108 protein-coding genes (1 of these 108 running past the window's edge) are annotated in these 115,343 nt (G+C 31.0%); 36 read left to right on the top strand and 72 right to left on the bottom strand.

The features are described from left to right. Positions 1-2,546, bottom strand: the 5' portion of a protein-coding gene (locus tag E0E45_RS00535) for a DEAD/DEAH box helicase (protein ID WP_130889339.1). The gene continues 202 nt to the left of window position 1, outside the view; only the first 2,546 of its 2,748 coding nucleotides appear in the window; it begins with the start codon at positions 2,544-2,546; its stop codon lies beyond the left edge, outside the window. 109 nt (positions 2,547-2,655) lie between these two features. Beyond that, positions 2,656-3,369: an MBL fold metallo-hydrolase gene (locus tag E0E45_RS00530; protein WP_130889338.1), complete on the bottom strand. Its 714-nt coding sequence runs from the start codon at positions 3,367-3,369 to the stop codon at positions 2,656-2,658. Between the two features lie 196 nt (positions 3,370-3,565). Here E0E45_RS00530 and E0E45_RS00525 point away from each other — a divergent pair, with 196 nt between their 5' ends. The 10 genes from E0E45_RS00525 (at position 3,566) to E0E45_RS00480 (ending at position 14,594) form a co-directional block, all read left to right on the top strand. Continuing rightward, on the top strand, positions 3,566-3,997 hold the full coding sequence (locus E0E45_RS00525) for a helix-turn-helix domain-containing protein (RefSeq protein WP_130889337.1): 432 nt from the start codon (positions 3,566-3,568) through the stop codon (positions 3,995-3,997). Between the two features lie 559 nt (positions 3,998-4,556). Continuing rightward, positions 4,557-5,426 (top strand): helix-turn-helix domain-containing protein, encoded by an 870-nt coding sequence (locus E0E45_RS00520; RefSeq protein ID WP_130889336.1) that lies wholly within the window; start codon positions 4,557-4,559, stop codon positions 5,424-5,426. Further along, a complete protein-coding gene (locus E0E45_RS00515) occupies positions 5,413-6,219 on the top strand; it encodes an ATP-binding protein (RefSeq protein ID WP_130889335.1) in 807 nt (268 codons plus the stop codon). Before E0E45_RS00520 ends, E0E45_RS00515 begins: the two co-directional genes overlap by 14 nt. Positions 6,220-6,243: 24 nt before the next feature. Continuing rightward, on the top strand, positions 6,244-6,483 hold the full coding sequence (locus E0E45_RS00510; protein WP_130889334.1) for a DNA-binding protein: 240 nt from the start codon (positions 6,244-6,246) through the stop codon (positions 6,481-6,483). A gap of 500 nt (positions 6,484-6,983) precedes the next feature. Further along, the gene (locus E0E45_RS00505; protein ID WP_130889333.1) at positions 6,984-7,304 is read left to right on the top strand and encodes an HU family DNA-binding protein; all 321 of its coding nucleotides are present in this window, start codon (positions 6,984-6,986) and stop codon (positions 7,302-7,304) included. Positions 7,305-7,356: 52 nt separating this feature from the next. Next, the gene (locus E0E45_RS00500; RefSeq protein WP_130889332.1) at positions 7,357-11,553 is read left to right on the top strand and encodes an autotransporter domain-containing protein; all 4,197 of its coding nucleotides are present in this window, start codon (positions 7,357-7,359) and stop codon (positions 11,551-11,553) included. Between the two features lie 91 nt (positions 11,554-11,644). Further along, a complete protein-coding gene (locus E0E45_RS00495) occupies positions 11,645-12,004 on the top strand; it encodes a toxin-antitoxin system YwqK family antitoxin (protein WP_130889331.1) in 360 nt (119 codons plus the stop codon). 8 nt (positions 12,005-12,012) lie between these two features. Next, complete coding sequence (locus tag E0E45_RS00490; protein ID WP_130889330.1) at positions 12,013-12,831, top strand: hypothetical protein; 819 nt, start codon at positions 12,013-12,015, stop codon at positions 12,829-12,831. Next, entirely contained in the window at positions 12,824-13,102 is a 279-nt protein-coding gene (locus E0E45_RS00485) for an HU family DNA-binding protein (RefSeq protein WP_130889329.1), read from the top strand. The genes E0E45_RS00490 and E0E45_RS00485 overlap by 8 nt, the downstream gene beginning before the upstream one ends. A gap of 175 nt (positions 13,103-13,277) precedes the next feature. Then, positions 13,278-14,594 carry an RNA-binding domain-containing protein gene (locus tag E0E45_RS00480; protein ID WP_130889328.1) on the top strand — a complete coding sequence of 439 codons (1,317 nt, stop codon included), beginning with the start codon at positions 13,278-13,280 and terminating at the stop codon, positions 14,592-14,594. A gap of 113 nt (positions 14,595-14,707) precedes the next feature. Here the strand turns inward: E0E45_RS00480 and E0E45_RS17985 are convergent, their stop codons facing one another. Beyond that, positions 14,708-14,839, bottom strand: a complete 132-nt coding sequence (locus E0E45_RS17985; RefSeq protein ID WP_269472026.1) for a hypothetical protein — start codon at positions 14,837-14,839, stop codon at positions 14,708-14,710. Between the two features lie 506 nt (positions 14,840-15,345). On the opposite strand from E0E45_RS17985, the gene E0E45_RS00475 reads away from it, so the two are divergent. The 10 genes from E0E45_RS00475 (at position 15,346) to E0E45_RS00430 (ending at position 26,430) form a co-directional block, all read left to right on the top strand. Then, positions 15,346-16,026, top strand: a complete 681-nt coding sequence (locus E0E45_RS00475; RefSeq protein WP_130889327.1) for a GntR family transcriptional regulator — start codon at positions 15,346-15,348, stop codon at positions 16,024-16,026. Between the two features lie 249 nt (positions 16,027-16,275). Continuing rightward, complete coding sequence (locus E0E45_RS00470) at positions 16,276-17,433, top strand: iron-containing alcohol dehydrogenase (protein WP_130889326.1); 1,158 nt, start codon at positions 16,276-16,278, stop codon at positions 17,431-17,433. A 13-nt stretch (positions 17,434-17,446) separates the two neighbouring features. Beyond that, positions 17,447-18,484: a 4-hydroxythreonine-4-phosphate dehydrogenase PdxA gene (gene pdxA, locus E0E45_RS00465; RefSeq protein ID WP_232044027.1), complete on the top strand. Its 1,038-nt coding sequence runs from the start codon at positions 17,447-17,449 to the stop codon at positions 18,482-18,484. Between the two features lie 21 nt (positions 18,485-18,505). Beyond that, the gene (locus E0E45_RS00460; protein WP_130889325.1) at positions 18,506-19,531 is read left to right on the top strand and encodes a TAXI family TRAP transporter solute-binding subunit; all 1,026 of its coding nucleotides are present in this window, start codon (positions 18,506-18,508) and stop codon (positions 19,529-19,531) included. Between the two features lie 155 nt (positions 19,532-19,686). Continuing rightward, positions 19,687-21,576: a TRAP transporter permease gene (locus E0E45_RS00455; protein WP_130889324.1), complete on the top strand. Its 1,890-nt coding sequence runs from the start codon at positions 19,687-19,689 to the stop codon at positions 21,574-21,576. Between the two features lie 11 nt (positions 21,577-21,587). Then, complete coding sequence (locus tag E0E45_RS00450) at positions 21,588-22,031, top strand: YhcH/YjgK/YiaL family protein (RefSeq protein ID WP_130889323.1); 444 nt, start codon at positions 21,588-21,590, stop codon at positions 22,029-22,031. A gap of 19 nt (positions 22,032-22,050) precedes the next feature. Then, positions 22,051-23,577: an FAD-binding protein gene (locus E0E45_RS00445; protein ID WP_130889322.1), complete on the top strand. Its 1,527-nt coding sequence runs from the start codon at positions 22,051-22,053 to the stop codon at positions 23,575-23,577. Positions 23,578-23,595: 18 nt separating this feature from the next. Then, complete coding sequence (dapA, locus tag E0E45_RS00440; protein ID WP_130889321.1) at positions 23,596-24,498, top strand: 4-hydroxy-tetrahydrodipicolinate synthase; 903 nt, start codon at positions 23,596-23,598, stop codon at positions 24,496-24,498. A 16-nt stretch (positions 24,499-24,514) separates the two neighbouring features. Then, entirely contained in the window at positions 24,515-25,783 is a 1,269-nt protein-coding gene (locus tag E0E45_RS00435) for a four-carbon acid sugar kinase family protein (protein ID WP_130889320.1), read from the top strand. A 278-nt stretch (positions 25,784-26,061) separates the two neighbouring features. Further along, the gene (locus E0E45_RS00430) at positions 26,062-26,430 is read left to right on the top strand and encodes a VOC family protein (RefSeq protein WP_130889319.1); all 369 of its coding nucleotides are present in this window, start codon (positions 26,062-26,064) and stop codon (positions 26,428-26,430) included. Positions 26,431-26,472: 42 nt separating this feature from the next. On the opposite strand, the gene der is transcribed toward E0E45_RS00430, so the two are convergent. The 11 genes from der to E0E45_RS00375 all read right to left on the bottom strand — a co-directional run bounded on the left by der (position 26,473) and on the right by E0E45_RS00375 (position 40,211). After that, the gene (gene der / locus E0E45_RS00425) at positions 26,473-27,798 is read right to left on the bottom strand and encodes a ribosome biogenesis GTPase Der (RefSeq protein WP_096403955.1); all 1,326 of its coding nucleotides are present in this window, start codon (positions 27,796-27,798) and stop codon (positions 26,473-26,475) included. 29 nt (positions 27,799-27,827) lie between these two features. Next, entirely contained in the window at positions 27,828-29,537 is a 1,710-nt protein-coding gene (locus tag E0E45_RS00420; protein ID WP_130889318.1) for a YgiQ family radical SAM protein, read from the bottom strand. A gap of 187 nt (positions 29,538-29,724) precedes the next feature. Continuing rightward, positions 29,725-31,332, bottom strand: coding sequence for a CTP synthase (locus E0E45_RS00415; protein ID WP_130889317.1), 1,608 nt, complete (start codon positions 31,330-31,332; stop codon positions 29,725-29,727). A gap of 171 nt (positions 31,333-31,503) precedes the next feature. Continuing rightward, positions 31,504-32,337 carry an AraC family transcriptional regulator gene (locus E0E45_RS00410; protein WP_130889316.1) on the bottom strand — a complete coding sequence of 278 codons (834 nt, stop codon included), beginning with the start codon at positions 32,335-32,337 and terminating at the stop codon, positions 31,504-31,506. 46 nt (positions 32,338-32,383) lie between these two features. Continuing rightward, on the bottom strand, positions 32,384-33,139 hold the full coding sequence (locus tag E0E45_RS00405; protein ID WP_005979266.1) for an ABC transporter permease: 756 nt from the start codon (positions 33,137-33,139) through the stop codon (positions 32,384-32,386). Continuing rightward, the gene (locus E0E45_RS00400; protein ID WP_130889315.1) at positions 33,130-34,077 is read right to left on the bottom strand and encodes an ABC transporter ATP-binding protein; all 948 of its coding nucleotides are present in this window, start codon (positions 34,075-34,077) and stop codon (positions 33,130-33,132) included. Before E0E45_RS00400 ends, E0E45_RS00405 begins: the two co-directional genes overlap by 10 nt. Before the next feature lie 156 nt (positions 34,078-34,233). Further along, complete coding sequence (locus E0E45_RS00395) at positions 34,234-35,154, bottom strand: AraC family transcriptional regulator (protein ID WP_005979262.1); 921 nt, start codon at positions 35,152-35,154, stop codon at positions 34,234-34,236. 190 nt (positions 35,155-35,344) lie between these two features. After that, positions 35,345-36,364 (bottom strand): galactose/methyl galactoside ABC transporter permease MglC, encoded by a 1,020-nt coding sequence (gene mglC / locus E0E45_RS00390; protein ID WP_005979260.1) that lies wholly within the window; start codon positions 36,362-36,364, stop codon positions 35,345-35,347. An 18-nt stretch (positions 36,365-36,382) separates the two neighbouring features. Beyond that, the gene (gene mglA / locus E0E45_RS00385) at positions 36,383-37,885 is read right to left on the bottom strand and encodes a galactose/methyl galactoside ABC transporter ATP-binding protein MglA (RefSeq protein ID WP_005979258.1); all 1,503 of its coding nucleotides are present in this window, start codon (positions 37,883-37,885) and stop codon (positions 36,383-36,385) included. A gap of 117 nt (positions 37,886-38,002) precedes the next feature. Continuing rightward, a complete protein-coding gene (gene mglB, locus E0E45_RS00380) occupies positions 38,003-39,040 on the bottom strand; it encodes a galactose/glucose ABC transporter substrate-binding protein MglB (RefSeq protein ID WP_130889314.1) in 1,038 nt (345 codons plus the stop codon). A 223-nt stretch (positions 39,041-39,263) separates the two neighbouring features. Then, positions 39,264-40,211, bottom strand: coding sequence for an ROK family protein (locus tag E0E45_RS00375; protein ID WP_130889313.1), 948 nt, complete (start codon positions 40,209-40,211; stop codon positions 39,264-39,266). 147 nt (positions 40,212-40,358) lie between these two features. Between E0E45_RS00375 and trpS the strand changes: the two genes are divergently transcribed. Both trpS and E0E45_RS00365 read left to right on the top strand, forming a co-directional pair. Further along, complete coding sequence (trpS, locus tag E0E45_RS00370) at positions 40,359-41,345, top strand: tryptophan--tRNA ligase (RefSeq protein WP_130889312.1); 987 nt, start codon at positions 40,359-40,361, stop codon at positions 41,343-41,345. Positions 41,346-41,363: 18 nt separating this feature from the next. Beyond that, complete coding sequence (locus E0E45_RS00365) at positions 41,364-42,281, top strand: aminoglycoside phosphotransferase family protein (RefSeq protein ID WP_130889311.1); 918 nt, start codon at positions 41,364-41,366, stop codon at positions 42,279-42,281. A gap of 22 nt (positions 42,282-42,303) precedes the next feature. On the opposite strand, the gene murI is transcribed toward E0E45_RS00365, so the two are convergent. From murI to E0E45_RS00275, 18 genes are all read right to left on the bottom strand, one after another. Next, entirely contained in the window at positions 42,304-43,095 is a 792-nt protein-coding gene (murI, locus tag E0E45_RS00360) for a glutamate racemase (protein ID WP_130889310.1), read from the bottom strand. A gap of 24 nt (positions 43,096-43,119) precedes the next feature. Further along, positions 43,120-43,557 (bottom strand): hypothetical protein, encoded by a 438-nt coding sequence (locus E0E45_RS00355; RefSeq protein WP_130889309.1) that lies wholly within the window; start codon positions 43,555-43,557, stop codon positions 43,120-43,122. Further along, positions 43,557-44,207, bottom strand: coding sequence for an L-threonylcarbamoyladenylate synthase (locus E0E45_RS00350; protein ID WP_130889308.1), 651 nt, complete (start codon positions 44,205-44,207; stop codon positions 43,557-43,559). Before E0E45_RS00350 ends, E0E45_RS00355 begins: the two co-directional genes overlap by 1 nt. Positions 44,208-44,332: 125 nt before the next feature. After that, positions 44,333-45,310 (bottom strand): ribose-phosphate diphosphokinase, encoded by a 978-nt coding sequence (locus tag E0E45_RS00345; protein ID WP_130889307.1) that lies wholly within the window; start codon positions 45,308-45,310, stop codon positions 44,333-44,335. Positions 45,311-45,313: 3 nt separating this feature from the next. Continuing rightward, complete coding sequence (gene glmU, locus E0E45_RS00340) at positions 45,314-46,663, bottom strand: bifunctional UDP-N-acetylglucosamine diphosphorylase/glucosamine-1-phosphate N-acetyltransferase GlmU (RefSeq protein WP_130889306.1); 1,350 nt, start codon at positions 46,661-46,663, stop codon at positions 45,314-45,316. A 90-nt stretch (positions 46,664-46,753) separates the two neighbouring features. Next, complete coding sequence (locus E0E45_RS00335) at positions 46,754-47,299, bottom strand: DnaJ domain-containing protein (protein WP_130889305.1); 546 nt, start codon at positions 47,297-47,299, stop codon at positions 46,754-46,756. Between the two features lie 77 nt (positions 47,300-47,376). After that, a complete protein-coding gene (locus E0E45_RS00330) occupies positions 47,377-47,955 on the bottom strand; it encodes a tetratricopeptide repeat protein (protein ID WP_130889304.1) in 579 nt (192 codons plus the stop codon). 141 nt (positions 47,956-48,096) lie between these two features. Then, positions 48,097-49,611, bottom strand: a complete 1,515-nt coding sequence (gene gltX, locus E0E45_RS00325; protein WP_130889303.1) for a glutamate--tRNA ligase — start codon at positions 49,609-49,611, stop codon at positions 48,097-48,099. 69 nt (positions 49,612-49,680) lie between these two features. Next, positions 49,681-50,782, bottom strand: a protein-coding gene (gene prfB, locus E0E45_RS00320; RefSeq protein WP_130889302.1) for a peptide chain release factor 2 whose coding sequence is annotated in 2 segments (ribosomal slippage) — positions 49,681-50,709 and positions 50,711-50,782 — 1,101 coding nt in all. Because the reading frame shifts where the segments join, the coding sequence is not laid out codon by codon here. Positions 50,783-50,802: 20 nt separating this feature from the next. Then, positions 50,803-51,267, bottom strand: a complete 465-nt coding sequence (locus E0E45_RS00315; protein ID WP_130889301.1) for an NAD(P)H-dependent oxidoreductase subunit E — start codon at positions 51,265-51,267, stop codon at positions 50,803-50,805. A gap of 2 nt (positions 51,268-51,269) precedes the next feature. Beyond that, entirely contained in the window at positions 51,270-51,638 is a 369-nt protein-coding gene (gene acpS / locus E0E45_RS00310; RefSeq protein ID WP_130889300.1) for a holo-ACP synthase, read from the bottom strand. A gap of 19 nt (positions 51,639-51,657) precedes the next feature. Beyond that, entirely contained in the window at positions 51,658-52,479 is an 822-nt protein-coding gene (locus tag E0E45_RS00305; protein WP_130889299.1) for a putative RNA methyltransferase, read from the bottom strand. Between the two features lie 15 nt (positions 52,480-52,494). Next, complete coding sequence (locus E0E45_RS00300; RefSeq protein ID WP_130889298.1) at positions 52,495-53,253, bottom strand: TatD family hydrolase; 759 nt, start codon at positions 53,251-53,253, stop codon at positions 52,495-52,497. Then, on the bottom strand, positions 53,254-54,147 hold the full coding sequence (hslO, locus tag E0E45_RS00295) for an Hsp33 family molecular chaperone HslO (RefSeq protein ID WP_130889297.1): 894 nt from the start codon (positions 54,145-54,147) through the stop codon (positions 53,254-53,256). 11 nt (positions 54,148-54,158) lie between these two features. Next, complete coding sequence (locus tag E0E45_RS00290; RefSeq protein ID WP_130889296.1) at positions 54,159-54,686, bottom strand: ComEA family DNA-binding protein; 528 nt, start codon at positions 54,684-54,686, stop codon at positions 54,159-54,161. Then, a complete protein-coding gene (locus E0E45_RS00285; protein WP_130889295.1) occupies positions 54,687-56,090 on the bottom strand; it encodes a coproporphyrinogen III oxidase in 1,404 nt (467 codons plus the stop codon). Beyond that, positions 56,084-56,686 (bottom strand): sugar O-acetyltransferase, encoded by a 603-nt coding sequence (locus tag E0E45_RS00280; RefSeq protein ID WP_130889294.1) that lies wholly within the window; start codon positions 56,684-56,686, stop codon positions 56,084-56,086. Before E0E45_RS00280 ends, E0E45_RS00285 begins: the two co-directional genes overlap by 7 nt. After that, a complete protein-coding gene (locus E0E45_RS00275) occupies positions 56,686-57,711 on the bottom strand; it encodes a type IV pilus twitching motility protein PilT (RefSeq protein WP_130889293.1) in 1,026 nt (341 codons plus the stop codon). Before E0E45_RS00275 ends, E0E45_RS00280 begins: the two co-directional genes overlap by 1 nt. A 322-nt stretch (positions 57,712-58,033) precedes the next feature. Here E0E45_RS00275 and E0E45_RS00270 point away from each other — a divergent pair, with 322 nt between their 5' ends. After that, positions 58,034-59,386: an MATE family efflux transporter gene (locus E0E45_RS00270; RefSeq protein ID WP_130889292.1), complete on the top strand. Its 1,353-nt coding sequence runs from the start codon at positions 58,034-58,036 to the stop codon at positions 59,384-59,386. An 89-nt stretch (positions 59,387-59,475) separates the two neighbouring features. Here E0E45_RS00270 and E0E45_RS00265 read toward each other — a convergent pair whose 3' ends face one another. Both E0E45_RS00265 and E0E45_RS00260 read right to left on the bottom strand, forming a co-directional pair. Next, positions 59,476-59,682, bottom strand: a complete 207-nt coding sequence (locus tag E0E45_RS00265; protein WP_130889291.1) for a hypothetical protein — start codon at positions 59,680-59,682, stop codon at positions 59,476-59,478. An 18-nt stretch (positions 59,683-59,700) separates the two neighbouring features. Then, positions 59,701-60,066 carry an adhesion protein FadA gene (locus E0E45_RS00260; RefSeq protein WP_130889290.1) on the bottom strand — a complete coding sequence of 122 codons (366 nt, stop codon included), beginning with the start codon at positions 60,064-60,066 and terminating at the stop codon, positions 59,701-59,703. 491 nt (positions 60,067-60,557) lie between these two features. On the opposite strand from E0E45_RS00260, the gene E0E45_RS00255 reads away from it, so the two are divergent. From E0E45_RS00255 to E0E45_RS00235, 5 genes are read left to right on the top strand one after another with little or no spacing between them, the layout of a single operon-like run. After that, positions 60,558-61,979 carry a TolC family protein gene (locus tag E0E45_RS00255; protein ID WP_130889289.1) on the top strand — a complete coding sequence of 474 codons (1,422 nt, stop codon included), beginning with the start codon at positions 60,558-60,560 and terminating at the stop codon, positions 61,977-61,979. A 14-nt stretch (positions 61,980-61,993) separates the two neighbouring features. Beyond that, positions 61,994-63,211 (top strand): efflux RND transporter periplasmic adaptor subunit, encoded by a 1,218-nt coding sequence (locus E0E45_RS00250; RefSeq protein WP_130889288.1) that lies wholly within the window; start codon positions 61,994-61,996, stop codon positions 63,209-63,211. Positions 63,212-63,222: 11 nt separating this feature from the next. Beyond that, a complete protein-coding gene (locus E0E45_RS00245; RefSeq protein WP_130889287.1) occupies positions 63,223-64,716 on the top strand; it encodes a DHA2 family efflux MFS transporter permease subunit in 1,494 nt (497 codons plus the stop codon). Between the two features lie 47 nt (positions 64,717-64,763). Then, complete coding sequence (locus E0E45_RS00240) at positions 64,764-65,576, top strand: Cof-type HAD-IIB family hydrolase (RefSeq protein ID WP_130889286.1); 813 nt, start codon at positions 64,764-64,766, stop codon at positions 65,574-65,576. 49 nt (positions 65,577-65,625) lie between these two features. Further along, the gene (locus E0E45_RS00235) at positions 65,626-67,098 is read left to right on the top strand and encodes an ArnT family glycosyltransferase (RefSeq protein ID WP_130889285.1); all 1,473 of its coding nucleotides are present in this window, start codon (positions 65,626-65,628) and stop codon (positions 67,096-67,098) included. Positions 67,099-67,255: 157 nt separating this feature from the next. On the opposite strand, the gene E0E45_RS00230 is transcribed toward E0E45_RS00235, so the two are convergent. Continuing rightward, positions 67,256-70,555, bottom strand: a complete 3,300-nt coding sequence (locus E0E45_RS00230; RefSeq protein ID WP_130889284.1) for an autotransporter outer membrane beta-barrel domain-containing protein — start codon at positions 70,553-70,555, stop codon at positions 67,256-67,258. Positions 70,556-71,458: 903 nt separating this feature from the next. After that, positions 71,459-73,072, bottom strand: coding sequence for a PTS transporter subunit EIIC (locus tag E0E45_RS00225; protein ID WP_130889283.1), 1,614 nt, complete (start codon positions 73,070-73,072; stop codon positions 71,459-71,461). A gap of 250 nt (positions 73,073-73,322) precedes the next feature. On the opposite strand from E0E45_RS00225, the gene E0E45_RS00220 reads away from it, so the two are divergent. Further along, positions 73,323-73,880: a MarR family transcriptional regulator gene (locus E0E45_RS00220; RefSeq protein ID WP_130889282.1), complete on the top strand. Its 558-nt coding sequence runs from the start codon at positions 73,323-73,325 to the stop codon at positions 73,878-73,880. Positions 73,881-73,928: 48 nt separating this feature from the next. On the opposite strand, the gene minE is transcribed toward E0E45_RS00220, so the two are convergent. The 3 genes from minE to E0E45_RS00205 are packed head-to-tail and all read right to left on the bottom strand — an operon-like array spanning position 73,929 to position 75,689. Further along, positions 73,929-74,198, bottom strand: coding sequence for a cell division topological specificity factor MinE (gene minE / locus E0E45_RS00215; RefSeq protein WP_130889281.1), 270 nt, complete (start codon positions 74,196-74,198; stop codon positions 73,929-73,931). Between the two features lie 7 nt (positions 74,199-74,205). Next, on the bottom strand, positions 74,206-74,997 hold the full coding sequence (minD, locus tag E0E45_RS00210; protein WP_130889280.1) for a septum site-determining protein MinD: 792 nt from the start codon (positions 74,995-74,997) through the stop codon (positions 74,206-74,208). A 29-nt stretch (positions 74,998-75,026) separates the two neighbouring features. After that, positions 75,027-75,689: a septum site-determining protein MinC gene (locus tag E0E45_RS00205; RefSeq protein ID WP_005979193.1), complete on the bottom strand. Its 663-nt coding sequence runs from the start codon at positions 75,687-75,689 to the stop codon at positions 75,027-75,029. A gap of 149 nt (positions 75,690-75,838) precedes the next feature. Here E0E45_RS00205 and E0E45_RS00200 point away from each other — a divergent pair, with 149 nt between their 5' ends. From E0E45_RS00200 to E0E45_RS00190, 3 genes are all read left to right on the top strand, one after another. Further along, complete coding sequence (locus tag E0E45_RS00200) at positions 75,839-76,498, top strand: flavin reductase family protein (RefSeq protein ID WP_130889279.1); 660 nt, start codon at positions 75,839-75,841, stop codon at positions 76,496-76,498. Next, a complete protein-coding gene (locus E0E45_RS00195; protein WP_130889278.1) occupies positions 76,499-76,810 on the top strand; it encodes a hypothetical protein in 312 nt (103 codons plus the stop codon). It abuts the gene before it with no gap. 76 nt (positions 76,811-76,886) lie between these two features. Further along, a complete protein-coding gene (locus E0E45_RS00190; RefSeq protein ID WP_130889277.1) occupies positions 76,887-77,081 on the top strand; it encodes a YMGG-like glycine zipper-containing protein in 195 nt (64 codons plus the stop codon). 53 nt (positions 77,082-77,134) lie between these two features. Here E0E45_RS00190 and E0E45_RS00185 read toward each other — a convergent pair whose 3' ends face one another. The 6 genes from E0E45_RS00185 to E0E45_RS00160 form a co-directional block, all read right to left on the bottom strand. Continuing rightward, a complete protein-coding gene (locus E0E45_RS00185) occupies positions 77,135-77,806 on the bottom strand; it encodes a P-II family nitrogen regulator (protein ID WP_130889276.1) in 672 nt (223 codons plus the stop codon). Further along, positions 77,796-79,289, bottom strand: a complete 1,494-nt coding sequence (locus tag E0E45_RS00180; RefSeq protein ID WP_130889275.1) for a DUF1538 domain-containing protein — start codon at positions 79,287-79,289, stop codon at positions 77,796-77,798. The genes E0E45_RS00185 and E0E45_RS00180 overlap by 11 nt, the downstream gene beginning before the upstream one ends. Before the next feature lie 215 nt (positions 79,290-79,504). Then, positions 79,505-80,875 carry a short-chain fatty acid transporter gene (locus E0E45_RS00175; protein WP_130889274.1) on the bottom strand — a complete coding sequence of 457 codons (1,371 nt, stop codon included), beginning with the start codon at positions 80,873-80,875 and terminating at the stop codon, positions 79,505-79,507. Between the two features lie 17 nt (positions 80,876-80,892). After that, entirely contained in the window at positions 80,893-81,840 is a 948-nt protein-coding gene (locus E0E45_RS00170; protein ID WP_130889273.1) for a 3-hydroxyacyl-CoA dehydrogenase family protein, read from the bottom strand. 2 nt (positions 81,841-81,842) lie between these two features. Beyond that, positions 81,843-82,673, bottom strand: coding sequence for a 3-keto-5-aminohexanoate cleavage protein (locus E0E45_RS00165; RefSeq protein WP_130889272.1), 831 nt, complete (start codon positions 82,671-82,673; stop codon positions 81,843-81,845). Between the two features lie 239 nt (positions 82,674-82,912). Next, the gene (locus E0E45_RS00160; protein WP_130889271.1) at positions 82,913-84,427 is read right to left on the bottom strand and encodes a sigma-54 interaction domain-containing protein; all 1,515 of its coding nucleotides are present in this window, start codon (positions 84,425-84,427) and stop codon (positions 82,913-82,915) included. A gap of 202 nt (positions 84,428-84,629) precedes the next feature. Between E0E45_RS00160 and E0E45_RS00155 the strand changes: the two genes are divergently transcribed. Continuing rightward, a complete protein-coding gene (locus E0E45_RS00155) occupies positions 84,630-85,160 on the top strand; it encodes a hypothetical protein (RefSeq protein WP_130889270.1) in 531 nt (176 codons plus the stop codon). A 46-nt stretch (positions 85,161-85,206) separates the two neighbouring features. Here the strand turns inward: E0E45_RS00155 and dgoD are convergent, their stop codons facing one another. From dgoD to E0E45_RS00110, 9 genes are all read right to left on the bottom strand, one after another. After that, positions 85,207-86,358 (bottom strand): galactonate dehydratase, encoded by a 1,152-nt coding sequence (dgoD, locus tag E0E45_RS00150; RefSeq protein WP_130889269.1) that lies wholly within the window; start codon positions 86,356-86,358, stop codon positions 85,207-85,209. Positions 86,359-86,374: 16 nt separating this feature from the next. Beyond that, positions 86,375-87,658, bottom strand: coding sequence for a TRAP transporter large permease (locus E0E45_RS00145; protein WP_130889268.1), 1,284 nt, complete (start codon positions 87,656-87,658; stop codon positions 86,375-86,377). Between the two features lie 2 nt (positions 87,659-87,660). Beyond that, positions 87,661-88,125 carry a TRAP transporter small permease gene (locus E0E45_RS00140; RefSeq protein ID WP_005949170.1) on the bottom strand — a complete coding sequence of 155 codons (465 nt, stop codon included), beginning with the start codon at positions 88,123-88,125 and terminating at the stop codon, positions 87,661-87,663. Positions 88,126-88,149: 24 nt separating this feature from the next. Next, positions 88,150-89,121, bottom strand: coding sequence for a TRAP transporter substrate-binding protein (locus E0E45_RS00135; protein WP_130889267.1), 972 nt, complete (start codon positions 89,119-89,121; stop codon positions 88,150-88,152). Positions 89,122-89,141: 20 nt separating this feature from the next. Beyond that, positions 89,142-89,888: an IclR family transcriptional regulator gene (locus tag E0E45_RS00130; RefSeq protein ID WP_130889266.1), complete on the bottom strand. Its 747-nt coding sequence runs from the start codon at positions 89,886-89,888 to the stop codon at positions 89,142-89,144. 11 nt (positions 89,889-89,899) lie between these two features. After that, positions 89,900-90,850 (bottom strand): 2-dehydro-3-deoxygalactonokinase, encoded by a 951-nt coding sequence (locus E0E45_RS00125; RefSeq protein ID WP_130889265.1) that lies wholly within the window; start codon positions 90,848-90,850, stop codon positions 89,900-89,902. Between the two features lie 16 nt (positions 90,851-90,866). Further along, a complete protein-coding gene (locus tag E0E45_RS00120; RefSeq protein WP_130889264.1) occupies positions 90,867-91,505 on the bottom strand; it encodes a bifunctional 4-hydroxy-2-oxoglutarate aldolase/2-dehydro-3-deoxy-phosphogluconate aldolase in 639 nt (212 codons plus the stop codon). 246 nt (positions 91,506-91,751) lie between these two features. Continuing rightward, positions 91,752-92,120: a pyridoxamine 5'-phosphate oxidase family protein gene (locus tag E0E45_RS00115; RefSeq protein WP_130889263.1), complete on the bottom strand. Its 369-nt coding sequence runs from the start codon at positions 92,118-92,120 to the stop codon at positions 91,752-91,754. Positions 92,121-92,369: 249 nt separating this feature from the next. Next, complete coding sequence (locus E0E45_RS00110) at positions 92,370-93,725, bottom strand: MATE family efflux transporter (protein WP_130889262.1); 1,356 nt, start codon at positions 93,723-93,725, stop codon at positions 92,370-92,372. 316 nt (positions 93,726-94,041) lie between these two features. Between E0E45_RS00110 and E0E45_RS00105 the strand changes: the two genes are divergently transcribed. The 3 genes from E0E45_RS00105 to E0E45_RS00095 all read left to right on the top strand — a co-directional run bounded on the left by E0E45_RS00105 (position 94,042) and on the right by E0E45_RS00095 (position 97,843). Beyond that, a complete protein-coding gene (locus E0E45_RS00105; RefSeq protein ID WP_005949158.1) occupies positions 94,042-94,239 on the top strand; it encodes a cold-shock protein in 198 nt (65 codons plus the stop codon). A gap of 147 nt (positions 94,240-94,386) precedes the next feature. Continuing rightward, positions 94,387-96,117: an ABC transporter ATP-binding protein gene (locus E0E45_RS00100; protein WP_130889261.1), complete on the top strand. Its 1,731-nt coding sequence runs from the start codon at positions 94,387-94,389 to the stop codon at positions 96,115-96,117. After that, complete coding sequence (locus E0E45_RS00095) at positions 96,107-97,843, top strand: ABC transporter ATP-binding protein (protein WP_130889260.1); 1,737 nt, start codon at positions 96,107-96,109, stop codon at positions 97,841-97,843. Before E0E45_RS00100 ends, E0E45_RS00095 begins: the two co-directional genes overlap by 11 nt. Positions 97,844-97,980: 137 nt before the next feature. Here E0E45_RS00095 and E0E45_RS00090 read toward each other — a convergent pair whose 3' ends face one another. From E0E45_RS00090 to E0E45_RS00005, 18 genes are all read right to left on the bottom strand, one after another. Continuing rightward, positions 97,981-99,054 carry an iron-containing alcohol dehydrogenase family protein gene (locus E0E45_RS00090; RefSeq protein ID WP_130889259.1) on the bottom strand — a complete coding sequence of 358 codons (1,074 nt, stop codon included), beginning with the start codon at positions 99,052-99,054 and terminating at the stop codon, positions 97,981-97,983. Between the two features lie 18 nt (positions 99,055-99,072). Continuing rightward, positions 99,073-100,077 (bottom strand): bile acid:sodium symporter family protein, encoded by a 1,005-nt coding sequence (locus E0E45_RS00085; RefSeq protein ID WP_130889258.1) that lies wholly within the window; start codon positions 100,075-100,077, stop codon positions 99,073-99,075. A gap of 506 nt (positions 100,078-100,583) precedes the next feature. Then, positions 100,584-101,633 (bottom strand): DNA integrity scanning diadenylate cyclase DisA, encoded by a 1,050-nt coding sequence (disA, locus tag E0E45_RS00080; protein ID WP_130889257.1) that lies wholly within the window; start codon positions 101,631-101,633, stop codon positions 100,584-100,586. Continuing rightward, positions 101,623-103,014 (bottom strand): DNA repair protein RadA, encoded by a 1,392-nt coding sequence (gene radA, locus E0E45_RS00075; protein WP_130889256.1) that lies wholly within the window; start codon positions 103,012-103,014, stop codon positions 101,623-101,625. Before radA ends, disA begins: the two co-directional genes overlap by 11 nt. An 8-nt stretch (positions 103,015-103,022) precedes the next feature. Next, on the bottom strand, positions 103,023-103,517 hold the full coding sequence (gene coaD, locus E0E45_RS00070) for a pantetheine-phosphate adenylyltransferase (protein ID WP_130889255.1): 495 nt from the start codon (positions 103,515-103,517) through the stop codon (positions 103,023-103,025). 11 nt (positions 103,518-103,528) lie between these two features. Beyond that, positions 103,529-104,998, bottom strand: coding sequence for an Rne/Rng family ribonuclease (locus tag E0E45_RS00065; RefSeq protein ID WP_130889254.1), 1,470 nt, complete (start codon positions 104,996-104,998; stop codon positions 103,529-103,531). Beyond that, positions 104,979-106,019 (bottom strand): elongator complex protein 3, encoded by a 1,041-nt coding sequence (locus E0E45_RS00060; protein WP_130889253.1) that lies wholly within the window; start codon positions 106,017-106,019, stop codon positions 104,979-104,981. Before E0E45_RS00060 ends, E0E45_RS00065 begins: the two co-directional genes overlap by 20 nt. Then, on the bottom strand, positions 106,006-106,713 hold the full coding sequence (gene rnc / locus E0E45_RS00055) for a ribonuclease III (protein WP_130889252.1): 708 nt from the start codon (positions 106,711-106,713) through the stop codon (positions 106,006-106,008). Before rnc ends, E0E45_RS00060 begins: the two co-directional genes overlap by 14 nt. A 10-nt stretch (positions 106,714-106,723) precedes the next feature. Further along, complete coding sequence (gene fabF / locus E0E45_RS00050) at positions 106,724-107,962, bottom strand: beta-ketoacyl-ACP synthase II (RefSeq protein ID WP_130889251.1); 1,239 nt, start codon at positions 107,960-107,962, stop codon at positions 106,724-106,726. Between the two features lie 83 nt (positions 107,963-108,045). Beyond that, positions 108,046-108,270, bottom strand: coding sequence for an acyl carrier protein (gene acpP, locus E0E45_RS00045; RefSeq protein WP_005979121.1), 225 nt, complete (start codon positions 108,268-108,270; stop codon positions 108,046-108,048). A gap of 45 nt (positions 108,271-108,315) precedes the next feature. Then, positions 108,316-109,230 (bottom strand): ACP S-malonyltransferase, encoded by a 915-nt coding sequence (gene fabD / locus E0E45_RS00040; protein WP_130889250.1) that lies wholly within the window; start codon positions 109,228-109,230, stop codon positions 108,316-108,318. 66 nt (positions 109,231-109,296) lie between these two features. Then, positions 109,297-110,289: a beta-ketoacyl-ACP synthase III gene (locus E0E45_RS00035; RefSeq protein WP_130889249.1), complete on the bottom strand. Its 993-nt coding sequence runs from the start codon at positions 110,287-110,289 to the stop codon at positions 109,297-109,299. A gap of 8 nt (positions 110,290-110,297) precedes the next feature. Further along, on the bottom strand, positions 110,298-111,308 hold the full coding sequence (gene plsX, locus E0E45_RS00030; protein ID WP_130889248.1) for a phosphate acyltransferase PlsX: 1,011 nt from the start codon (positions 111,306-111,308) through the stop codon (positions 110,298-110,300). Between the two features lie 162 nt (positions 111,309-111,470). Continuing rightward, positions 111,471-111,653, bottom strand: a complete 183-nt coding sequence (rpmF, locus tag E0E45_RS00025; protein ID WP_005949123.1) for a 50S ribosomal protein L32 — start codon at positions 111,651-111,653, stop codon at positions 111,471-111,473. 36 nt (positions 111,654-111,689) lie between these two features. Beyond that, positions 111,690-112,184, bottom strand: a complete 495-nt coding sequence (locus E0E45_RS00020) for a YceD family protein (RefSeq protein ID WP_130889247.1) — start codon at positions 112,182-112,184, stop codon at positions 111,690-111,692. Positions 112,185-112,268: 84 nt separating this feature from the next. Next, positions 112,269-113,366 (bottom strand): redox-regulated ATPase YchF, encoded by a 1,098-nt coding sequence (ychF, locus tag E0E45_RS00015; RefSeq protein WP_130889246.1) that lies wholly within the window; start codon positions 113,364-113,366, stop codon positions 112,269-112,271. Positions 113,367-113,497: 131 nt separating this feature from the next. After that, positions 113,498-114,430, bottom strand: coding sequence for a LysR family transcriptional regulator (locus E0E45_RS00010; protein WP_130889245.1), 933 nt, complete (start codon positions 114,428-114,430; stop codon positions 113,498-113,500). Positions 114,431-114,821: 391 nt separating this feature from the next. Continuing rightward, positions 114,822-115,343, bottom strand: a 522-nt coding sequence (locus E0E45_RS00005) for a sodium/glutamate symporter (protein ID WP_331863941.1), incomplete at its 5' end; no start/stop codon positions are given.

The following is a 115,343-nucleotide window of genomic DNA, read 5'->3' as shown; positions in this document are numbered from 1 at the left end:
TTTTCTACAGTTTTATTCCACCATGGATCATATATAAATATTGTGTCAGCAGCAGTAAGATTCAACCCTACTCCTCCTGTTTTCAATGTCATAATAAAAACCTTATATTTATTATCTTTCTGGAATCTATCTACTAAAGATTGTCTGTCCTTTGTACTTCCAGTCATTGAAAGATAGTTTATTCCATATCTTTTTAAATCATCGCATATATTTTCTATTGAATTTATGTAGTTTGTAAATACAAGCACCTTATGTCCATTCTCTACAGCTTCCACTATATTATTTACCAGAACTTCTCTCTTGCTTGAAGTAACTCCATTGCTTTTTGCTTCTGGACAGCTTGTTATCTGTCTAAGTTCATTAAGAGCCTGAAGAATAAAGAACTGTGTCTTTCCAATACCATTTTCTCTTATCTGGCTGTTTACCATTTTATAATAGTAGCTTCTTCTTTCTTCATAAAGTTTTTTCTGTTCTGCATTCATTTCTATAAACATAGTTTTTTCTATTTTATCTGGAAGATCTTTCAGTACTTCTTTCTTTACTCTTCTCAATATAAAAGGGTAAATTTTCTTTTTCAATTCCTCAATAGCTTCCTGATCATTCTCCTTCTGTATAGGTACAGCATAATAATTATTAAATTCTTCTGCTGTTCCAAACATAGCTGGATTCAGAAATCTAAACAGGGAATAGAGCTCTCCAAGATTATTTTCAATTGGAGTACCGCTCAAAGCTATTCTATTTTTTGATTCAAGAAGCATTATTGCTTTTGTTGTCTGTGCATTGATGTTTTTTATATTTTGAGATTCATCAAGAATTATTGTATCAAACTTCATCTCTTTTAAAGTTTCAATATCATTTCTTATAGTTCCATAAGTAGTTAGTATTACACTGCTCTTTTTAATGATGTCTATATTTCTGAAATTTCCATAATAAATACCTACTTTCAGCTTAGGACTGAATCTTTTTATTTCCCCTTCCCAGTTGTATATCAAACTTTTAGGCATTATCACAAGGCTTTTCTTTCCTTTTTCCTCATGAAGCCTTGTCAAAACCGCTATTGCCTGAAGAGTTTTCCCAAGCCCCATATCATCAGCCAGACATCCTCCTAAATTATTATCCATGAGATATGCCAGCCATTTAAATCCATACTCTTGATATTCTCTGAGCTGAGCTTTTACATTAGGGGGATCTATTTCATAACTTTTTACATTATTTATCCCCTTAAAGAAATCTCTGCTTCTGTTCATCTCCTGTGAGAATATCTTGTCCTCTATCAGTTCTTCAACTAATGGAAGGTCGAAGAATGATAATTTTACTTTTTTCTTATCGCTGTCTTTAAAAAGTCTTTCTAATTTTTCTATATATTTTCTATTTATAAGAGCACTTGTCCCATCACTCAGCATTATATATGAATCTTTTCTATATGATGAAAGTACATCTAATATAGAGAATTTTTCCCCTTCTATTTCCAGTTCTATCTCTCCCTCAAGGAAATCTATAGAATGGCTGAAGTTCCCAACTACTTTTGGTTTTACAGCTTTTATATTATACTTTCTTAATTTATCTGTTCCAACTACTTTATATTTTGAGGCAAACTGTAAAAGCTCTTTCATTATAAATTCTTTAGCAAGTTTTTCCTGCATAATAACAAGATTATCTTCATCTATATAGAAACCTGCTTTTATCTTTATATTTTTTTGTAATTTTGCCAATACTTTAGCTATCTCTTCCATAGCTTCTGGAAGTCTGCTCAAATCAACTTCACTTATAAATATCTTCTTTTCAAGATTATTTACCACTGCTGTATGTTCTATTTCATTTTTTTTCAAAAATTCATAATCCATCGTAGATATCATAAGTGTTATCTGGAGATACAAGCTGTTGTCCTGTGAGATTTTTTCTATTATTATCTGAGGTACTGGAATATTTTTTTCTCCCTGTACAATTTTATAATCCTTATATTCTATCTCTATATTTTTAAAATACTTCATAGTTATAGTTATAAAATTTTCAAGTTCCTTTTTATGAACATTTCCTATTAATTCCTTTATACTATGAAGTCCATTATCTTCATTCTCCAGAATATAAAATACTCCTTTTCTTGCAGCTAATTCTTCATTTATTATTTCAAAATCATTGAAACTTCCATTTAAAAGAAGCTCAGTATATAAAATATTTTCATCTTCTTCTTTTTCTTTTATGATTAATGATAGAGTATTATTTTCCTTTACCCATTGTATCTTATTCATATTTTCATCAACAAATTTATCATTATCAATAAGCTGTGGAATAAGATTTGAATGTTCGCTTAAATAAGCTTCCTGATACTCTTTTTCCCAATCAATAAAAAAACTGTCTTCCTTTATTCCTTTTATATAAGAAAGAATTGATTGTGTTTTATCTGTATAATCATCTATCTCAACAAAATCCAGACTATCTAGTACTGTTCCATCAGAAAAAACTGGTACTATATATTTTCCTTTTTCATCTGTTTTTAACATAAAGTAGATGCTATCTAATCTGTAATCCATTTTTTCCCAATTCATACTCATTTTCCTTGTTATAATTTTATTTAACATATATTATATCAAATAATATATGGTTTATCAACGTTTTAATTTTTTCCAATTCCTATTTGGCGCTTTTTCAGAAAGATTATATTAGTAATTTTTCCAGACATTCATTTATTACTACACCTTTTGTTTCAGTTCCTTTCAATGCTTCACAAAATTCTTTTGTTACATTGTAGCTTTTTCCAAAATGCATTGGAATAATAATTTCAGGGTGAAGCTCTTGAACAAAATATTTCCCCCCAAGAAAAGTATTTTCTTCCAAACGTGGATCAACAGGGAAGAAAGCTACATTTATCTTCTCTGTATTTTCTTTTATATCTTTTATTATCTTTTGGAAAGAGTTTCTCATAAAATCTTCCTCTTCTTTTGTATCATCTGACCAGTACCACCAATTGAGATCTCCAGCATGGAATACAATTTTATCTCCCATTTTTATCCAGAAAGATACTCCTGCATCAGTAGAACCATATATTTTTATATTAAGCCCTTCTACTGTAGTTTCATTTCCTTCTGATACTATATAGCATCTTTCAGGGATTGTTTTTAACCCAATGTCGCTACTAAGTACATAAGATATCTGCGGATTTTTCTCCTGCCATTTCAAAATTTCAGGATTGAAATGGTCTGCATGTGCATGAGAAGAAAAAACTACTACTTTTTTATCCATCTCGGCAATAAAATCTTCTATGTTAAATAAAGGGTTTTTCTTTCTTGGAGTTTTATAATAATCAAAGATTAAAACATACTCTGAATTTTCAACTACAAAACAGCTGTGATAGATATAATAAATATTCATATTTCTCCTCCTTTTAAATTTAGACTATATATTATACCATCTTTCTTAAAAATCTAAAATCAAAATTTTTTAGTTTTATTTTTACTAAATAAAACAGTCCCACTCTAAAGATACAGCTGGAATAATTATCTTTTTACTTTTACTATAAAATATTATATAATCTAAAAAAAAGCCTATAAACAAAGAGAGGTACAAAATGAGATTTGGTGAAGTACTAAAAAAGATAAGAACACAGCAGAGGGACAGTTTGAGAGCTTTATCTGGAAAAACTGGAATATATTTTACCTATATAGATAAAATAGAGAAGTCTGAAAAGCCTATAAATATTGAGATTCTTGAAAAACTTGTAAAAGAATATCCTCTGCAGAAAAAAGAATTAATAAAAGCATATGTTAATGAAACAATCCCTGATTTTGTAATAGAAGAAATTAAAAGTCCATATATAAATAATGAAAATATTATGATAGAACTATATAATATCTTCCTTGAAAAATTGGATATAAAGGAACAGAAAGATATACTGAGAATGGTAATTGAAAGACTGGAAATACTTAGCTTCAGAAAAGGAACACTAGAAGAAGATAAAAATATATTAGATGAAATAAAAGAAAAAATAGATAAAATATAACAAAAATTTTTTTCAAGCTCATATAACTTTAGGAAGGAATTCTAAGTATATGAGCTTTTCTATTGAAATATTAGAGGAGATACTCCATTAATAAAAAGTTTTTTATTTCTTGACACAGTTCCTCTTTAGAGATACAATATGTTATGTTGTTTTTTGATAAACCTGCAAAAATAAAAAATTAAAAAAAATAAAGTTTACCTTTAGGAGAACAAATAATGGTAATTTAACAAGACCTCTTTCTCATCTCAAGCCAGACTTCCATAATTACTTCTAAGAGTTCAATAATTTTTTCTCTGTCTGCTATTTCTTTTTCTTCAATTATTTCCAAATTTTCTTTCACTAATTTCCCACCTTTAAATTTTTTTACACTACTGGAAGTGTCTGAGTACAACTATAACAACTTATTTTAAAGAAGGCAAGAAAAAAATATTTTAAATTTTGAAATAGTGATATAAAACTATCAATTACTTGGAAAAAAATTTTAAGAAAACTCAATTAAAAAACTAATATAAAAAAGAAAAAAGATAAAAAAACATTTTATTTCAAAAAAGGAGAGAAGATGACGGAGAAAATTAAAGGACAGGGAATATTTAAAGAAGGATATGGATTTATAGCAAAAAAAGTGATGAGGGACAGAGATTTAAATGTTTTATCTAAAGCTGTATATGCCTATATATGCAGCTACACTGGAAAAGGAAAAAATGCTTTTCCATCACAAAATTTAATATGCGGAGATTTGGGAATAGGCAAAGACACATTGATAAAATATGTCAGAGAATTAAAAGACAGAGGGTATGTAACAGTGATACAGCACAAAGAAAAGGGGAAGTTTGCACAAAATCTATATACTGTAAACATCAACCAATGTATAGTTTCACCGGACACGGCAAAAACCGATACGGATTTTATCGGACACGGTCAGGGAGAAACTAATAATAACAGTATTAATAATAACATAAAAGATAAAAATATAAATAATACACACACAAGGGCAGAAGAAAAAGCAGTTGATAATCTAAAACATGAAGAAGAAATTGAGAAAGAAAAATCAAGTAATGCTCCTGTGGAGATACAGGATATATTAAAAAAATATAAAGAGCTGAAATTACCTGCATATAACTATTGTCCAGATAACTATGTGATTTTGAAAGTATGGAGGGAGTTAGGAACTTTAAAGCTGTTTGAAGCACTGACAGAGATGTCCAAATCCCAGTTTGTTAAAAACAGTATGAGCATCAACAGTATTTTCAAAATAGATAATCTAAAAAAGGCTCTTAATGGAAATTTCAAAGACAAAAGAAAGATGAATGCAGAGAAAAATAATCCTATGAAAAAATTTAAAAAACCAGAGTACGAAGATTTTACAGGAGATTTTATTAACAGTATTCTAAATGGAGCATTAGAGGAGAATGAAAATGAAGAAATGTAAGTATTGCGGGAAAGAGTATGTAAAGAATGAGGATAGTTATCTTAAAAATCTTCCTGAATTTTTCAGAAAAAAATTAGAATACATACCTGCCTGTCCCTGTCTGGAAGAGGAGGAAAAAAGAGAAATGGAGGAAATGGAAAGAAAAAGAGTTCAGGAATGTATGATAAACAAAGTGAAGAAATTTAAGGATATTTCTGTTATGGACAGCAGATTTATAAAAAGCACTTTTAAAAATGCTGATATGGACAACCAGCAGATGCAGCTGGCACAGAAATATGTGAAAAGTTTTCTGAAAAAAGATGAACAGGAGGGATTGTTGTTTTATGGAGGAATAGGAACAGGAAAGACTTTTACCACTGCCTGTATAGTCAACTATCTCATGGAAAGGGGAAAAACAGTACTGGTAATGAATTTAGGGCTGTATCTCAATAAGCTCACACTCCAGTGGGCAGAAGCAGAGATGAATATTCTGGAGCAGGTGGAAAAATGCGATTTGCTAGTGATAGACGACTTTGGAGGGGAAAAGGGGCTGGATAGAAATAATACTGGATGGAGAGCAGAGAAAATATATAATCTCATTGATACAAGATACAGAAGCGAGAAGCCTTTGATAATTTCTACAAATTTAAATTTCAACGAAGATGAGGAAAAATGCGAGATAAGTGAAAAGTTTTCAACACAGGGGCAGAATAGGATAAGAGATAGGATAATTGATATGTGCTTTCCTGTACAGGTAACAGGGAAAAGCAGAAGGGGAATGACAAAACAGAAGTTCTTTGAATTTATATCTTAAAAAAATAAAAAAGGAGAATTACATATGGAGAGGGAAGAATATATTTTTAAGAAGCTAGGAAGTCTTTCAGCAATAGATAAGGCACTGGCAGATGAAATGGTAGAGAATCTGGGAGAATGGACTACAGTGAAGAAGACAGCAGAATATTTCAACAAACACAGAAATACTATTTATGACAAAGTTGAAGGGGGAGATATTATTCACAAAAAAATGGGAGCAAGTATTGTAATCTACACAAAAAGCCTGATTTTTCTTCTGGAATAAAATTTAATAGAGAGCATATAAAGAATCTCAGATGAATGCGTCTGAGTTTTTTTATTTAAAAATTAAAATGACGGCAAAAAATCAAGAGGTAATTCTCAAAAATCATTCTGCACCCCTCATTTTATTTTATATTTTTTGTGTAAAAAATATATTGAGTTAAAGGCTGGAAAAAAATGATTGAAAAATTCAGAAAGGAAGAAAAAAAATTAAAAAAACCAAAAAATAAAAATCAGGAGTTCTTGTTTATGTATAAATACGAACACTTTCAGAATTTGTAACTATCTAAAACAATCTTTACTCCTATCAATTATATATACCATAAAAAACCAAAATAATCAATTTTTATTTTTTTAAAAACATTGAACTTTTAAAAAAATGTAAGTTAAATTTTGTATTTAAGATGATTTTAAAAAAAATAAAAAAAATTTAAAAAGTTCGTATTTATACATAAACAAGAACAATTTTTTTAGGTGTGATTTTTTAGTGGAAAAGAGAGTGTTATGACAGAGATCGAATTTCTAAAATTATACAAGAAGAAGAGAAAATTAAAAAGCATAAAAGAATCAAAGAAAAAATTAGAATTTTTTTGGGAAGCAGTTTTTGCAGGACTTGCACAAGACAAAAAAGTAATAGTAAAAGATTTTGGAGTATTTGAATTAAAAAAGCTCAAGCCAAGAAAGATATATGATATTCATAAAAATATTTTGTTTATGACAAAGGAAAGGACGGCATTGAAGTTCAAGGTAAAAAACGGGTTTATGAAAAAGCTAAGTAAAAAAGTAAATAGCTGCAGCTTAACAGATGAAACTGGGATAAAGTAAAGTAGTCTGGAAAAAGAGCAGTTAAAATAAAACAATGGGAGGAAAAATAGTTATGATTAGCAATTTTAGTGAAGTAGAGAAATCTCTAAAGAGATGTCTAAAGGAAAAAGTATCAATAACAGCAGCAACAGTGGTAGGGTTCTTAATAGCAGGAACAGTAGCATTTGGGGCTACAAAACCTGTAGAGTTTACAACAGCTAATGGTCCAAAAGTAACAATTAATGTTGATAGTGGTGGAGCATCCGATGTATCAGGAGCTACAGATTCCATCTCTGTAGCACAGTATGAGAAATTGGCAGGAAAAGGTGGAGCTCTTGAGAATTTATTAACAGTAACAACTAATGAAAAGGGAGAAACAATTTTTGCTGGAGCAGAAGGTCAATCAAATACATTAGGAAAAGTTACTGCAACAGCAACAAATGATGGAGCAATTACACTTTTAAAAACAGATAGTGACCATAAATCTATAGCAAGCAGCTTAGAAATTGAGGCTGTTGGATTTAATGCAAGCAATAAAGCAACAGCAATGAAAGCTGCAGGAGCAGAAGATACAGTAACAAATAATGGAGCAATTACAGTTAATAAGTTTGCTGTTGGATTATCAGCAGGAGCAGGAGCGGCAGCTGTAAATAATGCCGGCAAGATAATTACAGTAAATTCTAATGGTGAAAACGCTGATACAAGCATAGGTATGTTAGCTGATACAGCAGTTGATAAAACTACTACTCTAACAAATGATGGAACAATTACAGTAACAAAAGGTATAGGTATGGCAACTGGAGAATTATTAGAGGGAGCAGAAGCCGTCTTAATAAATAAAGGAACAATTGATGTAACAGATGGAGTAGGAATAAAAGTTGAGGGAGCAGGAAAAGTTAAGGTAGAAGCTGGAAAAATAACAGTAGCAGATGGGAAAACTGGAATAAAAGTTGAGGGAACAGGAACTACAACAATAACTGATGGAAGTATTGAAATAAATGGAACAGGAAAAGGAATTAATGCTGTAGGAAATGTAACACTTGAAGATATAGCTATCACTTTAAATGGTGCAGGAACAGGTATTGAGTATACTGGAGGAACTGTTGGAGCAGTAACAGCTAATATATCAACAAAGGATATATCTGTTGAAAATGCTGGTGCTACTGGAATAACTGCAGCTATATCAACTGTAGATAAGAGTACTCTTGATATCACAACTGGAAGTATTTCAACAGGGAATGCTAATGCTACTGGTATTGCAATAACTGGACAAAATTTAGGTGCAGGTACTACTACTGCAGCTGTAAAAACTACATTAGGAGCAACAGCAGGAACAGGGGTAACAGTAGCAGGAGAAAAAAATAATAATATTACAGTAAATCTTGAAAATGCACAACCTGCCCCTGCTAATATTAAAGTTGCTAAAGCAGAAGTATCTGGAACAGGAGTAAATATAACAGCTGGAAAAGCAGATGGAATTATTACAGTAAATGTAAACCAAAGCAATCTTCAAGTAACTGATACAAAAAAATTAGTAAATGTAGCTAATAGTACAGCTGGAGAAGTAAATATAAATGTCAATAAAAGTGTTGACTTACTATCTGGAGCCAACTTGGTAAATATAGGTACAATAGCTGGAAATGTAAATGTAGTTTTAAATGCTGATGACCAAAAAGTTGTAGATGGAAGCTTAGTTGATGTAGGAGCTCTTGCTGCAGGAACAGCAACTGTAAATATTAATAAAAATGTTGACATTACAGGAAATGGAAATATAGTTAAAGCAGGAGCTATGACAGCTGGACACTTAAATGTAAATCTTAATGTAGAAGGAGTGGATGGACTAACTGTAAAAACAGGAAAAACAGCTCTAGACTTATCAAGTGTTAATGCTGATAATGTAGCTTCAGTTAAAAATACAGGAACTGTAACAATAGCAGGAACTGGAAAATTAGTTGTGGGTAATAATTCTAATACTATATCTCTTACTAACCAGGGATTAATTACATTAAAAGCAGTTGATACAGCGACACCTGATAACAGTTCACATATTTCATCAGGGGCAGCAGTAAATGTAGCAAACTATGGAACTATTGATTTAGCTATAAGTTCAGATGCCTTTTTAGGGGAAGCTGGTGCATCTAGTTTAGAGGATTTAACTCTAGTCCAAGTAGAAACAGCGTTAAAAACTATGCATGTAATAGCTAGTGATTCAAATGGAAGTTTCTCAAGTGTTGGATACATCAAGTTTAGTGATGGAAAATACTTTACTACAGCTGCAGCACTTGATGGGTCACATTCAATAGAAGATTTATCTGTAGCTTTAGCTCAACAATCAGAAGCAGATAGAGCTTTTAGTGTAAAAGAGAGTAATTCCCTTGTATTAAAAGCAGAAAATCCAACTGATAACTTATCAAATGTACAGCTTAATTTAGAAGGAACATTAGCTACAGCTCCAGATGGAACAAATCCAGTAACAATTGATAACTCTACTTCAGATAGAATTATAAACATCACAGAAACTGGAAAGGTAAATGTAACAGATTCTAAAACATTAAACTATTCAGGAAATATAACAGCAGCAACTGGACCATCAGTAACAGAAGCTGCAATTGTAGTAGACGTTACTGGTACTCTTGGGCTTTCTAATGGAGAAATGAATATGCAAGCACCAGAAACAACAACATACACAACATCAGCAGACAGAGTAGGTATAAAGCTAGAAGGTAATGGAATAGTTAACCTTGATAATTATACAGTAAATGCTGATATAAAAGGAGAACTTAGTGGTTCTAATTTACAAGGAACATTAAATGCTAAAGGAAATTCTAAAATAAATGGTACAGTTACTGATATAAAAGAGATTAATGTAACTGATAATGGAATGCTTACATTTGGGGCAGATTCTGTAATAGAAGCTTCTAGTAGTACAAATGAGCAAACTTCAATAGACCTTGTTGAGGGAAATATGGGAGTAGAAATAGGAGAAAATGGTAAAAATGTACTTCAAAATTCTGAGGTAGCTGATGTTAGTATTCAAAGTCTAGATGGAAGTTCTCCTAATGATGCAGCACATGGAAAAGTAGTTCTGCTGACTAATACTCTTACAGAAAATACTGCATTCAATTTAGGAGCTCATCTTTTAATAGATGGAAGTGTTGTAGCTAATAGTGATATTTACTACAATGTAGTAAAAGGAGCAGATGGAATATGGAATGCACAGTTTAATAAAAATGGTTTGCTTGGAGAGAGTGGACTTAAATATGCAGAGTTGAATAATATGTATATTGCTACTCAATCTATCCATGACATATTATCAAAGGATATTGATTTAAGAGCAGTTCAACTAGATGATCTTTACTCTAATAATATCTATTCTGAAACTGTAAAAATGTCTTTAGATACATTAAAAATGAATGAAGATGCAGTTTTATCTCTAAACGTTAGACCAAGACAGGGAGAGTTTACAGCTCAAGGTAAATTCCTGTTCAATAATACTGATTATGATAGAGAAGGTACATTAAGAGATTACAAAGTAGAAACTAAAAACACAGGATTGTTAGGAGCAATGGAATATGGATTGACTGATACTTCATCAGTAGGATTTGCATTCTCTGGAACTAAACAAGACCTTGATATGAAAAATGGAGCAAGCGCTGATGGAGACGCATTCTACTTCGGACTATATAGAAATGATAAATTCAACAATATAGACTTAACTACAGGGTTGGGATATATGGTAGATAGAGTAGATGCTGAAAACTTCATTGGAAAAGATAAATTTGATTCTACAGCTTTAAGTGGATATGTTCAAGGTAAATACAACTATGCACTTGGAGAAAGCTTAACACTTTCACCAAAAGCTAGATTGACAGTAACTAGATTCCAACAGGATTCTATCAATAATGGAAGAATGAAGCAGGAAGAAGTTAAAGATACTATGGCTGATGTAGAGTTAGGAGTGGAAATCAAAAAAGGAATAACACTTGAAACAGGAAAAATGCATCTTCTGGCAGGAGCAAGTTTCACTACTAATGTAGCTGGAAAAGATGATGACTACTACAAAGTAAACTTCATAAGCAGAGCAGGAAATGATGGAAGCACTGCAAAAGTTAAGGGAGCTAACTTAGAGAAAAACAGCTTAAAACTTAACATAGGGGCAGATGTTGAATTAACAAATGGAGTATTCTACAATGGAGGATTGTCTTATGAATTTGATGATGAAGACAGAGATTCTATTGGAGTTACATTAGGAGCAGGATACAAATTCTAATTATAAAAGTAAAGATTTGTCATAACTAAATCCCAGCAGCTGCAGGTAATTACTTACCTGCAGTTGTACTTTACACAAAAAGGAGATATAAATGAAAAAAATATTAATATTAATGGCATCCTTATTAATGATAAGCTGTGGAAATAATTTAAAAGAAATAGACCTTTCTCTATTGGAAAATAAAAGTGGAGTTTTCTATGAAAAGGGAGCCGAAAAGCCATTTACAGGAAAAGTAACAGCTAAATATCCAGATGGAAAGAAAATGCTGGAGAGCAGCTGGAAGAATGGAAAACAAGATGGAAAGCAGACTCAATATTATGAAGATGGAAAGCCTAAAATAGAAGGAACATTCAAAGATGGAAAAGCAGATGGAATAATAAAAGTATATGATGAATCTGGAAAAGTAATTCTTCAGGAAGAATGGAAAGATGGAGTAAAAGTTAAAGAATAGGGGAGTTTATGAGGAAAGATGAAGTTGAAGAAATAGAAAATGAAATAAATATATATGAAATAGTTCACATTTTCTTTAAATGGAAGAAAATATTTCTTTCAATTATACTTGCAGCATTTATTGCAAGTATAATAACAGCATATTTAAATTATGAAAATAATAAAAATATTTTAAGTATAGAATTTCATATAGAGAAAGAAAGATTTCTGGAAGACAGATTATTTCAAAAATCTGGACTTACATTCCCTAATTTGGATATAGAAGATATATCAAAATATATAAAAAAATCTGCTGTACAGCGAAATATTTTAATTACAGAAGATGTAATAAAATACCAATACAATTCTAATACTATAGAAATAAGAAATTTAAGAAATGAAAGCAGTGACATTTATTTTCTTGAAAGCCTAGATGGAAACAGTTTATTTAACGAAAAAGATAAAATATTCTTTGAAATGGAAGAATACATATCAGATAAAGTAGAAAAAATAATTATCGCTGAGGAAAAAAAAGCTTTAGAGAATATTGAACATTTTTCTCAAGAAATGACAAATAGTACCAGTTCTACAAAAACAGAAGAGTTAAGAAAAACTATTGAAGCATATTTGGAACAAATAAAAATACTTACAGGGTTGAAACTTCAAAAAAAATATAAAAATATGGTAGTAATCGATTCTATATCTATGTATAAAAACAATAGTTTTTTATCACTATTTATACTGATAAATTTTTGGGGAATAATCACAGGAATACTTGTTGTTATAATAGGTGAATTTTGGAAGAGATATAGTTTAAGAAAATTACACATAGAGGTAAACTATGAATAGTAAAGAATTTTTACACTATTACAGAAAATTGAGCATCTTAAAAAATCAGGAAGTAAATTTAAATGAAGCTGAAGAAGATATAAAAATGATGATAGAAAGTATTGCTGAAGCTGTTATACTGGATAATGAATTAAAAATAAAAAACAAAGGCAAATTCACTCTTACAGATAAAAAAAGAAAAATAGTACAAAATATTTATACAAGTGAGAAGATAGAACTCCCTTCTAAAAAAGTATTCAAGTATATTCAGCCTAAAAATCTGAGTATATAAGAAGAAAGTAAATAAATTAAATTTTTATTAAAATAATATATTATTGTAAAGGGACTGAGCTTAGGATTCAGCCCTTTTTTTGTTCTTCTTTTTAATTCTAATATTTTTTCAATTGCTAATAGTATTAGAATATGTTAGAATAGTGTTAGAATATATCACCATTTTAGGAGGAGCTATGAAATTACAAGAAGGAACAAGTGTTGAGCTAAAAGAAATATTTATACCAGAGATAAAGAAAGAAGTAGTAGCTTTTGCTAATACTAATGATGGAATTATTTACATAGGAGTTAATGATTCTGGAGAAATACTAGGAGTAAGCAATCCTGATGCTACTTTGGAGCAAGTAACTGCTTCGATTAGAAATTCAATAAAGCCTGATGTAACAATGTTTGTAACAACTGATATAGAATTAATTAAAGGAAAGAATGTAGTAGTGGTAAGAGTACAAAGAGGAGCTTCAAGACCATACTATATAGCTGACAAAGGACTTAAACCTTCAGGTGTATATGTAAGACAGGGAAGTTCATCTGTTCCAGCTTCAGAAGAACATATAAGACAAATGATAAAAGAAACAGATGGAGATTCTTATGAGGAACTACGTTCATTAAATCAGGAACTTACTTTTAATTTTGCTGACAGTATATTTAAAAAAGCAGATATAACTTTTGGAAAAGCTCAAAAGAAAACATTAGGATTGATAGGAGAAGATGAACTATATACTAATTTAGGTCTTCTTATTTCAGATCAATGTGCTCATACATTAAAGATAGCAGTGTTTGAAGGTTTAGAAAAAAAAGTATTTAAAGATAGAAAAGAATTTACAGGTTCATTGTTAAAGCAAGTAACTGATGCATTTGAATTTATCAATTTATTAAATAAAACTTCTGCTACATTTGAAGGACTTTTAAGAAAAGATGAAAGAGATTATCCAGTAGAAGCTATTAGAGAATCACTTTTAAATGCAGTAGTTCATAGAGAATATTCTTTTGGAGCTAGTACATTAATCAACATCTATGAAGATCGAATAGAGTTTTTATCTTTAGGAGGAATAGTGTCAGGACTTTCTTTGGAAGCTATAATGCTGGGAGTATCACAGTCAAGAAATGAAAAATTGGCTAATTTATTCTATAGGCTGCACTTGATTGAAGCTTATGGTACTGGAATACAAAAGATAATGTCAAGTTATGGAGAGTATGGACTAAAGCCTCAAATAAAAACTGAAGTAGGAGCATTTCAGGTAATACTTCCTAATGTACATTATTCTGAAATAAAAGAGACAGCCAAAGAAGAGTATTCTAAACCAACTATAAAAGAACAGCATAAAAAAATATTAAATTTAATTGAAGAAAAAGGAGGAGCTAGTCGTAAAGAAATCGAAAAATATATGAAATTAAGACAAGCAAGAATTATTACTCTTTTAAAAGAAATGATAGAATTAAATTTAATAGAAAAATATAGAGAAGGAAGAAGTTTTATTTATAAAAAGAGATAAAAAACAAGATATAGAATTTAATAAAAATTTATAAATAACAGTAAAAACAGAAGGTAGAAATTAATCAGCCTTCTGTTTTTTATTCCTAAAAATAACACCTAATTTAATATTGTTTATTTTTGACTTTTAATTATTTTTCCTAAATCTTCTTTGATAATTTCTCTCATTTCTTCAGCATTTTTTTTAGTTTTATCATAATTTAACCCTATATTTTTTGCTATTTCCAATTGAATTTCATTAGGCATTTTAAAGTTTAATAAATCAAATTCTATATATAATATATTAGCTAAAAATTGCTAAAATTTCAATATTAGATAATATATTATCTTTTATATCAAAAATTATAAAAATACTTATTTAAATTTAAAAATAATTTGATATGGATAAAAATAAGAGGTAATTCTTAAAAATTACTCCATAGTTCCAATTTCTATTTTTAATTTTATTAGTAAAAATTAAAGAAGATAAAAAGAATAGTAAATAAATTAATTTTTTTAAATAATATATTATTGCAAAGGGACTGAGCTTAGGATTCAGCCCTTTTTTTTAATTAAGTTGATAGATATTAAAAAAAATGTTACAATAATTTATACTAAGATGCTGAAAGTATTTTTTAATTTCAGCTAAAGAATTTATGATTTCTACAATAGAATATATTTTTATGATTCAAATTTTTTTTAAAGAAAATAAATGTCGACTTTCTACAAACAACAAAATAATATAATTATAATATATAAGGACGGAGAGGAATATGGGGACTTTTAAACCAATATCAAATACAAATTTATATGTTGAAGTAATAAATTCCATTATTACAGCTATTGCCACAGGAGAACTCAAATCAGGAGAAAAGATAATCGAGCAGACTATTGCTACTGAAATGAATATCAGCAGAGCTCCAATAAGGGAAGCTATAAGAGAACTTGCAGCTCAGGGAATTGTTGAATATATTCCTAAAAAAGGGGCAACAGTTGCCACACTGAATAAAAAAAGTATAGAGGAAACTTATTCTCTTCGTGCTCTTTTAGAAGGAATGGCGGTAAGCCTCGCTATAGATAATTTTACACCAGAAGATATAAAAACTATGGTATCTCTTTCTAAGACTATGACAGAAAGCTTGAAAAAACAAGATGTAGAAAACTTCATTAATTGTGATGTTGCTTTCCACAATCTTATCTGCCAGAGATCAAACCATACAAAACTTCAAAAATTAATAGAGAATTTTGTTCTCCAGACACAGCTTTATATGAGAATGTCAAAATATAATATGCTGATAAACTCAAGCCTTTCTATTGAATATGGGGTACATGACAACCTCATAGAATTAATCAAAGAAAAGGATAAAGAAAAGGCAGAAAAAGAAATGAAAAATCATATAATGACTTCTGGAGAAGTTCTTATTAATTATCTTTTAAAAAGTGATGAAATATAATCGTTATACTATCAAGGACTAAGTCTTGTATTTTACAAGGTTTAGTCCTTTTTATATTTTCAGTTTTTGTTTTTTTATATTCATTTTTAAATACAAACATACTGATAAAAAACCGTTTTGTAATTTTTCAGAATATTTTTTTAAATTTTTCTATTGACAAATTAAAAATTTGGGGGTATCATTCAAGTAGAAAGTTGATTGTCGACATTTAACAAAAAGTATTTTCTTTGAAAGTTACAAGGGGGAAAAATGAAATTATACAATATGAATATCCCTTCTAATGTCTATGGAGGATTTGGAAGTATAGAGCACATTGAAACAATTTTAAATAAAGAAAAAGTTTCTAATGTTATAGTATTTACCGATAAAGGTGTTAGAGGAAGCAGTTTCTTTTCTGCAATAATTGAAAAGATTGAAAACACAAAAGTAAATTACAACATAATAGATGATCTAGCTACTGAACCAAGCTACCATGATGTAGAAAAGGTTATGAAAGAACTGGACAAATATAAAAGCGATTTTATCATAGCAGTAGGTGGAGGAAGTGTAATGGACATTGCAAAATTATGTTCAATCTTAAAAGATGCTTCTTACACAGTAAAAGATCTTTTAAAAAATCCATCACAAGGAAGCAAACAGATAAAATCATTAATGATTCCTACAACTTGTGGAACTGGTTCAGAAGCAACATGCAACTCAATAGTTGCTGTTCCTGAAGAAGGGCTTAAAGTAGGAATTGTAAATAATGGTCTTATTCCTGATTATGTGATACTGGATCCAGCAATGATAGAAAAGCTTCCTAAGAAGCTTATAGCTTCTACTGGAGTAGATGCTCTTGCTCACTGTGTAGAATGTCTTACTTCTAAAAAAGCTAATCCTTTCAGTGACTTGTATGCACTGGCTGGAGGAGAACTTATATTTAATAATATAAGGAAGGCCTATCTGAATCCAGATGATATGGAAGCAAAAACTAATATGCTTATGGGAGCCTTTTATGGAGGAATAGCAATAACTTCATCAGGAACTACAGCTGTCCACGCACTTTCTTATCCCCTAGGAGGAAAATATCATATCCCTCATGGAATCTCTAATGCAATAATGATGAGTCCAGTAATGGAATTCAACAAAGATGCCTGCTTAGAGCAATTTTCAAGAATGTGTGACCGTTTAAGACCAGATATGAGCAAAAATACTCCTGAGGAAAAAGCTCAATACATTATAGATGAAATAAAAAATATTGTTGAAGTTACAGAAATACCTGTCAGTTTAAAAGAATTTGGAGTGACTATGAATGATCTTGATTTCTTAGTTGATGCAGGAAGTAAAGTAACTAGGCTGCTTTCAAATAATTTAAAAGAACTAAGCTTAGATGATATTAAAAATATTTATTTAAAAGTTTTAAATTAGGAAGGTGAAAAAATTGAATAAACTGCCTATAATAGGAATCACTATGGGGGATCCAGCAAGTATAGGTCCTGAAATATCTCTTAAAGCTTTAAACAACAAAGATATCTATGACAGATGCAGACCTGTTGTCATAGGAGATGCTTCAGTAATGAAAAAAGCTGTTGAATATACAGGGCTGACTAATCTAAAAATCCATTCTATCAAAAATATATCAGAGGCTCTATTCCAACATGGAACTGTAGATGTCTATGATATGGGAATTGTAAATCCTGAAGACTTTGAAATTGGAAAGGTTTCAAAAGCAGCTGGAAATGCAGCTTTCCAATATGTAAAAAAAGTAATAGAACTAGCACAAAATAATGAAATAGATGCTACTGTTACAAATGCTCTTAATAAGGAATCTATAAACCTTGCAGGACATCACTACTCAGGACATACTGAAATCTATGCTGAATTCACAAAAACAAAGAAATATACAATGATGCTTGCTCATGAAAATTTAAGAGTTGTACATGTAAGTACACATGTGTCTTTGAGAGAAGCTTGCGACAGATGTAAAAAAGAAAGAGTATATGATGTTATAAAAATAGCTGATGATGCTTGTAAAAAGCTTGGAATAAAAAATCCTAAAATAGGAGTGGCAGGACTTAATCCTCACTGTGGTGAAAATGGTCTTTTCGGTACAGAAGAAGTAGATGAAATCATTCCTGCAATAGATAAAGCTCAGCAGGAAGGTATCAATGCAATTGGTCCTATTCCTCCTGACACTATCTTTTCTAAAGCTCGTGGAGGATGGTATGACATTGTTGTAGCTATGTATCATGATCAGGGACATATTCCTTTAAAAGTTATAGGATTTGTATATAATCAAAAAGAGCAGAAGTGGGAAGCAGTTGCTGGCGTAAATATAACTTTAGGTCTTCCTATAATAAGAAGCTCTGTAGATCATGGAACAGCCTTTGATCAATCAGGAACTGGAACAGCAAATGAATTAAGCCTTATAAATGCAATAGATTATGGAATCAAGTTAGCAGAAAACAACATAAAATAAAAATAAAATTGGGGGTAAATCATGAAAAAATTGTTATTAATGTTATGTTTATGCGGAACATTTGTAGCTTGTGGTGAGAAAAAATCTGAAGATACAGCAGCAGCAACAGCAGCTGGAAAAAAAGTCCACTTAACATTTGCAACTCAAGAAGTAGGAACAGGAGCATATCAATATGCATCTGCTATATCTAATATCTTCTTAAAAGGGCTTCCTGAAGGTTCAAATATTGACCTTACTACTGAATCTCCTGGTGGAGTTGGAGCTCCAATAGTTTTAGAAAATGAGCAGTGCGACATTATAATGAGTAATGCAGGACCTGCAAAATGGTCTGAAGAATCTGGAATATTAGGAAAAGAACCTACAAAATCTACAACAGCTATTGCTGGTGGATTAGGACACGACTTCCTAAACGTTTTATTTACAAAAGAGTTTGTTGATAAAACTGGAATCACAACAGTAGAAGAATTAGTAGAGAAAAAATATCCAGTAAGAATAGCTATCAAAAAAATAGGTACTCTTGGAAATCTAGCTGGGGTTAAACTTTTTGAAACTTTCGGTGTTACATTTGATGATATCAGATCTTGGGGTGGAAGTGTTGATTTACTAGGTGGAGATGCTATAAAGATTTATCTTCAAGATGGTAAAGCAGATATGACTATTGACCACGTTGCAGCTGGTCAGGCGAATACTACTGAGCTTTGTATGACTAAAGCTATGTATTTCCCTCAATTAAGTCAAGATACTCTGGACAAACTTGCACATGCAGGATTTGACTACATTGATATCGATGCCAATACATGGAATGGACAGACAAATGTTATTAAATCTGTTGGTTCTCAACAAGTTATCCTTGTTCATAAAAATATGGATGATGATACAGCTTACAGTTTAGCTAAATCTCTTTGTGAAGGAAAAGATGAACTTGCTTCTCAGCTTGCAGCTTTATCTTACTTCAATCCTGCAACAGCAGGAACTCCTGCTCAAACTGGAGTTAAATTGCATCCAGGTGCAGAAAGATATTACAAAGAAAAAGGATACTTAAAATAAAATTAACTTTAACTTAATTTGTTAATACTAAGTGGGTGACAAAAAAGCTAGATTAAATTTCCAGTAATTAAGCAGTTAGCAGCTTTAACTTCTATAATTATTGATAAGAAATATTTCTACTTATGAGTCACCCTATTACATAAAAAGGAGATAAAATGGAAAAAAGTTCTAGTAGTATACGAAATTATATTCTAAATACAATTGTTGTCATTTTCATTGGATTCCAATTATATTTAGCTTTAATAAAGCCATTGGATCCTATGCTTCAAAATCCAATGCACTTGATTTTGGCTCTTTTGGTTATTTTTATAGTAAATCCTGCAGACAAAAATTCAGGAAAAAAATGGATGAAATTATTGGATATCCCATTTTTCGCAGGTATCATTTTTCTGCTTTATTATACAATAGTTGAATTTCCTCGTCTTAGCATCAGAGTGCAATACGTAGATATTGTTACTGCTATGGATAAAATGGCAACTGTTATCTGTATACTGGTTCTGCTTGAAGCTGTTCGTAGAACTCTTGGAAAAATACTTTTCATATTTATACTTCTGTTTATAATATATGACTGGCTTGGAATGTACTGCCCAGGAATATTGTACTTTAAAGGTACAAATATGAGAAGCTTTACTGAAACAATGATGCTTGGTTCAGGGGGAATATTTGGAACACCTCTATATACTTCTGCAACAAGTTTATTCTATTTTATTCTATTTGGAGCATTCTTCTCTCAATGTGGCGGAGGTCAGCTGCTTATAGACTTTGGTATGAAATTCTCTAATAAAAGTGCTGGAGGACCAGCAAAAGCTGCCATCATCTCTTCTGGTCTTATGGGAATGATATCTGGAAGTGCTGTTGCCAATGTATCAACTACTGGGGTAATGACTATTCCTATGATGAAAAAAGTAGGATATGAACCTCATCAGGCTGGTGCTATTGAAGCTGTTGCTTCTACAGGTGGACAGATTATGCCTCCAATCATGGGAGTGGGAGCTTTCATCATGGCAGAAATGCTTGGAGTTCCATATAAGACAGTAGCCTTTGCAGCAATTATTCCAGCTCTTGCATATTATGGTTCAGTATTCTTCCTTGTTACATTCATGGCTAAAAAAGAAGCTATAGTATCTGACAAAGAAGCTGTAACTATTGAAATAAAAGATCCTCTTCTTGAAAGAGTTTATATGATAATTCCTGCAATCGTTCTTGTTATATATATCATTTCAGGAAAATCATTGATGAGAAGTGGAATGGTTGGTATATTTGCAGTTCTCCTTTGCAACTTATTCAGTAAATTCTACAAAGGTGGAAAATATTATCAATCTCTTAGAACAACAGCAGACACAGCTGTAGATGGGGTTAAGCAAGCTTCTAACATCGCTATACCTACTGCTGCCTGTGGAATAATCATTGGTGTTGTTATTCAGTCAGGACTTGCTACAAGATTCTCTAATATAATTGCTAAAATAGGTACTTCTCATTTAAGTGTAGCTCTTATAATAGCGATGTTTGGATGTATGCTTCTTGGTATGGCTCTTCCTACAGTTGCTGCTTACCTTGTATCAAATATACTTTTTGTACCCGTATTGATAAAACTTAATGTAAATCCATTATCTGCAAATATGTTTGTATTCTACTTTGGAATAATGGCTCAAATTACTCCTCCAGTATGTCTTGCTTCTTATACTGCAGCAGGAATAGCTGGTGCTGATTCCTTGAAAACAGGATTCACAGGCTTTATGTATGCACTGGTTGCTTTCTTAGTGCCATTTGTATTTGTTTACAATCCAGAACTTCTGTTAATGGGAACTCCAGGAGAAATTGCTAAAGCTACAGTTATTCTGTTCTTTGGAACATATCTTCTTGCAGGAGCAATTTCAGGATATATGGTAGCACCACTCAATAAATTCAACAGGGCTATCCTCTTTATTGGTGCGCTTTGTATGATTGCTCCAGAAACTATAACAGATATAATTGGATTGGTTATTGGAGTGTATATAATTGCTGCTGGTCTTCTTAAAAAGAAAAAAGTTCCAGTAGAAGCATAAGGAGCAGTTAAATGATAATAGATAAAATAGAAAATATATCATTTTATGAAAAAATAGTAAAAAATCTTTCAGCAGCAGTTAAAACATTAGATGAATTTAAAACTTTTGAAACTGGAAGATATGAATATGACTGGGGATTCTTCATGGTTCAAGAGGGAGTTACTAAAGGAATTACAGAAGGAAATTTTGAAACTCATGACAAGTATATAGATATTCAGATCCTCTTAGAAGGGTCTGAAGTTCTTGCTTGGGCTGAGCATAAAGAATTATTTGATCCAGAACCATATAATGAAACAAAAGATGCTACTTATTATAAGAACGGCAGTCTTGAAAACAGAATTAAAATAACTCCTGGAATGTTCTATATATGCTTTCCACATGATGGACATAAAGCAGTAAGACATACAGAATTCTCAACAAGATATAAAAAACTTGTTTTAAAATTACCAAAATAATAAAAAAGGGGATATAAATATGGATTATACACACCACAAAGTCGTTATTGCTGGAATGGGATTAGCAGCTCTGGCATCAGCAGCAAGAATGTATGAACTTGGTATAAGGGATATTGCAATTTATACTAAAGGTTATGGCGGAAGTCCAGTTATAGCTGCAATAAATTTTGTTTTACCTGACAATCCTTATGGAGATACCATAGAAAAATATGCAGAGGATATGTTCAATGCAGGTTATAGGATAGCCAATAGAAAGCTTGTAAATGAAATGGCTGAAAATACAATGAATGGATATGATCTTCTTACTAGATGGGGAATCAAATTTGCTAAAAATCCTGATGGAACTACAAAGCTCAGACACGTATCTGGACATACTTTTCCAAGATCATTGTGCTCTACTAAAGAGTTAATCGGAGTGGAAATTGTTGATAAATTAATAGCTTCTTTAAAAGAAAAAGGAGTTAAATTCTATGAAGGATATGAATGTGTAAAAGTTCTAAGTGAGAAAAATAAAGTCTATGGAATCACAGTTAAAGATAAAAATGGAAATTTAGAAAATGTTTATTCTGAAATTGTCATAGCTGCATGGGGTGGAGTAGGAAATCTGTTTGGCTCTTCTACTTATCCAATGGATATCAAAGGAAATACTCTGTCAATAGCTAAAGAAGCTGGAGCAGATTTAATAGATGTAGAATTTTTAGAATATGAACCTATGGTTGTAGCATATCCTCCTGGAGCAGTTGGAGAACCTTGTCCTACTGCTATGCTTGGAGAGGGAGCTCATCTGCTGAATTCCAAAGGTGAAAGATTCCTTCTTAAAGTAAGACCACAGGGAGAAGCTGGCTCACCTAAGACATTGCTGAACAAACAAATATGGAAAGAAGTTAATCTAGGAAATGGAACTGAGCATGGAGGAGTTTATGTTGATTTAAGACATATAGACAGAGAAGTATTGAAAGCTTATCCATGGTTCTTTGATCGTTTGATGGAAAATGGAGTAGATCTTAATGAGCAATTACTAGAGGTAAGTCCTATGGCTCACAGCTTCTCTGGTGGAATCAAAGTGGACGGCAATTATGAATCTACAGTTAAGGGACTATATGCTATTGGTGAGGCTTGCGGCGGAATCCATGGAGCCTGCCGTTGTGCTGGAAATGCAGCCAGTCAGGCAGTTCTTTCAGGATTGCTTTGCGGACAGGCAGTTGCTGAAGCTGCTGCAAATAAAGCTGAAGAAAAGAAAGAATTCCCTATTGAATATAACACAGACAAAGAAATATACAATAAATATGTTCCTCAAATAAAAGAAATAGCTGTTAAAGCTTTGGGAATATACAGAGATGGAAAATTACTAGAAGATGCAAAGAAAATCATTGCTGATATCTTGGAAAAAGATGAAATAGCCAAAGATACAGAAACTTTGCAAATAGCAGAGTCTATTTACTTCATGCTGAAAGCTGCTTCTGAACGTAAAGAGAGCAGAGGAACTCACATGAGATTGGACTATCCAGAAGAATCTAAAGAATTTGAAAAAGAAATCACTATTTGATCAAGGGGGAAAATATAAATGAAAAATGTAGAAATAAAAGGAGTTATAGTACCTCTATTAACTCCTATGAATGCTGACGAAACAATAAATGAAAAAGAATTAAGAAATCAGGTAAATCACCAAATTGAATCAGGAATACATGCATTATTTCCTCTTGGAACAAATGGAGAAGCTTACATATTAAGTCGTGAAGAAAAAGAGCAGGTTTTAAAAATAGTAGTAGATGAGGCAAAAGGAAGAGTTCCAGTTTATGGTGGAACTGGTTGTGTAAGTACAAAAGAAACAATAGAATTATCTCTAAAAGCTAAAGAGATAGGAATAGATGTCCTTTCTATCATCACACCATCATTTGCTGCTGCATCTCAAGATGAACTTTATGAACACTATAAAGAAGTGGCTGAGGCTGTAGATCTTCCAATAGTTCTATACAATATACCAGCAAGAACTGGAAATGCCTTAGCTCCTGCTACAGTTGAAAAATTAAGTAAAATTCCTAATATAGTTGGAGTAAAAGACAGCAGTGGAAACTTTGATAATATGCTTCAATATATAGAAAAAACAAGATACAGAAAAGACTTTGCTGTACTATCAGGAAATGACTCTCTTATCTTATGGTGTCTTTTAGCTGGAGGAAGAGGAGGAATAGCTGGTTGTGCCAACGTTTTCCCTTCTACAATGGCTTCTATCTATGATACTTTTGTAGCTGGAAATTTAGAAAAAGCTAGAGAAATTCAAGACAGTATCCGTTCTTTCAGAGATTGCTTTAAATTTGGAAACCCAAATACAATTGTAAAAACTGCTGTATCTCTTCTTGGATATCCTGTTGGAAAATGCAGAAAACCTTTCTGCCAAGTTCCAGAAGCTGGGATAGAAGCTATCAAAAAAGTACTTGAAGCAAATACTGCAAAAGGAATGAAATAATCAATAAGGAGTTCTTATGGTAAAGCTTGTAATTATTGCTGATGATTTAACTGGTGCTTTAGATACAGGGGTTCAATTTTCTAAAAAAAATATGTCTGCCATTGTTACAACTGACTTAAATTTTAACTTTGAAGATATCTGTAAAGAAGCTGATGTAGTAGTTATTGATACTGAAAGCAGACATATTCCTGCTGATGAAGCTAAGGAAAGAGTAAAATCTGCCCTTTCTAAATTTGATAAAAAAGAAATAAAATTCTTCTACAAGAAAACTGATTCCACTTTAAGAGGGAATATAGGAAGCGAAGTAGAAGGGTTCATGGAAGGTTTGAATATAGATGAAGTTTCATTTATTCCAGCTTTCCCATTAGGAAAAAGAACTGTAAAAGATGGGGTGCTATATGTAAATAATGTAAAATTAGCAGAAACTCAATTTGCTATGGATATATTGAATCCTGTAACAGATAGCTTTATTCCTGATATAATAAATAAGCAGTCAGATATAAATGTAAAATTAAAAGATATCAACGAAGAATTTTCTCCATTAGATAATAAAGAAAAACATATCTATATTTTTGATTCTGAAAATATGGAAGATATGGAAAATATTGGAAAATTTCTGCATAATAAAAACAGATTAAACTATACTATTGGAAATGCTGGATTTGCAGAAGTCCTTACACACTACATTAAAAGTGATACTAAAAAAGAAGATATCATTTTAGAAGATGACAGAATTCTTTTTGTGTGTGGAAGTGTAAACATTACATCTCTTAAGCAGTGTAAATATGCAGAAAAAATAGGATATTGTTCAGACAGCTTGAAATTTACCAATATAATTTCAGAGGATTACAAAAATTCTGACAATTATATAACTGATAAAGAATATTTTAAGGAAAAGATTAACAATAATAAAAAGTTCCTTTTAAGAACCACTGACTCAGAAGATGTAATAAAAAAAGCTATTGAATATACAGAGAAAAATAGCATCCCTATGGAAGAATTAACATCTAACATAGCAAACAGTACAGGGCAGCTTGTTTCTGACTTGATAAGGGAACATGATATAAAAAATCTGATAATTTTTGGTGGAGATACTCTTATGGGTATCCTGAAAAATATAGGATGCCAATATATAATCCCTGTGAGTGAAATCTTTCCAGGTGTAGTATTTACTAGAGCAGTAGGAAAAGATACTGCTATAAATGTTATTACTAAAGCTGGTGGATTTGGAGAAGAGAGTATCATAGAGAGAATCAATGAATTTTTAGAAAATCATAGTATTTAAAACTTAAAGAGAATGAATAAAAAGTTAAATTATATTTTAGAAATTTGGAAATTATAAAAATTTGTGTAATTAATGAAGAGAATAAAACGTGAAAAATAGTATGTCTGAACGAAGTGAGTTTACTATTTTTAGTTTTAAGATCGAAATTAATAACAAATATTTATACTGGAAAAGTTCTAAAATTATATTTCAACTAGAAGTCATTCTCTTTTTAATTGACAATACTGTTCATTTGAGATACTCTAAATATATATGATAATTTTCTCAGGAGGTAATATATGAACTTTACATTTAACCATTTTAATTTTAATATTTTTGATCTAGATAGAAGTTTAAAATTCTATGAAGAAGCTCTTGGACTTAAAGAAGTAAGAAGAAAAGAAGCAGAAGATGGAAGCTTTATCTTGGTATATTTAGGAGATGGAAAAACTAACTTCTCTTTGGAACTGACTTGGATGAGAGATAGAGAAGAGCCTTACAACCTTGGAGATGAGGAATTTCACTTAGCTTTAGTTACTGATGATTATGATGCTGCCTATAAAAAACATAAAGAAATGGGATGTATAGCTTTTGAAAATCCTGCTATGGGAATCTATTTTGTAACTGATCCTGATGGATATTGGATAGAAATAGTACCTAAGAGATAATAGAAAAGCTCCTTTGAATGAACCAAGGGAGCTTTTTTTATTCTAGTCTTTTTCTGCATTTTTCTTTTCAAAGCTGATAAGGATAGGTGATCCATCAAACCCAAATGCTTCTCTGAATTTATTCTCAATATATCTAGCATATGAGAAATGTATAAGTTCTGGGTAGTTACAGAATAATACAAATTTTGGTGGTGCAGTTGAAACTTGTGTAGCATAATTAATTTTTACTACTCTACCTTTTCTAGTAGGTGGATTATTCATTAATACTGCTTCTTTCAATACTGTATTTAGAATACCTGTAGATATTCTCTTAGTATATTCTTCATAGATTGTATCTGATATTTCAAGTATTTTTGTAGTTCTCTGCCCTGTAAGAGCTGAAACAAACTCTATAGGAGCATATGATAAAAATGGAAGTTCAGCATAAAGTTCTTCTTTCATACTCTTCATAGATACTTTATTCTTATCTACCAAGTCCCATTTATTGACTACTACAACTATTGGCTTCAATTCTTCAGCAGCTATTCCTGCTATTCTCTTGTCCTGCTCAGTAAGTCCCTCTTTACCATCAAGCATAAGGATGCATACATCTGCTCTCTTTATAGTCTTGATAGCTCTCAATACAGAATAGTATTCAAGACTTTCTTCTACTTTTGATTTTCTTCTGATACCAGCAGTATCTATTATCATGTATTTGTTATCTTTGTATTGAACAATAGTATCAATAGCATCTCTTGTAGTTCCTGCTATATCACTTACAATAGTTCTCTCTTCTCCTGACAATCTGTTTACCAGTGAAGATTTTCCAGCATTTGGTTTTCCTATGATAGCAAGTTTCAATACATCTTCTTCCTCTTCTGGCAAGTCGATTTTTTCTATCATTTCAGTTACCATGTCCAGCATATCTCCAAGGTTTACCTTGTGTGCTCCTGAAACTGGGATAAGATGTTCAAATCCAAGTCCCCAGAAATCATAAACATCATCTTGCTGCTGAAGGAAATTATCTATCTTGTTTACACATAAGATGATAGGCTTCTGTTTTTTTCTAAGGATATACGCTATCTCTTCATCAAGAGGGTTAACTCCTGACTTTCCATCAACTACAAAAAGGATAACATCAGCTTCATTCATAGCAACTTCTGCCTGTTCCTTTATTTTTGTCATCATAAATTCGTTGTTTCTTGGCTCAAGACCTCCAGTATCTACTACAACAAATTCCACTCCATTCCATTCTGTTTCTCTATATAGTCTGTCTCTTGTAACACCTGGCATGTCATCAACTATAGCTATTCTGTCTCCTATCAGATTATTGAAAAGTGTCGATTTTCCAACATTTGGTCTTCCAACGATTGCAACAATAGGCTTCATTATATACCTCCCTATTTAATTAAAATTATTTATCTTCTCTTATTATTATTTTCTCTAGGAATTAAAATATCCTTTTGTTTTTGCTTCTTTCCATTATCTTTTTCTACAAAAAGTTTCTTATTTGTAAAAGGATCCATTTCTGTATAATACATAAGTGTAGAATATGTAGACGGTGTAGGGGTAAATACCTGTACCTGCTCTGGATTTATCCTTAGTTCAGATGAGGCAAATCTTCTCAGATCAAGCATATCTTTTTCATCACACCCTGGATGAGCCGCTATCAAATAATAAGTTAAAAACTGTTTTTTTCCTAATTTACTGTTTATCTTATAAAATTTTTCCTTGAATTCCTTCAAAGGAGCTTTCCCCTGTTTTCCCATAAGAGCTAAAACTTTATCCTCTGTATGTTCAGGAGCTATTTTCATCTGTCCAGATACATGATCTTTAATTATTTCTTCAAGATATATCTGTCCATTTCTTTTATCATCTAAAATCATATCATATCTTATTCCAGATGCAATGAATATTTTTTTGATTTTATCAATATTTTTTAATTTATCTAAAAGTTCTATCTGACTGTTATGATCTATTTTCAATGCTGGACATTTATGAGGATAAAGACATCTTTTATCCTGACAAGCTCCCAGCTTTAATTTCTTGCTGCATTCCACATCATACATATTAGCAGTAGGTCCTCCTACATCTGCTATATATCCTTTAAATTTAGAAGCAGAGGCAATCTCTTTTACCTCTTCTACAATAGAGTCCTGACTTCTTGATATAACTGTTCTTCCTTGATGAATAGCTATTGCACAGAAATTACACTCTCCATAGCAGCCTCTATGAGTAGTCACAGAAGTTCTAATCGTGTCTAAAGCTCTCACTTCTCCCATAGCTTTGTAATAAGGATGTACATCTCTTTCAAAATCCATAGAGTAAATATCGTCCAGTTCCTCTGATGTAAAATTTTCACTTGGAGGATTCTGTATCAAATATCTGTCCCCACAAGGCTGACATAATCCCTTAGCCGTAATTGGATCACAGTTGTGATAGAATATATCAAAAGCTTTTGCAAACACCTTCTTGTCCTTCACACACTCCTCAAAAGACGGCAGCTCCAAATAGCTGTCTTTTTTTTCTTTAGCTATATAACTTAACCCTCTTATGTTTCTCCATTCTCTTCCACCTTTCAGTGCCTGAGCCAGAGCCAGCATAGATTTTTCTCCCATTCCATAAGAGAGAATATCTGCCTTTGCATCGAATATCAAAGGTCTTCTCAAATTATTACTCCAATAGTCATAATGAGTGATTCTTCTCAAACTTGCTTCAATTCCTCCTAAAACTACAGGAGCATTTCCATTTTTAAAAAATCTTTTTATAAGGTTAGTATACATAATAGAAGCCCTGTCTGGTCTTCTTGTATTTTCTCCCCCTGGAGTAAAATCATCACTTTTCCTTTTCTTTTTTGTTGCTGTATAGTTAGCTACCATGGAATCTACACACCCTGCTGAAACTGCCCAGTATAAATTAGGCTCTCCCAGTCTTGTAATATCTTTATCACTATTGATATCTGGCTGAGATATTATTCCAACTTTAAATCCATGCTTATATAACCATTTTCCTATCAGTGCACTTCCGTTATAGGAAGAATCTATATATGTATCTCCGGATATTAATATTATATCTAAAGAATCCCATCCTAATTTCTTTACCTCTTCCATCGTTGTAGGCAAAAACATATTTAATCACCTGTTATTTAAGACTTCCCTTTATTTTATCATAAAATACTGATATTAGCTATATTTTCTTTACAAAGTATAATCCTAAAATCAGAACCATTTCATAAAAAAAACTATCAAATAAGCAGATAAAATTTTTAAAACATTCTTCTGCTTATGAGATAGCCTCCTAATATGTTTATATTTTTTATTTGTTATATTGTTTTTTATATATCGCCTCTACAAAGCCCTTGAATAATGGATGAGGATTATTTGGTCTTGTTTTAAATTCTGGATGAAATTGCCCTGCTATAAAGAATGGATGAACTTCTTTTGAAAGCTCCACTATCTCTGCAAGTGTTCCATCAGGAGAATTCCCTGATATTAAAAGCCCTGCCTTTTGTATCTCATCTTTAAATTTATTATTAAATTCAAATCTGTGTCTATGTCTTTCATATATCAGCTCTTCATTGTAAAGTTCCCTTGCAAGTGTTCCTTCTTTAAGTACACATGGATATGCACCTAATCTCATTGTTCCACCCATGTTCTCTATATTTTTTTGATCAATCATAATATCTATCACTGGATACTTAGTATCCTTATCAAATTCTGTAGAATTTGCTCCAGACATTCCCATTACATTTCTGGCAAACTCAATTACTGCAAGCTGCATTCCAAGACATATTCCAAGGAAAGGAATCTTATTCTCTCTAGCAAATTTTATTGCCTCCATTTTCCCTTCAATACCTCTGTTCCCAAATCCTCCTGGCACAAGTATTCCATTATATCCTTCAAGTCTTTTTATATCAAGATTTTCTGCCTGAATATAGTCAATTTCAGCCTTGCATCCTTGAGCATAGGCTGCATTTTCTATAGCTTCATTTACACTTATATATGCATCTTTCAATTCAACATATTTCCCTACTACTGCTAATCTTATTCTTTCCTTTGGATTTTTTATCTTATCTACAACCTCTTTCCAAGGAGTAAGATCAATCTCTCTGTCTTCTATCCCAAGTTTTTTACAAGCTGTTTTTGCCAGCCCCTTTTCTTCCATCACAAGAGGAAGTTCATATATAGTTCCGGCATCTTGTGCTTCTATTACTGCATCTATATCTATGTCACAGAACATTGAAAGCTTTCTTCTTATATCATCACTGATAGGATGCTCTGTTCTGCACACAAGAATATCAGGTCTTATTCCAAGTCCCATAAGTTCTTTAACTGAATGTTGAGATGGTTTAGTTTTTAATTCTCCTGCTGCTTTTAAGTAAGGAAGAAGGGTCACATGAATATAGATAACATTTTCTCGTCCTACATCATATCTGAATTGTCTTATTGCTTCCAGAAATGGAGTAGATTCAATATCTCCTACTGTTCCTCCGATTTCTGTTATAACTATATCTGAATCATTAGCTTTTCCTACTATCTCTATTTTTGATTTTATCTCATTTGTAATATGAGGAATTATCTGAACTGTTTTACCTAAATATTCCCCTTTTCTCTCTTTGTTTATAACTGACTGATATATTTTTCCTGTTGTTATATTATTGTATTTTGTAAGATTCTGATCAATAAATCTTTCATAATGTCCCAAATCTAAATCTGTTTCAGCTCCATCATCAGTTACAAAAACCTCTCCATGTTCATATGGGTTCATTGTTCCTGGATCAATATTAATATATGGATCAAATTTTTGAATAGTTACATTATATCCTCTTTCTCTAAGCAGTCTACCTAATGAAGATGCTGTTATCCCTTTTCCTAATGATGATACTACTCCGCCTGTTACAAATATGTACTTAGTTTCTTTCATAAATATCCTCCATAAAGTAATTTTATTTTCAATAATCAAAAAAAGACGAAAAAAAAATCGTCTTTTATTTTAAAGAAAAATTGCACGTTTTTCTTTGGATATTTTTTTTATTTGTAAATATTTTTTACTTAATGAGTATATCATATTTTTTTTTAAAGCACAATATTTTTTTTATTTTATAGAAAACCATATTTCCATATCCTTTTCATTGCTGTCAGGATAAATTTCTATATCTGCAGTCTCAGCATAAGTATATCCTGAATATGGAAGCCATTCAGTATAGAATCTTCTGTAAATTTTTTGTGAATTTTCTAAAAAAGGAGATGAACATCTAAAAACTGCCCATGTTCCTCCAGGTATTTTATGCCTTTCCATACCATCTTCACCTTCTCTATCATTAAAGACAGCTATATAGTACCAAACTTCCTTATTGTTATATAATGAAACTCCAAGGATATTTTTATCCTTTTCATTATATTTTAATAATTTTTCTATATTTTTATTTTTTATATTTTCATTCCAGAAATCAGGAATTTCAGAAAAATTTTTCTCCATATCCAATTCAATCTTTTTTCCAATTCCTAATATATCAAGAGAATCTTTTTCAGTTATATAGTACTCTAATTCCTCTTCTCCTTTAACTGAAAGTGAAAATGTTAATTTAGGATATGTTTTTAATGTTATATTTTTATTTCTAGCAATAGAGGGAGAAATTTTATGTATACTTTGAAAAGCTCTACTGAAAGAAGTTGGTGAATCATATCCATATTTAGCTGAAAGTTCCAGTATCTTTATATCACTTCTTTGGAGCTCAAAAGCAGCTTTTGTCATTTTTCTTCTTCTGATATATTCTCCCAATGTTACCCCTGCAATATATGAAAACATTCTCTGAAAATGATAGACAGAACAGCAGGCTATTTTAGAAGCTTTAGTATAATCTATTTTATTTTCAAGATTCATTTCTATATATTCAACAGCTTCATTGAGTCTTTCTATCCATTCCATCATATTTCTCCTTTCTTTCTATCATAACATTATAAAAAAATTCTCCCTATACTTTTTTATCTCCTTTTAGTTTACTCAATATTGCTCCAAAAATTATACAGCACAGTATAAAAAATATTCCTCCTGTAAATATTACTTCTTTCCAGCAAATATATTGATTCATCATAAGATTTCTTATATTTTCTATTATATGAGTAAATGGATTCATAAGTACTGCCGTTCTAAAATTTCCTGTCATATTTTTTAATGGAAAAAGTGCTGTACTTATAAAAAATACTGGAAGAACTAAAGTATTGATTACTGTAAAAAAAGCATCTTCATTTGGGAGAAGAAGACTTAAAAAATATGATACCCCTGCTGTAAAGAAAGCAGTTAAAAAGAGAAGAATTATAATTACAATTATTCCTTTTATTCCACTTCTTATATAGATAGATGAAAAAGCTGAAATTGCAATCAATATCCCAATTTCTAAAAAAGAAACAGTAATAGTTTCAAGAAGATGTCCTAAAATAATATCACTTCTTTTTACAGGTGATATTAATATTCTGTAAAAACTTCCATTCTTTTTAGTTATATAGTTACTTATCCCACTACTCCCTGAACTTGAAAAAATAACAAGCACTAATATTCCTGGAAGTATAAATTCAATATAATTTCCTCCTGTCTCTCCTTTCATGGTCATTTCAGCTGCTTTGCTATAAAAAATAAGCCATAACATAGGTTGTAGGATACTCATTATTATAGTTATTGGATTCTGGATACGCCACTTTAAATTTCTTCTGAAAATTGTTCCTAGAGCCATATTTTTTCACCCTCTTTACTTTCCTTCATAATATTCAAAAAAATTTCTTCTAAATCTGGTTTTAATAACCCAAAATATACAAAGTTTATTTTGTTATCCAATAAAATCTTATTTAAATGGGTAATTTCACTCTGATTATTTATTTTTAAATAAAGTTCATCTTTTTTTAACTCCATATCATCTCTCTCAAAAATTTTTTCTTTTACATATTCAGCAATTTCTTCATTTTTAAATCCTATCTTTACAATCTTTTGATTTATGTATTTTCCTAAACTATCAATAGTTCCCTGAGCTGCTATATTTCCATTTTTTAATATACATATATAATCACTTAATTCCTGAGCTTCTTCAAGGTAATGTGTCGTTAAAAAAATAGTTGTACCATATTTTTCTTTTATTTTTCTCATCATTTTCCATATAGATTTTCTTGAATGTATATCTATTCCCACTGTTGGTTCATCTAAAAATAATATTTTAGGATATGATATCATATTCACAGCAATATCCAATCTTCTTTTTACCCCTCCTGAATATGTAGAAACTGGATATTCTCTATATTCTTCCAAGTCAAATTCATGTATGAATATTTCTGCTCTGTTTTTAAGTTCATTTTTTGCTATTCCATACAATTCCCCTTGAAAAATTAAATTTTCCTCTAAAGAAAGATGTTCATCAATAGATATATTTTGTGCTACACAAGCTATTTCTTTTCTTATTTCCTGACTCTCTTTTCTTAAATCTTTTCCTGATATTTTCACTTCACCACCATTATAATTTAAATAAGTGGTCAATATATTTATCAAAGTTGATTTCCCAGCTCCATTAGGTCCTAAAAGTGAAAAAATTTCTCCCTGTTTAATTATAAGTTTTTCTATATCTAATACTTTCTCTCTGTTTTTATAATTTTTTATAAGATTATTTATCTGAATTATTTCCATAGATTGCTCCTTTAACTAATTTCTATCGATAGTAAATAAAGTTTAGCATAATATAAATTATAATTCCTCTCAATCTCTGCACAAAAATGGCATAAAAAAATATACCTTAATCTGCTGTTCACATTCAACAGATAAGGTATATTCAATAAAAATTATTTATTTGTCATCTAATAAAAAAATCTTGTTTTTTATATCTAAATTTAATTTATTTTTTCTGTATTCTCTTGGAGTCATTCCCAGCATTCTGCAAAATACTTTTGAAAAGTAGCTTGGACTATTAAATCCAGCCTGCAAGCATATCTCTGTTACTGGAAGTTCACTTTTTCTAAGGAGTTCTGCTGCTGTATATATCCGATATTTCTGTAGATATTCTATTGGTGATGTTCCTATTGTTCTTGCAAAACATCTCAATGCTTCCCTTTCTCCTATAAATGCTTCCTTTGCTATATCTCCAAGACTTATATCTTCAGAGTAATTTTTATGTATAAAAGTCAGCATATACTTCATTCGTTCTCTGTCTGTATTATTACTCCCATTGGATTTTTCTAAAAGCTCCTGATTTTCTCTCACTATATTCAAGAGTATTTCACTTAGTACATTTCTTATTACTATTTCATAGCCTAATATTTCATCAGCATAGGAAAAATATCCTTGTATGAGTTTCTGAGAATCCTCTTCTGTTAGCTCCAATGCTGAAAGCTCCTTGCAGTTAATAAGAGGTATTATGTATTTCTGATCTATCTTACTCCCCTTTTCTCCACATATCAGCACTTTATCAAATACAAAAGATATTATTCTACATTCCTCTCTTGCATCCATTCTCATAAAATGCATCTCTTCTGAATTTATAAAAAGACTTTCTCCTTTTTTAAGAGTAAACTTTTTATTTTCTATCTCAATATAGAGTGTCCCTTTGTATATAGTTATTATCTCTATTTCTTTATGCCAGTGCCATGCTATCTCTCCAGCTGTATATTTAGATACATCTGAAAAATATACAGCACAGGGAAATTCATAATTTCCATGTACAGCAAGTTCTTCATTATTTTTATCAGTTAGTATCTTAGTACACTGCATTTTTACTCCTTAGTCGTTATAGTTATATTATTAGTCTATATACTTGTTGATTATATGCTTTTATGTCTATATAATTATATTGTAGATTCGACATTTTGTCAATGTGAGGATGGAAGATATCTGTAAAAAAAGCCTGACTTCTACAAGCCAGGCTCAAAATTTATTTTCTCTGTATGTTATAATGTTTCAACTATTTTTTCTTAGAGTATTTGATAGCATCAAATGCCACAGCAGCTACAATTATCATACCTTTTATGATATATTGCCAGTATGGACTTACTCCTACATAAGTCAAACCATAGTTGATAACAGTAAGGATGATAACTCCTGTTATTACCCCAGATATCTTTCCAACTCCTCCATAAAATGAAACTCCACCAATAACACAGGCTGCAATGGCATCCATTTCATACATATTTCCTAAGTTGTTTGTTGCTGATCCAATACGTCCAGCCTCAAGCAATCCACCAAAAGCATAATACATTCCTGATAGGGCATATATTTTTACAAGTGTCCAAGCTACATTTACTCCAGATACTTTTGCTGCTTCTGGATTTCCACCAACAGCAAAAACATTTTTTCCAAATTTTGTTTTATTCCACAATATCCACATTATTACAGTAGCAATTGCAGCATATATAATAAGATAAGACATATTAAAACTTGGAGTTCCTATATATCCCTGTGCAAATGAACTGTAACTTTTACTGAATCCTGATATTGGAGAAGCACCAACATAGTCATAATATAATGAATTGATTCCATAAACAATAGTCATCATTCCCAAAGTAGCAATAAAGGGATGAACATTAAGTTTTGCAACTATAAGACCATTTATTGATCCAATTATCATACCTACAACCATTACAATTAGAATTGCTCCAATAACTGGGAATTCCTCTAAATTAGGAAATACTTTATTTACATTGGTAGTGGCCTGCAGCAATGTTGCAGAGATAACAGCTGAAAATCCTACCTGTCTACCTACTGAAAGGTCAGTACCTTGAGTTACAATCAATCCAGCAACTCCAAGAGCTATAATTGCTCTAACTGATGATTGAGTAAGAATATTCTTAAAATTTCTTATACTTAAAAACGAAGGTTCTTTAGCTATTATTAAAATCAGCATCAAGAAAAGAACAAGATAAAGTCCACTTTGTATAAATAATTTTTTAAAATCAATTTTTCCATCTTTTGTACGTATATTCATTTTTTTCTCCCTTTTTTTCTATAGATATTTTGCTGATAAAGTCATTATTTCTTCCTGAGTTGTTTCAGATGTTTTTACTATCCCTGCAACTCTACCATTACTCATAACAAGTATTCTGTCTGTTACTCCCAGAAGTTCTGGCATTTCAGAAGAAATCATAATAATTCCTTTATCTTTTTTAGCAAGTTCAATCATAAGCTGATAAATTTCAAACTTTGCCAAAACATCTATTCCTCTTGTAGGTTCATCCAGCATAAGTACATCTGGCTCTGTTAAAAGCCATCTTCCTAATATTACTTTCTGCTGATTTCCTCCAGACAAAGAACCTATACTTGTTGATTGAGAAGGTGTTTTTACTCTCATACTGTCAATTACCCATTGAGTATCTTTTTTAATCCCCTTATCACTTAATAAACGGAATTTACTTAAATATCTATCAAGATTTGAAATAGTTGAGTTGAAACCTACATTCAGCATACTGTATATACCTGTAGCTCTACGTTCCTCTGTTACTAAAGCAAATCCATTTTCTATTGCTTCATTAGGAGTCTTATTTTTAACTTCCTTTCCATTTAAAAATATATTTCCTGCTGCTTTTTCTCTTATACCAAATATTGTTTCTACAATATCTGTTCTCTTGGCTCCAACCAGTCCAGCTACTCCCAATATTTCACCTTTATGAAGTTCAAAGCTGATATTATTAATAGATGGCTGTTTTGCAGCTGTAAGTCCTTCAACCTTTAAAATACACTCTTTTACCACATTATCTTTTGGAGGAAAACGATTAGTCAAATCTCTTCCTACCATCATATTTATTATTTGGTCAGTTGAAAGATCTGCAACTGATTCTGTAGCTATCCATTTACCATCTCTAAGGATAGTTATATCATCAGATATAGCTTTTATCTCTTCCATTTTATGAGAAATATATACAATTCCGCATCCTCTATCTCTTAATTTATTAATTATTTTAAACAGATGTTCTACCTCTTTTTCAGTAAGTGAAGAAGTTGGTTCGTCCATCACGATTATTTTCGAATTATATGATACTGCTTTTGCTATTTCTATCATTTGTCTTTCTGAAACAGCTAGGTCTGCTACTTTTGAACGTGGATCTACATCTATCTCAAGTTCTTCAAATATTTTTTTAGTGTCATTATACATTTTTTTCTCATCTATAAAAAATCCTTTTTGCGGGTATCTTCCAAGCCAGATATTATCAAGCACATTTCTTTGAAGTACTTGATTAAGTTCTTGATGAACCATTGATACTCCATTATCTAGAGCTTCCTTTGCAGAAGTAAAGTTTATTTCTTTCCCTTCAAAAAGTATCTTTCCACTATCTTTCTCATAGATTCCAAATAAACATTTCATCAGAGTTGATTTTCCAGCACCATTCTCACCCATAAGTGCATGAACAGAGTGAGGTCTAACTTTCAAATTAGCCCCATCTAATGCTTTTACCCCCGGAAACTCTTTAGAGATATTATCCATTTCTAGCATATATTCTAAATTTTTCATATTGTCTCCTCACTATAACTAACTTTCTTTTCTATATCCTTTTTGGGAAAAAGGGAGATGTGTCTACAAAACAATCCCCCTTCTCTTCCCAAAATAATTTATTTATATAATTTTATCTTATTTAAATTCTGCTACATTATCTTTATCAATTCCAATACTAGGTATTAAAATTTCTTTTTCATCTAATTTCCATTCAGTTCCTTCAGTTGGAGCTTTTCCTTCTGCTAGATTAACTACCATATCCCAAGTAGCTTTTCCTTGACCTTTAGCATCATTAAGAACAGTTCCAGCCATTTCTCCAGCTTCAATCTTAACAATAGCTTCTGGTAAAGCATCTACTCCAAATACTGGAAGTTTCTTTCCAACAGCTTTCATTGATTCAATAGCTCCTAAAGCCATTCCATCATTATTACAGATAACAACTTCAATTTTATCTCCATTAGGTCCTGATAACCATGCATCCATTTTATCTTTTGCTTGTGCAGTATCCCACATAGCAGCATCTAGATGTAATTCTTCAGTTTCTATTCCATTATCATTTAAAGTTTTGATTGAATAAATAGTTCTTGCTTCAGCATCTGGATGTCCTGGTTCTCCTTTAATCATTACATATTGGATTTTTCCATCTTTATTTAAGTCTAAATCTGGATTAGCTTTCCAAGCTTTCATGATAAGTTCCCCTTGAGCTATTCCTTGAGCATTAGGGTCGATTCCTACATAATAAGCTTTATCATAAGCTGCTAAAACTTCCTTTGCAGGTTTTTTATTATAAAATACAACTGGTACATTTTCAGCTTTAATTTTTTCCATTACTGTTTGTCCAGCTGCTGGGTCAACTAAGTTGACTGCTAATGCATCTGTTCCTTTAGAAAGCATTACATCAATTTGGTCATTTTGAGTTTGTTGGCTGTTTTGAGAATCAACCATTGTTAAATCAACTTTGTCTTCTATTTTCTTAGCTTCGTCTAATACAACTTTTCTGTATAGAGCAATAAAGTTATCGTCAAATTTATAAGCTGTAAAACCTATTCTTAATTTTTTCTCTGCTTTTGGTGCTGCTGCTGTATCTGTAGGAGCTGCTTCTTTTTTCTCTCCACATCCAGCTAACCCTGCTACTAATAATAGTGCCCCCAATATTAAACTTGTTTTTTTCATAGCTAAAATACCTCCTAAGTTTTTATAAAGTTCTCATGTTCTTTTTTAGAACTTTACAATTTATTTATGAAACTAAGATTTTAAAACTATACTTTCACTAATTAATATAATCTTTTATTCAAGCTTTGTCAATATCTTTACATAAAAATTCTAAAAACTTTATAAACTAGGGAATAATAATTCAATTTTCTGCTAGAATGTTTTTTATAAACTCATATTGTTTTTATGAGAAAAGCCCTACTGCACCTTTTATTCCTGCTTCATTTCCTAGTATTCCCTGAACAATTTTCAAATCTTCCAACGTAACTGGAAGAGCATACTTTTCTAATTTTTTTCTAAGAGGATCCAGAAGTATATCTCCAGCTAAAGCAACTCCTCCTCCTAAAACTATTGTTTCTGGATTTATTATATTTAAAATATTAGCTATTCCCATAGCTAAATACTCTGCCTCATAGTCAACAAGATCTAATGAAAAAGCATCTCCCTCTTTAGCAGCATCAAATATATCTTTTGCTTCCAGTCCAGCTATATTTCCTTCTATCATAGTATAAAGAAGATTCTGTTTGTTCACAGTAAGTCTTGATACAGCTTCTCTTATCAATCCTGTAGCTGAAGCATAAGCTTCAAAACATCCTTTCTGTCCGCATCCACATACCCTTCCATCTTTTACTATTTTCATATGTCCTATTTCTCCACCAGCACCTTTGAATCCAGATATAAGCATTCCATTTACATATATTCCTCCACCAATACCTGTTCCAAGTGCAACTGTTACACTGCTTTTACTTCCCTTTGCAGCTCCATATTTTGCTTCTCCCAATGCTATGATATTAGCATCATTGTCTAATTTAGTTTCTATTCCTGTTATTTTTTCCAGTTTCTCTTTTACATTTACATTAGTTCCCCATGGAAAGTTTGCAAAAAATGCAACTATGCTTTGATCCTCCACAGGTCCAGGAATTCCCATTCCTATTCCTTTTACATTTTCTATATTTACATCTGTTTCTTTTGCAAGTTCCTGTATAACACTCCAGATTCGTTCCATTGTTTTGTCTACCCCTTCTGAAGAAAGAGTCTTTATTATGGAACTTTTCAATATATCTCCTTCTATATTCAATAATCCTATTTTAGTGTTTGTTCCACCTAAATCGATTCCCACATAATAATCCATATTATCCCTCCAAAATTTTCTTTCTATTTTTCTGTTTGTCTACTTCATTATACTATATTACTTCTTTTTTAAAAAGAGCTGTATTATTGAATTTTTTTTATATATATGGTACTATGTAGAATATATTTAGTTTTAGGAGGAATTTCTATGAAAAGAAGTTTATCTGGTATTCAACCTAGCGGGATCCTTCATCTTGGAAACTACTTTGGTGCAATCAGCCAGTTCGTAAAAAATCAAAACAGTGGCGAATTTGAAGGTTTCTACTTTATCGCTGACTATCACTCACTTACTTCTCTTACTGATCCAAAATCTTTAAAGGAAAATACATACAATATTGTATTGGATTATCTTGCTCTTGGATTAGATCCTGAGAAGTCTACTATCTTTCTTCAATCTGATATACCAGAACATGTTGAGCTTTCTTGGCTTCTTTCAAATGTTACTCCTGTAGGATTATTAGAAAGAGGACATTCATATAAAGATAAAATAGCTAAAGGTTTCACTCCAAATGCTGGACTTATGACTTACCCTGTGCTTATGGCTGCTGATATTCTTATTTATGATACTGATATAGTTCCAGTTGGAAAAGACCAAAAACAGCATCTTGAAATGACAAGAGATATAGCTATGAAATTTAATCAGCAATATGGAGTTGAACTTTTCAAACTTCCTGATCCTCTTATAATGGATGATCTTGCAGTTATTCCAGGAACAGATGGACAAAAAATGAGTAAATCTTATGGAAATACAATAAATATGTTCGCTTCTAAAAAAGAACTAAAAAAACAAGTTATGAGTATAGTTACTGATTCTACTCCTTTAGAAGAACCAAAAGATCCAAATAATAATATAGCAAAACTTTATTCTCTTTTTGCTTCTATTGAAAAACAAAATGAACTTAAAGAAAAATTCCTTGCTGGAAACTTCGGATATGGACATGCTAAAACTGAACTTTTAAATGCTATCCTTGAATATTTTGGAAAAGCAAGAGAGAGAAGAGAACATTTAGTAGAAAACAGTGCCTATGTACAGGAAGTTCTTAATGAGGGAGCTAAAAAAGCAAGAGCTATTGCCAGAGAGAAAATAATGAGAGCTAAAGAAGCTGTAGGTCTTATAGGAAATGCTTATAAATAAAAATTGAGGTGATAGAAAATGCTTTCTTCATTTAAAGATATACCTTTCAGAGAAAATTGGAAAGTTATATCTGAAATAAAAAAAGGTTGGTCAAATGATAAAAAATATTATATTGAAACCAAAGATAATGAGAAGCTTCTTCTTCGTACTTCTGATATTAAACTTTACGAAAGCAAAAGAAAAGAGTTTGAATTTATAAAAATAGTAAATGCCTTAGATTTCCAAATGTCTAAGGCTTTATATTTTGGAAAAGATATTAAAGATTCTTATGTATATATGATATTAAATTGGATTGATGGAAAAACATTATATGAAACCCTGTCTCATTTATCTGAAAAGAAACAATATCTTTTGGGAATTGAAGCTGGCCAGATATTAAAAAAGATTCATTCTATCCCAGTAGAAGAAAAAGATATCCCTCCAAATAAAGATAAATATCATCTTTGGAAATTAGAAAATTTTGAAAAAGGTTCCAATAGAGTTAAAAATGATTCTAAGGTTTTAAAATATGTTAGAAATAATATAGATCTAGTAAATTCCTCTCCTGCTGTTTATCTCCATGGTGATTTTCATGTTGGAAATCTCATTCTTACCCCTGATGAACATATAGGTGTTATTGACTTTAATCGTTACAGTTATGGCAATAGGTATGAGGAGTTTTTTAAACTGCAAAGCTTCAGTATGGAAATCAGTATCCCTTTTTCTATTGGACAGATTCATGGTTATTTCAAGGATGAACCATCTCATGTATTTTGGAAAAACTTTTCTTTTTATTGTGCTCTTTCATCATTAATTTCAATAGCATGGGCAGAAAATTTTGATGACAATGAAATCAATGGAATGAAAAATAGATATTATGAAACCTATAAGCATTTTGATGGATTTGAAAAAATTATTCCATCATGGTATATAACAAAAAAAGAAGTATCTTTTTAAAGGATACTTCTTTATATTTTAATTACTTTTCTATCTGGTAAAGTTTTTTAACTTCAAATCCTAAAAACTTTTCTGCTGTTTTTCTAAATTGCTCCTTATCTCCACTGACAAAGAATTCTATTTTACCTTTTTCTTTTGAATTATTCATCATATCTTCATCTCTTAAAGTGTCTATAAGTTCAATTACTGTTTCTTTAGCTGGATCAACTATTTTTCCAGAAAAATATTTTTCTATATCTTCCCTTATAATGGGATAATGAGTACAGCCTAGTACTAATGTATCTGCTGATCCTGGAAATTGAGATATATGTTCATCTAAAATATCTCCTCTATCTTCAAAAGTTTCCCATCCCTCTTCTATCATAGTACATAGTTCAGAACATCCTTCCTGATAAACAGAGGCCTTTTTAGCAAATTTCTTTATTTCCTCTCCATAAGCATTTGAATTAGCCGTAAAAGGAGTTGCTAAGACAGCAATATGTCCATTTTTACTGACACTTGCAGCTGCTCTTGAACCAGGATTTATTACTCCAATTACAGGTATATCATATCTTTCTTTTATTGCAGTTAAAGCAGCAGCTGTAGCTGTATTACATGCTATAACAACAGCTTTGCATCTGTTTTTAAGAAAGAAATCCATTATATTAAAACACAGACTTTGTAATTCTTCTACTGTCTTTCTTCCATATGGAGCATTGCCGCTATCAGCATAATATATCATATTTTCATGGGGTAATATTTCTGCCATTATTTTTAGTACAGTTGTGCCTCCAACTCCAGAGTCAAATACTCCAATACTGTAATCTTTCTTCATTACTCCCCCTTCATAAAAACAATTCTATTTTAATTTTGTTAGAAGTTCTCTGTATTGTTTTACCATCATTTTTATCATACCTTTTTTGATAAGTTGATACCATTTGAATTCCATAGCTTCCATTCCTTTTACAGAATCAATTACCATTTTTTTAAGGAATTCATATTCTTCAAAACTAACTTTAAGTTCCATTTGGTTTTTATCTTCACACATTTTTTTTACATAGTCAAAAAAATCACTGACACCTTGTCCTTGTGCTCCTAAAGGTGAAGAAGCAAATTGTTTTTTTACTTCATCTATAAATTTTGCTAAGAATTTTTTATTATTTTTGTCCAGCATAATAGAATATTTTCTTTTTCCCTTACCTATTTTTTGAATGCTGTTCATCATTCCCATCATAGATGACATATTATTCATCTGCATAGGATTCATTGCATTTGGATTTACTCTTTGTGTTTTCATTAATTTATTTCCTCCCCATTTAATTTTCCAATAATTTTTTCTATATCTTCAACAGATATGGCTCCTGTTCTAAGGATTTTTGGTTTATCACTCATATCTATTATAGTTGAGGCATTTCCTATTGGGCATTTTCCTCCATCAACTAATATTTCCACTCTTTCTTTAAAAGCTTCTGACAACTCCTCATAACTTTTTGGTGTAGCCTCACCAGATATGTTTGCACTTGTAGTAGGAAGTAATCCTCCTGCTGATTCTATTATTTTTAGAGCAGTATCAAGGTCAGGCATTCTTACTCCTACAGTTTTACCTCCTGATACCATTATATCAGGAACATTTTCTTTTTTATTCAGTATAATAGTAAGACCTCCAGGCCAAAATTCTTTTATCAGCTTTTCTATTTTTTCTCTATTTCTCTCTTCTATATATGCTATTTTTTCTATTTTAGATACATCACTTACCAAAACGATAAGAGGTGATTTAAAACTTCTCTCTTTAGCTTTGTATACCTTAGATATAGCTTCATCTGATTCTATTATTCCTCCCACTCCATATACAGTATCAGTAGGATAAATTATTAGATTTCCTTCTTTCAAAAGTTTTCCTATTTCTTCATAATCAACATCTAAAGCAGTATATTTCACTTTGTTCATTCTATACACCTAGCCTAACATATCATTATTAAAATATTAATAATTTTATCATATATACAAATAAAAAGCTAGTAAAACTACTAGCTTTTATTAGAAAAAATTATTTTTTTACCTTTGTGACTGGATTATTTAACATTTCTTTTTGTTTCAGCTTTTTCAAATAATTCAGAAACTGATTGATTATTTACAATTCTATTAATAGCTTCTGAGAAAATTTCATCAACTGAAAGAACAGTTATTTTGTCTAATTTCTTTCTTTCTGGTAAAGCAATAGAGTCAGTTACTATAACTTCTTTTAAAGGAGATTCTGCTAATCTTTCAATAGCAGGATCAGAGAATACCGCATGTGTACAACAAGCATATGCTTCTTTTGCTCCTCTGTCAATTATAGCAGCAGCACCATTTGTAATAGTTCCAGCTGTATCAATCATATCATCTATAAATATAGCAGTTTTTCCTTGAACTTCTCCTATAAGATTCATAACTTCTGACATATTTGGTTTTGGTCTTCTTTTATCAATGATAGCTATTTTACAATCTAGCCATTCAGCTAATTTTCTAGCTCTTTTTACTCCACCAATATCTGGCGAAACTACTACTACATCATCTCCATAAAGCCCTTTCTTCATGAAATATTTTACCATCAATGGTAAAGCTTGCATATGATCCACTGGGATATCAAAGAATCCTTGTATTTGATCAGCGTGTAGGTCCATGGCAACAATTCTGTTAGCCCCTGATTTTGTTAATAAATTTGCTACTAATTTAGAAGTAATTGGTTCTCTAGGACTAGATTTTCTATCTTGTCTTGCATATCCATAGTAAGGAATGATGACATTGATACTTTTTGCAGATGCTCTTTTTAATGCGTCAATGAAAATTAAAAGTTCCATTAAGTTTTCATTAACAGGTTCAGAAGTTGATTGTACTACAAATACATCCCTACCTCTAACAGTTTCATCAATTTTAACAAAAACCTCTCCATCTTTAAATCTAACTACTTCTGCTTCACCTAATGGCAGTCCATACCTCTCAGCGATTTTTGTAGCTAAAGCCACATTTGATGTCCCAGCAAAAATCTTAACATTTTCAGATTTAACCATTTTTTATTTCCTCCAATCATTTTTAATAATTTGTTTACTTCTTGATACAGCCAATGAGTTATCAGGAACATCCTTAGTTATTACTGAACCTGCTCCTACTAAAGCATTTTCTCCAATAATAACTGGGGCTACCAACATAGAATCACTTCCTATAAAAGAGTTCTTTCCTACAACAGTCTTAAACTTGTTCTTTCCATCATAATTACAAGTTATAGTTCCAGCACCAATATTTGTGTCCTCACCAATCTGTGCATCACCTAAATAAGTTAGATGACCAGCTTTTACTCCCTTTTCCAAAGTAGATTTTTTTATTTCTACAAAGTTTCCTATATGTACTTTTTCTTTTAAATGGCTCTTTGGTCTCAAATGTGCAAAAGGTCCTACAGTTACTCCCTCTTCTAGAATACTTTCCTCTATTACAGAACTTTCTACTTTAATATTATCTCCTAAAGTACTGTCTATTATTCTAGTAGTTCCTAAAATCTGACAATTATCTCCAATCACTGTTTTTCCCTGTAATACTACTCCAGGATAAATAACAGTATCTCTTCCTACTTTTACATCTTCTTCAGCATATACAGCTGATGGATCTATAAGAATAGCTCCCTTTTCCATAAGCTCAATATTTTTTCTATCTCTCAATACTTTTGAAGCTTGAGCAAGTTCTACTTTTGAGTTTACTCCTAATATTTCTATATTATCATTTAGCACAAAACTTTGTACTTTTTTCCCTTCTCCTACTTGTATTCCTATTACATCAGTTAGGTAATATTCACCTTTTTCATTGTTATTAGTTATTTTTGAAAGAGCATCAAAAAGCTCTCTTCCTTTAAAACAGTAAACTCCAGCATTTACTTCTTTTATCTTTTTAATTTCAGCATCTGCTTCCTTCTCTTCAACTATTGCTTTAACTAATCCATTTTCTTTTACTATTCTTCCATAACCAAATGGATTATCATAAATAGAAGTAAGTATAGTTGTTACTGAATCTGTATCTCTATGGAATTTATAAAGTTCTTCCAGAGTTTCTTCTCTTAACAGAGGAGTATCTCCACATAGTACCATTACATCTCCATCATAATCTTCTAATTTATCTTTTGCCTGCAACACTGCATGTCCTGTTCCAAGTTGCTCAGTCTGTACTACATAGTCTGCATCTTCTCCTACCACTTTTAAAACTTCTTCTTTTTTATGTCCTAAAATAAGTATGTTCTCTTCAGGTTTTAAAATCTCCAGAACTTTGATTATCTTAGAAATCATTGGAATTCCATTCACTTCATGGATAACTTTAGGAAGTTCTGATTTCATTCTAGTACCTTTTCCAGCAGCAAGAATCAATGTTTTCAATTTCATTTTTTTCTCCTTTGTCTGTTAAGAATAAGTTAAATTTTTTACTAAACTTAAACCCATATAATTATAGCATAGCTTATAAATCATTTCAAGCTAAGAAAAATCTTTTGACAATTTATCATAAGCTTCATTTATCTCTTTTATTCTGTTTTCATGATATTTCTTATCTGATTCACTTGCATTACTAAACTTATCTGGATGGTGCTGTTTTACAAGATCTCTATAGGCTTTTTTTACTTCTTCTTTTGTTGCATTAGAGTTAACACCTAAAATCTTATAATATTTTGTTTTATCTTCAGCGTATCCAAATGGATTTCCATTATTTCCTCCATATGAATATCCTCCACTCTGTTGTCCTGCCTGACGAAAAAATTCATCAAAATCTTCCGTTCTCTCAAATTTATAGTAATATGTTCTTTTCTTTGTACTCTTAGGCTGGTTCTGATTTTTGATGTAATTTATTAGCATTACAAGAAGTATCAGCCAGAAAAAGTTTATTGCAAACCATCCAAGAAATGCAACAAGCAAAAAGATGATGAACAAAACTGGAATAAAAGCTACTGCTCTGTTAAATCCAAAGGTCATCCCTATAAATAAAAATATTATTAGTATAAATACTAATGAAACACTATATATCATTTCCTCTCCTTTAAAAATCAAATATTAAAAAGTAAAAATAGAAAGAAAAGAAACACTTTTCCTTCTATTAGAAATTTTTAATATTTCTTAGATCCTATATCTGCTTTTAATTCGTTTATTTTCTCAACAATACTCTTTTCTCTAGGGTCTATTTCATAAGCTATAATATATTCTTTTAAAGCTCTCTGTTTCTGCCCTATTGCTTCATATTTTTTAGCAAAATCCAAATGTGCAGTATAGATATCCAAATCCAAAAATATAGCAAAATCATAACTATTAATTGCTTCTTTTATAAGCCCAGCTCTTGAATATGTATTTCCAAGAAGAAAATGAACAAAGGAATTATCTGGTGCTATTTCCAATGACTTGTTAAAATAATCAATAGCATTCTCATAATTTTCATTTTCATAATAAAGATACCCTAAAAAAGCTGCATAATCTGCATTTTCAGGATTCGTGTTCACTATCTTTTCATATAACTTAATTGCTCCATTATAATCTCTTTTATAATATAATATTGCTGCTAAACTTTTTAAGTTTTCTATGTTTTGAGGATTTTCCAAAAGTGAAAATCTTATTTCTTCTTCCTCTTTAACCAGATCTTTATCACTATAATCCCTGAATATTTCAGTTTTTAATAACTCTGTTTTTAACAACTTGTGATCATCCTCCTATTAAAAAGATTTGCTCTTAGAATATTATAACATAAATTTTCTTCATGTAAAAACAATTTCTATTTTTAGTTAAATATTATAAAAAAAGGAAAGAGTAAAACTCTTTCCCCTTTATTTTTCCTATTAAAGAACATTGTATTTAGCTATCATAGCCTTCATTCTTTTTAATGTTCTTTCTTTTCCTATTATGTAAAGAACATTGAAAAGATCAGCTCCTCTAGCCTGTCCAGTGATTACTGCTCTCAATGGCATAAATACTTTCGCTGGTCCTTCTCCTATTTCATCCATTGTATGATGTAACAGGTCTTTTGCTTCTTCCACTGTAAATTCATCTTTTTCCCACTTGTTAAGTTTTTCCATAAATAATTTTATTGATTCTTTTCCAACTGGATCTTCTATAGATGAACATAATTTTTCTACACTTTTTCTCTCTTTTTTATTCATTTCTTCAGTTACTTCTGGAAGTTCAAACTCATCTTGATAGTAAGCTGTTGCTTCTACTGCAAGTTCTTTTAAAGTTTGAGCACTTTCTCTCAATATTCCAACTATTTTAACAATAGCTTCATATTCTTTTTCTGAAACATTTTCTCCTACATGTCCTTGTTGTTGGAAGAAAGGAACTGCTAATTTAGAAAGTTCATCAATATCTTTCATTCTCATATGTTGGTTATTCACCCAACCAAGCTTTACAAGGTCAAATACAGGTCCTCCAAGAGATACTTTATTTATATTAAAGTTTTCTTTAAATTCTTCTAATGTAAATATTTCTTTATTTTCTCCAAATGAATATCCCATAAGTCCTAAGAAGTTTACTATACCTTCTTTAAGATATCCTTCATCTCTGTACCAGTTCAATGATACAGGATTTTTTCTCTTAGATATTTTAGTTCTGTCTGCATTTCTAAGTAATGGCATATGAATAAATTCTGGTGCATCCCATCCAAAAGCTTTATATAATTGGATATGTTTAGGTGTTGATGCTATCCATTCTTCCGCTCTTATTACATGAGTAACTTCCATTAAATGATCATCTACTACATTGGCAAGGTGATAAGTTGGAAATCCATCCGCTTTTAAAAGTACTTGATCATCTATTTTATTATTTTCAAATACAATATCTCCTCTTAATCTATCTTTTATGATAGTTTCACCTTCATAAGGCATTTTTAATCTTATTACATATGGTTCTCCAGCAGCTAATTTAGCTTGAATTTCTTCAGGAGTTAACGATCTGCAATGTCCATCATACCCTGGAGCTTTTCCCATAGCTTTTTGTCTTTCTCTTAATTTTTCAAGTCTTTCTTGTGTACAGAAGCAATAGTATGCTCCACCTTTTTCTACTAATTGTTTTGCATAGTCACCATAAAGTTCAAATCTTTCTGATTGTCTGTATGGTCCATAAGGCCCTCCTACATCTGGACCTTCTGCATAAGTCAGATCAAGCCACTTTAACGCATCAAAAATCATCTGTTCTGAACCGGCAGTATATCTATTCTGATCAGTATCCTCTATTCTTAAAATAAAGTCTCCGTTATTAATATGTGCAAATGCTAAGTTGAAAAGCGCTATGTACGCAGTCCCTACATGAGGATCTCCAGTAGGTGATGGTGCTATTCTAGTTCTTACTCTCTTTTCCATTTTTTCCACCCCTCTTAGTTTTAATAATTTAATACAAATTTTACCACAATTTTAATCTTTTTTAAAGAATTATTTTGTTTTATTCCATCTTAAATATGTGTTTATGAAAATATCTATATCTCCATCCATAACAGCCTTGATATTTCCTGATTCAGCTGATGTTCTGTGGTCTTTTACTAAAGTGTAAGGCTGGAAGACGTATGATCTTATCTGATTTCCCCATCCTATTTCACTTTGCTCTCCTTGTATTCTCTTCATCTCTTCTTCTTTTTTCTTCATCTCAAGTTCAATTAATTTAGACTTCAACATTTTCATAGCTGTTTCTCTGTTATTCAGCTGAGATCTTTCTCTTTGACATGTAACTACTATCCCTGTTGGAATATGTGTAATTCTTACTGCTGAGTCTGTCATATTTACATGCTGACCTCCAGCTCCACTGGCTCTGTATGTATCTATTCTCAAATCTCCAGCATCTACATTTACCTCTACACTTTCGTCAACTTCTGGCATAACTTCCACTGAAGCAAAAGATGTATGTCTTTTTTTATTAGCATCAAAAGGAGATATTCTTACAAGTCTGTGGATTCCTTTTTCACTTTTCATATATCCATAAGCATTTCTTCCCTCTACAAGAAAAGTTATAGATTTTATTCCCACACTATCTCCAGGCATAAAATCCATTTCACTTATTTTATATTTTTTTTCATTGCACCATCTTGAGTACATTCTGTAAAGCATATCTGCCCAGTCGCAAGCTTCTGTTCCTCCAGCTCCCGAATGAATAGTAACAATAGCATTGTTTGAATCGAATTCTCCATCTAAAAGAAGTCTTGTATCAAAGTGATCAATGTCTTTTCCAAGTATCATATGTTTTTCTTCAAGCTCACTTTGAAAATCTGTTTCTCCCATCTCAACAAAATCTATTAGAACTTCCTCTTCTCCTAGTTCTGATTCCAATTTCTTAAACTCAGCTACAATTTCTTTTTCTCCATTCATTTCCTTTATGACTGCAGAACTGCTTCTCTTATCATTCCAGAAATTTTCTTCCATAGTCATTTTTTCAAGCTCAGATATTTTTTTCTCTCTCTTTTCTAAGTCAAAGAGACCCCCTTATATCAACTATTTTTTGCTTATATTCAGAGAATTCTCTTTTTATGTCTAATATATCCAAATTTTTCCTCCTTGATTATATTATTTTAATCCCAATCTATTTTTTAATTCAGGCATAGACATCATACTATATATCTCACCATCAATTGAAACATTTGGTCCTTTATTGCATCTTCCAAAACATCTTTTTGTTGTTAAAAGTATCTTTCCATCCTTTGATACTCCATTTTCATCTATTTCTAATATTTCAGCCAGTTCGTCATAGAATCCTTTTCCATGTACACCACAAGTCATTCCTACACATATAGAAACTTCTTTAACTTTTTTTCCACTGACTTTATTTCTAAATTTAGGATAAAAATTTATTGTGTTTTCTATTGATATTTCAAGCAAGCCTGTTTTATCTGCTATAAATTTCTGTACTTCTTCTGGAATAGCATCCAGTTTTTCCAATACAAAGTTAAGAATTTTTACATCATTTTTTTTGTCTTTCAATCCATTTATAAATTCTTCAAGTTCAGCATAAAACTCTTTATTTACTTCCATCTTCAGCACTCCTTTTTAAACATAACTGCTACTGCTGTTGCATACTCTTTAGAATGAGAAATAGATATTTCCATTCTCACATCTGCCATTCTGTCTTTTAATATATTTTTAAATACAACATATGGCTTTCCCAGTTTATCATTTAATATTTCTATATCAGTCAGATTAAAATCTCTTACCCCTGTTCCCAATGCTTTAGATATTGCCTCTTTTGCTGAAAATCTTCCAGCATAGCTGGCTGCTTTGTTACCTTTTTTTTCTGTAATTTCTATCTCTTTTTCTGTATATACTCTCTTTTTGAATTTTTCATTAGATATAGCTTTTTCTATTCTTGCTATCTCTATAATATCATTTCCTATCCCTAGAATCATAGTTTTTTCTCCTTGAGGATTATTCTTTCTCAAAAATATCTATATTCACATCAATAGTTATTTCCAACTCATTCAATGCAAAGAGTTTATCCACACCTTCTTTTGGACTTCTCCATTTATACGGAGTCATATCAAAAAGATTTCTTATACTTTCATTTTCTTTTATGAAAGATTTTCCTGTACAGTTTACTGTATTTATATGCTTAAAAATTTTTAGATCCTCTATTGGAGAATAAAATTCTGTTCTTACATTATCATACACAACTTTTTTTAATTCCAGCAGATGATTTTCTCCAGTAGAAACTATTATTAGCTTTCCACCCTTTTTCAATGTTCTCATTTTCTCTTCTGGAATTATTTTAGCAAACATACAAATTATATAGTCAAGAGATCCAGCTTCAAGAGGAATATTAGTGGCACTGGCTACTATCCAGTCAATATTTTTATATGTTCTTGCAGCACATATCACTGCTTCTTTAGAAATATCTATCCCAGTTATATTGGATTTTATTCCATTCTCATCAAGAGATTTTTTCAATCTTCCAGTATAATATCCCTCTCCACATCCTATGTCCAATATTTCTATATCATTAGATGCTCTATTATCCAAAACTAGCGTATTTACCGCTTCCGATATTATCTTATAGTAATCTTTTTCCAGAAATCCTTTTCTGCTAAGCACCATTTCCTTATCATCACCTGGAGTTTTGCTATGCTTCTGATTTGCAAGAAGAAGATTCAGATATCCTTGCTTTCCTTCATCAAAACAGTGGTTATTTTCACATCTATATGTTTTTCCATCTTTATCTAATATTTTTTTACAAACAGGACAAATTATCATTTTTTCCCCTCATTCCTATATCATGTTATAGGCTTTTCTTGTATTTAGATTTGTAGCTTCTGCTACTTCCTCATATGTTATTCCTTTTATCTCAGCTATTTTTTTAGCTACATATTCCACATATATGGGTTCGTTTCTCTGTCCTCTAAAAGGAGTAGGTGCCATATATGGACAATCAGTCTCAAGAATTAATTTTTCTAAAGGTATATTCTTCACTACCTCAATCAGTTTTTTTGCATTTTTAAAAGTAAGTACCCCACCTATACCAAAATAGTAATTGTCCATTACCTGAAGAGCTGTTTCCACTGAACCTGGATAACAATGAAATATTCCTTTTACTGAAGGAAACTCTTTCAATATTTTTACAGTATCCTCTATAGCATCTCTTGAATGTATTACCACTGGTTTTCCAACTCTTTCTGCTACTTTCATCTGTCTTCTAAATATTTTCTGCTGCTCTTCCTTTGGACGAGTCATCCAGTGATAGTCCAGTCCTATCTCTCCAATAGCCAGTACTTTTTCATCTTTAGCCAGCTCTTCAAGTTCTTGTTCAAGCTTATCATCATATCCCTCTATATCGTCAGGATGTACTCCCACAACAGCATATATAAAATCATATTCTCTACTGTATTCAACACCTTGTTTGCTGCTCTCTATATCATACCCTATATTGACTATGAAATCCATATTATCTTTTATTCTTTGAAATACCTCTGCTCTATCTGAATCAAATTGCTTTGAATCCATATGAGCATGAGAATCTATAAGTTTCATTCATTTCACCTCTAAAATATCTTTAAAATCTTCTTTAGTAAATTTATATTTTTTTCCACAGAAATGACATTCAGTTTCTAAAAATTCTTCTGTTTCAAATATCTCAATCAGTTCTTTTTTCCCAAGAGTGATAAGTCCTCTATAAAATTTATCCTTATCACAATTACATTTATAGCTTACTTCTTTTTCTTCAAGTATCTCATATTCTTCAATCATTTTTTCATTATCTTCACTGTTCATATCTTCATACAGAAGTTTCAATATTCTTTTAAGATCCATTCCACCCATCATAAGTTCAGTCATAGGTCTGATTGCATTTATTTTTTCTTCCAAAGCTCCTATAAAACTCTCCTCTGCTCCTGGAAGAAGCTGTATCATATATCCTCCTGCACAAGCTACAGTTTTTTCATCTTTTAAATTCACTCCCAATGCTATTACAGTTGGTGTTTGATCTGAATTAAAGAAATAGTAAGCCAAGTCTTGAGCTATCTCTCCTGAATCTATTGGTGACATTCCAATATATGGTTCTTTCAATCCCAGATCCTTTATTATTCTAAGCATTCCTTTTCCAATTAAAGCACCTACATTTGATTTTCCATTATCTTTTAGTGCTGCATCAGCTGAAGGATTAGAAACATATCCTTTTACTCCTCCATCAGAATCTGCTGTAACTACCATATTATTCAGCAGTCCATCAGTATCTGTTCTCAAAGTCAGTAAATCTTTTCCTTTTAAAGTGCTTCCCATCATTACTCCTGCTGTAAGAAGTCTTCCAAAAGCATCTATTGCTGTGGGGCTGCACTTATGTATATCCAATGCTTCTTGTACTATATCTGTTGAATCCACCAGAAAAAATCTGGCATTTTTACTTATTCCTCTTATTATTTTACCCATTTATATCACCTCTAAAATTTATCATATTTAATTATTCTTTTATATTCTTCATATCTTTTCTTTGAAAGTATCTCCATTAATTGAAGATTATTATCTATTCTTTTATTTCTATTAATATATTCTCTAATTTTCTTGATCTCTTTTTTCTCAAAACCAAAATATTTTAAAAGTTCATCATTAGCCTCATTTATATAAAGAGGATTTTTTTCAATTTCACTTTCTATTTTAAATTTTTTAGAGAGCTTTTCATAAGTTGCATCTCCTATTCCTTTTATTCTTTTCATTTCTTCCAGCTTTTCAAAACCACCTGTTTTTTCTCTGTAGCTTAAAATCTTGCCAGCATATCCTATTCCAATTCCCTGTGATACCATTTCCTCTTTAGAAGCAGCATTTATATCAATGAGATTATCTTTTTTTTCAAGCATATTTTCACTCATTATTAATTTAAAGGGGGCTGATATTGTTTCTTCTTCTCCAAAAGCAAAACTGCTGATGATTGCAAGCATAACTGCAATGAGTATCCCTTTACAAATTTTCATCTATTTTTCTCCTTTTTTAAATAATTTATATTTACTTTCCATCCTCTCTTTCATCTCTTTTATATACAGTGCTGGATCTTTAGGATTAATTATTCTTTCTATATAATCTCTAAATTCAGTTTCTTCTACTACTATCTTAGTAATAGCTCCTCCACCTAATCCCATAGTTGACTGGTTTTCCTCTATCATTTCTATATTGAAAACAGATTCTTTTCCCTCTTTTGCATAACCTACATTTTCTCCCCATTCCATAATATTTTTCTGTCTGTACATATAGTATGGTTTCATCTGCTTTTTCTCTGTAAGTTTTTTTATTCTTTTCTCTATTATTTCTCTATCTAGTTCTTTTCTACTTTTATCCTCTTTAAAAAGTTTAGAGGCTCTTTTAAATGCTAGAGAGTGTATAGTAAGATTTTCTATATCATATTTTTCTACTTCGTTTAATGTGTGAAGTACATCCTCTGTTGTTTCATCTGGAAGTCCTATTATCAAATCCATATTTATTATAAAACCCATATCTTTAGCTATTTTAAAATATTTATCAAAATTTTCTCTGTTAAAGTTTCTGTTTACTTTTCTTAAAGTTTCCTCATTAAATGTTTGTGGATTTAAACTTATCCTATCAGCACCATATTGTTTTATGAGTTCCAATTTTTTTTCAGTGAGTGAATCTTCTCTCCCTGCTTCAAAAGTGAATTCTTTCAGATAAGTCATATCAATATTCTCATTTACTTTTCGTAATACTTGTTCTAAATCCTCTTCTGTAAGAGTACTTGGAGTTCCTCCCCCTATATAGATAGATTCTATCTTGTAACCTTCATCTTTCAAAAACTTTCCTGTCATTTCTATTTCTTCCAGCAAAGTTTCAACAAATCCCTTATAATATCTTCCTACCCCTCCATTTATTTCATAAGAAGCAAATGAGCAGTACTTACATTTAGTTGGACAGAAAGGAACTCCTATGTATAGATTAATATATTCTCTATTCAAAAATTCCAGTTCTTTTTTTACAGTATTTATAAGGAGTTCTATTTTCTCATCACTTACAATATAGAAATCTCTCAGCATATCCTCTGCCTGTTCATATGAATATCCTAAAGACAGCAACCTTCTCAATACTTTAGTAGGTCTTACTCCCATAAGTCCTCCCCAAGAATACTGTTTTTCATATACTTTCAGCAAAAGTATTTTCACCATAGTCTGTTTCTGTTCATCTATTTTATCCTCTTGGTTTGCATAAAGAAAATTTCCTTTTTTCCCGTCTATCTCCATATCTATTTCTATCACATCAGAAGTTTCTCTTATAGAAAGATTCATAGTTTTATCCAGTGCTTCTGGTACCATTACTCTTGCAAACTCTTCTATACTTCTAATATTTATTTCAAATTCTGAATTAATTAACACTTTTCCTCCAAATAAAATTCTTCCATCATCTTATCTTTTTCATCAATTTCTCTTAGTACTCTGCATGGATTTCCAACTGCTATGACATTTTCAGGAATATCTTTTACAACTACACTTCCAGAACCTATTACACTGTTTTTTCCAATAGTTACTCCATCATTTATTGTAACTGCTCCTCCTATCCACACACCATCTTCCACTATGATATGAGTTCCATACTCATATCCTGTTTCTCTTTCACTTGGAAACAAAGGATGACTTACAGCTAAAAAAGATACTCTAGGGCCTATCAAGACATTTTTTCCTATTTTTATCTTTCCAATGTCAAGAAATATGCAGTCATGATTTATAAAACTATTTTCTCCCAATGAAATATTATATCCATAGTCACACATAATTGGAGTTTTAACAGAGGTATTTTCTCCCATTTCTCCAAAAAGTTCCTTTATATTTTTCATTATTTCATGAGATTTTTCAGGAGAAATATTATTTATTTTAAAACATTTTTTCTTTGCTTCAGCTCTTTCAGCAACTAACTCTTCATCATTTCCTTGGTAGAGTTTTCCTGAGAGCATTCTTTCTTTTTCTTTATTCATCAATATCCTCTTTTTCTGTCATATTCTTTTTTATCTATAACTCTATTTTTATACATATTAGAAATATATTCTTTCATAGATATCATTCCATACTTTTGTCCTGTTTCAATAGCTATAGATATTTGATTTGTTTTTCCAGATGCTATATGATTAGACACAGCAGTATTTACAAAGAGTATTTCAAAAGCTGGAACTACTTTATTTTCTTTATCCAATAATAACTGCTGGCTTACAACACCTCTCAATGTTGAGCTGAGCTGTATCTTTATCTGTTCCTGCTTTTCTTTTGAAAAAACATCTATAAGACGATTGATTGTTTCCACTGCTCCATTGGTATGAAGAGTTCCAAATACAAGATGTCCTGTTTCTGCAGCTGTAAGAGCAGCTTCTATACTCTCTATATCTCTCAATTCTCCTACCATAATTATATCTGGATCTTGCCTTAGAACACTTTTTAACGCATTTGCAAAAGACAGGGTATCTCTCCCTATCTCCCGTTGTCTTATCAAGCTTTTTTTATTTTCAAAAATATATTCAACAGGATCTTCAATAGTGACTATACTTAAAGCTTCCCTCTGGTTTATCTCTTCTATCATAGCTGCCAATGTTGTACTTTTTCCACTTCCTGTTGGTCCAGTTACAAGTACCAATCCATTTTCATATTCTATCATGTTTTTCAATATTTCTGGAAGTTTCAGCTCTTCAAAATTTTGTATCTTTTTTGTTAAAATTCTTATAGAAAATGCAGGAAAACTCTTTTCATTATACAAGTTTATTCTGTATCTTCTTTTTTTTATATCTTCAAAAGATATATCTATCTCCTTATTCTTTTCAAAGATTTCTTTCTGCTTCTCTGTGAATAGTTCTCTTATAAAGTTTATTAAAGATTCTTCTGAAACCTTACCATTTTCTTCATCTCTTATCAGTTCTCCATTTACTCTATAGATTACTTTTTCATTATTCACAAGATGAATGTCTGATGCATTTTTTTTCTGACCTTTTTCTAAGATATCTAATAAAATCATCATACCTTCCCTTAGATAAATTTTTACTTTATATTATAGCACATTTTATACCATTTGTCTTCTGCTGCCTCTTTTTAAAACTACTTTTTCTAGGTAATTATATCATGATTTTTCATTTGGGTCTAACTATTGAGAATAATACAGTATAGTTTTTATTTTTATTTATATACATATATGTTTTTCTTGATAATTGACCTAAAATATTGTATACTTAGTTAGTTCATCGGAGGGTATATAAAAAATTTATATGCTGGATAAGATGGTTGGATAAAGCCCAACTGTTTTATCCAGCATTTTTTAATTACAGGAGGATTTTTTATTTATGGAACAAAAAAATTTATTAACTGAGGGAAGTATTTTCAAAAGTCTTATGAAATTTTCGTTTCCCTTTCTTCTGGCGAGCCTTCTCCAAGCATTTTATGGAGCTGCTGACCTTTTTGTAGTTGGACAGTATGCAGATTCTGCTGCTGTATCTGCTGTAGCTATTGGAAGTCAGGTAATGCAGACAATTACAGGAGTTATCTTAGGAATAACCACTGGAGGTACTATTCTTATTGGACAATATTTAGGAGCAAAACGAGAAAAAGATATGGCGAAAACTATAGGAACTATTATCTGTGTATTTGGTTTCCTTTCTGTAGTTCTTACCATTCTTATGGTATTATTTACCAATCCTATTGCCAGAATAATGCACACTCCAGATGAAGCAATGAAATATACTCAACAGTATATTTTTATATGTTCATGTGGTATTCCATTTATTATAGGTTATAATGCTGTGAGCGGTATCCTGAGAGGAATGGGAGATTCTAAAACGCCTCTTTACTTCATAGCTATTGCTTGTGTGATAAATATAACTGTTGATATAATTCTGGTGGATTTCTTCAAAATGGGAGCTGTGGGAGCTGCTGCTGCCACTGTAGGAGCACAAGGAATAAGTTTTCTTCTTGCAGTTTTATTTCTGTGGAAAAAAGGATTCCCTTTTGAATTTGGAAAAAAATATATCTTGTTATTTCCAAAAAAAGCTAAAATAATATTCCATCTCGGACTTCCTATTGCATTGCAGGATGGACTTATAAATATATCGTTTTTACTTATTACGACTATTATCAACACTATGGGACTTACAGCTTCTGCTGCTGTTGGAGTGGTTGAAAAAATTATTGTATTCGCTATGCTTCCACCAACAGCTTTTGCTTCTGCTATTGCTGTAATGACTGCTCAAAATATAGGAGCTGGAAAAGTAGAAAGAGCTCAAAAATCACTTTATGCTGGAATTGCCTGCTCTTTAGTTATGGGAATTGCTTTCTGGATATATTCACAAATTTCCCCAGAAAGTATTACATCTCTGTTTTCCAATGACAAGGAAGTTATATATACAGCTGCAGCATATTTGAAATCATACAGTTTGGATTGTATTCTTGTTTGCTTTATTTTCTGTATGAACTCTTTTTTCAGTGGATGCGGACATCCTATCTTTCCCATGGTGCATAGCCTTATAGCTACATTTTTAATAAGAATTCCTGTTTCATTTTTTCTGAGCAGAATAGAGGGAATAACACTTTACAAGATAGGATTTGGAGCTCCACTGGCTACCTTCATATCTTTAATAATGTGCATAATTTATATGAAATATGGAAGCTGGAAAAATAATGCCATGTTGAAAAATAGGTAGCCTCAGCTAAAAATTATAGAAAAGAAACTATAGAAAATATATATTAAAGAAAAAAGCGGCTTTCACCGCTTTTTTTAATCTCCCATTTTTCAATTCATTTCTTGACTATAGACCTTAAATAATTCCATCAAAACTTTACTGTTCGTTTGATATTTTCTTCTTAATTTATTTAAACTTTTGTTAATAAATGTATACTCTTCTCTAGTAAATCTGCAACCTAAAATTCTATATTTTTTTATACCGCTTCCTAATGGTCTTCCTCTTGTTGGTTTAGCTTTTTCTTTTTCTCCCTTCATAAATCTTTCCCCTTTCCCCTATTTAATCATTTCAAATAAATTAATTATTTCTTCTTGTTTTTTCATATCTTCTTCCAATACTTTCTTAGCATCAGAATATTTTTTAGCAAGCTGATTATATTGATCTTTATAGTATCTATTCCCTTTCACATCAGCTATACGCTTTTCTTGTGTAATTATTTGTTGATACATCTCTCTTTGCTGAGCAAGAGTTCTTTGTGCCTCTTCTGCTTCTGATTTTCTTTTCTCATACATAGCTTTTTCTTCAGCCTCAAGCTGTTGAAAATTAAGTTCTAGTTGTTCTAATGTAGATAAAACATTAGTTTCTGCAAAAATTGTTATTGACGCTGTAAATAAAAAACATCCTAGTAGTACCTTTCTCATTTTTCCCCCTTATGTCTTTTTATAAAAATTATAAAACTTTTGATTATTAAATGCTTTTTTCTGTTAAAAATATAAATTTTCTTAACCACTTTAATTCTATATTATTTTAACATTTTTTTATAAATGTATGTCCTATTTTTTAATCAAAAAGTTTCATTTCAATTATATTATATCATATTTTTCTTTTTTAAAAACATAAAGTTCTTTTATTGAACTCTATCTTTTCTTAAAACCAAGCTTTTAAATGTCAAAAAAATTTATACTTTTTATTTTTGTAAGTTACTCCATTAATTTCTCAACTTCATCAGTTTCATATCAATTTTCCATTTTATATTTTAAAATGGTTTTAGAATATAATATTTTAGGACTTGTATTATTAACCTTTATTTATCCTTTTTCGTTATTAGATATAAAATTATAATATTAAAAAGGATTTTAGGATTATTTTAGAAGAGTATAGTATCTTAGACTTTATACAAATAGGAGGAGAGATGAACAAAAAAATTATTTTAGCCCTTATATTATCTACCTTTTTAGGATGTTCACCAATACCTAAAATCGCTAAGAATGAAATCATTACTCCAGGAAATATATCTACAGATACACTTGGAAATCAAAAACTTACATTCTCAAATATAAACTGGTGGAAAATGTATAACGATCCTGTTCTTGATCAATTAATTGATTTTGCATTGAAGGAAAATGAAGATTTAAAAATAGCAAAGCTTAATATTTTAAAAGCTGATGAAGCTGTAAATCTTGCAAAATCTGGATCAGGAATAACCATAAATCTAGCTGGAGATTTAAAAAGAGAAAAACTTGGAAAAAATGGAACTACTCCTCCACCATTTGGAGGAAAAATAATTAATATTGGAAGTATTGGACTTCAAGCTGACTACAATATTGATCTGTTCAATAAAGTTAATTCATTGGCAACAGAGCAAAAATATAAAGCTGAAGCTTTAAAATTAAATTCTAAATGGATAGAACTTGATATATCCAATAAAGTAACCAGACTGTATCTATACTGGAAATATTTATATCAAGAAAATACTATTCTCAATGAACAGAAAAAAATTCTTACTGAAATAGAAAAATTACAGGAAACAAATTTAAAAATAGGAAATGGTATAGAGGATAATATACTGACTGTTCAAGATGAAATAAGAGCAACTGATATGCTTATTAAAGAAAATGAACTTAATAAACAGCTTACAATAAACAACCTGAATATATTATCTAGCAATAAACATAGTAATGATATATCTTCTCTTCTACAAAAAAATTCTCAAGATTTGAATATAGAATTTAAAGAAAAAATCAATATTCCTTCTTCAATATCTTCTGATGTCATTATAAACAGACCAGATGTAGAATATTATCTCATGCTGATAAAGGGACAGGAAAAACATCTGGATGCTGCTAAAGCAGATTTTTATCCACAATTTTCCATCACAGGTCAATATGGATTTGAAGGAATAAACTTCAATAAAATACTGAGAAAAGATTCTCTTCTAGGCTTTATAGGCCCTAGTATCTATCTCCCTATTTTTCATTCAGGAGCTATCAAAAGTACATATAAAATAGCTGGTACTGATATGAATATTTTTATAGAAGAATACAATAAAGCTATTATCAACGCATACAATGATGTAGATAATGAACTTTACAAAACTAAAACTTTATGGAGTACTTCAAATGACTCTGATGAAAATTTTAAAACACAAACTAATTTACTTTCAAGAGATGAAAAAAGGCTGGAGATTGGAACTATTTCAAAATATGATTATTTATCTAAAAAATACAGCTGGTATAACAACAAATTAGATAACGAACAGCAGCATTTTAATTTATACACACAACAATTACAGCTTATAAACTCTCTTGGAGGAGTATATAAACTAGATAAATAAGTATGGAGGACAATATGGAAAATAATACACAGACTAATAGTAATGAAGAAGCAGAAAAAAGCAACTCTTCTGACTCTTCCAAAGTCGTAGAAAATCAAAATGAAGATCAAAAAATAAAAAGAAAAAAAGCGATTAAAAAAATCTCAATTTTCCTGATTATTCTTGCAGTATTAGGAATAATCTATGGAGCTTATTGGCTGCTATATGGCAGAAATTATGTAAAAACTGATGATGCCTATGTAAATGGAAATCAGAATATAATCACTTCCCAAGTTGGAGGAACTGTTACACAAATTTATATTGAAGATACTCAATTTGTTGAAAAAGGTCAACTCCTTGCTGTTTTAGATGATATAGATTATAAAATAGCATTAGAAAATGCTACTGCAAGTTTGGGAAAAGCTGTACGTGCTTATTCAAATCTTTCTTCTGATGTAGCTCAAAGTGAAGATAATGTAAAAGTAAAGAAAAGCCAGTTAAAGAAAGCTGAAACTGATTTTGCTATGGACAGAGCTTCATATAATGCTGGTCTGATAAGCAAACATCAATATGAAACAAGTAAAAATAATCTTAATATAGCTATTTCATCTTTGAACCAAAGTGAAAAAGCTTTAGAAAATGCAAAAGTACAGGCTGACAGCAGTTCTATATATAATCATCCAGATGTACAGCAGGCAATAGCTGCATATAAAAATGCCTATGTTAATCTTATGAGGACAAAAATATATGCTCCTGAGTCTGGAAATATAGCAAAAAAATCTGTATTTCTAGGGCAAAAAATTTCTCCTTCACAGGAACTCATGACAATTATAGATTTGGACAATGTATGGGTAGATGCCAACCTAAAGGAAACTCAAATGAAAGATGTAAAACCTGGTGATGAAGCTGAACTTGTCAGTGATATCAATGGTAAAAAATATATTGGTTATGTACAGGGATTATCTGCTGGTACAGGAAGTTCTCTTTCTCTCCTTCCAGCACAAAATGCAACTGGTAACTGGATAAAAATCGTTCAAAGAGTTCCAGTACGTATAATCATAGATAAAGACAGTCTAAAAAAAAATGGAATGATTCCTATAGGGAGCTCAATGGAAGCTATTGTTGATATAAGAAAAGAAACTAAAAATATACTTCCTTATACTGAAAAATCTTCAAACCTTTATTCAATTGATGAAAATGTAATGAATAAGGAAATTGATAATATTATAAAGGCTAATATTGGCAAAAATTAAGGAGGCACATCATGGGAATATCTTTTGAACTCATACTAGCCACCTTAGCTCTGGCAATAGGTTCATTTATGAATGTACTGGACAGTACAATTGTAAATGTATCTCTTACACATATAGCAGGAGATTTTGGAGTAGCTCCCACACAGGGAACATGGGTAATTACATCTTATGCTGTTTCAGAAGCAATCTTTCTTCCTTTGATAGGATGGCTGACTAAAAGATTTGGAATAGTAAGACAATATATTGCTGCTACTCTTCTATTTACCCTTGCAAGTATGCTCTGCGGTATAAGTTTTTCTTTTGGATTTCTGCTTTTTGCAAGAGTCCTTCAAGGAGTAGTTGGTGCCAGCATGATTCCTCTTTCTCAGACTTTGATGCTGAGCTTTTATCCAAAGGAGAAAAAATCTATGGCTCTGGGAATATGGTCTATGACTGTTGTTCTTGCTCCTGTACTTGGTCCTGTTATAGGAGGATGGATAACTGACTCTTTCTCTTGGAGATGGTGCTTTTATATCAATCTTCCTTTTGGAGTAATATCTACATACATAGTTTATTCTATTTTTAAGAAAAAAGGATATAAAGATAAAACTGAAAAAGTTCCTATTGATAAATGGGGCCTTATATTTCTCGCTCTTGGAATATCTTCTCTACAGATAATGCTGGACAAAGGAAATGATCTGGATTGGTTTTCAAGTCCTTTTATCATAGTTCTTTCTCTTATGGCATTTATTTTTCTTACCATACTTATTATCTGGGAATGGCATCAGGACAACCCAGTAGTCAATGTAAGGCTGTTTCTCAATAGAAACTTTGCTATTGGAGCAATCAGTCTTACAATATCATCAGTTGCATTTTTTTCTTCTGTAGTAGTAATACCTCTCTGGTTACAGAATTATATGGGGTATACTGCTCTCCAAAGTGGTATGACCACCTCCACCCTTGGACTTTCCATACTGTTTATTGCACCAGTACTAGGAAGTGTATTAAATAAACTTGATGCAAGAAAAGTTGTTGTTACTGGATTCATTCTCTTTTCAATAACTGCTGTACTTACAGGAAACTATACTCCTGATGTCACCCCAACTTATATATCTGTCTCCAGATTTTTAACAGGTATTGGGCTTGGAATGTTCTTCATTCCATTAAACACTATTACTTTGTCAAATATCCAGCCTGAAGATATGGCTGGAGCTTCTGGATTATATAACTTCACAAGAAATATAGGGAACAGTTTTGGAACTTCTCTTGCTATAAACTTTTGGGATCATAGAATGTCTATGCACCATCAAGACTTAGTTTCTGCAATTAATAATGGAAATCCAAATTACTTAAGCTATATTCACCAAGTACAAGGCCCTATTCAGACGAAACTTGCTCTTATCAATCAAATGATAACAGAACAATCTGCCCTTATGGGAGTAAATGATATAATCATAGGAAGTGGTTTAATGATACTTTTCCTTATTCCGCTGGTATTTATGGCTAGAAAATCTGTTGTAAAATAATCTTCCTATTGCTATAATTATAAGAAAACTTTTTGTGGAGGATTATTGTGAAATATAAAATGATAGTTACAGATTTAGATGATACTCTTTTAAATTCTAAAAAAGAAGTATCTCCTATAGATAAAGAAGCTATAATGAAAGCTCAGAAAGCTGGCGTTAAATTTATTCTTGCTTCTGGAAGACCAACTTTTGCTATGAAAGAACTTGCTCAGGAATTAAAGCTTGCTGACTATGGAAGTTATATACTTTCTTTTAATGGTTCTATTATTACAGATTGCAGTACAGGAAAAAATATCTCAGAAGAATCATTGACTAAACAGGATATTCATCTGATGTATGACTTCAGTAAAAAACATAAAACTCATATTCTTACATATATAAATGATGAAATAGTTTCTGAAACTGACAGTGAATATATAGATGTAGAGGTAAATCTTACTAAAATGAACCACAGAAAAGTTGAAGACTTTAAAAAAGCTGTAAATAGAGATGCTGTAAAATGTATGCTTCTGGAAGAGCCTTCATATCTTAAAAAAGTGGAAGAGGAATTAAAAAAAGAGTATGGAGATAAATACAGTATAGCTATATCAAAACCTTTTTTTCTTGAGGTAACAAAGTTAGGTATAGATAAGGGAACTGCTGTAAAAAAACTGGCTGATATTCTGGGAATAAAAATAGAAGAAGTCATTGCTGCAGGAGATTCATTTAATGACCTTCCAATGCTGAAAGTTGCTGGAACTTCTGTTGCTGTTGTAAATGCCCAGCCTGAAATAAAAGAAACTGTAGATTTCATTGTTTCATCTAATGATGAAGGTGGAATGGCTGAACTTATAAATAAATTTATTTTTACTAAAAATTAACCTTGATATGAGATACTTTTCCATATAAATCTTTTATTTTGGAGGAAATATGGAAAAGAAATCTCATAAAAAACAATATATTTTCATCACCCTTATCTACCTTATTATTTTCGTTCCTTTAGCATTTTTTAGATATCCAGATGTCAGAAATGAATTTAAATATTTTGTGATAACTGAAGATATGATAAATGCAAAAAATTATCTCATCTTAAAATATTTTTCAGAGCTTTATCCTGATAAGCCGCCATTATACTTTTTTATATTAATATTTTTTAAGACATACTTTAAAACTTTATTTTTTCCTTTATCTCTTTTGTTTGGAAGCTTACTTCCATCTTTTGGAATATCAATTTTATCTTTTAAACTTTTTACAAAACTAAAAGATGAAAAAACAGGATTTTTTATTACTATGATCTTAATTTCCATCCCATATTTTTTGGGTGTATCTCTATTTTTAAGAATGGATATACTTATGAGCTTTTTTATACTGCTGTCTATGTATCTATTTTTTACAATGTACCAGAAAAAAAATGAGATAACTATTACAAAACTTATACTTCTTTATTTAAGTATTAGCATTGCAGTTCTTATAAAAGGTGGAGCAGGATTTGCTGTTCCTATTTTGATTATACTAACATTTCTTATTCTTGAAAAAAAATTATCTTTTCTTAAAGAGATACATTTTTTCAAAGGAATATTGTTAATTATAATGATAATTGGAATATGGTTTTATGGAATATATCTCCAACCTCAAGGTAAAGAGTATATCTCTCTCCTTTTAGGACAGGAAACATTTGAAAGAATGACAAAAGCCAAGACACATTCAAGACCATTTTACTTTTATCTTACTAAGCTTCCACTTATACTTTATCCATATGGAATCATCTATTTAGGAGCTTTAGTATATTATATAAAAAATATAAAGAAATATTTTTCTTGGACATTATTAGAAAAAATAGGATTTTCATGGAGTGTTGTCCCATTAATATTCTTCTCTTTTATGAGTGGAAAATTAGAAATATATCTTCTTCCATTATATACAGGTTTTATAATTTTAAGCTTATCTTTTATTGAAAGAATAAAATTTAAAAATTCTGGAAATATTTTTATAAAAATCACAGAAGGACTTTTGATAGTTCCTTTGTTCATTGATATTTTTTTCAACAAAGAAAAAAGTATAGAAAAAAGCATAAAATTTATTTTTAGCAGTACCATTATTCTATATCTTATTTTTCCATTTTTACTTGTAAAATATAATGAAGAGTTTAGTTTAAAAAGTATAGCTTCTATTCTTAAAAAAAGTAATAATAATATAATAGCCTATAAATTTCCTGATCTTTTAAATCTTTCCTATGAAATAAATAAAGATATCAAAGAAATAGAAAACAAAGAAAATCTTTCTGATATTAAAGAACAAAAAGTATTTTTAGTAAGCAGAGAAAAATATAAAGATGATATTGATGAAAATAAAAATTTTAAACTTCTTTATAAGAATAAAGCTTACTATTTATATATTAATTAAACATTAAGCAAAATCCTTTTTATATAGAAAAAGAGTGACTCAAAAGTAGAAATCAATCTAACTTTCAGTCACTCATTTTATTTGTTTTATCTTTTAATTTTCAAAAATATTTTAGATAATCTTAATTTCATTTCGAGATAACTCCCATATTATCTAATTAGAACTTATATCCTAATCCTGCTCCTACTATCCATTCCCCTTTAGCCTTGTTTTTTCCTGCTCCGTTATGTGAATCTCTTTCTACTGCATAAGTCCCTTTTACATCAAATAGAATTCCATTTTCAAGTTCCAGAGCATATTTTGCATTTAGTCCTATACTATGTTCATTTTTATGAGCAACCAATATATCAAAGTTGCTTCCACCTTTAAATCTTCCTGTGATAAACTCCTCATCTGCTCCATCAAGTATTCTTGTGTAGCTTACTCCTGCTGAAAGTGTACTTTTTCCTTTTTCATGAGGTATAACTTTTTTAAGGTCTACTCCTACTTTTCCTACTGTATAGTCAAATGATTTTGAATCTGTTTCTATTGCTAGAGTTTGATTTCCTTCATCTGCACCATCTTGATCTATATATGTATATGACAATGTTCCATATGGTTCTAAGAATAGGTTATCTCCAATATTATGTGAATATCTTCCATTTAGGTAGATATCATATGTCATATCATTGTAATTATCAGAATATTTAATCACTGGTTCTGCCTTACTTGAAGCTGCATTGTTTACTGCCAGTCTGTCTGCATCATAATCTCCATATTGGAATCCTGCTCCTGCTGTTACTTTTAGATTTCCTATATATTTCTTTGCATAAGCTCCTAGATATAATGCGCTTCCATCTACTTTTGAGCCATTGGACAAGTCAAATTTAAGTTTATTCCCTCCTATCACTACTCCAGAAGTAAGTGTATCAGATACTCCATATTCTCCTAACATATATGCTCCAGTAATTTTTGTATCTGCATCTATATCAGAACTTCCTATGTCATATGTGTAATATCCTTTCCCATAGTAAGTATCTTTTGTTCCTCCATCTACATGAGTCAGCCCACCATAAATCATCCATTTATTTGTTTCTGGTTTAAAAATATTTTCTGTTACTATATCTCTGAACATTCCAGCAGATTTTCTTGATAATTCAGAAGAATATGAATATGGATTTCCTGCATAGATATCATTTAGATATCCTAAGAATGTTGATAATTTTTCATCATTGTCTACATTGAAATTTCCTAATTCATCTACTGAAAGAATACTTTGATATATTTTATTCAATTTTTCATAAAACAGCTCATCAGAACCACTTGCTTTTGGAGGAAGATCCTTTTTAGCTGCAACCTCTACTTCATTAGTTCCTCCTGTTCTTTTCACAGAATGAAGTACTGATGTTGTCCCAAAAGTTACATCTTCTTGATATTCTCCTTCATATCCTGTCACTAAGCTACTGTCTAATTTAAGATTTCCAAAACTTATTTTACTTTTGTTTCCAGCTCCATTCAGAGCCAGAAGAAGCTTTCCTCCATTTTCTGATTTTATTGTTCCAGTGTTTCCTGTTGACAGAGCATGCTTATTACTATTTACTGAATCTATTCTTAAAGTAAGGACTCCATTTTCTCCTATTGTTATATTTTCTGCTCCTGTTATGGCTAAATCTTCTAATGTTCCATCATCTTTAATAGTTTTTTCAAATAGGGTTACATTAGTATTTATATTCATTTTTTCAAATCCTGATATGTTATGATGAATATTTATTCCACCATTAGCTGCATCTCTTGCTGCTGGCGAAGCAAAATTAAGAATATCATCAATTCCATCTCCTCCATCAAGAGTTCCATTTATTCTTCCCCCACTAACAATATTAAGAACATCATTTCCATCTCCCATTTTTACAGTTCCATTAACTATTACTCCAGAATTTAGAGAAAGATTATCCACCTCATCTCCCATGTTTATATTTCCATTGATTATACTTGCATCTTCCAATATTAAAGTATCTGAATTACTGCCTCCTACTACTACATCACTTCCATCTGCTCCACCATTTACTGTTGTTCCTGATAGAGTAAGTTTTCCCTCAGCAGCAGCATCAAATTTTACTGCTGTCTTATAGGCATTGATTATACTATTATTTAATCTATTCCCCTCATTTGCTCCAATAACTTTAAGAGTATCTTCTATTCCATTTAAAATATATTGCTTATTTGAAGAAAAACTACTTATTTCACCACCAGTAGTATCACCAGCATCAGAATACAGCTTTCCATCTTTTATACCCAGGCTCTTCCAATCTTTTATTTCATTAGTACTACCATCTACATCTGCTCTAATATTTATGATATCATACTGAACTCCAGCAATATTTTCATCTGAATATATTACTCCAAAATTACTGGAACTATTATCATAATTCTTATAGACACCAGAACCTGTATCTGCAAAGGCTAATCCATAGTTTTTTATTTTATCTTCACCACCAGAATCATTATGAGCCACTATTGTTAAACCATCAACCACACTACCAGAACTATTACCTGACGCAAGTATTCCATAGTTATTAAAATTAGTTATTGTTCCACTAACATTATCTACAACATATGATTTTCCATAAATAACTCCTGTATTTGTTATATGAGATATAGTACTCCCACTATATTGACCGATTCCTCGAGAATCATCACCATAAATAACTCCTGTATTTATTATATCCCCTACGCTTGAAGAAGCAAGATACATTCCAGATTCTGCACTATATATCAAGCCAGTATTTTCTATGTATTCTACTACTGATGAATCTCTAATCTCTATTCCGTAAGCACTAGAATAACCATCATTAGCAGTACTTATTATTCCACTATTTGTTATGCCTTCTGCTTTAGATGAAACAAGACATATTCCATAAGTTGTATCAAAAGAACGAACTGTTACTACTCCAGTATTTATTATATTTTCTGCTTCAGATGAAGAACTAAGATATACTCCATAACTCTTGGAAGGACCAATAACTTTACTATTCAATATTCCAGTATTTATTATATCTCCTGCTTTAGAGGAGGAATCAAGATATATTCCATAAGCTTCATTATTTCCTGTTCCTGTTATTAAAGCATTATTTATAAATTTGAATTTACCTAAATCTCCACTTAATTTCACTCCATAACTTTTACCAGATCCGTTATATCCTGATATTATTGTGTTGTTTGTATAAGTTTTTGCACCTTCTTCCCAGCTGTTGTCAAGATATGGATCTTTATCTGAGCCATCTTCCTTTTTAGGAATAAATACTGTTCCATCTTTTTTGAATTCTATTCTATTTTCAGAGCCGCCTATTTCTAGTCCTATTTCTCCTGCTCCCATTACCACTGTACATGAAAGTAAAAATCCAATCACTGCTCCTATTGTTATATTTCTTCCTCTTCTTTTGTTGCTCCTTTTTACTGCTTTTATAATCTTATCTATCATATTGTTTTCCTCCCCAAAAATGTTTTTTAATATTTTTATACAGGTTCTTTCTTCACACCTAAACTGTACTTTTTTTAAAGATTTACCTCTATTTTTCTCAATTTTTTTATCAAAATAGTTGTCAAAATATTTCTTAAAAATTTAACTTTTCAATCAAAATCAAAAAAAGGTTCCTGTTTATGTATAAATACGAACTTTTTAAAATTTTTTTATTTTTTTTTAAATCATCTTAAATACAAAATTTAACTTGCATTTTTTTAAAAACATCAAACTTTAAAAAAATAAAAATTGATTATTTTGTTTTTTTATGATATATATAATTGATAGGAGTAAAGATTGTTTTAGATAGTTACAAATTCTGAAAGTGTTCGTATTTATACATAAACAAGAACTCCTAATTTTTATTTTTTTGTTTTTTTAATTTTTTTTCTTCCTTTCTAAATTTTTCAATCATTTTTTTCTCACTTTTAACTCAATATATTTTTTACCAAAAAAATATAAAATAAAATGAGGGGTGCAGAATGATTTTTGAGAATTACCTCTTGATTTTTTGCCGTCATTTTAATTTTTAAATAAAAAAACTCAGACGCATTCATCTGAGATTCTTTATATGCTCTCTATTAAATTTTATTCCAGAAGAAAAATCAGGCTTTTTGTGTAGATTACAATACTTGCTCCCATTTTTTTGTGAATAATCCCTCTCCCTTGTGTGTGTATATTTTACTTTTATCTTTCTTGTTATTATTAAATACTGTTATTATTAGTGGCTATCTGGCCGTATCCGACAGTTTCCGATTCGGTTTTCTTCGTACTCGACCAGATCATGCATGGCGGCAATATTTTTCCATAAAAAAACACCAGAATTTTTTTCTGATGTCTTTTTATACAGCTTTATTCTTTTAACTACAATCCATATTTTTTTATTATTTTATTTTTATAAGTTTCTGCCTGTGTTCCATATATTATCTGTATTCCTTTTCCTGCTCTGATTACCCCTTGAGATTTTAAACTTTTCCATGTATCATCATCAACAACTTTTTCTTCATCTTTTACTGTTACTCTCAATCTTGTAATACAGGCATCTATTCCTTCAATATTATCTACTCCCCCTAGAGCTTTTACTATTTCATCAATAAAATCATCACTATCTGCTTTTCCTTGATAATCTTTTCTTGTATAGAGCCTATTTTCTCCCTCTTTTCTTCCAGGAGTCATATAATTGAATTTCTCTATCATAAATTTAAAGATAAAATAATATACTATTGAATATATTGGTCCTAATATTAATATCCATTGATATGAAGTTTTGGCCATTCCCTGAAGCAATCCAAAGAATGTAAAGTCTATTATTCCTCTTGAAAAAGTTATTCCCACTGCTACATTAAGGAAATGCATAAGTCCATAAGATATTCCCTCTAATATTGCATGAATTACATATAGGGGAGGAGCAACAAATAAAAATGTAAATTCTATTGGCTCTGTTATCCCTGTAAGAAATGATGTCAAGGCAGCTGAAACAAGGATTCCTTTTATCTTCGCTTTATTATCTACGTCAGCACATCTATACATTGCAAGAGCTGCAGCTGGAAGTCCAAACATCATTGGAAGAAATCCTCCAGTCATAGTTCTTGTAGCATCAGCTGAATAATGTACAGTAGCTGGATCTGCTAGTTGTGCAAAGAATATCTTCTGTCCCCCTGCTACCATTTGTCCTGCTACTTCCATAGTTCCTCCAAGTTCTGTATACCAGAACAGTGGATAAACTGCATGATGAAGACCAAATACATTTAAAAGTCTTCCTGTCAGTCCATAAAGAAAAGTTCCTATTGGTCCCATAGCTGTGAAAGCTTCCCCTGCCTTCACTACTGCTCCAAAAACTGTAGGCCAGATAAATGGAACTATAACTCCTAATGGAATAAAAAATATCATTGTTAATACTGGTACTAGTCTATTTCCACTAAAAAATGCAAGATAATCAGGTAATGTTTTATTTGAAAATCTATTTGTTATAAATGCTGAGAAACATCCACAAATTATTCCTCCTAAAACCCCTGTCTGAAGTGTAAATATTCCTAATTCTTTTGTGTATAGAGATGCTTTTCCAATAGCTTCCCCATAAGTCATCCCCTTATCCATCAGTGCCTGTACTGTTGTAGTATCTGCTGTTTGTCCCATAAATCCAAGAACTGTACCTATTACTGTATGGAAAAGAAGAAATCCTAAAAGTGCTGAAAGTGCCGCTGTTTCCTTGTTCTGATGAGCAAGCCCTATTGCCACTCCTACTGCAAATATAACTGAAAGATTGGCAAAAATAAATGCTCCTGCATTTAAAAATAGTATTAAAATATGGTTAAGTAATGTTCCTGGTGCTAAAAAAGTTAGATTATATGTATCAACTATAGCACTGCTTGTAAAAGCTCCTCCTACTCCAAGAAGTATCCCCGCCATAGGGAGAACTGCAATTGGCAGCATAAATGCTCTTCCCACTCTCTGTAAAAGAGAAAATCCTTTTTTCATAATTAAGCTCCCTCCTAAAAAGAAATTAAAATTAATTTCAAGCTGTTTTATTATTCAAAGTATACTTTACTGTAAATTCCCTGTCAATATGCGGTTCTTGGATTTGTTTTCCCTATTAGAACTGATTTTTTTTGTTTCATAAGAAACATTCCTGTTTTCAATCACCTCAGCTTTTTTTCTTAAGTTTCCTTGTAAAATAAGGTTTTAAATTGTATAATGTTTCTAATGAAACTATCTTTTTTCGAAAAGGGTGATTAAAATTTCTAATAAAGTTGTAAGAAAATTTTTTAATTTAATAGAGGACAGCAGAGAATTTTACAAAGATTTTCTTTCCAGAGAACCTAGAAATAGTTTTATTCCTGAAATATATCTGAGCATGAAAGAATTTCAGTATCTAGCTGAAAAAGAAGATGAATCATTGGAAATATCTACAACACTTGATCTCAATATATCTGATTATAATTTTATTTATTATATTGGTTCTAACGAAAATATAAATATTACTCAACTGTCTAAGAAAATGAAAAGTAGCAAAGGATATACCAGCAAGGTTGTAAAAAAACTGCACTCTTATGAGCTTATAGAAACTTTTCAAATACCTCCTAACAAGAAAGAAATATTCTTTTCCCTGACAAAATCAGGAATGAAAATATACTTAAATATTTACAAAGAATTTCTAAAAAAAGAAAATGAGATAGAAATGTTTCTTGAAGACAACTTTACTGATGCTGAACTTAAAACTATATTTAATTTTTTTATAAAAGTGAATAAATTCAGAAATGAAAAACTTTTAAAAAATAATAAATAAAAAAAGAGGGCTGTCTAAAAAATTTCAGACAACCCTTTTATTTTTATTTTATTCTTCTTCTTTTTTAATTATCAATGGTATATTAGCTATCAAAGTTGTTCTTCTTTTATTTTCAGGACTTTGAGCTACTTCTATATTCAAGCTGTTTCTATCAATATCTACATATTTAGATATTGCAGCTATTATGTCATCTTTCATATCTTCAAGAACACCAGAAGGAAGCATTGCTCTGTCATGAATCAGAACTAATTTCAGTCTGTCCTTGGCAATATTCTTAGATTGATTATCATTCTTTTTAAAAAAATCAAAAATTCCCATAACACACCTACTTTCCAAAAACCATTTTTAGTTTATCAAAGAATCCATGTTTCACATCTAGATCAAGGAATGGAACGTCTTTTCCTGTCATCCTTAATACAACATTTCTGTATGCTTCTGCTGCCAAAGATTCACCTTTATATACCAAAGGCTCTCCTTTGTTTGTTGATATAACTATATTTTCATCATCTGGTATAACTCCAAGAAGAGGTATTGCAAGAATATCCAATATATCTTCTACTCCAAGCATGTTCCCAGCTCTTACCATATCCATTTTTATACGGTTTATTATAAGTTTTGGATTTCTTATATCATTAGCTTCCAGCAATCCGATTATTCTGTCAGCATCCCTAGTAGCAGATATCTCTGGAGTTGTTACTACAATAGCTTCATCTGCTGCTGCTATTGCATTCTTAAATCCCTGTTCTATCCCAGCAGGGCAGTCTATTATTATATAATCAAAATCTTTTCTTAAAGCCTCTATCAGAGTTTTCATCTGATCGCCATTTATATCATTTTTATCTCTGATCTGTGCAGCTGGCAGAAGGCATAGATTAGAACATCTTTTATCTTTGATAAGAGCCTGTGCTATTCTACATCTTCCTTCTATAACATCAACCAGATCATATACTATTCTATTTTCAAGTCCTATTACAACATCAAGATTTCTTAACCCAATATCAGTATCTATTAAAAGTACTTTATTGCCTTTAAGAGCCAATCCAGCTCCAAGGTTAGCAGTAGTAGTTGTTTTTCCTACTCCTCCTTTTCCTGATGTAACTACAAACACCTTTGCCATCTTAATCCACTCCCAACATAAATTTTTGGTTATTCACAAAATGAACGTGTACTAAAATCTTCGATAAATATTTCATTGTTTCTGATGTAAGCTATTTTGAATCCGCCTTTTCTGTCTATCTTGTTGGTATCAAGAATCTCTTTTTGCATAGGCTTTGCAGTAACTGCACCGATTACCATCTGGATAGGATTCATAAAATTAGCACCTATAAAAGCATCTGAATCTTCATCTAGTCCAGCATAAATAGTACCATTCAAATACCCAAGAACAATTACATTCCCTCTGGCTCTAACTAATGCTCCTGGATTCACATCTCCTAATATTACTATATTTCCATCATATTCCAGCTTACTCCCAGATCTCAAGGTTCCTTTAAAAAATTTTGTAGGTCCTTCTTCTGTCACAGCTTTGAAAAATTTTATCTTGTCTTTTTTTTCAGGTCCACTTTCAGAAAATACATAAGTGATATTAATATCACTATTTAATTTTATTAGGTCAATTAGTACATTTTCCTCTAATTCTGATAATATTCTATTACTAAATTCAATAGCTAACTGAACATTTCCAATAAAATTCCTAGCTTCTCTTACTTTTTCGACTAAGCTGTCTCTAAGAGTCAAAAAATCTACTTCTGAATTTAAGTGTATCACTAATCTGTCTTTTTTCCCTTTTAAAATAACATAATTATTCATAAGTTTCACCTTTTTCACTCAACTTTATAATCTTAGTATATCATATGGTTTTTTTATAAGCAACAACAATCCTTATTTTATTATTTGTACCATTCGTGAAAAAATGTTATAATTTTCTAAAAATGAAATAAATAAAGAAAGGATATATTATGAAAAAAAACCTATTTAAGGGCAGTGTTGTGCTGAATCCTGTTCCAGTAGTCCTCATTACCAGCAGAAATTCTGAAGGTAAAGAAAATGTTTTTACAGTGGCATGGACTGGAACTATCTGCACAAAGCCTCCTATGCTTTCCATATCTATCAGACCTGAAAGACTCTCATATGAATATATAAAAGAAACTATGGAATTTACTGTAAATCTTCCTACTAGAAAGCTCACTAGAGAAACTGACTACTGTGGTGTCCGTTCTGGAAGAACAAATAATAAAATAGAAGAAATGAAATTCACTCTGATGAAAGGTAAGGAAGTAAAAAGTTCATATATTGACGAATGTCCTGTAAATATAGAGTGCAGAGTAAAAGATATAATTCCTTTAGGTACACATGATCTTTTTCTTGCAGAGGTCCTTTGCTCTCATATAGATTCAAAACTACTTGATGAAAATGAAAAGATTCACTTTGAATGGGCAAATCTTATAAGCTATTCTCATGGAGAATACTTCCCAATATCTAAAGAACCTATTGGAAGTTTTGGATATTCTGTTGCTAAAAAGAAAACTATTGAAAAAAAAGCTGCTGCTAAAAAAACTGGTGTTCCATCAGTGAAAAATAAAAAAAATCAAACAGGAAAAAAGAAGGTGAAAAAATAAATGATAGATAGAATAAATGCACTTGGACAGTTTCTTGTAAATCAAACAGGAAAAACTTTTAATTTTAAATCAATAAAAAGCGACCATATGTATCCAGGTATACTTTTCTCTTTTGCAGGAGAAGATTATCTTGTAACTCCTGATAAAGCCGAACTAGATCTTACTATTGCCCTTATGGCATCCAGAACTTTTGAGGATTATCCTCCAAAACATGCTAGAAAATATACTCATAGAAAATTTGAAAAAATAAATAAAAAAGTTCAAGAAAATATTACCTATAAAGGTAAAAAATATGTTATTATTAAATTATAAAGGATAAATGTGATTTTTTTGTATATCTCTTAATGGGAAGAATAATTAATTTTCATTACAAAAAGGAGGGATAAAAATGAAAAAAACTATTTTTATAGCAGCTGTATTAGCCATTGTATTTGCAGGATGTACTCGTACTGAAAAGCATATAGCTACTGGTGCAGCAGTTGGTGCTGTAGCTGGTCATATAATTGGTGGTAATACTGGTACTCTTGTAGGTGCAGGTGTTGGTGCTGCTTCTGGTGCCATTATATCTGAAAAAACTAAATAAAGCATTTGAGGCTGATCTTTTGACCAGCCTCATTTTTTTAATCTAAATAAATCTTAATACAGTCCACATGCTTTATTAACTTCCTGAACAAAAATAACCCCTCTTCCAGGTTCATCTATCTTTAAATCTTCCCTTACTGAAGAAACAATTTTTTCAGTGAGAGAACTCTGAGAAATAATCATTACAATCTCTTTTTCAGGCTCTATATCCATAGCAAAAAGTTTGCTTGTTTCCTGTATTCCTGATCCTCTTCCATTGATAATTGTAGCTCCTCTTGAACCTGCCTTATTTGCAGCCTCAACCACATGTTCCCCATTACCTTTTTCAACTATGACAATTATAAGATTATACATAGATTTTTCTACACCTCTACTTTCTTCTGGATTATAATTAACTTCTTTCAGCCCTCTAGCTCCTATTGCTTCTTTTACAGGAACAGTAAATGCAACTCCCTTATTGGGTTTATCAAAAGAAAACTTTTTATTCAGCTCTTCCATTGTTGAATAAAGTATCTTCCTTTCTCCTACCATTAATATAATCTCTTTTCTAGATTCATTAATTGCAAGAAATTCCAAAAATGAATTTCTTATCGTCCCTTTTCCTAGACAAATTGTACTTCCTGTAATCCCAAACTTCTTTGCATATTTAATTATTTTGCTTCCTAGTCCATAATTAACTATTATATACATCAATTCAAGTTCTATATCTATAAAATCACTCTGCATTTTTCAGATTTTCCCCCTTTTTTAAGTTCATTCCAAAAATGAAACCTAGTATCTGTAGTGTTATTATTGGCGTCATAGCTACTGTAGCAATCATTCCAAAGCCATCAGTGAGTATATTCGCTCCCTCTATTGCTTCAGCTGCCCCCTGTGTAAAAGCCAGAATAAAAGTTGTAGTCATTGGTCCAGTGGCTACCCCTCCCGCATCAAAGGCGATTCCCACAAACAATTTAGGAATAAAATACATCATAGAAAGACTTATAATATACCCTGGGAGAAGATAATGCCACAGCTGTATTCCTGGTACAATAATTCTTATCATTGATAATGCTACAGCAGCTCCTACTCCTATTGACAGAGCAAGTAAAATAGCTTTTCTTTTTACATATCCGCTGGTTACATTTTCAATTTGATAAGTAAGAACATATACTGCTGGTTCTGCCAGAATTGTTACAAATCCAAGAATAAAAGCTATAACAACTATATATGATTTGTTATCATAAGATGCCAGAGTGTATCCTATAATTCCTCCAACATCCATAAATCCTGTATTAACTCCTACAAGAAACAAAAATAATCCAATAAAAGCATAAATAAATCCTTTTACCATCTTTGCAACATTTCTGTTGCTCATTTTAAAATATACCTTTTGGAAAAAAAGAAATATAATGAGGAGAGGTAAAATAGTTAAAAATCCTTCTTTAAATAGAGTTGGTATATTTTCTATAAAAGGTTCAAGTATAGATTTTGATTCAGTTATATTAAATTCCAGCTTTGCTGTAAAATCTCTAGTCCCTGAAAAAATACTCAGTATCATAACTGACATTATTGCTCCTACTGATGCTATTGCTACCAGTCCGAAACTATCCATTTCTGAAGCCTTACTGTCTTTTTTCATTGTAGATACACCTAGTGCTAATGCTAGAATAAAAGGTACAGCTAAAATCCCTGTAGTTGCTCCAGAAGCATCAAAAGCAATTGTTAAAAATTCTATTGGGGTAAACAATGCCAATATGAATACTAAAATATATAGTACAGTAAGAACTTTATATAAAGGTGTATTTGTTACTATTCTAACAAACCCCATTGCCAACATAAGTGCCAGTCCTATTGATACAATGCTTAGTATACTCAAGCTTGATATCTGCCCAGATGTCACTATATCCACCTGATCAGCCAAAATAATCAATCCTGGTTCAGCAATTGAGATAAAAAATCCTACAATCAGCCCCCCAACAACTACAATCCACATTTTATTTGATTTTGCAAGAGTGGCTCCCACCTGACTCCCCAGAGGTGTAATAGCAATATCTACTCCTATCAAAAACACTGAAAGTCCAATAATTATTAAAATCGCCCCAATTATAAATCTAATAATCAAGGGTACCCCTAGAGGTGTCAGCGTAAAATTTAATATTATCACAATAATTGTAATTGGTAATATAGAAGAGAAAGCTTCTTTAAATTTCTCAGTATAAATATTCAATCTACCATCTTCCTTTCTTAAGTAATCATTAATTTTTATAAATAATTAATCTAGCTAAAAATTTAAATAAAAAACTTACTCCTTTTGTTTCACATTTAATAGCCTTATTCTAACACATTTTCATTATTCCCCAAAGGAAATAAATATAAAAAGCAGTTTCCTTTAAAATTAATCGAAAAGAAAACTGCTTCATATTTACTTTTTATTCAACTTATTTATACTAACATAGGTATTACATAAAGTCCAATTGTTGTAATTACTAACCAGAATACCCAAATAAATGCCATGAACCCCCATACATCCTTTAGTTTCATTCCCACAACAGACAATGCAGGAATAACATATAGAGGCTGTAGTAAATTAGTTGCCTCATCTCCATATACAAAAGCATTTATTACATATAGCATATTAGCATCTACCTGCTTTGCAGCATCTACTAATAATGGACCTTGAACTATCCACTGCCCTCCTTGGGAAGGAATAAATAAGTTTGTTACAGACGCTGATATATATGCCCAAACCGGCATAGTAGAAGCATTAGCAACATTTATGATTGCTGCAACTACAACAGCTCCAAATCCTGAGTCCATCATCATTCCTGCTATTCCTCCATAAAATGGAAACTGAATTATTATCTCAGTAGTTAAAAACATATTTTCTTTATATGCTTCAACAAATTTTCTCGGAGTATTATACAGAAAACAATTTAATGTAATAAACAGAAATATAATAAAGTTTACACTTAAAGCTCCTAGAAACCCTTTTGTTATAAATGTATTTCCTAAAACTAAGATTCCAGATATTCCTATAAGATACATTATTATTCTGCTGCCATTTAATTTATCAGCAACTGTTTCATTTTCTTCTATTTCTTCATTAATTTCTTCATCATCTAAAGCAGTTTTAAATTCTACAATCTCTTCTTTTGGAGGAACTGTAAAAATACTTAACAACACAGTAAATACTGCCATGATTACAAATAAAGCCACATTTACACTGTTATATACAGTATCTGCCTGTGTCAATATCCCTATCTCATTTTCAAGAAAATGCCCCTTTGTTGCAACAAGAGCATAAACAGATGCACTTGGTCCTAAGCACTGCCCTAAAATCATAGTGGAATATCCTGCTGCAATCATCATAGGAAAATGCAGTCCTTTTATCTGTTTTGAAAGCTGCATAGCTAAAATAGGAGTAACCACTGTACAAAAAGCCCAATTAACAAAACTAGAAACATATCCAAATCCCATCAAAAGTATCATAGCTCCCATTGGTGTTTTTGGTACACTTGCAATCCATCTCAATACTTTTTTCACCTGCTTGGATTTTGCACACACAGCACATGTGACTACCATAAATGCCATCTGGAATGCAAAAGTCATTTGAGTCCACAATCCATTATACCAGTGTATAACCATCTTTACAGGACCAGTCTTTGTAAAAATTATTCCTAAAACAAAAACTATAAAAGTAAGTATCAAACAAAATACAAATGAGTCAGGAATCAATTTATCAGCTGCAAATTGAAATTTTTTACTCAATCTCCACAAAAACGTTCCTTTATTTGCTGATTTAGAATTTTCCATATCTTATCCCCCTAATTTTATTCTTCATAGTTTTTTGATGTTTTCAGCTGTATAATCAATTTTTTATTGAATTTATTTTTAATATCATTTATTTTTTCTTTAGGATATTTGAAAAAACCTTCTCCTGATTTCATTCCCAATTTATTTTCAAGCACCTTTTTCCTCAATAATGGATTTGCTTCTTTTCTATTATCCATAACACTCAACAAATTATCTCCCACAGTACACCAAATATCTAATCCTCCTATATCAGCTATTTCCAATTGACCAGATGTTGCATATCTGAATGCTGGTCCAAATTTCAATGCCTTATCAATATCCTCTGGCTCTGCTACTCCCATCTCTATCAATGAAAATACTTCTCTGGCTATTGCCTGTTGTATACGGTTAGCAACTAATCCAGGTACATCCTTTAAAATCTTTACAGTCTGTTTTCCAGAATTATAATAAAGTTTTTCCACTTCTTTATATATTTCTTCAGGCATATTTCCAAAAAATGACAGTTCTGCAATAGGCATTAAATGAGCTGGATTATACCAGTGGCATACCATTATCCTTTTCTTTCTGTCCTCACTTATATCTTGGCTCATCTCATTTAATTTCAAACTTGATGTATTACTTGCAAAGATTGCTCCTTTTTTGCAGTATTCATCTAACTGTTTAAACAATACCTGTTTTAATTCAATTCTTTCTGGAACTGCTTCTATTACATAATCAGCATCTTTTACTGCTTCTTTTAAATCAGAAAACATCTCTATATTTTTTAATGTTTTTTGAATATCATCTTTTTTTATAAAATCATTTTCCAGTAAAAATAAAAGTTCATCTTCTATAACTTTCTTTGCATTTTCTCTTATTTCTGCATTAGTTTCGTATAAACTTACATTATATCCATGCAGAGCAAAAACTTCTGCTATTCCATGCCCCATTGTTCCAGCACCTATCACTGAAATATTCTTTATCATAATTACTCAACTCCATTTTTCAAACCTAAAATCTCTCTAGCTTCAGCTGGAGTTGCTACTTCATTCATAGAATTTTTAATCAGTCTGGCTGCTCTTTCTACAAGCTGAGCATTTGAAACAGCTAATTCTCCTGGTCCATAATATACATTATCCTCCATTCCTACACGCACATGTCCTCCCATGGCAATAGCTGTCATTAGAATAGGTATATGTCCTCTTCCAATTCCCAATGCTGACCAAGTACTTCCCTCTGGTATTAAACTTTTTAAATAAACCAAATTTTCAACAGTTGCAGCTGTTCCCCCTGCAGCTCCCAATACAAATTGATAATGTACTGGTTCTTTTAAAACTCCTTTCTTTATATAATACAATGAATTGTATATCATTCCCGCATCAAAAATTTCAATTTCTGGTTTGACATTATTTTCCTGCATTGTATATCCTAATTCTTCTAAAAATTTAGGATGATTGATAAATAAACTATTATGCATCCAGTTCATAGAACCACAGTCATAAGAAGCAAGATCAGGTTTTATTGATTTTAAATGTGCCTGTCTAGTTTCATCAGTGGCATTTAAATCCCCTGAAGTTGTTAGATTAATAACTATATCACATCTTTCTTTTATAAGTTTAACTGTTTCTTCAAATTTCTTAGTATCCATAGTTCCTTTCCCCATATCATCTCTCATATGAAGATGCGCTACAGAAGCTCCTGCCTTATAACACTCATATACATCATTTGCAATTTCTTCAGGTGTTAAAGGTATATTGGGATTATCTTTTTTAGATGGCCAAGCTCCTGTTGGAGCTACTGTTATTATTATTTTACTCATATTAATTCACCCTCCATTTATATTTTATTGTTAGTACAAATTAATAAAGCAAATTCTATGCCATCTTTTCTCAAATTAAGAAACTATGATTTATTCAAAGTTTATAAAAAAGTGCATTTTTATTATAGATGATTATTTTCATCATTTTATTTTAAAAATATGAAATTTTATACTTTTAACTCTAAAATAAAGAAAAACAGGTCAGATGAATTTTTTCATCTGACCTATTCCAAATTTCATCACTCATACTCTTTCAGTCTAAGAATATCTATTTCCAAACTTTTACATTTTTTAACTACTGTTGATTGATCAATTCCTAAATGCTTAGCCGCTTTTCTTGTTGACCCAAAGTTTTTTAAAGCTTTGCTTATCATCCTTTTCTCCAGATAAGATACTGCTTTTTTCAAATCATAATCACTTACTTCCATAAAGAAATCATCACTATCTATCATTGGAGCTACTTCTCTCACAGTAATTATTCCTGTTGTATTTATTACTACCATTCTTTCAAGAAAATTTTCTAATTCTCTGATATTTCCAGGCCATTTATATTTTACAAGAAGCTCTATAGCCTCTTTATCTATTTTGGTATTTTTATTATATTTTTTATTGAATATATTTAAAAATTCAAATATTAGTTCTGGTATATCTTCTTTTCTTTTTCTTAAAGGCTCTATATCTATTGGAACTACATTCAATCTATAGAACAAGTCTTCCCTAAATTTTCCATTTTTTATCTGCTCTTTTAAATTTTGGTTAGTAGAAGCTATAATCCTTATATTTAGTTTTATAGGCTGTGTTCCTCCCAGTTTCATAATTTCTTTCTGCTGTAGCACTCTTAGAAGCTTAGTCTGTAATTTTATAGGCATATCTCCTATTTCATCCAATAGAATAGTCCCTTCATTTGCCAATTCAAACATTCCTATTTTTCCACTTTTCTTAGAATCTGTGAATGCTCCCCCTTCATATCCAAACAATTCCGCTTCTAATAATTCACTTGGAATAGCAGCACAATTCACTTTAATAAAAGGCTTGTCTTTCCTAAAACTTTTATAAAAAATCTCATCTGCTACTAATTCCTTCCCTGTTCCCGATTCTCCAGTTATCAAAACTGTTACATCTGTTGGAGCTATTGTATTTATCAAAGTAAATATAGAATTCATTTTTTCGCTTTTATATACAAGTTTTCTATTGGACATTTGCCTGCTTCTTAAAAATTTTATCTCCTCATCTACTTTCAAAGAGGTTTTTTTCAATTTTTCAATCTTATTCTCCAGTTCCTTTAATTCACTTATATCCCTGTTGTTTATAACAACAAGTTCCACATTTCCATATTTATCAAATATCGGACTCCCAGTTACCAACACATCTTTATCCAGCTTGACTATTTTTCCAATATTATTGATTCGTTTTTTTTCCTTTATTACATCTAAAGTTACTGCTCCTTTATAAATATCTCCCTTTGCCAAGATATCTCTTACATTTTTTCCAATTATCTCTTCTTTAGTTATTCCAGTTATCCTTGTATAAGCTTCATTTATAAAGAGAGTTTTCCCTTCTCCATCAGAAATATAAATACCATCAAAAAGGTTATCTGCTATCTCTTTAAAATCAAAGTAATTACTAAGAAATTTCTGATATTCTCTGCAGATAAAATCATATTTTTCTTTTACTGTTTCATCTTTTTCCATAGCTTTTAAAAATACTTTTTCTATATCCTTCCATATTTTTTCTAAACTATCTCTCTCCCTCATATCAGTTTCCCCCTGATTTATTCATATTACCTCTAATTTTACTTGATTTATCCCCCAATTTTATTGTCTTAACCTTATTAATTATGATACCATATTTATTTCTCTTTTTTGTATTTTTTATTTTAAAATTTTCTAAAAAAGCCATAATTTTATGCTATAATCTTCATAGATGATTATATAAAAATTTAAGGAGGATATTCCCTTGAAACTGAATAAAGTTCCCAGACTTCTATACACTATTATCTGTATTATTTTCTTAACTGGGTGCTCTTCTATCACAGAAAAAATGCTTGTCTTTCATGTTGAGAGATCTCTTAACCCTGTGATAATTCCATACAGGTCTACTGAAAAAGAAATGAGGGAATTCTTTGGAAAACCTGATTTCGTTATTTCCAAAAAAAATAGATTCTATGGCATAACTTACCACAATGGAAGCTATTACTTAAAAAATACTGAAGAACACAAAGAAATATTAAAAAAACTTCTGCCTGAAAAAATATTGAAAAAAGAAGATGAACTGGAAGAAACTATTCTTACAATATATTTTGATCCTGTTGACAGGATAGTATCAAAATATAGTATAAGAAAATATATGGCTCCTCCAGAGTATGACCCTAATGCTCTTACTCCAGAAGAAAAAGAGGAAATAGAAGCAAAAGAAAAAAAGCTGAGAGATGAGTTTCGTGATCTGTCACCTTTAGAAGTTTTGAATAAAATAATACTGGATATATAAAGATAAATGCAAAAAGATAGGTGAAAATCCACCTATCTTTTTCTTTTTACCATTCAGCAAATGATCCATCTTTATGTCTCCATATAGGATTTTTCCAGTTATGAGGAACTTTTGAAAGTTCTCTTACAAGTTCTTCATTAACATCTACTCCTAATCCTGCTTTTGAGCAAATATTTACATATCCTTCTGTAAATTTAAAATCTTCTTTATTTTTTACATAGTCTAAAACATCCTTACCTTTATTATAGTGTATACCCATACTTTGTTCTTGAATTACAGCATTATATGTTGTAGCATCTAAATGAAGACAAGCAGCAAGTGCTATTGGCCCTAATGGACAATGTGGAGCTACTGCTATATCATATGCCTCTGCCATTGAAGCAATCTTTTTAACTTCTGTAATTCCTCCAGCATGTGATAAATCTGGCTGTATTATATCTACATATCCACTAGATAATATATCTTTAAAATCCCATCTTGAGAATAGTCTTTCTCCTGTTGCTATTGGAATAGAAGTAGCATTGGCAATATCTCTAAAAGATTTTTTATTCTCACATAAAACTGGTTCTTCAATAAACATTAAGTCATATTCTTCCAATTTCTTAGCTAATATTTTAGCCATTGGTTTATGTACTCTTCCATGAAAATCTACAGCAATACCAAAATATTTTCCAGTTGCCTTTCTTATAGCAGCTACTCTTTCTAATACAGCATCTATTTTTTCATATGAATCAATAAATTGTAATTCCTCTGTAGCATTCATTTTTATTGCTGTAAATCCTTGTTCCTGCTTTTCTTTAGCTGCTGCTGCTACATCATTGGGCCTATCTCCACCTATCCAAGAATAAACCTTCATTTTATCTCTGCATTTTCCACCCATTAATTCATACACTGGCTGATTTAAATATTTTCCTTTTATATCCCAAAGGGCTTGATCTATTCCAGCAAGGGCACTCATCATAATAGCTCCTCCTCTATAAAATCCCCCTCTGTATAATACATTCCAGTGATCTTCTATTGCCAGTGGATTTTTTCCGATCATATAGTTATCCATTAATTCTTTTACTGCACCTTTTACAGTACTTGCTCTTCCCTCTACTACTGGTTCTCCCCATCCAACTAATCCTGTGTCAGTTTCTATCTTTAAAAATAGCCATCTTGGTGGGATTTCAAATAATTCATACTTTGTTATTTCCATTTTCTATTTCATCTCCTTAAAAAAACAGTCTAGGCAAACACATTACAATATCTGGGAATATCAACAGTACCATTTGTGCAAAAGTCATTGCAGCCAAGAATGGCAGTATCCTCTTAGAAAGCTCTACTATTGAACAATTCGATATTCCTTGTGCAACAAATAGATTTACTCCAACTGGTGGTGTTAAGAATCCTATCTGTGCTGAAATTATAAAGATTATTCCAAAATGTATTGGATCTACTCCTAAGTTTTTCAAAATAGGAAGAAACATTGGTGTAAAAATTAAAATTTGTGCTTCTATTGCCATAAAAGTTCCAGCTACAAATGCTAAAGCTATAAACATTAGATATATTACATATACATTATTTGTTAATCTCAATATTTCTTTTGCAAACTCCTGTGGAATTTGTGCCATTGTTAAATATCTTGCAAATGCAATTGCAAACCCTAAAATTATTACTACAGTAGATGTTGTCAAAGCTGCTTGTGCTACTATACCAGGTACTTGTGAGAATTTTAACTCCTTATGAACAAATATACTTATTACTAAAGCATAAACAACTGCTACAATTGCAGATTCAGTTGCTGTGAATATTCCACTATAAATTCCTCCAAGAATTATAAAAGGAATCAGCATTGACCACTTAGCATCCCAAACTGCTTTAAGAAAATCTTTACCTGATAATCTTTCAACTTTTTTACTTCTGTAATTATTCTTTTTAGCTATTATATACACTGTAACTATCAGACATACTGTCAAAAGTGCTCCTGGTACAAATCCTGCAAGAAATAATTCCCCTATTGACACCTCTGCTGTAATTGCATATATTATCATTGTAACTGATGGAGGAACCAATACTCCCATAGAACCAGAAGCTGCTGTTAAAGCTCCTGCAAATGCTGTATCATATCCTTCTTCCTTCATAGCTGGAATCATCATTGCTCCAATAGCTGCAACTGTTGCTGGAGAAGATCCTGAAATAGCAGCAAAGAAGAAACAAGCTATAACTGTTATTATTCCCAACCCTCCATAAACATTTCCTACTAATGAAGTGGCAAGCTTTATCAGCCTATTAGATATTCCCCCTTTTTCCATTATCAGTCCTGCAAGGATAAACATTGGTATAGCTAGAAATGTATAACTATCCAATCCTGTAAAAACTGTTTTGGCTACAAATTCTACACTTATTCCACTAATAAACAATCCTACCAACCCAGAAATACCTATACAGTATGCAATAGGAATTCCTATAAATATGGCAATTATAAATACCATCATCATTATCATAAATATCTGCATTTTTATTCTTTCCCTCCTTTGATTTCAGCAATCAAAACTTGGAAAGCTCTGCAAGCTCCAAATAAGAAAGTCAGTGGAATTATTCCATAAACTAAATACATAGGTAGCCCCAAAGCAGGAGATAACTGCTCCATCTCATATGTTGTCATCGAAATTTTCAATCCTGCATATCCTACTAACAATAACAACCAAATCATTACTATATCATTAAATATAAAAATATATTTTTTTATTTTGCTCTTTACATAAATATCTATCAATTCCACTCTAACATGTTTTTTTCTTTTCAGAGCCAATGAAGCTCCAGTATAGACCATTAAGATAAATAAATATCTGCTTAATTCCTCTGTCCATGATAAAGAAAAATTGAGAACAAATCTGAATAATATTTGCAGCACTCCCATAAGTACAAGCAACAACATTGCTCCAGTTATTACATAGTACTCAAATTCTTTTCTTTCGCCCATCTTTATCTCCTATTCATCAAAAATTTATTTTGTTGCTTCTTTAAGTTTTTTATACATATCTTTATTGATTTTATCTCCTTCTTTTTCTAATATTGGAGCTACTATCTCTTTTATTTTTGTTTTAAACTCTTCAGAAGGTTCTACAAATACTAACCCTGTTTTTGCCATTTCTTCTCTTGCTGTTTCATCATCTTTTGCCACTGATTCTGCCATATAAGCTATAGCTATATCAGCAGATTCCTGCATTATAGTTTGTTGTTCTGGTGTCAATGAATCATAGAAATTTTTTCCCACTACTAGTACAACCCAGCTGTAAACATGCCCTGTCATTGTTCCATATTTTTGAACTTCAGAAATTTTTTGAGAATAAATATTCATCATTGGATTTTCTTGTCCATCAACAACTCCTTGTTGAAGAGCAGAGAATAATTCACTGAAAGGCATTGGTGTAGGATTTGCTCCTAAAGCTCTAAATACTCTCAAGTGTAAAGGATTTTGCATTGTTCTGATTTTTAATCCTTTGAAATCTTCTAAAGTTTTTATTTCTCTTGCATTATTTGTTACATGTCTAAAACCAAAAGGTCCAAAACCTAATCCCACATATCCTGCTTTTTCTAATTTCTTTAATAATTCCTGTCCCCATTCACCATTACATACTTCCATGGCTTTTTCCTGACTATCAAATATGAAAGGGAAAGATAAAAACTGAAATTCTTTTACAAATGTTCCTAATACTGCTGGATCAGGCAGATTCATATGTGCTGCTCCAAATTTTATTTGTTCAAGAACTTCCTGATCAACCCCTATTTGATTCGATGGATAAAGTTCTACTCTTATCTCTTTGTTTGTTTTTTCTTCAAGATTTTTCTTAAAAAGCTCCATTCCTTTATATTCAAAATGTGATTCTGGAACCCCCAGCCCTACTCTCATAACTTTTTCAGCATATCCCAATGTTGACAAAACAATAAACATACATACCATTAAAAATCTTTTCATCTTCACTCCTCCTAATTTCTTTAATTTAAAATTTCTGATATCTTCTCTGCTGTGTCTTTTATTTTCTTCCCTCTTCTTTTTGTTTCCTCTTCATCTATTGTTGTATATAAACCAGCTAAACTTATCGCTCCAAATATTTTTCCATCCTGATATATTGGAGCTGCTACACAGGAAACTTCCACATCTCCTTCTCTGTAGTCTATTGAATATCCTCTTCTTTTAGTCTTCAGAATATCTTCCTTCAATTTTTCAGAATCAACTATTGTATAGTTAGTTTTTGGTTCTAATTTAGTTCTGGCAATATATTCATCTAAATCTTTTTCAGAATAAGTTGATAAGATAGCCTTTCCAAGTCCTGTATAGTACAATGATTTTCTGCTTCCTAATACTGCCGTAGTCCTTACAGTCTTTGAGCTTTCCATTTTTGAAAGATACAATACATCATCTTCATCTTTTAACCCAAAGAATAATGTATCATTAAATTCATCAACTAATTCCTTTAAAAATGGTGTTACTATATCCAGAACCTCTCTTTTTCCTCTCATTTTTAATGAAAGTTCAAATATTTTATTTCCAAGTTGGTATAGTTTCAAACTTTCATCAGAGCAATAAAGATATTTTTTGGAAACTAGAGCTTTTACTATATCATCTACAGAGCTTCTTGGAATTTCCAGCTCTTTTGAAAGCTGTGTTATTGTCATTCCATTTTTTGAGTTAGAAATTTTTTCAAGTATTTCCATTGTTTTCAAAGTCGACTTATTCAACATAATATCCCACCTTACTTTTTACTTTCTTCCCAGATTTTTAATGCTCCCCTCGTTGCCAGTTCACAGGATATAATTACCTGAATATCATTGTCTAAGTTCATATCTGAAAGAAGTTCAAACAATCCCTTGGCAATTATATTTCCACCTGCTATTATTATTTTTTTATATTTTGTTAAATATCCATTCTTTTCTAAAGAAGCTATATCCTCACTTAAAACCAATCCTAAAAGATAGTTTGACTTCTCATTTATTGTAAGCTTTTGTGATAAATCAAGTCCTCTCAACATAAACGAACCTTGATTTATTCCATATTTTCTACCTGCCTTGTTCCCCAAAGACAAATATTTTTTTTCTATTTTATCAGCAAATTTTTCATCTACAGAAGTTTTTAATATAGTGTATTTTGTCATTACATCATAGATTTCTCCACTCATAGTTGTAAGAAGATCAACTATATTTCCATCAGATATCTCTATAAATTTATTATGTGATCCTGGAAGAATTACAAGTACTGGCTCTTCTACTTTTATCTCTTCAAGTATTCCAAATACTTCTACCTCTTCTCCCCTTATTACATCTATACTTTTTAGATGTTCATCTTTAAAATATTCTTTCTCTACTTTTATTCCTGTTATCAAGTATATTTCAAATTCAAAGAATTTAACTTTTTTTATATTCTTCGAAAATTTCTCTAAAGATACTGGAACATGTAAATGCTCAATTTCCATTAATCCTAAAGATGATGTTATCATTCCAGAAGCAATTACACATTCAATTTCTTCTTTTTCTATTCTATTCTCTCTTATACATTCTTTTAGAAGCTTGTATAGTTCATTTTCAAATTTTTCTTTTCCAATTTTCACTCCATAATTTTCTTTTCTTTCAAAAATTATATTTTTTCCTTCTACAATTCTGATTCTTAAATTAGAAGTTCCTGCATCAATTGTTACTATTTTTTTCATTCTCACCATTTCCTTGCTAAAAACTTTCAGCAGCTTTTTTTATAGCAATTATATTTTCTCTTAATTCATCAAATTTTTCTGCTTTTATAAGTTTGTTATCTACTAGAGAACTTCCTATACCAAGACAGCTGAATCCTGCTTTTAGGAACTCAGAAACGTTGTTTCTGTTAACTCCTCCCACTGCCATACATTCAAGATCATTAATTGGTCCTCTCAAAGATTTTAAATAAGAGAATGGTATTTCTCCTGCTGGGAATAATTTTAAAATCTTGCAGCAGCTGTATTTTTTAGCTTTCATAGCTTCTGAAGCTGTGAAAAAACCACATACACAAAACATTCCAATTCTTTCTGCTTCCTTTAGTATTTCTTCATCTAGATTAGGTGTAAGTATAAATTTAGCACCATTTTTTGCTGCAAAATCTAACCCCTTTAACGTTACTACTGTTCCTGCTCCTATTATAAAATCATTAGAATATTTTCTATTCACTATTTCAAATTGTTTTTCTACATCTTTACTATTCAAAGTTATTTCAAGTATTTTTATTCCCTCTTCTTTTAAAATATCTAATGTATCTTCAAATTTTTCTAAAGGAACGTCTCTTAATATTGCTACTATTTTTTCTTCCCTTAATGTTTTTAATAATTCTTCATACAATTTTATTACACCTCCTTTTTTATACCGTAAATACGTTTAATTGATGTATATACATTATCTTCTTGGTATAAATATATAACATTTTTTATTTTATGTCAATAAAAAATACATAAAATTCTAAAAAAGTTTCTTTTGTATATTTTTAAACGTATTTACGTTATAAAAACCGGAATATTGTCATCTGATAGAACTTTTTTTACAAAAAAAAACAGAGAATAAATCTCTGCCTCTATTTTTAGGTATTATTTAAATTGTTTGTCTTATATTTTTGGGAGTTATTTCCAATACTCTTGTTAAAAATGGGAATTTTTCTTTCATCATATCATATTCTTTTCCTGAATCAAGAAAAGTAGCTGTTCCTTCTACTACAAATCCAGTTCCCATTCCTATTTTACCTTGAACATCAGGACTTCCTAATGTTATTATAACCTGATTATTTATTTTTATATTTTTTTCAGTTTTATGCAGCCAAGCAGCTGGAATTAAAATTTTATTATCCACTATTTGTAAATACTTATTCCATGTATTAGAAACATGAACCGAATTATCTGCCCATGTTGTAATAGATACTACACCATTATGAGATAAAACATCAATAAAAACATCAATAAACATATTTATGCCTCCTAATTCTTTAGTTTGTATTTTATTATTGTTATGATATTGTTTACGATTTATATATCATTATTCCTTTTCTTATCAAAACTTATATTTTATCTCAGCAAAAAACAGAGATTTTACTCTCTGTCTTTCAATTTCCTATTTCATTCCTTTGAACATTATAAACTTTATTATTTTCTTTTAAATAAATTTTAATTATTTTTTCATAAAAAAATCTCATAACTACAAAATATTTTTTCTATCTTACCTTATTAAATTCTTTATCCACTTTCCTGAACGAAGTCTTGGAATAGTAGCTGCTACTTTAAATGGTTCCTCTAGACATACCATAAGGTACACAAAGATTATTGGGAATTTAAAATATACTGCTCCTAAAAATGACAATGGAACTCCAATACACCATACAGCTATAAGTTCTGTCATTATAGCATAAAGAACATCTCCTCCTCCACGAAGCACACCAATAATCTGTACTATTCCAAAAAATCTCAATGGAAGAGCTGCTGCCATTATTCTAAGTACAATTATTACATTGTGATAAGTCTCTGGAGTTATCTTAAAAAGCATTGCTATCAATGGAGCTACTGCAAAGAATACTGCTCCTATGATTACTCCAATCATTACTCCAAAAACTGATATTTTCAAAGCATCTTGTTTTGCTTCCTCTTCAAGTCCAGCTCCAATCTTATTTCCTATTAATATAGCAGAAGCTGATGCTATTCCTATTCCAAATATATTAAATACATTATTTATAGTATTTGCTATCTGCATAGTTGCAGTAGCATTTGTTCCCAATTTTGAATAGGCTACAAAATATGCTGTTATTCCTCCTATCCACATTACATCATTAAAAATAACTGGTGTAGCTGTTTTGAAAAACTTTATTACAAGAGAAAAATCAAAATCTAAAAGCTGTGATAGACTTCCTGCTACTATATTCTTGTTCTTATATATGATAAAAAGAATAAAAGAAAGTTCCATACATCTTGATACAGTTGTTCCCAGAGCTGCTCCTGCAACTCCCATAGCAGGTGCACCAAATTTTCCAAATATGAATATATAGTTAAGTATTCCATTGAACATAAGCCCTACAAGGCTTCCATACATTGGTACTTTAGTCTGTCCTATACTCCTAAGCGATGCTGCAAAAGCCAAAGATACAGTAGTAAAAATATAACTTAGAGCCACTACTCTTAAATAATCTCTTCCTAAGGATATTACTACTGCCTCTTTAGTAAATATACTCATTATCTTATCTGGAATAAAAAAGGCTGCCAAAGCAAAAAATATTGTTGCTCCCATTCCAAATACAAGAGATATTCCTAAAAATTTATGTATACTTGATATATCTTTTTTCCCCCAAAACTGTGACATAAATATTCCAGCTCCCAGAGTTATTCCCATTATAGAGTAATAATACACCATATAGAATTGATTTGATATTCCCACTGCAGCTATTTCATTTTCTCCCAAACTTCCTATCATAAGATTGTCCAAAAGATTTAATGAAGCTGTTACTAAACTTTGTAATATTATTGGAACTGCTAGTACCAGCAAAGTTTTTATGAATCTTTTATCTAGTTTCAATTTATCCAGCATTAATTTTCCTCCTAAAAAAATAAAAGCAGATGGGTTATCAGCCGCCCACCTGCTTTTTTCTTTATTTAACCTTATATATTATACTATTTTGCCTGCTATATGTCAATTTTAAAAATAAAGCTATACATTTTATAAAAAATAGTGTATAATATTTCTTGTAGTGATAAAAGATTTATGAGTTTTGAGGTTTTAATATTTAAAGGTCTTTCAAGAAGTATCTTCCTAAGTATTAAATTTATACCTGATAGTTTGTCATAACTATTGCCAAAATATCACAAGTTATATCATTAAAAAATTATATTTATGGAGGAAACAAATGAAAGGTACAGTTAAATGGTTTAACCAAGAAAAAGGATTTGGATTTATTACTGGTGAGGATGGAAAAGATATATTCGCTCACTTCTCTCAAATCCAAAAAGATGGATTCAAAACTTTAAATGAAAATGAAGAAGTTACTTATGATGTAATTGAAGGTCAAAAAGGACCTCAAGCAGCTAACATCAAAACTAAATAATTGATTTAGAATTGAATTTAATCGGAACTAAGGAAACTTAGTTCCTTTTTTTATATCCTAAAATTTTGATTATGAAAGTATTTGTTTCTTACAGTTTTTATGGTAAAATTATAAATGGAAAATATACATAAACATTTAGGAGGAATGATGTTCAAAATTTTTAAACCTTTCATACCTAAAGCTATATTAGCCTCACTCTTCAAAATGGGGGAAGCCTTCTGTGATTTATCTCTTCCTCTAATAATGGCTAAAATAATAGATATAGGTGTTTCTAACAAAGATTTAACATATATTACTAAAATGGGTGGAACCATGGTAGCCATTGCATTGGGAGGATATATATGTTCTATCTTCTGTAATTACTTTTCTGTTCACACAACTCAAAACTTTGGAGCATCTCTCAGAGATAAAGTATTTACTAAAATACAAAGCTTCAATTTTGTACATCTTAATAAATTTACACAGGCATCTCTTATTACAAGAATGACTAAAGATGTAGATCAAATTATGAATATGTTTCTTATGTGTATAAGAATGGTGCTGAGAGGTCTTGTAACAGGTATAGGAGCCGTAATTATGGCTGTAACCATCAATCCTGTTCTGGCTGTGATTTTTATCTTCATAGTTCCTACTATTGTTGGAACTACTATGTACTATATGAAAAAATCTTTTGGTATATATGCTGAAGTACAGAAAAAACTTGATAATCTCACATTGGTAATGAGGGAAAATCTTACTGGAATAAGAGTTATTCGTGCTCTTTCAAAAGAAAAAATTGAAGCTGAAAGATTTAAAGAAAAGAATGATGACCTTAAATTAAAAACAATTGAAGCTGATAATCTAATGGCAAGCAAGCTTCCATTTATTACTCTTGTAATGAATATTGGAGTGGTAGCTGTATTATGGTTTGGAGGTCTCAGAGTAAATTATGGAAAAATGCACCTTGGAGAAGTTGTTGCATTTATAAATTACCTTAATATGCTTCTGTTCTCTATGAATGCACTTTCTTTCCTATTTACACTGTATAGCAGAACTGCTATATCATACCGAAGAGTAAAAGAAGTTCTTTTTGAAGATGTAATTAATATGTCTGAAGAAGAATTTGAAAGAATATTCACTGATACTGTTATTGAATTTAAAAACGTTTCATTTTCTTATGATAACACTGATAACTATATACTTGAAAATGTAAATCTAAAGATAAAAAAAGGTGAAAATATTGGAATAATTGGAGGTATAGGTTCTGGAAAAACTTCCCTTATAGCTCTTATTCCTAAATTCTATGAAGTGACTAAAGGTGAAGTTCTCATAGATGGTATAAATGTCAATAAATACAAAGAAAAAGAATTAAGAGATAAAATTGGTATAGTAATGCAGAAGTCATTCCTTTTCTCCCAAAGTATAGAACAAAATATCAAATGGGGAAATGAAAAAGCCTCTGAAGAAGCTGTTAAAAATGTTATCTCTATTGTTCAAGGCAAAGATTTTGTTGAGAAACTTCCTGAACAGTATAAAACTGAAGTAACCAAAGGAGGAACTAATTTCTCTGGAGGACAAAAGCAAAGACTTTCTATAGCTAGAACATTAATTAAAGAACCAGAAATTCTCATATTTGATGACAGCTTTAGTGCTTTGGACTTTATTACAGAATATAATCTAAAAAATGAGCTTAAAAATTATCTGAAAAATACTACTATCCTTACTATTTCTCAAAGAGTTGCCTCTCTTATGAAAATGGACAAAATCATAGTTATGGACAATGGAAAAGTAGTAGGATTTGATTCTCATGCTGCTCTTGCTGAAAATTGTGAAGTATATAGAGAGATATGTGAATCACAAGAAATATGTATACCAGGGGGGTCATATTGTGAAGTATAGTTTATTTAGAAAATTACTCCCTTATTTAAAAAAATATAAAGCTGAATTTATTTTTCTGATTTTCCTTGCAATCATAGGAAACCTTCTTACTTTAATTGGACCTTATCTAGTAGGAAAAGGGATAAATCAGATACATTTCCAGATGAATAAAAGTGATTTTCTACAGCTTGGAAAAATGTCTGTACTACTTCTTTTTTCATATGTAACTGGTGCAGTTCTTACTTTGATACAGAATATAAAAATGAATATAATATCTCAGGATATTGTAAATAAGATGAGAAAAGATGGGATAGAAAAAATACATAAATTCCCATTAAAATATTTTGATGGTATCTCTCAAGGAAATATCATCAGTATAATGATAAATGATATAGATAATATCAGTGGTTCTCTTTCACAAATAGGGACAAGAGTTATAGTAAATATACTTACTATATTTACAGCCCTTGGAATAATGCTGTATATCAGTCCTTCTCTTACTTTGATTCAGCTTCTGCTGGTATCTTTCACAGGAGTGTTTCTAAAGAAGATAACAGAAAAAAGCCGTGAAAAAAGAAGAGTGCAGCAGAGATATCTTGGAAAATTAAGTGGTTATATTGATGAGATTCTTACAGGGCAGGCAGAAGTAAAATCTTTCTCATATGAAGAGAGAGCTGTTGAAACTTTTAGAAACCTAAATTCATCTTATAAGGAAAATGCAATAAAATCAATTTTCCTTGCAGGATTTAACTTTCCTACACTTAACTTTATAGGAAATCTTGGGTATTCTCTTATTATTCTTATTGGTGCTATATTTATGCTTCAAGGGAAAATAACTCTTGGAGGACTTTCAAGTTTTGTTATTTACTCAAAACTTTTTAACAGACCAATAGCAAGTATATCTGAAGCATACAGCATTATTCAGACTGTTCTGGTAAGTGCTGAGAGATTCTTTCAGTTTATGGAGCAGGACGAAGATTTAGACCCTGGTAAAAAAAATATTAATCTTGATTCCTTAAAAGGAAATATTGAATTTAGAAATGTAGACTTCGCCTATAATGAGGAAACTCCTGTACTTAAAAATCTTTCATTTAAAACTGGAAATGGAGAAGTAATTGCCATAGTAGGACCTACTGGTGGAGGAAAGACTACCATTGTAAATCTTTTAATGAGATTTTATGATATAACATCTGGAGAGATACTTCTGGATGGAATAAATATAGAAGAATACAAGAAAAGTGAAATAAGAAAACTCTTTGGTATGGTACTGCAAGACAGCTGGCTCTTTACAGGAACCATCAAAGATAATATAAGTTATGGAAATACTGATATTTCATTTGATAAAGTTATAGAAAGTGCAAAACTTGCCTGTGCCCATGACTTTATAATGAAATTCCCTGATGGATATAACACTATGATAACTGAAGATAATATGATTCTTTCCCAAGGGCAGAAACAGCTTATTACAATAGCAAGGATCATTGCCTCTGATCCTAAGTTCCTTATTCTTGACGAAGCTACCAGTGGAGTTGATACAAGAACTGAAATAAGACTGCAGAAAGCTATTGCCAACCTTATCAAAGGAAGAACAAGCTTCATAATTGCTCACAGACTTTCTACTATTAAAAATGCTGATCTTATCCTTGTCTTAAAAGATGGAAAGATAGCTGAACAGGGAACACATAATGAATTGATGAATCAAAATGGATTTTATTTTAATCTATATAGTACTCAATATGCTTTATAGAAAAGAGAGTGAATCAAAGAGCTGAAAACTTCTAAAATTATGTTTTCCCTCATGATTCACTCTCCTTTATTCTCTATAATCTAAAACTATTACATATATTAATTTACGTTTATTCATTGATTAATCTTTTCATTTTATTATCCAACATATCTCTCTAGTCTATCCACTGCATCTGCCAGTTTATCCTTTGTGATATCCATAGCAGCTACCTTTACATCATTTACTTCAGAAGCTTTCTGCAATACCCCTTCCATCTCTTCCCTTGTCACTCCAAAATCTTTATAAGATGTAGGAAGTCCTATCTCTTGATAGAATGGGAGCAGTTTATCTATTTCTTTAGTATCATTATCCAGCATTAACTGTACCAACACTCCATATGATACAATTTCCCCATGAAGATGATTATGTTCTACCTTTGCCATAGTAGAGAATCCATAACACATTGCATGGGCTACACAACTGTTATAATCATTAATAACATGATTAGATACAAGTCCTGTATTTACAATAATGGACAGAACAGTTTCCTCAAGATCATCAGATACTTTGTTTTCCCTGCAGTCTGCCAATGCCTTTGAACCATATTCTACCAATGGTTCCTGACAAAGCTTAGACAGTGTCACTCCTAAAGCATTAGGGTGATCCAGTTTTCTTCCTCTTGATGAAAACTCAGGTTCATATCCTTTAGCAAGAGTATCTCCTATTCCAGCCCATAAATATTTATCTGGTGCTTCTGCTATGATTTTTGTATTAATAAAAGTATGTTCAGCTGGAGCATTTCTCCAGTACAGTCCTTCAAATACTCCATCTACAGTATAAATGGCACATACTGATGTAACAGCTGCACAAGTAGATGAGATAGTAGGAAATACAAACAGAGGTTTATTCAAATCTCCAGTAAGAACTTTACATGTGTCTATTGCTTTTCCTCCACCAAAAGCAAAGACCATATTTGCCTCATGAACAACTTTCATCTCTTTTAATTTTTCCACATTGGCATATGCAGCCTCCCCTCCATACCACAATGTATCCACTACTTCCAAATCACTTCCTGCCATCAATTCTTTTACCAGATGACTTGCTTTTTCCAAAGCAGTTTTTCCTCCAATAAATACAACCTTTTTCCCATAATTTGAACAGACTTTTACAACTTCATCATATGCTGAATCTCCAATACTATAATTTGGCAAAAATACATTTCTATTTGACATTTTTCTTATCTCCTTCTTTTATTTATTCATCATAGTGATATTAGCTGCTGATTTGATTCTTCTTCTGAAAAAATTGAATGACATATTTCCTGAAAATACATTAGCTAGCAGAGAACCAGATACCTGATGTACTACAGTTGCCACTGCTGCTGGCAATGCACATAAAGGATTCGCAAATTGTGCTGCCAATCCTACTGCCAGTCCAGAATTCTGCAATCCAACTTCAATAGAAAGTGCTTTTTTCTTAGAATCATCCATTTTAGCAAACATTCCAATAACATATCCTAAAATAAACCCAAACCAATTATGAAGACATACTGCCATAATAAGAACAGCTCCAGAATTAATAAGATTCATTTTGTTAGGTGCTACACACAGTCCCACAATCATTACAATACACATAATTGGAATAATTACCAGTACTTTAGATACTTTATGTACCTTTTCTCCAAATACTTTATGGACTGCCATTCCCAAGAAGATAGGAACAATGACAACTTTTACAATATCAAGAAGCATAGCATACATATTGATTTCTACCCATTGACCTGCTAAAAAATATGTAAGAGCTGGTGTTAAAAGAGGTGCTGCCAATGTTGATACAGTAGTCATTCCAATAGAAAGAGCTACATCACCTTTAGCAAGGTAAGTCATAACATTACTTGCAGTTCCTCCTGGACAAGTTCCTAAAAGAACCAGCCCTACTGCTAATTCAGGGGGAAGTCTTAATGTTTTTGCCAAAAAGTAAGCCATAAAAGGCATTACAGTAAATTGAGCAAGACATCCAATGAATACATCTTTAGGTCTTGTTACAATTACCTTGAAATCTTTTTCATTAAGAGTAAGCCCCATAACAAACATAATAGATCCCAGCCCTACTGTAACCAAAGACTGTCCAAAAACTCTTGTTCTTCCCAATGTAATAAATGCCTGTGGCAATGCCATAGCCGCCACTACCATAAGTAAAACCAAAACAATAAAATATTTCCCTAAAAAGTCACTCAGTTTATTTAATAATTTCATTTTATATCTCCTTATTTGTCTCTATTAAATTTCCGCTTTAAATATCCAATCGCCATTTTGTCCGCCTCTGATCTTTTTATCCGATCTGTTATGTACTTCTTCATTTTATTTCCCCTTCCATTTTTTTAAAATTTTTATAAAAAAAAACAGCCCTGTCAGGCTGTTAAACATACACTCTAAATATACTTAGTCAGATTTCTTTATTCTATCCCAAATATTTTAAGTTCAGTCCATTTTTCCTAACGTAATCTTTTGCATATAAAAATTTATTGCTTATAATGACTATTATAACCAATATTATATATATGCTTATTATTATTACGTTAGCTGATGAATACATATCTGAACTCCCTTTCTTAATTTTTTATTTTTTTAATAATACTCCTTTTTCTAAAAAAATACAAGTATTTTTTTCAAAAAATAAAAATTATTTTTTATCCTAATATTATTCTTCCCTTTATTTTATATAAATTTATTACCTTTTGCTATTTAATAAATTTATTTCTTTATTTTTCTAATTCTACTGTAAATTTAAGTCTTTTAAGTCCATTCTTTATAGCTTTTATTTTTAATTTACTCAATTTTGTATCTGACAGTTCTTCAATAGGAGCTTCCTGTATAGAAGAAAGTTCTCCATAATTAGATACAAGTTTTTCAATATCTTTCTTTGTAAGTTTGCTTATTTTTCCAAGAATTCTATATCCTTTAGGACTTATTTTATTATCTAGGCTGCTGTAGCTTTTCTTATATCCAAGCACACTTGCAAAGTTTTCAATTTCAAGAAGTTCAGTATTAGTAAATTCTCTAAGTTGTGTAATAATACTTTCATATTCAACTTCTTCACTTTTATAGTCACTTAGAAATTCCAGCATCTCTTCATGTATATCCTGAGCCAGGTCTTCCAGCTGAAGCTCGATAAGTCTTCCCTCTGCTCCCAGTTCTACTACATATCCTTCTAATTCTTCCTCTATTCTCATCATCATTTCAAATCTTTGTAAAACTAATGCAGCATCATAAATAGTCACTATATCATCAAGTTCTAATATAGTTAGATTTGCTAATGATTTATCCAATACATATCTGTATCTTTCCATAGTTTTTAAAGCTTGTGATGCCTCATTCATGATTTCAGCCATATTTTTAAGCTTATATCTCATATCTCCTTTGTACAGACTTATAGTTTTTCTTCTTTCAGATACAGCTATTACCAGTTTATTAGTCTGTTTACCTGCTCTTTGAGCTGTTCTGTGTCTAGTTCCACTCTCTTCAGATGAATACTTTCTGTCTACTTGAAGATGTACATTAGCATATATTATTGTTTTACATTCTTCATCAACTATTATAGCTCCATCCATTTTAGCCAATTCAAAGATTTTCTCTGGTGTATATTCACAATTTATGTAAAATCCACCATCAAGCATTTTTTCTACTGATTCATCCATACCAACTACTATCAATGCACCTATTCCTGCATCAATGATATTATACAGTCCTTCTCTCAGAGGAGTTCCGGGAGTTATTTGTAAGAGCATTTCTTCAAGTTTTTTATTGACCATCCTTGTTCATCCTTTCTAAAAGTTCTTCTAAATTTTTTAAATATATTAATTTTAATTTATATTTGTTGCTATTTTTTTCTATCTCTTTTCTATTAGCTTCTGGAATATATACTCCCTTGAATCCCAATTTTTCAAGTTCTTTCAACCTTTTTTCAATAAAAAAAACTTTTCTGATTTCCCCTCTTAGTCCTAACTCTCCAATAGCTGCAATCTTCTGGCTTATTTCTACTCCTCTGTATACAGATAAAAGAGATATAAGAACAGCCAAATCTGCTGCTGGATCCTCTATATTCAAGCCCCCTGGTATATTTACAAACATGTCCTTCATAGCAAGGCTCATATGCATTTTTTTCTCTGCTATTGCAGTCAGTATCTGTATTCTATTCCTGTCAAATCCCTGAACTATTCTTTTTGGTATTCCTATACTTGATTCAGTAAGAAGTGTCTGTATCTCCAAGAGAAATACTTTTGTTCCTTCCAAGACTGGAACTACCATACTACCTGCATTTTTTTCATCTCTTTCACTCAAAAAATATTCTGAAGAGTTTTTTATCTCTTTCATTCCATCTTCTTCCATACTAAAAACAGCCAGCTCATTAGTTGAACCAAATCTATTTTTAGTACTTCTCAATATCCTGTAGAAGAGTCCCTCTTCTCCCTCAAAATTAAATACAGCATCCACCATATGCTCAAGCATTTTTGGCCCTGCTACTTTTCCATCTTTAGTTATATGACCTACTATAAAAAATGATATATTGTATTTTTTAGCAAGTTCTATTATTTTTAAAGTACATTCCCTTATTTGTGTAGGAGTTCCTGGTATAGAATCTATTGATGAATTATACAATGTCTGTATTGAATCAACTATTACTACTTTAGGCTTTTTAGCTATAAGATATTCATAGATATTAGAAACATCTGTTTCAGCCATAAGAAATAAATCTTTTGCATTTAGTTTAAGTCTTTCTCCTCTATTTTTTACCTGAGAAGGAGATTCCTCTCCTGATATATATATGACTGTTCCATATGATGTATATCTATCTGCCACTTGAAGTAAAAGTGTAGACTTTCCTATTCCAGGATTTCCTGTTACTAGTACTACCTCACCTTGAAGGAGTCCACCTCCAAGTACTCTGTCAAATTCTTCTATTCCAGTTTTGTATCTATACATATCTTCCATTTTTATATCTGAAAATGAGTATACTTTTTCAGAGGTCTCTTTTACAGAAACAGCTGAAGAAACTACAGGTGCCCCTGCTGATGTTATCTCTATCTCTTCTTCAAAAGCACCCCATTCATTGCATTGAGGACACTTTCCCATCCATTTAGATGATTTATATCCACATTCACCACAAACATAAAAACTTTTACTTTTAGCCACTTTTTCTCCTATCCTTTGATAGTTTTTGCTTTTTCTTTCACTATCTCAGCTATTTTATCATCTACAAATATATCAAGTCTGGCTCCCACCATAGCTGCTTCTCTTACTGAACTGGAACTCAAATACATGTATTCTCTTGCTGCTGGAATAAATACAGTTTCTATTTCTCCATAAGAAAGATCATGATTAGCAAAGGCATATCCCAGTTCATACTCATAGTCTGAAACTGCTCTCAATCCTCTGATTATTATATCTGCTCCATTTTCTTTCATAAAATTTATCAGAAGTCCATCAAAACTTTTTACTTCTATTTTTTCATTATCTTCTCCAACTAGGAGTTTTATCATATTTTTTCTCTCTTCAAGAGAAAACCATCCTTTTTTATTACTATTATTCATGACTGCTACAATAAGCTTATCTGTTATTTTTAATGATTTTTTTATAACATCATAATGTCCCTTAGTTATAGGATCAAAGCTTCCAGCATAAACACCTATTTTCATAGTTCTCTCCTCTATTTAACCAGAATTATTTCATATTGGCAACTATTATTTGTATCTACTTCTAATTCTATAGCTTTTTTCTTTACTTTTAAGAACTCTTTAATAATTTCAAAATATATTTCCTTAAAAGATTCTATCAAAGTTTTTGATAGTTTTACTTTTATTGTACTGATATCTTTATCCTCAGAGCACATCTTAATTTCTTTCATAAGCTCGTGGATAAGAGCATCCTGAGATTTTATTTTTCCAGTTCCATTACAATGCGGACACACTTCCTGAAAATAATATGCTAAAGGTTTTCCAGTACGTTTTCTTGTCATTTCCACAAGTCCAAGATCAGTAAAATGAACTATATTATTTTTTATTCTATCCTTTTGCAAATGTTTTTCCAAAGCTTCCAATACCTTTATTTTATCTTCTTCCACTCTCATATCAATGAAATCTATTATTATTATTCCACCAAAATTTCTAAGTCTAAGCTGTCTAGGTATCTCTTTTGCTGCTTCTAGATTAGTATTTACAACTGTTTCTTCAAGGTTCAGGCTTCCAGTATTTTTTCCTGTATTTACATCAATACTGATCAAAGCTTCTGTCTTTTGAATAACAAGATATCCTCCGCACTCTAACCACACTACTTCATTAAGCGCTTTATCTATCTCTTCATTTATACCATATAAGTCAAAGATATCCTTTTCTTTTCCATCTCTATACAGCTTTATTTTTGTTTTAAGGGTCTTCTCACTGAAGGCGTTAATATAATCTATAACTTCCCAATACACCTCTTCATTGTCCACTATAAGCTCATCTATGTCATTGGAGAAAATATCTCTCAGCACTGTAGTAATAATTCCATTATCTTTATACAGTACCTCTCCTATTTTAGTTCCTTTTATTTTCTTTTCTATATCTTCCCACTTCTTCACAAGATATTCTATTTCTCTTTCAAAATGGAACTCACTTTTCCCAAAAGCAGCTGTCCTTATTATTACACCCATATTTTCAGGTTTTATTTCTTTAAATATATTTTCTAATCTTTCTCTCTCTTCTTCATCTCTTATTTTCTTTGAAATAGCTATATGATCATTATTAGGCATAAGCACCAGATATTTTCCTGGTATTGTAAAATGCGTAGTGACTCTTGCCCCCTTCGTTCCACGAGGTTCGTTGAGTATCTGCACCACTACATCATCACCTACATTCAATATATCTTCTATAGGTCTACTGCTATTTAATATTCCATCTAGATATTTTTCTTCAAATTCTCTTAAATCATTTACATAAAGAAATCCATTTTTTTCCAATCCAATATTGACAAAAGCTGATTCCATTCCAGGAAGTACATTGGCAACTTTTCCTTTGTATATGCTTCCATTTATTCTTCCCTCTTCTTCTCTCTCTACAAGTATCTCTACAACTTTTCCATCTTCTATTATAGCTGCTCTGGATTGAAACTCATCTATATTAATTACTATCTGGTTCATTAATCTCCCTTCTAAGGATATCCAGTCTTGAATACACTCTGTCATTTACAACAACTTCATCTTTTCCAACACTATCGTCTATTTTTATATTAAAATATTCCTTCAGTCTTACTCTATTAGCTTTTTTTATTCCTACCAGTTTTGATATATTTTTTTCATTTGCCCTTATATCCAATCTTTTTTCTCTCTCTGCTATGGAGCTAAAAAAATTGTAATAAATCTCCGTTTCCACAAGTTCTCTGAATGCAGGGTGAAAAGGGCCACCTAAAACTACCCCTTCTTCTCTCAAGTCTTCACTAGGTTGTAACCCAACTCTTATAACATTCACTCCTCTGCTCTCTAAAAGTGAATATATTTTCCTAGTTCTTTCTACAGCTTCCTCTATAGATAAAGCTTTGTATTCTCCATCTTTGAACATCTCTTCCATCTTTGTTCCCTTTATCACAAGGGTAGGATATATTCTTGCTACATCTGGTTTCATTTCCAAAGCTCTTTCTGCTGTAAAAAGATCACTTTCAAAAGTTGATTCTGGGAGACCTATCATTAATTGAATCCCTAATTCTATATCATATTTTTTTAATAAAGTACAAGCCTCTGCTACTACCTCAACAGGATAATATCTTGCTGTAGCTTTTAATACTTTCTCATCTAAAGACTGAACTCCAAGTTCTACTGAAGTCACTCCATATTTTTTCAGCTGTTCCACTATCTCTTTATTTATGCAGTCAGGTCTTGTAGAAAGTCTTATCCCATCTATCAGCCCTTTTTTTATATATTCATGTACTGTCTCTAGATATTGTCTCTGGAGATCAAAAGAGATTCCTGTAAAAGTTCCACCAAAAAAAGCCACCTCTTTTTTGGAATTCTTTGGCAGAGTTTCTAAATATGTTTCTATTGTTTCTTTCAGATCTTCCATTGTCACATCAGTTTCACGTCCATTTATCTTCTTCTGATTACAAAAAACACAAGCATTAGGACAACCAAAATGACTTATAAAGATGGGAATATTATAATGCTTCATGTGTTTTTACACCTAACTTTTTACATAATTCTTTAGCTGCTGACTGCTCTGCACTCTTTTTATTTTTTCCTGTTCCTCTCCCTGTTCTATCACCAATTTTTACTTCTATTTCAAATATTTTTTGATGATCAGGCCCAGTTTCCCTTATTACTTCATAAGATGGTATTATTTTATATTCTCTTTGACTATATTCTTGCAGTATAGTTTTAAAGTCTAATATATCCTCATTTTTATCCACATGATCTATTGAATCTTTTATATGACTTAAAGCATATTTTTTTGCTGTTTCAAAATCTGAATCAAGATATATTGCTCCTAATATTGCTTCAAATGCATCTCCTAATATAGAACTTCTTTCTCTTCCACCTGTCATTTCTTCTCCCTTACTTAAAAGAAGATATTTTCCAACATCCATTTTTTTAGAAATAGATGCCAATACAGGTTCACTTACAACCATAGATTTTATTTTGGCTAAATCCCCTTCTGTTGAACTTTCATGGCTTTTATATAGATATTCAGTAACAACAAGATCTAGAACTGCATCTCCCAGCAGTTCTAGTCTTTCATTGCTTATTTTTTTATATCTCCAGTGTTCATTTCCAAAAGATCTATGGATAAGTGAATTCTTTAAAAGCTCTTTATTATTAAAAGAATAACCTAAGTTTCCTTCAAGCTCTAAATAATTCTTTTTCAACTTATCCTCCTTATTTATATTTTCTCATTGCAATTACAGCATTATGTCCACCAAATCCAAGAGAACTTGACATTGCTACTTCTACAGTTCTTTCTACTGGTTTATTCGGTACATAATTAAGATCACAAACCTCATCAGGATTATCATAGTTTATAGTAGGTGGCACTACTCCTGTAAAAATAGTATTAGCTATTAATACAGCCTCTATTCCTCCAGCTGCTCCCAGTCCATGTCCTGTAGCTCCTTTAGTAGAAGAAACTAAAAGATCTTTAGCTCTTTCACCAAATACAGTTTTTATTGCCAAAGTTTCATTTTTATCATTTGCAGGTGTAGATGTTCCATGTGCATTTATGTAATCAACATCATTTAAATCGATATTTCCTTCTTTTAATGCCATTTTGAAAGCTCTTGCAGCTCCTTCTCCTCCATCAGCTGGTGCAGTAATATGGTATGCATCACAAGTTTCTCCATATCCTACTACTTCAGCATATATTTTTGCTCCTCTTGCCTTAGCAGCTTCTAATTCTTCAAGAATAAGGATTCCAGCTCCTTCTCCCATTACAAATCCATCTCTGTCTGCAGAAAATGGTCTTGAAGCTTTTTGAGGTTCATCATTTCTAGTAGATAATGCTTTCATATTAGCAAAAGCATTCATTGCAAATGGAGTTATTGAAGCTTCTGTTCCACCAGCTATCATTACTTTAGCTCTTCCTGTTTTTATCATTTCAAAAGCATCCCCAACAGAATGAGTTCCTGCTGCACAAGCTGTAACTATAGATTTATTTGGCCCTTTTGCACCAAAATATATACCTATATTTCCTGCTGCCATGTTAGATATCATTCCAGGTATAGTGAATGGAGATATTCTTTTTACTCCCTTTTCCAACATAGTCTGATGTTGTCCTTCAAATATTTCTATTCCTCCAATACCAGAGGAAACAATTACTCCTATATCTTCACAGTTATTCTCATCTATAACAAGTCCTGAATCTTCTAACGCCATTTTAGTTGCAGCAATAGCAAATTGAGTGTTTCTTGCTAATTTTTTAACTTCTTTCTTTTCTATTCCAAATTCTAATGGATCAAAATCTTTTACTTCAGCTGCTATTTTTACAGGCATATCTGTAGTATCATATGACTCTAAAAGAGCTACTCCAGTTTCCCCTGCTAATATTTTTTTCCAGCTTTTTTCTAAACCTGTCCCCAATGCAGTTATTAATCCAAGCCCTGTAACTACTACTCTCTTCACATTCTCACCTCTATTTTTATAATTATAGTATATATAAGGAACGGGGTACATTCATACCCCGTTTCTTAATATATTAGATTTTCTTATCTTTTTGCTTCAATGTAATCCATAACATCTTGTACAGTTTTGATTTTTTCAGCATCTGTATCAGGAATTTCTACATCGAATTCTTCTTCAAAAGCCATTATTAACTCAACTGTATCTAGTGAATCTGCTCCTAAATCTTCTACAAAGTTAGCTTCTGGAGTTACTTGTTCAGCGTCAACCCCTAATTGTTCTACTACAATTTCTCTTATTTTATCTAACATTTTTTTCCTCCTTAAAATTCTTTATCTATGCATTATACTTAGATTTTACATTAAATTTTCCAAATCTTCAAGTTTTTCTATATTTTTTATTTCTATTTCCTTGTCGATTTTCTTCACAAGTCCCGCTAATACTTTGCCTGGACCGATTTCATAAATTTTTGTTACTCCCTCAGATTTTAATTTTTTTACAGTATCTACCCATTTAACTGGTCCAAAACTTTGAGTATATATCTCATTTTTTATGTCTTCAACACTGTTTAAAATATCAGCTGTAGTATTAGCTACAAGCTTTACATCTGTCATTTGGAAAGTATATTTTTCAGCTTCTTCTTTTAATTTTTCTCCAGCTTCTTTCATTAAAGAAGAATGGAAAGGACCAGAGACTGCCAGAGGCATTGCTCTTCTTGCTCCTGCTTCTTTTAAAGCTGTGCATGCTCTTTCTATAGCATCCTTTTGTCCTGCTATTACTGTCTGGTTTGGTTCGTTAAAGTTTACTGCTTCTACTATTCCTTCAACATTTTTTAATACTTCTTTTATCTTTTCTGAGTCAATTCCAATGATTGCAGCCATTCCACCATTTACTTTCACAGCTGTATCATTCATAAATTTTCCTCTTGCACTTGTAAGTTTTACTGTATCTTCTGTGCTTAAATATCCTGCTGCTCCAAAGGCTGCATATTCCCCAACTGAGTGCCCAGCAACATAATCAGGTTTTACCCCTTTAGCTTCTAATAATTTTGTAAGTATAAGGCTCATAGAAACGATAGCCGGCTGAGTATTTTTTGTTTCTTTCAATGCTTCTTCTGGTCCTTCAAACATTACTGTTTTAAGATCAAAATCAAGCTTTGAAAACAGACTGTCAAATTCTTTTTTTGCCAGTTCGCTGTTTTCATAAAGTTCTTTTCCCATTCCAACATATTGTGTTCCTTGTCCTGGAAATACAAAAGCAATTTTTGACATAAAAAGCCCCCTTATTAATTACACCTGTTTTTTTAATATATCACAGCATTTAAAATATGTCAATAATTAATAAGCCCATTTCATAACAATTGATCCGTAAGTAAGTCCAGCACCGAATCCTGTAAGAGCAATTAAATCTCCTTTTTGAAGCATTCCTTTTTCAAGAGCTTCTCCCAAAGCAATTCCTACAGAAGCTGCTGAAGTATTTCCAAATCTTTTAATATTCATATAGAATTTATCCATAGGAACATGAATTCTTTTAGCTGCTGATTCTATTATTCTTACATTAGCTTGATGTGGAAATATCATTTTCAACTCTTCTGATTTTACATTTGCTATTTTTAAAGCTTTATTAGTTGCTGAAGGTAGAGCATGTACAGCAAATTTGAAAACTTCTGATCCTTTCATTACAAGGAAATTTTCTCTGTTTGCTATTGTTTCAGCATCATTAGGTTTTTTACTTCCTCCTGCTGGTATTTTAAGAATATAATCATCTTCTCCCTCTGCTCCTAGATATGTAGAAAGCATTCCATATCCTTCTTCTACTTCTGATACTACTGCTGCTGCTGCTCCATCTCCAAAAAGAATGCAGTTGCTTCTATTAGTCATATCAAGTATTCTTGAAAGAACTTCTGCACCAATTACCAAAACATTTTTATATATACCACTTCTTATCATTGATCCTGCTATTGTAAGAGAATATATGAATCCGCTGCATGCAGCATTTACATCAAAAGATGGTACATTTCTTGCTCCCATTTTATGCTGTACAAGACAAGCTGTACTTTGAACTGGGTAGTCTGGAGTAACTGTAGCTACGATTATCATATCTATATCTTCTATCGTCATTCCTGCAACTTTCAATGCCTTTTCAGCCGCCTTTACACAAAGGTCTGAAGTTGCTTCTTCAGGAGCTGCAAATCTTCTTTCTTCTACCCCTGTCATTGTTCTTATCCACTCATCGCTAGTATCCAGTATTTTTTCAAAATCAAAGTTAGACATAATTCTTTCTGGAACATAATATCCCATCCCTTTGACTCCTACACTTTTAAATTCCATTCTACCTCCTAATTTGATTCTTCTTTGTCAATATCTATAACTTTCTTCAATTCTTCTACAAAGTTTAATTCAGCAAATCTGTTTGCAACTTTTATTGCATTTTTTATCCCATTGGAATCTGAATTTCCATGTGCTTTTATAGAAAGACCATTAAGCCCTAAAAATATTGCTCCTCCATATTCAGAAGAATCCATTTTTAATTTTATCATTTTTAAAGCAGGACGAAGCAGAAGAGCCCCTAACATATAAATAATACTCTTCTTAATTTCTGTCTTTATTATGCTCAATACAAATTTTGCAATTCCCTCTGCTGTTTTTAAAACCATATTTCCAGTAAATCCATCTGTTACAACAACATCTATTTCTCCATTCATTACTTCTGTACTTTCAACATTTCCAACAAAATTTATTGCCTTATTGTCTTTTAAAAGTTCATATGCTTCTCTTGTTATCTCATTACCTTTTCCTTCTTCTGTTCCTATATTCAAAAGTCCTACCTTAGGTTCTTTTCTTCCTAAAAGAATTTCCACATATTTAGACCCCATCATAGCATATTGATTAAGAAATTCAGGTTTACAGTCTGCTGTAGCTCCAACATCAAGCATCAGCATATGTCCTTTTTTATTAGGGAACATAGTAGCAATAGCTGGTCTTAATACTCCCCTTATTCTTTTTAGTTTAAGTTGACTAGCTGTAATAAGAGCCCCTGTATTTCCTGCTGAAACAGAAGCATCTACCACTCCTTCTTTTGCAAGTTCAAGTGTTTTGTTCATAGAAGAATCTTTCTTAGTTTTTACTGCAGTTACAGGATCATCAGTCATTTCTATTACTTCTCTTGTATCTACTATCTCTACTCTCTCTTTAGAATACTTATATTTAGAAAGTTCAGCTTCAATTACTTCTTTTTTTCCAACTAATACAAGTTGCAACTTTTCTATTTCACTCAAAGCGGCTACTGCTCCCTTTATTGTTTCTACTGGGGCATTATCTCCACCCATAGCATCTAAAGCTATTCTCATTCTTTCCTCCCTAAAATAAAAAAACATTTTCTCATATATTATACATTACTTTTTCGAAATAGAAAACTAGATATTTCAATAATTTTAAAAAAATATGTACATATAAAAAAAGACAAGATTATCCTTCTTGTCTTTTTTTATTTAGTTTGCATCTTACGTTGATTACTCAGCGTCTCCAGCTAAAACTTTTTTACCATTATAGTCTCCACAGCTTAAACAAACTCTGTGAGGTCTTTTTGGTGCTCCGCAAACTTCACAAGTTGCTAAACCAGTTCCAGTTAAAGCGTGATGAGATCTTCTCATGTTCTTTTTAGCCTTAGATGTCTTTTTCTTAGGTACTGCCATCTTAGTTTCCCTCCTACTACACTCATATTTAAAAAATTAATTTTTTATTTGTAATAATTGCTGCCACCTTGAATCTATCCCATTATCACTATACTTTTCTATTTCAGAATCGTCTTCGCATTCAGGATCGCATTGCGGGTATGGGGGCAGATCAAGTATTATATACTCTCTTACCAATTCTAATAGATCTATTTCTCCATCTACAATCTCATCATAGATTTCATTACTGTCTATTTCACATTCTGCTTTTAGATTTTTCATATATTGTCTATATGCACCTTCATCTAAAAAGCTCCCTGTAAATTCTCCATTCAGATCTACTTCAATATTTTTTAAGCATCTTACACATTGGACAATGGCTTTTGTAGAATATTTTCCACTGACTTCTATCTTACCATTACCATCAGAAATTGCACTTCCTACTATATGTATTTTATCTGAAAGTTCAATATCACCAATGCTTTCTGCATAAAAATCAAACCTTATAGTATTGTTAAGAACGCTGCTAAAATCTTTAACTCTTAGTTTCAAGACAACCTCCTCCAATCTATACCTAGATATTTTACTAATTTTTTTAAACCTTGTCAAGTAAAATTTCTTCACAAAGATTTTATTTTAAACATTAAACAGGAATTCCATTAAGTCCCCATCTTTTACTATATATTCTTTTCCTTCTAATCTCAACACTCCTGCTTCTTGTGATCCTTTCCATCCAGAATATTTGATAAAATCATCAAAAGAAACTACTTTGGCTCTGATAAATCCTTTTTCAAAATCAGTATGAATTTCTCCTGCTGCCTTAGGTGCTGTATCTCCTATTTTTATAGTCCAAGCTCTTACTTCTTTCACTCCTGCTGTGAAATAAGTTTGAAGTCCTAAAAGTTTAAAACTTGCTCTTATTAATCTGCTGAGTCCTGCTTCTTCTACTCCTAATGTTTCCAAATATTCCTGCTTTTCTCCTTCATCTTCCATTTCTTGAAGTTCAGCCTCTACTTTTGCAGAAACTATTACCACTTGTGACCCAACTGTTTCAGCATATTCTTTTACTTTTTCAACATACTCATTTCCTGCTGCTAAATCGTCTTCAGCTACATTTGCTGCAAATATCATAGGTTTTAAAGTAAGTAATTGATATGTTCTCAATAATTCAGTTTCTTCTGGAGTCAATGGTAATATTTTCAACAGCTGAAAACTTTCAAGATGTTCTTTACATTTCAATAATACTGGCATTAATTCCATTGATTCTTTATTTTTACTCGTAACTAATTTTTTATGTTTTTCAATAGCTTTTTCTATAGTTTCCATATCAGCAAAAATAAGCTCTGTATTAATAATTTCAATATCTCTAATAGGATCTACTGATCCGCTTACATGAATAACATTTTCATCTTCAAAACATCTTACAACCTGACATATAGCAGCAGTTGTTCTTATATTTGAAAGAAATTTATTTCCAAGTCCTTCACCCTTAGCTGCTCCTTTTACAAGTCCAGCAATATCTATAAACTCAACAGTTGCCTGCACTACTCTTTGTGGATTGATTATAGCAGAAAGTTGATCAAGTCTTTTATCTGGTACAGTTACCATCCCTACATTTGGTTCTATTGTACAAAAGGGATAGTTTGCTGCTTCAGCAGCTCCAGCTTTAGTTATAGCATTAAAAAGTGTAGATTTCCCTACATTTGGAAGACCTACTATTCCTATTCCAATCATTAAAAAGCCCCTCCTAAAAATTTATATTACTACAAATTTTACCACATATTAGAATATTTGTAAATACTGAGAAAATCTCTATGCAAAATAATATAATCTATTATTTTTTCTTCCCTTAAAAACTTTTCTCCTCAATGAATACTCTCTTTCATATGTTTTTTCAATAGCTCTATAAATTTAATCTTATAATCACTTTCATCAGATTTTTTAAGTGTTATTAATTCTATCTTTAAAAGTTCTGTCTGATTATTCAATGGAAATATAAACATCTCATTTTCTTTAGAATTTTTTTCATTATGTTCCAGAATTTTCTTAGTTATCATACTAGGACATACTACAGCCACAAGCCCAGAAGAACATAGAGCTATCTGAGTATCATAATCTCTTGTATAATACAGTGGCTGCAAATATACATCTTCACGTTTTGAATAAAAATCTATTAAATCATTTATTCTACTCCAACCAGGTTCTTTTACAAAAGAAATATTTTTAAATTCAGAAAAGTTTACTCCCTTTTTCATTCTTGTTAAATCTTTTAAATTAAAATTCTTTTTAAAAAGTTTAGAAGAAATTATTATATTTATTTTTTCCATTCCAAGAAGATCAGCATTATATTTTGAACTGCTGTTTACATTTACTCCTACAAATACATCAATATCTCCTTTCAACATCATCTGTTCCAGTACTCGTGTTTCATGCATTACAAATGATATCTCTACATCTGGAAATATTTCATTATATATAGGAAGAAGTTCTGGAAGAATAAGGCTTATTCTTGTAGCATTCATTCCTACAATAAGTTTTTTATTATTTTTTAATCTGGCAAATTTTGTTTTTATATCTTCTTCTATTTTTTGTATTTCCAAAACAGATTCATAAAGTATTTTCCCAGCTTCTGTAAGGGAAAAATGAGGCTTTCTATTGAAAAGTAAAATTCCATAATCCTCTTCCAACCTTTTTATATGATCACTTACACATTGTTGTGTTACAAAACATCTTGCTGCTGCTCTGCTTACACTTAATTCTTCTGCTACTTTTAAAAATATTTCAAAACTTGTTACCATACTTTTTCCTCCCTTCCTCTTACTATCTCTACAAGTTTATACTTGTAGGTTATTAAACAATATACTGTTTTACTTTTTTCTATTTAAAATTTATAATTTAAATATAAATATAAAACTTTATAAACCAAATATAATTTTCTATTTAAAATTTATAAAAAATTATCTGGATCTTTTAGATAATTTTGTCATACCCTATAAAAAACTACAGCTGTAACTGTAGTTTTTTATTCCTATACATCAATTTTAACATATTAGCTCCTGTTTGTCTTACAAGTTTCTTCTTGTAAACAGCTAAACTATATCCTGTACTATAAAAATAAGGCTGGTCATAAAAGACCAGCCCTTGTGAGTTAGGGTATTCACAACAAATATAGAAAGTTCAACAATAGTTTTATTTAAACATATTGATGAAAAATGTTATTACTGTTGCGTTTGTAAAATCTATAAATAATGCTCCAACGATAGGCAGAACAAAGAAAGCTCTTGTTGCAGGTCCATTTTCTTTAGTAAATACTTCCATGTTAGCCATTGCATTTGGAGTCGCTCCAAGTCCAAATCCACAGTGTCCTGTTGCTATAACAGCAGCATCATAATCTTTTCCGTTGAAATTAAATGTAACGAAGTAAGCATAAGCTGCCATGATTGCTGTTTGTATCAACAGTATTGAAATGATAGGAATAGCAAGTGCTGCAAGTTCCCACAATTTCAATGTCATCAATGCCATTGCTAAGAATAGAGAAAGTGCTATATTTCCAGTGATAGATATTTCTTTCATAGGAAGCACCTTTTTTTGCATATCAACTATATTTCTGATTATAGCTGCAATAAACATTGGCCCAATATATGCTGGAATAACAATTCCATAACCTTTCAAGAATGGTGCTATCCAATATCCAATTCCCATTGCCAATGA

This window comes from Fusobacterium ulcerans ATCC 49185, assembly GCF_900683735.1.
GTDB classification, from domain to species: Bacteria; Fusobacteriota; Fusobacteriia; order Fusobacteriales; family Fusobacteriaceae; genus Fusobacterium_A; species Fusobacterium_A ulcerans_A.
Note: the sequence above shows the minus strand (reverse complement) of the source record. Positions and strands in the feature narration are given on the sequence as shown.

Excerpts from the sequence above, each read along its gene's own strand:
- E0E45_RS00530 (WP_130889338.1), bottom strand. The coding sequence starts at position 3,369 with ATGAATATTTATTATATCTATCACAGCTGTTTTGTAGTTGAAAATTCA.
- E0E45_RS00525 (WP_130889337.1), top strand. The coding sequence starts at position 3,566 with ATGAGATTTGGTGAAGTACTAAAAAAGATAAGAACACAGCAGAGGGAC.
- E0E45_RS00520 (WP_130889336.1), top strand. The coding sequence starts at position 4,557 with ATGACGGAGAAAATTAAAGGACAGGGAATATTTAAAGAAGGATATGGA.
- E0E45_RS00515 (WP_130889335.1), top strand. The coding sequence starts at position 5,413 with ATGAAGAAATGTAAGTATTGCGGGAAAGAGTATGTAAAGAATGAGGAT.
- E0E45_RS00510 (WP_130889334.1), top strand. The coding sequence starts at position 6,244 with ATGGAGAGGGAAGAATATATTTTTAAGAAGCTAGGAAGTCTTTCAGCA.
- E0E45_RS00505 (WP_130889333.1), top strand. The coding sequence starts at position 6,984 with ATGACAGAGATCGAATTTCTAAAATTATACAAGAAGAAGAGAAAATTA.
- E0E45_RS00500 (WP_130889332.1), top strand. The coding sequence starts at position 7,357 with ATGATTAGCAATTTTAGTGAAGTAGAGAAATCTCTAAAGAGATGTCTA.
- E0E45_RS00495 (WP_130889331.1), top strand. The coding sequence starts at position 11,645 with ATGAAAAAAATATTAATATTAATGGCATCCTTATTAATGATAAGCTGT.
- E0E45_RS00490 (WP_130889330.1), top strand. The coding sequence starts at position 12,013 with ATGAGGAAAGATGAAGTTGAAGAAATAGAAAATGAAATAAATATATAT.
- E0E45_RS00485 (WP_130889329.1), top strand. The coding sequence starts at position 12,824 with ATGAATAGTAAAGAATTTTTACACTATTACAGAAAATTGAGCATCTTA.
- E0E45_RS00480 (WP_130889328.1), top strand. The coding sequence starts at position 13,278 with ATGAAATTACAAGAAGGAACAAGTGTTGAGCTAAAAGAAATATTTATA.
- E0E45_RS17985 (WP_269472026.1), bottom strand. The coding sequence starts at position 14,839 with ATGCCTAATGAAATTCAATTGGAAATAGCAAAAAATATAGGGTTAAAT.
- E0E45_RS00475 (WP_130889327.1), top strand. The coding sequence starts at position 15,346 with ATGGGGACTTTTAAACCAATATCAAATACAAATTTATATGTTGAAGTA.
- E0E45_RS00470 (WP_130889326.1), top strand. The coding sequence starts at position 16,276 with ATGAAATTATACAATATGAATATCCCTTCTAATGTCTATGGAGGATTT.
- E0E45_RS00460 (WP_130889325.1), top strand. The coding sequence starts at position 18,506 with ATGAAAAAATTGTTATTAATGTTATGTTTATGCGGAACATTTGTAGCT.
- E0E45_RS00455 (WP_130889324.1), top strand. The coding sequence starts at position 19,687 with ATGGAAAAAAGTTCTAGTAGTATACGAAATTATATTCTAAATACAATT.
- E0E45_RS00450 (WP_130889323.1), top strand. The coding sequence starts at position 21,588 with ATGATAATAGATAAAATAGAAAATATATCATTTTATGAAAAAATAGTA.
- E0E45_RS00445 (WP_130889322.1), top strand. The coding sequence starts at position 22,051 with ATGGATTATACACACCACAAAGTCGTTATTGCTGGAATGGGATTAGCA.
- dapA (WP_130889321.1), top strand. The coding sequence starts at position 23,596 with ATGAAAAATGTAGAAATAAAAGGAGTTATAGTACCTCTATTAACTCCT.
- E0E45_RS00435 (WP_130889320.1), top strand. The coding sequence starts at position 24,515 with ATGGTAAAGCTTGTAATTATTGCTGATGATTTAACTGGTGCTTTAGAT.
- E0E45_RS00430 (WP_130889319.1), top strand. The coding sequence starts at position 26,062 with ATGAACTTTACATTTAACCATTTTAATTTTAATATTTTTGATCTAGAT.
- der (WP_096403955.1), bottom strand. The coding sequence starts at position 27,798 with ATGAAGCCTATTGTTGCAATCGTTGGAAGACCAAATGTTGGAAAATCG.
- E0E45_RS00420 (WP_130889318.1), bottom strand. The coding sequence starts at position 29,537 with ATGTTTTTGCCTACAACGATGGAAGAGGTAAAGAAATTAGGATGGGAT.
- E0E45_RS00415 (WP_130889317.1), bottom strand. The coding sequence starts at position 31,332 with ATGAAAGAAACTAAGTACATATTTGTAACAGGCGGAGTAGTATCATCA.
- E0E45_RS00410 (WP_130889316.1), bottom strand. The coding sequence starts at position 32,337 with ATGGAATGGATAGAAAGACTCAATGAAGCTGTTGAATATATAGAAATG.
- E0E45_RS00405 (WP_005979266.1), bottom strand. The coding sequence starts at position 33,139 with ATGGCTCTAGGAACAATTTTCAGAAGAAATTTAAAGTGGCGTATCCAG.
- E0E45_RS00400 (WP_130889315.1), bottom strand. The coding sequence starts at position 34,077 with ATGGAAATAATTCAGATAAATAATCTTATAAAAAATTATAAAAACAGA.
- E0E45_RS00395 (WP_005979262.1), bottom strand. The coding sequence starts at position 35,154 with ATGCAGTGTACTAAGATACTAACTGATAAAAATAATGAAGAACTTGCT.
- mglC (WP_005979260.1), bottom strand. The coding sequence starts at position 36,364 with ATGAATATACGTACAAAAGATGGAAAAATTGATTTTAAAAAATTATTT.
- mglA (WP_005979258.1), bottom strand. The coding sequence starts at position 37,885 with ATGAAAAATTTAGAATATATGCTAGAAATGGATAATATCTCTAAAGAG.
- mglB (WP_130889314.1), bottom strand. The coding sequence starts at position 39,040 with ATGAAAAAAACAAGTTTAATATTGGGGGCACTATTATTAGTAGCAGGG.
- E0E45_RS00375 (WP_130889313.1), bottom strand. The coding sequence starts at position 40,211 with ATGGATTATTATGTGGGAATCGATTTAGGTGGAACAAACACTAAAATA.
- trpS (WP_130889312.1), top strand. The coding sequence starts at position 40,359 with ATGAAAAGAAGTTTATCTGGTATTCAACCTAGCGGGATCCTTCATCTT.
- E0E45_RS00365 (WP_130889311.1), top strand. The coding sequence starts at position 41,364 with ATGCTTTCTTCATTTAAAGATATACCTTTCAGAGAAAATTGGAAAGTT.
- murI (WP_130889310.1), bottom strand. The coding sequence starts at position 43,095 with ATGAAGAAAGATTACAGTATTGGAGTATTTGACTCTGGAGTTGGAGGC.
- E0E45_RS00355 (WP_130889309.1), bottom strand. The coding sequence starts at position 43,557 with ATGAAAACACAAAGAGTAAATCCAAATGCAATGAATCCTATGCAGATG.
- E0E45_RS00350 (WP_130889308.1), bottom strand. The coding sequence starts at position 44,207 with ATGAACAAAGTGAAATATACTGCTTTAGATGTTGATTATGAAGAAATA.
- E0E45_RS00345 (WP_130889307.1), bottom strand. The coding sequence starts at position 45,310 with ATGGTTAAATCTGAAAATGTTAAGATTTTTGCTGGGACATCAAATGTG.
- glmU (WP_130889306.1), bottom strand. The coding sequence starts at position 46,663 with ATGAAATTGAAAACATTGATTCTTGCTGCTGGAAAAGGTACTAGAATG.
- E0E45_RS00335 (WP_130889305.1), bottom strand. The coding sequence starts at position 47,299 with ATGATATATAGTGTTTCATTAGTATTTATACTAATAATATTTTTATTT.
- gltX (WP_130889303.1), bottom strand. The coding sequence starts at position 49,611 with ATGGAAAAGAGAGTAAGAACTAGAATAGCACCATCACCTACTGGAGAT.
- E0E45_RS00315 (WP_130889301.1), bottom strand. The coding sequence starts at position 51,267 with ATGGAAGTAAATAAAGAGTTTTATGCTGAACTTGAAGAATTTATAAAT.
- acpS (WP_130889300.1), bottom strand. The coding sequence starts at position 51,638 with ATGATTCTAGGGATAGGAAATGATATTATAGAGATAGCAAGAATAGAA.
- E0E45_RS00305 (WP_130889299.1), bottom strand. The coding sequence starts at position 52,479 with ATGATAATTTGTCCTGTTTGTAAAAAAATATTAGATAAAGATGGAAAA.
- E0E45_RS00300 (WP_130889298.1), bottom strand. The coding sequence starts at position 53,253 with ATGAAACTTATAGATTCTCATGCTCATATGGATTCAAAGCAATTTGAT.
- hslO (WP_130889297.1), bottom strand. The coding sequence starts at position 54,147 with ATGGGTAAAATAATAAGAGGAATAAGTAAAAATGCCAGATTTTTTCTG.
- E0E45_RS00290 (WP_130889296.1), bottom strand. The coding sequence starts at position 54,686 with ATGAAAATTTGTAAAGGGATACTCATTGCAGTTATGCTTGCAATCATC.
- E0E45_RS00280 (WP_130889294.1), bottom strand. The coding sequence starts at position 56,686 with ATGAATAAAGAAAAAGAAAGAATGCTCTCAGGAAAACTCTACCAAGGA.
- E0E45_RS00275 (WP_130889293.1), bottom strand. The coding sequence starts at position 57,711 with ATGATTTTATTAGATATCTTAGAAAAAGGTCAGAAAAAAAATGCATCA.
- E0E45_RS00270 (WP_130889292.1), top strand. The coding sequence starts at position 58,034 with ATGGAACAAAAAAATTTATTAACTGAGGGAAGTATTTTCAAAAGTCTT.
- E0E45_RS00265 (WP_130889291.1), bottom strand. The coding sequence starts at position 59,682 with ATGAAGGGAGAAAAAGAAAAAGCTAAACCAACAAGAGGAAGACCATTA.
- E0E45_RS00260 (WP_130889290.1), bottom strand. The coding sequence starts at position 60,066 with ATGAGAAAGGTACTACTAGGATGTTTTTTATTTACAGCGTCAATAACA.
- E0E45_RS00255 (WP_130889289.1), top strand. The coding sequence starts at position 60,558 with ATGAACAAAAAAATTATTTTAGCCCTTATATTATCTACCTTTTTAGGA.
- E0E45_RS00250 (WP_130889288.1), top strand. The coding sequence starts at position 61,994 with ATGGAAAATAATACACAGACTAATAGTAATGAAGAAGCAGAAAAAAGC.
- E0E45_RS00245 (WP_130889287.1), top strand. The coding sequence starts at position 63,223 with ATGGGAATATCTTTTGAACTCATACTAGCCACCTTAGCTCTGGCAATA.
- E0E45_RS00235 (WP_130889285.1), top strand. The coding sequence starts at position 65,626 with ATGGAAAAGAAATCTCATAAAAAACAATATATTTTCATCACCCTTATC.
- E0E45_RS00230 (WP_130889284.1), bottom strand. The coding sequence starts at position 70,555 with ATGATAGATAAGATTATAAAAGCAGTAAAAAGGAGCAACAAAAGAAGA.
- E0E45_RS00225 (WP_130889283.1), bottom strand. The coding sequence starts at position 73,072 with ATGAAAAAAGGATTTTCTCTTTTACAGAGAGTGGGAAGAGCATTTATG.
- minE (WP_130889281.1), bottom strand. The coding sequence starts at position 74,198 with ATGGGAATTTTTGATTTTTTTAAAAAGAATGATAATCAATCTAAGAAT.
- minD (WP_130889280.1), bottom strand. The coding sequence starts at position 74,997 with ATGGCAAAGGTGTTTGTAGTTACATCAGGAAAAGGAGGAGTAGGAAAA.
- E0E45_RS00205 (WP_005979193.1), bottom strand. The coding sequence starts at position 75,689 with ATGAATAATTATGTTATTTTAAAAGGGAAAAAAGACAGATTAGTGATA.
- E0E45_RS00200 (WP_130889279.1), top strand. The coding sequence starts at position 75,839 with ATGAAAAAAAACCTATTTAAGGGCAGTGTTGTGCTGAATCCTGTTCCA.
- E0E45_RS00195 (WP_130889278.1), top strand. The coding sequence starts at position 76,499 with ATGATAGATAGAATAAATGCACTTGGACAGTTTCTTGTAAATCAAACA.
- E0E45_RS00190 (WP_130889277.1), top strand. The coding sequence starts at position 76,887 with ATGAAAAAAACTATTTTTATAGCAGCTGTATTAGCCATTGTATTTGCA.
- E0E45_RS00185 (WP_130889276.1), bottom strand. The coding sequence starts at position 77,806 with ATGCAGAGTGATTTTATAGATATAGAACTTGAATTGATGTATATAATA.
- E0E45_RS00175 (WP_130889274.1), bottom strand. The coding sequence starts at position 80,875 with ATGGAAAATTCTAAATCAGCAAATAAAGGAACGTTTTTGTGGAGATTG.
- E0E45_RS00170 (WP_130889273.1), bottom strand. The coding sequence starts at position 81,840 with ATGATAAAGAATATTTCAGTGATAGGTGCTGGAACAATGGGGCATGGA.
- E0E45_RS00165 (WP_130889272.1), bottom strand. The coding sequence starts at position 82,673 with ATGAGTAAAATAATAATAACAGTAGCTCCAACAGGAGCTTGGCCATCT.
- E0E45_RS00160 (WP_130889271.1), bottom strand. The coding sequence starts at position 84,427 with ATGAGGGAGAGAGATAGTTTAGAAAAAATATGGAAGGATATAGAAAAA.
- dgoD (WP_130889269.1), bottom strand. The coding sequence starts at position 86,358 with ATGGAAATAACAAAGTATGAATTATTTGAAATCCCACCAAGATGGCTA.
- E0E45_RS00145 (WP_130889268.1), bottom strand. The coding sequence starts at position 87,658 with ATGCAGATATTTATGATAATGATGATGGTATTTATAATTGCCATATTT.
- E0E45_RS00140 (WP_005949170.1), bottom strand. The coding sequence starts at position 88,125 with ATGGGCGAAAGAAAAGAATTTGAGTACTATGTAATAACTGGAGCAATG.
- E0E45_RS00135 (WP_130889267.1), bottom strand. The coding sequence starts at position 89,121 with ATGAAAAGATTTTTAATGGTATGTATGTTTATTGTTTTGTCAACATTG.
- E0E45_RS00130 (WP_130889266.1), bottom strand. The coding sequence starts at position 89,888 with ATGTTGAATAAGTCGACTTTGAAAACAATGGAAATACTTGAAAAAATT.
- E0E45_RS00125 (WP_130889265.1), bottom strand. The coding sequence starts at position 90,850 with ATGAAAAAAATAGTAACAATTGATGCAGGAACTTCTAATTTAAGAATC.
- E0E45_RS00115 (WP_130889263.1), bottom strand. The coding sequence starts at position 92,120 with ATGTTTATTGATGTTTTTATTGATGTTTTATCTCATAATGGTGTAGTA.
- E0E45_RS00110 (WP_130889262.1), bottom strand. The coding sequence starts at position 93,725 with ATGCTGGATAAATTGAAACTAGATAAAAGATTCATAAAAACTTTGCTG.
- E0E45_RS00105 (WP_005949158.1), top strand. The coding sequence starts at position 94,042 with ATGAAAGGTACAGTTAAATGGTTTAACCAAGAAAAAGGATTTGGATTT.
- E0E45_RS00100 (WP_130889261.1), top strand. The coding sequence starts at position 94,387 with ATGTTCAAAATTTTTAAACCTTTCATACCTAAAGCTATATTAGCCTCA.
- E0E45_RS00090 (WP_130889259.1), bottom strand. The coding sequence starts at position 99,054 with ATGTCAAATAGAAATGTATTTTTGCCAAATTATAGTATTGGAGATTCA.
- E0E45_RS00085 (WP_130889258.1), bottom strand. The coding sequence starts at position 100,077 with ATGAAATTATTAAATAAACTGAGTGACTTTTTAGGGAAATATTTTATT.
- disA (WP_130889257.1), bottom strand. The coding sequence starts at position 101,633 with ATGGTCAATAAAAAACTTGAAGAAATGCTCTTACAAATAACTCCCGGA.
- coaD (WP_130889255.1), bottom strand. The coding sequence starts at position 103,517 with ATGAAAATAGGTGTTTATGCTGGAAGCTTTGATCCTATAACTAAGGGA.
- E0E45_RS00065 (WP_130889254.1), bottom strand. The coding sequence starts at position 104,998 with ATGAACCAGATAGTAATTAATATAGATGAGTTTCAATCCAGAGCAGCT.
- E0E45_RS00060 (WP_130889253.1), bottom strand. The coding sequence starts at position 106,019 with ATGAAGCATTATAATATTCCCATCTTTATAAGTCATTTTGGTTGTCCT.
- acpP (WP_005979121.1), bottom strand. The coding sequence starts at position 108,270 with ATGTTAGATAAAATAAGAGAAATTGTAGTAGAACAATTAGGGGTTGAC.
- fabD (WP_130889250.1), bottom strand. The coding sequence starts at position 109,230 with ATGTCAAAAATTGCTTTTGTATTTCCAGGACAAGGAACACAATATGTT.
- E0E45_RS00035 (WP_130889249.1), bottom strand. The coding sequence starts at position 110,289 with ATGGAATTTAAAAGTGTAGGAGTCAAAGGGATGGGATATTATGTTCCA.
- plsX (WP_130889248.1), bottom strand. The coding sequence starts at position 111,308 with ATGAGAATAGCTTTAGATGCTATGGGTGGAGATAATGCCCCAGTAGAA.
- rpmF (WP_005949123.1), bottom strand. The coding sequence starts at position 111,653 with ATGGCAGTACCTAAGAAAAAGACATCTAAGGCTAAAAAGAACATGAGA.
- ychF (WP_130889246.1), bottom strand. The coding sequence starts at position 113,366 with ATGATTGGAATAGGAATAGTAGGTCTTCCAAATGTAGGGAAATCTACA.
- E0E45_RS00010 (WP_130889245.1), bottom strand. The coding sequence starts at position 114,430 with ATGGTAACAAGTTTTGAAATATTTTTAAAAGTAGCAGAAGAATTAAGT.